General features: G+C 66.5%; 112 protein-coding genes and 4 tRNA genes (2 of these 116 cut by a window edge). 75 read left to right on the top strand and 41 right to left on the bottom strand.

The genetic code is table 11. The features are described 5' to 3' along the window. From JI752_RS10100 to JI752_RS10080, 5 genes are all read left to right on the top strand, one after another. A protein-coding gene (locus JI752_RS10100) for an oligopeptide transporter, OPT family (protein WP_216963165.1) crosses the window boundary here: on the top strand, window positions 1-479 show its final stretch. 1,462 nt of this gene lie to the left of the window's left edge; the window shows 479 of its 1,941 coding nt (coding positions 1,463-1,941); its start codon lies beyond the left edge, outside the window; it ends in the stop codon at window positions 477-479. Window positions 480-560: 81 nt separating this feature from the next. After that, on the top strand, window positions 561-2,624 hold the full coding sequence (locus tag JI752_RS10095) for a S9 family peptidase (RefSeq protein WP_216963161.1): 2,064 nt from the start codon (window positions 561-563) through the stop codon (window positions 2,622-2,624). Between the two features lie 98 nt (window positions 2,625-2,722). Then, window positions 2,723-3,322 (top strand): hypothetical protein, encoded by a 600-nt coding sequence (locus JI752_RS10090; RefSeq protein WP_216963158.1) that lies wholly within the window; start codon window positions 2,723-2,725, stop codon window positions 3,320-3,322. Between the two features lie 88 nt (window positions 3,323-3,410). Further along, window positions 3,411-4,652, top strand: a complete 1,242-nt coding sequence (locus JI752_RS10085; protein WP_216963155.1) for a DUF819 family protein — start codon at window positions 3,411-3,413, stop codon at window positions 4,650-4,652. 2 nt (window positions 4,653-4,654) lie between these two features. Continuing rightward, complete coding sequence (locus JI752_RS10080; RefSeq protein WP_216963153.1) at window positions 4,655-4,900, top strand: DUF3658 domain-containing protein; 246 nt, start codon at window positions 4,655-4,657, stop codon at window positions 4,898-4,900. Between the two features lie 198 nt (window positions 4,901-5,098). Here the strand turns inward: JI752_RS10080 and JI752_RS10075 are convergent, their stop codons facing one another. The 8 genes from JI752_RS10075 to JI752_RS10040 all read right to left on the bottom strand — a co-directional run bounded on the left by JI752_RS10075 (window position 5,099) and on the right by JI752_RS10040 (window position 12,529). Next, window positions 5,099-5,335: a YbdD/YjiX family protein gene (locus JI752_RS10075; protein ID WP_216963150.1), complete on the bottom strand. Its 237-nt coding sequence runs from the start codon at window positions 5,333-5,335 to the stop codon at window positions 5,099-5,101. Continuing rightward, window positions 5,307-7,367 carry a carbon starvation CstA family protein gene (locus JI752_RS10070; protein WP_216963147.1) on the bottom strand — a complete coding sequence of 687 codons (2,061 nt, stop codon included), beginning with the start codon at window positions 7,365-7,367 and terminating at the stop codon, window positions 5,307-5,309. The genes JI752_RS10075 and JI752_RS10070 overlap by 29 nt, the downstream gene beginning before the upstream one ends. A gap of 115 nt (window positions 7,368-7,482) precedes the next feature. Then, window positions 7,483-8,511 (bottom strand): magnesium/cobalt transporter CorA, encoded by a 1,029-nt coding sequence (gene corA, locus JI752_RS10065; RefSeq protein WP_216963143.1) that lies wholly within the window; start codon window positions 8,509-8,511, stop codon window positions 7,483-7,485. Window positions 8,512-8,550: 39 nt separating this feature from the next. Then, window positions 8,551-9,708, bottom strand: a complete 1,158-nt coding sequence (locus JI752_RS10060) for a DUF4105 domain-containing protein (RefSeq protein ID WP_254200640.1) — start codon at window positions 9,706-9,708, stop codon at window positions 8,551-8,553. Window positions 9,709-9,727: 19 nt separating this feature from the next. Next, entirely contained in the window at window positions 9,728-10,624 is an 897-nt protein-coding gene (locus JI752_RS10055; RefSeq protein ID WP_216963138.1) for a transporter associated domain-containing protein, read from the bottom strand. Between the two features lie 102 nt (window positions 10,625-10,726). Then, window positions 10,727-11,206: an rRNA maturation RNase YbeY gene (gene ybeY / locus JI752_RS10050; protein ID WP_216963124.1), complete on the bottom strand. Its 480-nt coding sequence runs from the start codon at window positions 11,204-11,206 to the stop codon at window positions 10,727-10,729. Between the two features lie 11 nt (window positions 11,207-11,217). After that, entirely contained in the window at window positions 11,218-12,201 is a 984-nt protein-coding gene (locus JI752_RS10045; protein WP_216963108.1) for a PhoH family protein, read from the bottom strand. A gap of 91 nt (window positions 12,202-12,292) precedes the next feature. After that, on the bottom strand, window positions 12,293-12,529 hold the full coding sequence (locus JI752_RS10040) for a hypothetical protein (protein ID WP_216963105.1): 237 nt from the start codon (window positions 12,527-12,529) through the stop codon (window positions 12,293-12,295). A 134-nt stretch (window positions 12,530-12,663) separates the two neighbouring features. Here JI752_RS10040 and JI752_RS10035 point away from each other — a divergent pair, with 134 nt between their 5' ends. The 5 genes from JI752_RS10035 to JI752_RS10015 all read left to right on the top strand — a co-directional run bounded on the left by JI752_RS10035 (window position 12,664) and on the right by JI752_RS10015 (window position 18,143). Then, window positions 12,664-13,344 (top strand): TetR/AcrR family transcriptional regulator, encoded by a 681-nt coding sequence (locus JI752_RS10035; RefSeq protein WP_216963102.1) that lies wholly within the window; start codon window positions 12,664-12,666, stop codon window positions 13,342-13,344. Between the two features lie 40 nt (window positions 13,345-13,384). Further along, window positions 13,385-14,311, top strand: a complete 927-nt coding sequence (locus JI752_RS10030) for an HlyD family efflux transporter periplasmic adaptor subunit (RefSeq protein WP_216964266.1) — start codon at window positions 13,385-13,387, stop codon at window positions 14,309-14,311. Between the two features lie 23 nt (window positions 14,312-14,334). Further along, a complete protein-coding gene (locus tag JI752_RS10025) occupies window positions 14,335-15,267 on the top strand; it encodes an ABC transporter ATP-binding protein (protein ID WP_216964263.1) in 933 nt (310 codons plus the stop codon). Further along, window positions 15,264-16,382, top strand: coding sequence for an ABC transporter permease (locus tag JI752_RS10020; RefSeq protein WP_216963100.1), 1,119 nt, complete (start codon window positions 15,264-15,266; stop codon window positions 16,380-16,382). Before JI752_RS10025 ends, JI752_RS10020 begins: the two co-directional genes overlap by 4 nt. 96 nt (window positions 16,383-16,478) lie before the next feature. Then, window positions 16,479-18,143 carry an amidohydrolase gene (locus JI752_RS10015; RefSeq protein WP_216963097.1) on the top strand — a complete coding sequence of 555 codons (1,665 nt, stop codon included), beginning with the start codon at window positions 16,479-16,481 and terminating at the stop codon, window positions 18,141-18,143. 25 nt (window positions 18,144-18,168) lie between these two features. Here JI752_RS10015 and JI752_RS10010 read toward each other — a convergent pair whose 3' ends face one another. Continuing rightward, complete coding sequence (locus tag JI752_RS10010) at window positions 18,169-18,723, bottom strand: DUF2058 domain-containing protein (protein WP_216963095.1); 555 nt, start codon at window positions 18,721-18,723, stop codon at window positions 18,169-18,171. A 76-nt stretch (window positions 18,724-18,799) separates the two neighbouring features. On the opposite strand from JI752_RS10010, the gene JI752_RS10005 reads away from it, so the two are divergent. Further along, a complete protein-coding gene (locus JI752_RS10005) occupies window positions 18,800-19,297 on the top strand; it encodes a M48 family metallopeptidase (protein WP_216963092.1) in 498 nt (165 codons plus the stop codon). A gap of 29 nt (window positions 19,298-19,326) precedes the next feature. On the opposite strand, the gene JI752_RS10000 is transcribed toward JI752_RS10005, so the two are convergent. Continuing rightward, on the bottom strand, window positions 19,327-20,562 hold the full coding sequence (locus JI752_RS10000) for a hypothetical protein (protein WP_216963089.1): 1,236 nt from the start codon (window positions 20,560-20,562) through the stop codon (window positions 19,327-19,329). 246 nt (window positions 20,563-20,808) lie between these two features. On the opposite strand from JI752_RS10000, the gene JI752_RS09995 reads away from it, so the two are divergent. Next, window positions 20,809-21,585 carry an energy transducer TonB gene (locus JI752_RS09995; RefSeq protein ID WP_216963085.1) on the top strand — a complete coding sequence of 259 codons (777 nt, stop codon included), beginning with the start codon at window positions 20,809-20,811 and terminating at the stop codon, window positions 21,583-21,585. 71 nt (window positions 21,586-21,656) lie between these two features. On the opposite strand, the gene JI752_RS09990 is transcribed toward JI752_RS09995, so the two are convergent. The 3 genes from JI752_RS09990 to miaB all read right to left on the bottom strand — a co-directional run bounded on the left by JI752_RS09990 (window position 21,657) and on the right by miaB (window position 24,138). Further along, window positions 21,657-22,085 (bottom strand): hypothetical protein, encoded by a 429-nt coding sequence (locus JI752_RS09990; RefSeq protein ID WP_216963082.1) that lies wholly within the window; start codon window positions 22,083-22,085, stop codon window positions 21,657-21,659. Further along, window positions 22,082-22,585 (bottom strand): hypothetical protein, encoded by a 504-nt coding sequence (locus JI752_RS09985; RefSeq protein WP_216963080.1) that lies wholly within the window; start codon window positions 22,583-22,585, stop codon window positions 22,082-22,084. Before JI752_RS09985 ends, JI752_RS09990 begins: the two co-directional genes overlap by 4 nt. A gap of 143 nt (window positions 22,586-22,728) precedes the next feature. Then, entirely contained in the window at window positions 22,729-24,138 is a 1,410-nt protein-coding gene (miaB, locus tag JI752_RS09980) for a tRNA (N6-isopentenyl adenosine(37)-C2)-methylthiotransferase MiaB (protein ID WP_216963077.1), read from the bottom strand. A 142-nt stretch (window positions 24,139-24,280) separates the two neighbouring features. Here miaB and JI752_RS09975 point away from each other — a divergent pair, with 142 nt between their 5' ends. The 7 genes from JI752_RS09975 (at window position 24,281) to JI752_RS09945 (ending at window position 30,400) form a co-directional block, all read left to right on the top strand. After that, window positions 24,281-25,087: a lytic transglycosylase domain-containing protein gene (locus JI752_RS09975; RefSeq protein WP_342315874.1), complete on the top strand. Its 807-nt coding sequence runs from the start codon at window positions 24,281-24,283 to the stop codon at window positions 25,085-25,087. Between the two features lie 124 nt (window positions 25,088-25,211). Beyond that, window positions 25,212-26,129: a lytic transglycosylase domain-containing protein gene (locus JI752_RS09970; protein ID WP_216963075.1), complete on the top strand. Its 918-nt coding sequence runs from the start codon at window positions 25,212-25,214 to the stop codon at window positions 26,127-26,129. A 184-nt stretch (window positions 26,130-26,313) separates the two neighbouring features. Continuing rightward, window positions 26,314-26,937: a ubiquinol-cytochrome c reductase iron-sulfur subunit gene (gene petA / locus JI752_RS09965; RefSeq protein WP_216963072.1), complete on the top strand. Its 624-nt coding sequence runs from the start codon at window positions 26,314-26,316 to the stop codon at window positions 26,935-26,937. A 3-nt stretch (window positions 26,938-26,940) separates the two neighbouring features. After that, window positions 26,941-28,200 carry a cytochrome bc complex cytochrome b subunit gene (locus JI752_RS09960; RefSeq protein WP_216963069.1) on the top strand — a complete coding sequence of 420 codons (1,260 nt, stop codon included), beginning with the start codon at window positions 26,941-26,943 and terminating at the stop codon, window positions 28,198-28,200. 37 nt (window positions 28,201-28,237) lie between these two features. After that, the gene (locus tag JI752_RS09955; RefSeq protein WP_216963066.1) at window positions 28,238-28,984 is read left to right on the top strand and encodes a cytochrome c1; all 747 of its coding nucleotides are present in this window, start codon (window positions 28,238-28,240) and stop codon (window positions 28,982-28,984) included. A gap of 147 nt (window positions 28,985-29,131) precedes the next feature. After that, window positions 29,132-29,767: a glutathione S-transferase N-terminal domain-containing protein gene (locus JI752_RS09950; protein WP_216963064.1), complete on the top strand. Its 636-nt coding sequence runs from the start codon at window positions 29,132-29,134 to the stop codon at window positions 29,765-29,767. 162 nt (window positions 29,768-29,929) lie between these two features. Further along, on the top strand, window positions 29,930-30,400 hold the full coding sequence (locus tag JI752_RS09945) for a ClpXP protease specificity-enhancing factor (RefSeq protein ID WP_216964259.1): 471 nt from the start codon (window positions 29,930-29,932) through the stop codon (window positions 30,398-30,400). 159 nt (window positions 30,401-30,559) lie between these two features. Here the strand turns inward: JI752_RS09945 and JI752_RS09940 are convergent, their stop codons facing one another. After that, window positions 30,560-30,883 carry a DUF3301 domain-containing protein gene (locus JI752_RS09940; RefSeq protein WP_216963061.1) on the bottom strand — a complete coding sequence of 108 codons (324 nt, stop codon included), beginning with the start codon at window positions 30,881-30,883 and terminating at the stop codon, window positions 30,560-30,562. Window positions 30,884-30,954: 71 nt separating this feature from the next. Between JI752_RS09940 and JI752_RS09935 the strand changes: the two genes are divergently transcribed. Next, window positions 30,955-31,746, top strand: coding sequence for an FHA domain-containing protein (locus JI752_RS09935; protein WP_216963058.1), 792 nt, complete (start codon window positions 30,955-30,957; stop codon window positions 31,744-31,746). A gap of 50 nt (window positions 31,747-31,796) precedes the next feature. On the opposite strand, the gene nadC is transcribed toward JI752_RS09935, so the two are convergent. Next, entirely contained in the window at window positions 31,797-32,666 is an 870-nt protein-coding gene (gene nadC, locus JI752_RS09930; protein ID WP_216963055.1) for a carboxylating nicotinate-nucleotide diphosphorylase, read from the bottom strand. Then, window positions 32,663-32,932, bottom strand: a complete 270-nt coding sequence (locus tag JI752_RS09925; RefSeq protein WP_216963052.1) for a Trm112 family protein — start codon at window positions 32,930-32,932, stop codon at window positions 32,663-32,665. The genes nadC and JI752_RS09925 overlap by 4 nt, the downstream gene beginning before the upstream one ends. A 62-nt stretch (window positions 32,933-32,994) precedes the next feature. Between JI752_RS09925 and purE the strand changes: the two genes are divergently transcribed. Both purE and JI752_RS09915 read left to right on the top strand, forming a co-directional pair. Continuing rightward, entirely contained in the window at window positions 32,995-33,498 is a 504-nt protein-coding gene (purE, locus tag JI752_RS09920) for a 5-(carboxyamino)imidazole ribonucleotide mutase (RefSeq protein ID WP_216963049.1), read from the top strand. Then, window positions 33,495-34,634, top strand: coding sequence for a 5-(carboxyamino)imidazole ribonucleotide synthase (locus JI752_RS09915; protein ID WP_216963046.1), 1,140 nt, complete (start codon window positions 33,495-33,497; stop codon window positions 34,632-34,634). Before purE ends, JI752_RS09915 begins: the two co-directional genes overlap by 4 nt. 73 nt (window positions 34,635-34,707) lie before the next feature. Here the strand turns inward: JI752_RS09915 and JI752_RS09910 are convergent, their stop codons facing one another. Then, complete coding sequence (locus JI752_RS09910; RefSeq protein WP_216963044.1) at window positions 34,708-35,286, bottom strand: Fe-Mn family superoxide dismutase; 579 nt, start codon at window positions 35,284-35,286, stop codon at window positions 34,708-34,710. Between the two features lie 157 nt (window positions 35,287-35,443). On the opposite strand from JI752_RS09910, the gene grxD reads away from it, so the two are divergent. The 5 genes from grxD (at window position 35,444) to ppnN (ending at window position 42,366) form a co-directional block, all read left to right on the top strand. Next, window positions 35,444-35,764, top strand: coding sequence for a Grx4 family monothiol glutaredoxin (grxD, locus tag JI752_RS09905; RefSeq protein ID WP_216963041.1), 321 nt, complete (start codon window positions 35,444-35,446; stop codon window positions 35,762-35,764). Further along, the gene (locus JI752_RS09900; RefSeq protein WP_216963038.1) at window positions 35,761-36,528 is read left to right on the top strand and encodes an SDR family NAD(P)-dependent oxidoreductase; all 768 of its coding nucleotides are present in this window, start codon (window positions 35,761-35,763) and stop codon (window positions 36,526-36,528) included. The genes grxD and JI752_RS09900 overlap by 4 nt, the downstream gene beginning before the upstream one ends. Window positions 36,529-36,538: 10 nt before the next feature. After that, window positions 36,539-37,135, top strand: coding sequence for a YhgN family NAAT transporter (locus JI752_RS09895; protein WP_216963035.1), 597 nt, complete (start codon window positions 36,539-36,541; stop codon window positions 37,133-37,135). A 296-nt stretch (window positions 37,136-37,431) separates the two neighbouring features. Beyond that, a complete protein-coding gene (locus tag JI752_RS09890) occupies window positions 37,432-40,851 on the top strand; it encodes a carboxypeptidase regulatory-like domain-containing protein (protein WP_254200533.1) in 3,420 nt (1,139 codons plus the stop codon). Between the two features lie 129 nt (window positions 40,852-40,980). Then, complete coding sequence (ppnN, locus tag JI752_RS09885; protein WP_216963021.1) at window positions 40,981-42,366, top strand: nucleotide 5'-monophosphate nucleosidase PpnN; 1,386 nt, start codon at window positions 40,981-40,983, stop codon at window positions 42,364-42,366. A gap of 45 nt (window positions 42,367-42,411) precedes the next feature. Here ppnN and JI752_RS09880 read toward each other — a convergent pair whose 3' ends face one another. After that, window positions 42,412-43,434: a histidine kinase gene (locus JI752_RS09880; protein WP_216963018.1), complete on the bottom strand. Its 1,023-nt coding sequence runs from the start codon at window positions 43,432-43,434 to the stop codon at window positions 42,412-42,414. Window positions 43,435-43,640: 206 nt separating this feature from the next. On the opposite strand from JI752_RS09880, the gene JI752_RS09875 reads away from it, so the two are divergent. The 6 genes from JI752_RS09875 to JI752_RS09850 are packed head-to-tail and all read left to right on the top strand — an operon-like array spanning window position 43,641 to window position 50,773. Continuing rightward, window positions 43,641-44,180, top strand: coding sequence for a GspH/FimT family pseudopilin (locus JI752_RS09875; protein WP_216964255.1), 540 nt, complete (start codon window positions 43,641-43,643; stop codon window positions 44,178-44,180). After that, window positions 44,171-44,695: a type IV pilus modification protein PilV gene (gene pilV, locus JI752_RS09870; protein ID WP_342315869.1), complete on the top strand. Its 525-nt coding sequence runs from the start codon at window positions 44,171-44,173 to the stop codon at window positions 44,693-44,695. The genes JI752_RS09875 and pilV overlap by 10 nt, the downstream gene beginning before the upstream one ends. Next, complete coding sequence (locus JI752_RS09865; RefSeq protein WP_216964251.1) at window positions 44,692-45,990, top strand: PilW family protein; 1,299 nt, start codon at window positions 44,692-44,694, stop codon at window positions 45,988-45,990. Before pilV ends, JI752_RS09865 begins: the two co-directional genes overlap by 4 nt. 11 nt (window positions 45,991-46,001) lie before the next feature. Next, window positions 46,002-46,502 (top strand): PilX N-terminal domain-containing pilus assembly protein, encoded by a 501-nt coding sequence (locus JI752_RS09860; protein ID WP_216963015.1) that lies wholly within the window; start codon window positions 46,002-46,004, stop codon window positions 46,500-46,502. A gap of 12 nt (window positions 46,503-46,514) precedes the next feature. Then, window positions 46,515-50,321 (top strand): PilC/PilY family type IV pilus protein, encoded by a 3,807-nt coding sequence (locus tag JI752_RS09855; protein WP_216963012.1) that lies wholly within the window; start codon window positions 46,515-46,517, stop codon window positions 50,319-50,321. Beyond that, window positions 50,318-50,773: a type IV pilin protein gene (locus JI752_RS09850; RefSeq protein ID WP_216963009.1), complete on the top strand. Its 456-nt coding sequence runs from the start codon at window positions 50,318-50,320 to the stop codon at window positions 50,771-50,773. Before JI752_RS09855 ends, JI752_RS09850 begins: the two co-directional genes overlap by 4 nt. A gap of 175 nt (window positions 50,774-50,948) precedes the next feature. On the opposite strand, the gene JI752_RS09845 is transcribed toward JI752_RS09850, so the two are convergent. Both JI752_RS09845 and JI752_RS09840 read right to left on the bottom strand, forming a co-directional pair. Continuing rightward, a tRNA-Asn gene (locus tag JI752_RS09845) sits at window positions 50,949-51,025 on the bottom strand. A gap of 49 nt (window positions 51,026-51,074) precedes the next feature. Continuing rightward, complete coding sequence (locus JI752_RS09840) at window positions 51,075-51,605, bottom strand: GspH/FimT family pseudopilin (protein ID WP_216963006.1); 531 nt, start codon at window positions 51,603-51,605, stop codon at window positions 51,075-51,077. A gap of 149 nt (window positions 51,606-51,754) precedes the next feature. On the opposite strand from JI752_RS09840, the gene uvrB reads away from it, so the two are divergent. From uvrB to JI752_RS09805, 7 genes are all read left to right on the top strand, one after another. Beyond that, entirely contained in the window at window positions 51,755-53,788 is a 2,034-nt protein-coding gene (uvrB, locus tag JI752_RS09835; RefSeq protein WP_216963003.1) for an excinuclease ABC subunit UvrB, read from the top strand. Between the two features lie 131 nt (window positions 53,789-53,919). Further along, window positions 53,920-53,994 (top strand) — tRNA-Val (locus JI752_RS09830). 177 nt (window positions 53,995-54,171) lie between these two features. Beyond that, a complete protein-coding gene (locus JI752_RS09825; RefSeq protein WP_216963000.1) occupies window positions 54,172-55,122 on the top strand; it encodes a hypothetical protein in 951 nt (316 codons plus the stop codon). Then, on the top strand, window positions 55,110-56,003 hold the full coding sequence (locus JI752_RS09820) for a ThiF family adenylyltransferase (protein ID WP_216962997.1): 894 nt from the start codon (window positions 55,110-55,112) through the stop codon (window positions 56,001-56,003). Before JI752_RS09825 ends, JI752_RS09820 begins: the two co-directional genes overlap by 13 nt. Further along, entirely contained in the window at window positions 56,000-57,220 is a 1,221-nt protein-coding gene (locus JI752_RS09815) for a hypothetical protein (protein ID WP_216962994.1), read from the top strand. Before JI752_RS09820 ends, JI752_RS09815 begins: the two co-directional genes overlap by 4 nt. Continuing rightward, complete coding sequence (locus JI752_RS09810; protein WP_216962991.1) at window positions 57,198-58,310, top strand: hypothetical protein; 1,113 nt, start codon at window positions 57,198-57,200, stop codon at window positions 58,308-58,310. Before JI752_RS09815 ends, JI752_RS09810 begins: the two co-directional genes overlap by 23 nt. Then, window positions 58,307-59,308 (top strand): hypothetical protein, encoded by a 1,002-nt coding sequence (locus tag JI752_RS09805; protein ID WP_216962988.1) that lies wholly within the window; start codon window positions 58,307-58,309, stop codon window positions 59,306-59,308. The genes JI752_RS09810 and JI752_RS09805 overlap by 4 nt, the downstream gene beginning before the upstream one ends. Here JI752_RS09805 and JI752_RS09800 read toward each other — a convergent pair. Further along, complete coding sequence (locus JI752_RS09800) at window positions 59,295-60,992, bottom strand: hypothetical protein (protein ID WP_216962985.1); 1,698 nt, start codon at window positions 60,990-60,992, stop codon at window positions 59,295-59,297. The two genes, JI752_RS09805 and JI752_RS09800, sit on opposite strands and share 14 nt — an antisense overlap. A 362-nt stretch (window positions 60,993-61,354) precedes the next feature. Here JI752_RS09800 and thrS point away from each other — a divergent pair, with 362 nt between their 5' ends. The 9 genes from thrS (at window position 61,355) to JI752_RS09755 (ending at window position 69,289) form a co-directional block, all read left to right on the top strand. Next, complete coding sequence (thrS, locus tag JI752_RS09795) at window positions 61,355-63,256, top strand: threonine--tRNA ligase (RefSeq protein WP_216962982.1); 1,902 nt, start codon at window positions 61,355-61,357, stop codon at window positions 63,254-63,256. Between the two features lie 66 nt (window positions 63,257-63,322). Further along, on the top strand, window positions 63,323-63,844 hold the full coding sequence (gene infC, locus JI752_RS09790) for a translation initiation factor IF-3 (RefSeq protein WP_216964249.1): 522 nt from the start codon (window positions 63,323-63,325) through the stop codon (window positions 63,842-63,844). A 371-nt stretch (window positions 63,845-64,215) separates the two neighbouring features. Then, window positions 64,216-64,413: a 50S ribosomal protein L35 gene (gene rpmI, locus JI752_RS09785; RefSeq protein ID WP_027083463.1), complete on the top strand. Its 198-nt coding sequence runs from the start codon at window positions 64,216-64,218 to the stop codon at window positions 64,411-64,413. A 13-nt stretch (window positions 64,414-64,426) separates the two neighbouring features. Next, window positions 64,427-64,786 carry a 50S ribosomal protein L20 gene (gene rplT / locus JI752_RS09780; RefSeq protein ID WP_216962979.1) on the top strand — a complete coding sequence of 120 codons (360 nt, stop codon included), beginning with the start codon at window positions 64,427-64,429 and terminating at the stop codon, window positions 64,784-64,786. A 175-nt stretch (window positions 64,787-64,961) separates the two neighbouring features. Then, a complete protein-coding gene (pheS, locus tag JI752_RS09775) occupies window positions 64,962-65,954 on the top strand; it encodes a phenylalanine--tRNA ligase subunit alpha (protein WP_216962977.1) in 993 nt (330 codons plus the stop codon). A 108-nt stretch (window positions 65,955-66,062) separates the two neighbouring features. Further along, entirely contained in the window at window positions 66,063-68,450 is a 2,388-nt protein-coding gene (pheT, locus tag JI752_RS09770) for a phenylalanine--tRNA ligase subunit beta (RefSeq protein WP_216962973.1), read from the top strand. A gap of 16 nt (window positions 68,451-68,466) precedes the next feature. Beyond that, window positions 68,467-68,769, top strand: a complete 303-nt coding sequence (gene ihfA, locus JI752_RS09765; protein ID WP_115842431.1) for an integration host factor subunit alpha — start codon at window positions 68,467-68,469, stop codon at window positions 68,767-68,769. After that, on the top strand, window positions 68,762-69,118 hold the full coding sequence (locus tag JI752_RS09760) for a MerR family transcriptional regulator (RefSeq protein WP_115842430.1): 357 nt from the start codon (window positions 68,762-68,764) through the stop codon (window positions 69,116-69,118). Before ihfA ends, JI752_RS09760 begins: the two co-directional genes overlap by 8 nt. A 94-nt stretch (window positions 69,119-69,212) precedes the next feature. After that, window positions 69,213-69,289 (top strand) — tRNA-Pro (locus JI752_RS09755). A gap of 111 nt (window positions 69,290-69,400) precedes the next feature. On the opposite strand, the gene JI752_RS09750 is transcribed toward JI752_RS09755, so the two are convergent. From JI752_RS09750 to JI752_RS09735, 4 genes are all read right to left on the bottom strand, one after another. Continuing rightward, window positions 69,401-69,721, bottom strand: a complete 321-nt coding sequence (locus tag JI752_RS09750; protein WP_216962970.1) for a hypothetical protein — start codon at window positions 69,719-69,721, stop codon at window positions 69,401-69,403. A 205-nt stretch (window positions 69,722-69,926) separates the two neighbouring features. Then, on the bottom strand, window positions 69,927-70,367 hold the full coding sequence (locus JI752_RS09745; protein WP_216964247.1) for a DUF1801 domain-containing protein: 441 nt from the start codon (window positions 70,365-70,367) through the stop codon (window positions 69,927-69,929). 44 nt (window positions 70,368-70,411) lie between these two features. After that, on the bottom strand, window positions 70,412-70,984 hold the full coding sequence (locus JI752_RS09740; RefSeq protein ID WP_216962967.1) for a DUF1801 domain-containing protein: 573 nt from the start codon (window positions 70,982-70,984) through the stop codon (window positions 70,412-70,414). An 87-nt stretch (window positions 70,985-71,071) separates the two neighbouring features. Then, the gene (locus JI752_RS09735) at window positions 71,072-71,257 is read right to left on the bottom strand and encodes a hypothetical protein (protein ID WP_216962964.1); all 186 of its coding nucleotides are present in this window, start codon (window positions 71,255-71,257) and stop codon (window positions 71,072-71,074) included. A gap of 198 nt (window positions 71,258-71,455) precedes the next feature. On the opposite strand from JI752_RS09735, the gene JI752_RS09730 reads away from it, so the two are divergent. Together JI752_RS09730 and JI752_RS09725 are read left to right on the top strand one after the other, a co-directional pair. Next, window positions 71,456-71,929 carry a cupin domain-containing protein gene (locus JI752_RS09730; RefSeq protein WP_216962961.1) on the top strand — a complete coding sequence of 158 codons (474 nt, stop codon included), beginning with the start codon at window positions 71,456-71,458 and terminating at the stop codon, window positions 71,927-71,929. Window positions 71,930-72,013: 84 nt separating this feature from the next. Next, entirely contained in the window at window positions 72,014-73,093 is a 1,080-nt protein-coding gene (locus tag JI752_RS09725) for a TraB/GumN family protein (RefSeq protein ID WP_216962958.1), read from the top strand. Between the two features lie 193 nt (window positions 73,094-73,286). Here JI752_RS09725 and dxs read toward each other — a convergent pair whose 3' ends face one another. The 6 genes from dxs to JI752_RS09695 all read right to left on the bottom strand — a co-directional run bounded on the left by dxs (window position 73,287) and on the right by JI752_RS09695 (window position 79,909). After that, a complete protein-coding gene (gene dxs / locus JI752_RS09720; protein WP_216962955.1) occupies window positions 73,287-75,194 on the bottom strand; it encodes a 1-deoxy-D-xylulose-5-phosphate synthase in 1,908 nt (635 codons plus the stop codon). A gap of 102 nt (window positions 75,195-75,296) precedes the next feature. Continuing rightward, window positions 75,297-76,394 carry a hypothetical protein gene (locus JI752_RS09715; RefSeq protein WP_216962952.1) on the bottom strand — a complete coding sequence of 366 codons (1,098 nt, stop codon included), beginning with the start codon at window positions 76,392-76,394 and terminating at the stop codon, window positions 75,297-75,299. Window positions 76,395-76,556: 162 nt separating this feature from the next. Then, a complete protein-coding gene (locus JI752_RS09710; protein ID WP_216962949.1) occupies window positions 76,557-77,219 on the bottom strand; it encodes an HNH endonuclease in 663 nt (220 codons plus the stop codon). A gap of 80 nt (window positions 77,220-77,299) precedes the next feature. After that, the gene (locus JI752_RS09705; protein WP_216962946.1) at window positions 77,300-79,084 is read right to left on the bottom strand and encodes an acyl-CoA dehydrogenase C-terminal domain-containing protein; all 1,785 of its coding nucleotides are present in this window, start codon (window positions 79,082-79,084) and stop codon (window positions 77,300-77,302) included. A 49-nt stretch (window positions 79,085-79,133) separates the two neighbouring features. Beyond that, on the bottom strand, window positions 79,134-79,610 hold the full coding sequence (locus tag JI752_RS09700; protein WP_216964239.1) for an LEA type 2 family protein: 477 nt from the start codon (window positions 79,608-79,610) through the stop codon (window positions 79,134-79,136). Between the two features lie 116 nt (window positions 79,611-79,726). Then, window positions 79,727-79,909, bottom strand: a complete 183-nt coding sequence (locus JI752_RS09695) for a hypothetical protein (protein ID WP_216962943.1) — start codon at window positions 79,907-79,909, stop codon at window positions 79,727-79,729. A 312-nt stretch (window positions 79,910-80,221) separates the two neighbouring features. Here JI752_RS09695 and JI752_RS09690 point away from each other — a divergent pair, with 312 nt between their 5' ends. Genes JI752_RS09690 through JI752_RS09675 form a run of 4 tightly spaced genes read left to right on the top strand, consistent with a single transcriptional unit; the run spans window position 80,222 to window position 85,061 of the window. Continuing rightward, window positions 80,222-81,718, top strand: a complete 1,497-nt coding sequence (locus tag JI752_RS09690; RefSeq protein WP_216962941.1) for an ATP-binding protein — start codon at window positions 80,222-80,224, stop codon at window positions 81,716-81,718. Further along, window positions 81,699-82,754 carry an OmpA family protein gene (locus JI752_RS19525; RefSeq protein WP_216962938.1) on the top strand — a complete coding sequence of 352 codons (1,056 nt, stop codon included), beginning with the start codon at window positions 81,699-81,701 and terminating at the stop codon, window positions 82,752-82,754. Before JI752_RS09690 ends, JI752_RS19525 begins: the two co-directional genes overlap by 20 nt. 27 nt (window positions 82,755-82,781) lie before the next feature. Beyond that, the gene (locus JI752_RS09680; RefSeq protein WP_254200531.1) at window positions 82,782-84,137 is read left to right on the top strand and encodes a DUF3300 domain-containing protein; all 1,356 of its coding nucleotides are present in this window, start codon (window positions 82,782-82,784) and stop codon (window positions 84,135-84,137) included. A 12-nt stretch (window positions 84,138-84,149) separates the two neighbouring features. Continuing rightward, window positions 84,150-85,061, top strand: a complete 912-nt coding sequence (locus JI752_RS09675; protein ID WP_216962934.1) for a DUF2950 domain-containing protein — start codon at window positions 84,150-84,152, stop codon at window positions 85,059-85,061. Between the two features lie 51 nt (window positions 85,062-85,112). Here the strand turns inward: JI752_RS09675 and JI752_RS09670 are convergent, their stop codons facing one another. Continuing rightward, the gene (locus JI752_RS09670; RefSeq protein WP_216962932.1) at window positions 85,113-86,447 is read right to left on the bottom strand and encodes an epoxide hydrolase family protein; all 1,335 of its coding nucleotides are present in this window, start codon (window positions 86,445-86,447) and stop codon (window positions 85,113-85,115) included. Window positions 86,448-87,092: 645 nt separating this feature from the next. Between JI752_RS09670 and JI752_RS09665 the strand changes: the two genes are divergently transcribed. Continuing rightward, window positions 87,093-87,542 carry a glycine zipper 2TM domain-containing protein gene (locus tag JI752_RS09665; RefSeq protein WP_216962929.1) on the top strand — a complete coding sequence of 150 codons (450 nt, stop codon included), beginning with the start codon at window positions 87,093-87,095 and terminating at the stop codon, window positions 87,540-87,542. 363 nt (window positions 87,543-87,905) lie between these two features. On the opposite strand, the gene JI752_RS09660 is transcribed toward JI752_RS09665, so the two are convergent. Next, on the bottom strand, window positions 87,906-88,355 hold the full coding sequence (locus tag JI752_RS09660) for a hypothetical protein (RefSeq protein WP_216962926.1): 450 nt from the start codon (window positions 88,353-88,355) through the stop codon (window positions 87,906-87,908). A gap of 768 nt (window positions 88,356-89,123) precedes the next feature. Between JI752_RS09660 and JI752_RS09655 the strand changes: the two genes are divergently transcribed. The 16 genes from JI752_RS09655 (at window position 89,124) to JI752_RS09580 (ending at window position 103,253) form a co-directional block, all read left to right on the top strand. Then, window positions 89,124-90,458 (top strand): tyrosine-type recombinase/integrase, encoded by a 1,335-nt coding sequence (locus JI752_RS09655; RefSeq protein ID WP_216962923.1) that lies wholly within the window; start codon window positions 89,124-89,126, stop codon window positions 90,456-90,458. Between the two features lie 52 nt (window positions 90,459-90,510). Continuing rightward, window positions 90,511-91,230, top strand: coding sequence for a hypothetical protein (locus tag JI752_RS09650; RefSeq protein WP_216962921.1), 720 nt, complete (start codon window positions 90,511-90,513; stop codon window positions 91,228-91,230). Between the two features lie 90 nt (window positions 91,231-91,320). Beyond that, window positions 91,321-91,524, top strand: a complete 204-nt coding sequence (locus JI752_RS09645) for an AlpA family transcriptional regulator (RefSeq protein WP_216962917.1) — start codon at window positions 91,321-91,323, stop codon at window positions 91,522-91,524. Window positions 91,525-91,696: 172 nt separating this feature from the next. Then, window positions 91,697-92,098, top strand: a complete 402-nt coding sequence (locus JI752_RS09640) for a CHC2 zinc finger domain-containing protein (RefSeq protein WP_216962915.1) — start codon at window positions 91,697-91,699, stop codon at window positions 92,096-92,098. After that, the gene (locus JI752_RS09635; protein ID WP_216962912.1) at window positions 92,095-93,867 is read left to right on the top strand and encodes an AAA family ATPase; all 1,773 of its coding nucleotides are present in this window, start codon (window positions 92,095-92,097) and stop codon (window positions 93,865-93,867) included. The genes JI752_RS09640 and JI752_RS09635 overlap by 4 nt, the downstream gene beginning before the upstream one ends. Next, window positions 93,864-94,364, top strand: a complete 501-nt coding sequence (locus JI752_RS09630; RefSeq protein WP_216962909.1) for a hypothetical protein — start codon at window positions 93,864-93,866, stop codon at window positions 94,362-94,364. The genes JI752_RS09635 and JI752_RS09630 overlap by 4 nt, the downstream gene beginning before the upstream one ends. Beyond that, window positions 94,361-94,951 (top strand): HGGxSTG domain-containing protein, encoded by a 591-nt coding sequence (locus tag JI752_RS09625; RefSeq protein WP_216962906.1) that lies wholly within the window; start codon window positions 94,361-94,363, stop codon window positions 94,949-94,951. Before JI752_RS09630 ends, JI752_RS09625 begins: the two co-directional genes overlap by 4 nt. An 82-nt stretch (window positions 94,952-95,033) precedes the next feature. Then, window positions 95,034-95,432, top strand: coding sequence for a hypothetical protein (locus tag JI752_RS09620; protein ID WP_216962904.1), 399 nt, complete (start codon window positions 95,034-95,036; stop codon window positions 95,430-95,432). 442 nt (window positions 95,433-95,874) lie between these two features. Then, window positions 95,875-98,076 (top strand): arylsulfatase, encoded by a 2,202-nt coding sequence (locus JI752_RS09615; protein ID WP_216962901.1) that lies wholly within the window; start codon window positions 95,875-95,877, stop codon window positions 98,074-98,076. A gap of 44 nt (window positions 98,077-98,120) precedes the next feature. Then, the gene (locus JI752_RS09610; protein ID WP_216962898.1) at window positions 98,121-98,873 is read left to right on the top strand and encodes a hypothetical protein; all 753 of its coding nucleotides are present in this window, start codon (window positions 98,121-98,123) and stop codon (window positions 98,871-98,873) included. Between the two features lie 15 nt (window positions 98,874-98,888). After that, window positions 98,889-99,239, top strand: coding sequence for a hypothetical protein (locus tag JI752_RS09605; protein ID WP_158982971.1), 351 nt, complete (start codon window positions 98,889-98,891; stop codon window positions 99,237-99,239). 138 nt (window positions 99,240-99,377) lie between these two features. Next, window positions 99,378-99,776 carry a hypothetical protein gene (locus tag JI752_RS09600; RefSeq protein ID WP_216962895.1) on the top strand — a complete coding sequence of 133 codons (399 nt, stop codon included), beginning with the start codon at window positions 99,378-99,380 and terminating at the stop codon, window positions 99,774-99,776. 160 nt (window positions 99,777-99,936) lie between these two features. Continuing rightward, a complete protein-coding gene (locus tag JI752_RS09595) occupies window positions 99,937-100,488 on the top strand; it encodes a hypothetical protein (RefSeq protein ID WP_216962892.1) in 552 nt (183 codons plus the stop codon). 198 nt (window positions 100,489-100,686) lie between these two features. Further along, on the top strand, window positions 100,687-101,049 hold the full coding sequence (locus tag JI752_RS09590) for a hypothetical protein (protein ID WP_216962889.1): 363 nt from the start codon (window positions 100,687-100,689) through the stop codon (window positions 101,047-101,049). A gap of 75 nt (window positions 101,050-101,124) precedes the next feature. Further along, entirely contained in the window at window positions 101,125-101,781 is a 657-nt protein-coding gene (locus JI752_RS09585; RefSeq protein ID WP_216962886.1) for a DUF5625 family protein, read from the top strand. Window positions 101,782-102,344: 563 nt separating this feature from the next. Then, complete coding sequence (locus tag JI752_RS09580) at window positions 102,345-103,253, top strand: hypothetical protein (RefSeq protein ID WP_216962884.1); 909 nt, start codon at window positions 102,345-102,347, stop codon at window positions 103,251-103,253. 564 nt (window positions 103,254-103,817) lie between these two features. Here the strand turns inward: JI752_RS09580 and JI752_RS09575 are convergent. Further along, a complete protein-coding gene (locus JI752_RS09575) occupies window positions 103,818-105,260 on the bottom strand; it encodes a hypothetical protein (protein WP_216962881.1) in 1,443 nt (480 codons plus the stop codon). Between the two features lie 458 nt (window positions 105,261-105,718). On the opposite strand from JI752_RS09575, the gene JI752_RS09570 reads away from it, so the two are divergent. Continuing rightward, window positions 105,719-106,252 carry a hypothetical protein gene (locus JI752_RS09570; protein ID WP_216962878.1) on the top strand — a complete coding sequence of 178 codons (534 nt, stop codon included), beginning with the start codon at window positions 105,719-105,721 and terminating at the stop codon, window positions 106,250-106,252. Between the two features lie 236 nt (window positions 106,253-106,488). On the opposite strand, the gene JI752_RS09565 is transcribed toward JI752_RS09570, so the two are convergent. The 3 genes from JI752_RS09565 to JI752_RS09555 all read right to left on the bottom strand — a co-directional run bounded on the left by JI752_RS09565 (window position 106,489) and on the right by JI752_RS09555 (window position 107,634). Continuing rightward, complete coding sequence (locus JI752_RS09565; protein ID WP_216962877.1) at window positions 106,489-106,725, bottom strand: hypothetical protein; 237 nt, start codon at window positions 106,723-106,725, stop codon at window positions 106,489-106,491. Window positions 106,726-106,805: 80 nt separating this feature from the next. After that, complete coding sequence (locus JI752_RS09560) at window positions 106,806-107,327, bottom strand: surface-adhesin E family protein (RefSeq protein WP_216962874.1); 522 nt, start codon at window positions 107,325-107,327, stop codon at window positions 106,806-106,808. 231 nt (window positions 107,328-107,558) lie between these two features. Continuing rightward, window positions 107,559-107,634: transfer RNA gene (locus JI752_RS09555), tRNA-Phe, on the bottom strand. 173 nt (window positions 107,635-107,807) lie between these two features. On the opposite strand from JI752_RS09555, the gene JI752_RS09550 reads away from it, so the two are divergent. Then, a complete protein-coding gene (locus tag JI752_RS09550) occupies window positions 107,808-108,251 on the top strand; it encodes a DUF6491 family protein (protein ID WP_216962872.1) in 444 nt (147 codons plus the stop codon). Here JI752_RS09550 and JI752_RS09545 read toward each other — a convergent pair. Genes JI752_RS09545 through ftsY form a run of 4 tightly spaced genes read right to left on the bottom strand, consistent with a single transcriptional unit; the run spans window position 108,248 to window position 112,374 of the window. Beyond that, on the bottom strand, window positions 108,248-108,526 hold the full coding sequence (locus JI752_RS09545; protein ID WP_216962869.1) for an oxidative damage protection protein: 279 nt from the start codon (window positions 108,524-108,526) through the stop codon (window positions 108,248-108,250). The genes JI752_RS09550 and JI752_RS09545 overlap by 4 nt on opposite strands. A 1-nt stretch (window position 108,527) precedes the next feature. Next, complete coding sequence (mutY, locus tag JI752_RS09540; protein ID WP_216962866.1) at window positions 108,528-109,601, bottom strand: A/G-specific adenine glycosylase; 1,074 nt, start codon at window positions 109,599-109,601, stop codon at window positions 108,528-108,530. Continuing rightward, window positions 109,598-110,875 carry a hypothetical protein gene (locus JI752_RS09535; protein ID WP_216962863.1) on the bottom strand — a complete coding sequence of 426 codons (1,278 nt, stop codon included), beginning with the start codon at window positions 110,873-110,875 and terminating at the stop codon, window positions 109,598-109,600. The genes mutY and JI752_RS09535 overlap by 4 nt, the downstream gene beginning before the upstream one ends. A gap of 17 nt (window positions 110,876-110,892) precedes the next feature. Further along, window positions 110,893-112,374 carry a signal recognition particle-docking protein FtsY gene (ftsY, locus tag JI752_RS09530; protein WP_342315847.1) on the bottom strand — a complete coding sequence of 494 codons (1,482 nt, stop codon included), beginning with the start codon at window positions 112,372-112,374 and terminating at the stop codon, window positions 110,893-110,895. Here ftsY and rsmD point away from each other — a divergent pair. Then, window positions 112,307-112,454, top strand: the 5' end (the start) of a protein-coding gene (gene rsmD / locus JI752_RS09525) for a 16S rRNA (guanine(966)-N(2))-methyltransferase RsmD (protein ID WP_342315846.1). The gene runs 350 nt beyond the window's last position; only the first 148 of its 498 coding nucleotides appear in the window; its start codon is at window positions 112,307-112,309; its stop codon lies beyond the right edge, outside the window. The two genes, ftsY and rsmD, sit on opposite strands and share 68 nt — an antisense overlap.

The raw sequence follows: 112,454 nt of genomic DNA, 5'->3' as shown, positions 1-112,454 counted from the left end.
TGGCCAAGGGGCTGTTCGGCGGCAAGCTGCCGTGGGACATGATTGCGATCGGTGCCGTCATCGGTGCGCTGGTCATCGCGCTGGACGAGTGGCTGAAGTCGCGCAAGTCGCACTTCCGCGTGCCGGTGCTGGCCGCGGCCATCGGCATCTACCTGCCGCTGGAACTGATGGTGCCGATCTTCCTCGGCGGCCTGCTGGCGTACATCGTCGAGCGCCGCCACGGCCTGACGATCGACAGCGACGAAGCCGAGCGCGATCGCGTGCACCGTCCGGGCACGCTGTTCGCCGCCGGCCTGATCACCGGTGAAGCGCTGACGGGCATCCTGATCGCGATTCCGATCGTGGTCTCCGAACGCGCCGACGTGCTGTCGCTGGGCATGCACCTGGGGCCGTGGGTCGGCCTGGCGGTGCTGGCCGTCGTCGGCTGGCTGCTGTTCCGCTCCGGTGCGGGCAAGCACAACGCGCCAAGCAACGTCTGATCCACCTTCGTAACCACGGCCCGGCCCCGCGCCGGGCCGTGTGCCGTCCGAACCTCGCAATTCGCTATCGAGAACACCACCATGACGCCACGCCACGCCATCCTCCCGCTCGCCCTGCTGCTGGCTTGCGGTTCCACCTCCGCGCTCGCGCGCGGCTTCGAGGTGCGCGACCTCGCCGCGCTGGAGCGCGTTTCCTCGCCGACGCTTTCGCCCGACGGCCGCCGCGTGGTGTTCGCCAAGCGCGTGGTGGACATGGCGGCGAACAAGTCGTCCACCGCGCTGTACATCGAAGACCTGATGGCGCGCGACGCCGCACCGCCGGTGCGCCTCACGCCGGAAGGCTGGAACGTCAACTCGCCCAGCTTCTCGCCCGACGGCAGGACGGTGTACTTCCTCAGCGCGAAGGGCGGTTCGATGCAGCTGTACGCGATTCCCGCCGCTGGCGGCACGCCGAAGCAGGTCACCGATCTTTCCACCGACGTGGGCGGCTACAAGCTCTCGCCCGACGGCAAGCGCGTGGCGGTGAACCTGGAGACCTTCCCCGACTGCAAGGCCGACCTGGCCTGCTCGAAGAAGAAGCTCGACGCGCGCGGCGCGCAGACGAACACCGGCGTGGTCTTCGACCGCATGTTCATCCGCCACTGGGATGCGTGGAACGACGGTCGCCTCAATCGCCTGTTCGTGACGACGCTGGGCGACAAGGCCGCGACGACGGCGACGCTCGTCAGCGGCGGAGTCAACGGCGATGTGCCGTCGCGTCCGTTCGGCGACAGCACCGAATACACGTGGTCGCCGGACGGCAACACGCTGGTGTTCAGCGCACGCATCGCCGATGCGAAGGAACCGACCTCAACCAACTTCGACCTGTACCAGGTCAACGCCGACGGCACGGGCGCGGCGAAGAATCTCACCGCGTCGAACCCGGCGTGGGACACGGGCGCGACCTTCAGCAGCGACGGCAAGACGCTGTTCTACCGCGCGATGAAGCGCCCGGGCTTCGAAGCCGACCGCTTCGGCCTGATGGAAATGGACCTGGCCAGCGGCAAGACGCGTGAGATCGCGCCGAAGTGGGACCGCTCCGCCGACAGCATCACGTTGAGCGCCGACGGCAAGACCATCCTCACGCCGGCCACCGACATGGGTGAGCATCCGCTGTTCGTGGTCGACATCGCCACGGGCGAGGCGAAGAAGCTGGTGGGCGAGGGCAGCATCTCGGCGATCGACCTTGCCGGCCCGACGCTCGCGCTGACGCGCAACACGCTCAAGACCGGCGACTTGCTGTACACCACCAGCAATGATGCGTCCGCGCCGCTGCGCGCGATCACGCAGACCACGGGCGAGCGCCTGCCGAACGTGTCGTTCGGCGACTTCGAACAGTTCGACTTCAAGGGTTGGAACGGCGACACCGTGCACGGCTTCATCGTCAAGCCGTGGAACTACCAGGAAGGCAAGAAGTATCCGGTTGCGTTCCTCATCCACGGCGGCCCGCAGGGCAGCTTCGGCAACGGCTGGAGCTACCGCTGGAACCCGCAGACGTACGCGGGCCAGGGCTATGCGGTGGTGATGATCGACTTCCACGGTTCCACCGGTTACGGCCAGGCGTTCACCGATGCGATCAGCCAGCACTGGGGCGACCGCCCGCTGGAAGACCTGCAGAAGGGCTGGGCCGCGGCGCAGCAGCAGTACGCCTTCCTCGACGGCGACAAGGCCTGTGCGCTGGGCGCCAGCTACGGCGGCTTCATGGTCAACTGGATCGCCGGCAACTGGAACCAGCCGTGGAAGTGCCTGGTGAGCCACGACGGGGTGTTCGACCAGCGCGGCATGGGCTTCGCCACCGAGGAGTTGTGGTTCACCGACTGGGAGCAGGGCGGCAGCGCGATCGACAAGCCGGACAACTACGAGAAGTTCAACCCGGTCAACCACGTCAAGAACTGGCGCGTGCCGATGCTCGTCGTGCACGGCCAGCAGGACTTCCGCATCCCGGTGGAGCAGGGCATCGGCGCGTTCACCGCGTTGCAGCGCCAGGGCGTGCCGTCGCAGTTCCTGTACTTCCCTGACGAGAACCATTGGGTGCTCAAGCCCGCCAACTCGATCCAGTGGCACGACACGGTCAATGCTTGGTTGAAGCAGTACATCGGCCAGTGATGTCATCGGAAGGCGGAGGAACCCTCCTCCGCCTTCTTTCCCAAGTTCTGGTTTGCCAGCTTTGCGGTAACTAGAAACCTTCGCGTGGACAGGCGCAGGTGCCGCTGGACAAGGAAGCGGCGAACGCTGATTCCATTGAAGCAGGTTACGACCCCTTCGCCATTGACCCCGTCCTGCAGCAAGCCTATGACGCCTTCACCGCCGCGATGGGCCCGCAACCGCGCCGTCTGCGCGAGTGGCTGATGCCCTACCTGTGCTGGCGGTATCAGGTGCGGGACACCTACACGAAACTTCCGTGGGTTGAGCGTGCCTCCCACGGTGACCGCGAAAACCTGAGTAACGCCAACAACGGATTCCTCGCCGACCTCGCGCTGCTCGAATCGCCGGTTCGCAGTTATGTAAGGGATGTCGTGGACCTCGGGCCCGGTATCGGCCCCGCCAACAACATTCGCAAACACGTGCAATTGGAATCCGAGGCAGGCGAGATCGCCGACTACATCCGCAAGGCGGCGCCCGTCGCACCGGCCTTGGCCAACTTCTTCGCCGACTACGTCCATGATTCCTACGGTGGCTTCACCTTATTCGCCGGAGTGCACGAGCCCGCCGGCTACCTGCGTTATCGCCGCCAGTACATGGGCAACGACACCGCGCTGACCTTGAACGACCGGCGCGGCGAAAGCGGGGTGCGTCACGCCTGAGAGTGGCGTGATATGTGCCGCAGGGCCCTCGCCACTGATCCGCGCCGGCTGATACCCTCCAGCATCGCCAAGCCCCGGATCCGCCCGAATGCACGACGCCCCGAGTACCGCGCTGATCACCAACGACATCGTGATACTGGGGCTGATCGCCGCCACGCTCGGAGCGGTGTTCTGGACCTCGTCGCTGCAGTCGTTCCGGAAGTTCTATTCGATCGTTCCGGCGTTGCTGCTGTGCTACCTGATCCCGGGGCTGTTCAACACCTTCGGCGTCATCGACGGCGAGCACAGCAAGCTCTACAACCCCGTCGCCAGCCGCGTGCTGCTGCCTGCGGCGCTGGTGTTGCTGACACTGTCGATCGACCTCAAGGCCGTGTTGCGCCTGGGACCGAAGCTGGTGGCGATGTACGCGGCGGCGTCGATCAGCGTGATGCTGGGCGGCGTCCTCGCCTTCCTGCTGTTCAAGGCGGTGCATCCGGAAACGGTCGCAGGCGATACGTGGGCGGGCATGACCGCGCTGGCCGGCAGCTGGATCGGCGGCGGCGCGAACATGCTGGCGATGAAGGAGATCTTCCAGGTCAACGCGACGACGTTCGGGCAGTTCGCGGTCGTCGACGTCGGTGTGGGTTACGTGTGGATGGCGGCGCTGATCTTCCTCGCCGGACGCTCCGCGGCCATCGACGCACGCAGCGGCGCCGACACGCGCGCCATCGATGAGCTCAAGGAAAAGCTCGCTGCGTTCAAGGCGCAGCACAGCCGCATTCCGACGCTGACCGATCTGATGGTGATCGTCGGCATCGCGTTCGGGACGGTGGGCCTGGCGCACGCGCTGGCGTCGCCGCTGTCGGCGTGGTTCGGCGCGAACGTGAGCTGGGCGCGCGCGGTGAGCCTGCACGAACCGTTCGTGTGGGTGGTGCTGATCTCCACCTTCGTCGGCCTGGGCCTGAGCTTCACCCGCGCACGCACGCTGGAAGGCGCGGGCGCATCCAACATCGGCACGCTGCTGCTGTACTTCCTGATCGCCAGCATCGGCATGCAGATGGACATCCTGGCGCTGTTCGACCGCCCGTGGCTGTACCTGCTGGGCCTGGTGTGGCTGATGATCCACATCGTGCTGCTGTGGCTGGTCGGCAAGCTGCTGCACGTGCCGTTCTTCTATTTCGCGATCGGCTCGCAGAGCAACATTGGCGGGCCCGCGTCGGCGCCGGTGGTCGCGTCGGCATTCCATCCCTCACTCGCGCCGGTGGGCGCATTGCTCGGCACGCTGGGTTATGCGACGGGCACGGGGCTGGCGTATGTGATGGGGTTGATCCTGCGGTCGCTGGCGAACTGAGCATGGTTGACGCCGTCGTCGAACAGGTGGACCGGTTCATTCTTGGATTCGCCAATGCACACTGGCAGAAGGTGGCCATGGTGATCGCCGTGGCGATGACTTCCCGCGACCTGGAATTTCCTGACGACGTGGACGATGCAGAGCTCGTGGCGAGCCGTGTCGTCGCGCTGATCGAAGGCGGGCTTCTGGAGTGCCGGGGCGATCCGGCGGAGTGGCGGCATTCCGAAGTCAGACTCGTAGCCGGTTGAGGCGCATCGACGGCGCCCCGTCGCGGACTGCAGCACGCGTAGCCCGGGTAAGCGCAGCGCACCCGGGGTCTCCGTTGCGGTGGCGTCCCGGGTGCGCTGCGCTTACCCGGGCTACGGGATCACGGAGCTTCGGGCGGCGAGCATTGCGGCAAAAGAAAAAGGCGCCTTGCGGCGCCTTTTCCGTGTCAGGTATCCGCCTCAACAACAGCGACTGCGCCCCTTCCCGTACCGCGCATCCATCCGCTCGCGGAAGAACTCGTCGCGCGTCATCGGTTCGCGGTCCGGGTGGTTGCGCCGCACGTGCGCGGCGTACACGTCGTAGTCGGGAATGCCGATGGCCAGGCGCGCGGTCTGGCAGCTCGCACGCCACCAGCGTGCGAGCAGGTCCAGGGCCACGCGGCCGACGTCAGCGGGCGATGGCGTCGAGCGCGACATAGTCGGTCTCCTTCGCAGTCGGCAGGTTGGTGCGACGCGCGGCGAACGCGGCGCGCAGGCCGAAGAACACGGTCGCCACCACGACCGCGACGAACAGCGCGCACAGCCCCGCGTCGAGGTAGTTGTTGAAGATCACGCGCGACATGTCGTCCATCGACTTCGCCGGTGCCAGCACCTCGCCGCGCGCGGCGGCGTCGGCGAACTTGCGGGCGTTGGCGATGAAGCCGATCTTCGGGTCCGGGTGGAACAGCTTCTGCCAGCCGGCGGTGAGCGTGCAGATCAGCAGCCACGCGGTCGGGATCAGCGGGATCCACAGGAACTTCTCGCGCTTCATCTTCACCATCACCACGCTGCAGAACACCAGTGCGATGCCCGCGAGCATCTGGTTGGCAATGCCGAACAGCGGCCACAAGGTGTTGATGCCGCCCAGCGGATCGACCACGCCCTGGTAGAGGAAGTAGCCCCACAGCGAGACGGCGATGAGCGTGCAGACGATGTTGCTCGCCCAGCTCTCGGTCTCCTTGAACGGCGTGTAGGCCAGGCCCACCAGCTCCTGGATCATGAAGCGCGCCACGCGCGTGCCGGCGTCGACGGTGGTCAGGATGAAGAGCGCTTCGAACAGGATCGCGTAGTGGTACCAGAACGCCATCATCCCTTCGCCCGGGATCAGCCCGTGCAGGATCTGCGCCATGCCCACCGCGAGCGTTGGCGCGCCGCCGGTGCGCGAGAGGATGGTCTGCTCGCCGATTTCCTTAGCGGTGGCCGTCAGCACATCAGGCGTCAGCACGAAGCCCCAGCTTGAGATCGCCGCAGCGGCCGATTCGGCCGTGGTGCCGATCAGCGCGGCGGGCGAGTTCATCGCGAAGTACACGCCCGGCTGCAGCACGCATGCGGCGATGAGCGCCATGATCGCGACGAAGGCCTCCATCAGCATGCCGCCGTAACCGACCATCGGGATGTCGGACTCGCTGGCGATCATCTTCGGCGTGGTGCCCGAGCTGATCAGCGAGTGGAACCCCGAGACGGCGCCGCACGCGATGGTGATGAACAGGAACGGGAAGAGCTTGCCCGAGAACACCGGGCCGGTTCCGTCGATGAATTTGGTCATCGCCGGCATCTGCAGTTCCGGCATCGCGAAGACGATCGCGATGGCGAGCACCAGCACCGTGCCGATCTTCAGGAACGTGGAGAGGTAATCGCGCGGCGCCAGCAGGAACCACACCGGCAGCACCGATGCGATGAAGCCGTAGGCGATCATCAGCCACGCCAGCGTCGTGCCCTTGAGGTGGAAGATCGGGCCCCACGTCGGGTGCGCCGCCACCAGGCCGCCGCTCCAGATCGCCAGCATCAGCAGCACGAAGCCGATGATCGACACTTCCAGGATGCGGCCCGGGCGGAAGTAGCGCAGGTACAGGCCCATCAGGATCGCGATCGGGATCGTCATCGCGACGGTGAACGTGCCCCACGGGCTTTCCGCCAGCGCCTTCACCACCACCAGCGCCAGCACCGCCAGCAGGATCACCATGATCATCAGGATGCCGACCATCGAGATCACGCCCGCGGCGGGGCCCATCTCGGCGCGGATCATCTCGCCCAGCGAGCGGCCGTCGCGGCGCGTGGAGAAGAACAGCACCAGCATGTCCTGCACCGCGCCGGCCAGGACCACGCCGAACAGGATCCACAACGTGCCGGGCAGGTAGCCCATCTGCGCGGCGAGCACCGGGCCGACCAGCGGGCCGGCGCCGGCGATGGCGGCGAAGTGGTGTCCGAAAACGATGCTCTTGGCGGTCGGAACGTAGTCCAGGCCGTCGTTGCGGCGCCAGGCGGGCGTCGCGCGGCTGCCGTCGATCATCAGCGCATTGCGCGCGATGTAGAGGCCGTAGAAGCGGAACGCGACGGTGAACGTCGCCACCGCCGCCACCACCAGCCATATCGCGTTGATGGTTTCGCCGCGATGCAGGGCGATGGTGCCGATGCAGAACGCCGCCAGTACCGCCAGGGCGGCCCAGCCGATCCAGGACAAACCTTTCATGACATCCCCTCCGGAAGGATCACCGAAGAGTCGCGCCGGCGCGGGCGCCGGGTCAATGCGCAATGCGGCAAGTCGCCTGCGACTTTGGTCTAAGCGAAGCAGGGAACTCCAGTGTTTACAGCCACTTGGCGCGCTTGAGCAGCACGTACAGCCCCGAGCACGCCACCACGACCAGTCCGATGAGGATCCAGTAGCTGTAGCGTCCCTCCAGCTCGGGCATGTGCGTGAAGTTCATGCCGTACCAGCTGGTGATGAGGGTCGGCGCGGCCAGCAGCGCGGCCCAGCCGGCGAGGCGTTTGACGACCTCGCCCTGGTGGATCGTCACCAGCGACAGGTTCACGCTCATCGCGGCGGTCAGCATTTCACGCAGGGTGTCGGTGGTCTCGTTCAAGCGCACGGCGTGGTCGAGGACGTCGCGGAAGTAGAGCTGGCTTTCCTCGTCGATGAGGTTCGTGCGCGCGCGCGAGAGCTGGCCGAGGATGTCCTGCAACGGCGACACCGCCATGCGCAGGCGGGTGAGCTCGCGCTTGAGGTCGTACAGGTGCTTCACCGTGTCGCTGCGGAATTCCTCGGCGAAGATGTCCTGCTCCAGTTCGTTGAGGTCCTGGCTGAACTCCTGGACGATCGGCTGGAAGTTGTCGACGACCAGGTCCAGCACCGTGTAGAGCGCCGCGCCGGGGCCGTGGGCGAGGTCGTCGGCATCCCGTTCGTAACGCGCGCGCGCCGGCGCATAGCTGGCCGATGCGCCGTGGCGCACCGTCACCAGGTAGCGCGGGCCGACGAAGATGTGCGTCTCGCCGAAGCGGATGTGGGTGTCCACGCTCTGCGCGGTATGCACGACGATGAAGAGCGAGTTGCCGTAGGTTTCGATCTTCGGTCGCTGGTGCGCGTTGCGTGCGTCCTCGACGGCGAGGTCGTGCAGGCAGAATTCCTCCTGCAGCTTGTCGAGGATCGCCTCGGCCGGTTCGTACAGGCCGACCCAGATGAAGTTGTCATCGTCCTTCGCCAGGACTTCGCTGATCTCGTCCAGGCTGATCTCGCGGCGTTTCCCGCCGCGTTCGTACACTGCGCAGTTGACCACGCAGGATGGCAGATTGGGGCGAAGGGCCTCGGCGGCGGGCAGGGATTTGGCAGGCGTGCTCATGCGCAAATCCTGCGCCCGCCGCGCCGGCGCGGCAAGCGCTCAGCGTCGCGCGCGGAACGCCTGCAGCAGGCCCAGGTGGATCGGCAGCAGCAGCGCGATCCAGTGCACGTTGCGTTGCGGGGTCACCGGCAGCCAGTACACGAACAGCGATGCGACCGCGCCCAGTGCGACGACGGCCAGCACGCCGCGGAACCAGCGTCCGGGATCGCGTCCGCGCAGCACGCGCCAGCCACCGGGCAGCAGCAGCCAGCACAGCGGGCTGAGCAGCAGCAGGTTGGCGTTGGCCCAGCCGTAGGTGTGCTGCGTGCCGAGCCAGAGGAACAGCATCAGCGCGCCAAGCAGGCCGGCCAGCGTCCAGAACGGCAGCGCGACCGCGGCGGCGACGCACGGACGCGCGCGTCCGAGCCATGCCAGTGCGATGCCGATCGCGATGCCGGCCAGCGCCCACGGCCACCAGCGCACCGGGGCGTCCTGCGGTTCGGGCGGCAGGCGATGCGGGAGCAGTTCCTGTTCCTCGAGCACCAGCGGCCGGCCTTGCGTGTTCTTCACTTCGCGCAGCGCGGCGGCCAGGCGCATCGGCACGTAGGACTCGCGCCATACCGGCATCGGCTGGTCGGACGACGGCCCCAGGCCGACGTCGAAACCCAGCCACATCCACCACGCCGGCGAGGCCAGGCGCACCGCTTCGCTGCGTGCGGTGGAGCCGTGCGAGCGGCCTTCGATCTGCCGGCGCAGTCCGCCGTCGAGCGCGCGGTCGAGCATGTCGCGCACGCGCGTGGAGCAGTTGTCGTCGAAGTATTCGTACTTGTAGAACGCGTTCTCGGGCTTGGCGTTCTCGGCCAGCGCATCGGCCAGCGCGCGCGCCTGCGCTTCGTCCAGGTCCAGCCATTGCACGCTGACGCCGCGGCCTTCCTCGCGGTACTGCATCAGGTCCTGCTCGAAGGGCAGGGCCATCAGGCGGTAGCGCATGTCGCCCTTGACGAAGCGGCTGACGAAGTCCGGCTCGCTGGGATCGAAGAAGCCGTAGTTGTAGGAGATCGCCTGGCCCGACTCGGGATCGACCACGACGATCGCGTTGTGGCCGAAGCGCTCGAAGAAGATCTCGCCCGGCTGCATCGTGACCACGCCGATGCGCGGCGTGGAGGCGAACGCGGGAACGGCGAGGAACGCCAGCAGCAGGACGATCAGCGCGAACAGGCGACGCGGCGCGCCGTGCTTACGCGTCACCCAGCACCCCGACATGGAAGGCGTGCACGCGGCGCGCGTCGGCGCCGGAGACGCGGAACACGAAGCGGCCCAGCGTGAGCTCCTCGCCGGCTTCGGGCAGGTGGCCGATCGCGGCCGTGACCAGGCCGCCGATGGTGTCGTACTCGTCGTCATCGAAGTCGGCACCGAAGCGCTCGTTGAAATCTGAAATCGGCGTGAGTGCATCGACCACGAACTGGCCGTCGGCCTGCGCGGCGATCAGCGCGTTCGGGTCTTCGGCGTCGTCGTGTTCGTCGTCGATCTCGCCGACGATCTGCTCCAGCACGTCTTCGATCGTCACCAGGCCGGCCACGCCGCCGTGTTCGTCGATGACGATGGCCATGTGATTGCGCGACTGGCGGAACTCGCGCAGCAGCACGTTCAGGCGCTTGGATTCGGGGATCAGCACTGCCGGGCGCAGCAGCTCGTGGATGTTGCCGGGGCCGTAGTCGGCGACCACGCCGCGCAGCAGGTCCTTGGCCAGCAGCACGCCCAGGATCTCGTCCTTGTCCTCGCCGTGCACCGGGAAGCGCGAGTGGCCGGACTCGACCACCTGCTTCATCAGGTCCAGGAACTTGGCGTCCGCCGGCAGCGAGACCATCTGCGAGCGCGGGATCATCACGTCGCCCACGGTCAGGTCGGACACCGCGATGGCGCCTTCCATCATCCGCAGCGTGTCGGCGGCGATCAGACCGTCGGCCTGCGCATCGCGCAGGAGTTCGACCAGGTCCTCACGGTTCGTGGGTTCGCCGGAAAGCGCCGAGCTTATGCGTTCGAGCCAGGAGCGCGGCTTGTCGTGCCCACGCCGGTCTGAGCGTCTTTCCTGGATCTCGGGCGTATGGAAGCTACTACTGTCGTCCTCGGACATTGCGATCTGTCAGGCGCCCCGGGGGGAAGGGACGTCGGTCCCAGTCTAGCGCGGATGAATGACGGGCGCTTGGCGGGCCCGGACAGGGCCGCGAGCGCCGACTCAGTCCCCGTAGGGATCCTCGATCCCCAGCGAGGCCAGGATCTCGCGCTCCAGCTGCTCCATGCACACCGCTTCCTTCTCGTCCTCGTGATCCCACCCCAGCAGGTGCAGTACGCCGTGAACGGTGAGGTGGGCGTAGTGGGCGGCGAGCGCCTTCTTCTGCTCCTTCGCCTCGCGTGCGACGACGGGCGCGCAGATCACCAGGTCGCCCAGCAGCGGCATCTTCACGCCCTCGGGCAGGCCTTCGGGCAGCTCGGCGGGGAAGCTGAGCACGTTGGTCGCGTAATCCTTGCCACGGTAATGGTGGTTGAGCGCGCGGCCTTCCTTGGTGCCGACGATGCGGATGGCGAGATCGGCCTCGCGGATGCGGCTCTCCAGCGCAGCGGCCACCCAGCGGCGGAAGCTCACGGCCGCCGGCACGCCCGTGCGCGGGACCGCATAGTTGATGACGACGTCGAGACGGATCGGGCCCTTTGTCATGGCATCCAGGCTCAGGCGGAGGGGCCGCTGGCCGCGTCCTGCGCGTCGCGGGCGTCATAGGCGTTGACGATGCGCGCCACCAGCGGATGGCGCACCACGTCGCGCGATTCGAAGAAGGTGAAGCTGATGCCGTTGACGTTGCGCAGCACGTCCAGCGCGTCCTTGAGGCCGGACTTCTGGTGCTTGGGGAGATCGATCTGGGTCAGGTCCCCGGTGACGACGGCGGTGCTGCCGTAGCCGATGCGGGTCAGGAACATCTTCATCTGCTCGATCGTGGTGTTCTGCGCTTCGTCGAGGATCACATACGCGTCGTTAAGCGTGCGTCCGCGCATGTACGCCAGCGGCGCGATCTCGATGACGTTCTTCTCCAGCAGCTTGACCACCTTCTCCACGCCCAGCATTTCGTACAGCGCGTCGTAGAGCGGGCGCAGGTAGGGGTCGACCTTCTGCGTGAGGTCGCCCGGAAGGAAGCCCAGCTTCTCGCCGGCTTCCACCGCCGGACGCACCAGGATCAAGCGCTGCACGCGCGCTTCGTTCAGCGCCTCCACGGCGCTGGCGACGGCCAGGAACGTCTTGCCGGTGCCCGCCGGGCCGATGCCGAAGTTGATGTCGTGCGTGGCGATGGCGTGCAGGTACTTGGCCTGGTTCGCACCGCGCCCGCGGATGGTGCCGCGCTTGACGCGGATCGCGACTTCCTGCGGCTCGACGTCGTCGTTGGCGACGGTGTCGGCGTCGATCTCGGTCAGGCGCAGGTGGATCGCAGGCTCGGTGAGCGTTTCTTCGGCCGCGTCGCGCCACAGGTCGCGCAGCAGCCTTTCCGCCTTGCCCACCGCGTCCTGCGGGCCGACGATGCGGAAGATGTTGCCGCGGTTGGCGATCTCCACGCCCAGGCGCAGTTCGATCATGCGCAGGTGGCCGTCGAAGGGACCGCTGAGGTTGGCCAGGCGCTCGGTTTCGGCCGGCTCCAGGACGAATTCGGACGTGGTTCGTGACATCGACGGACGGTCTTCCGTGTGCGGGGATGCGCGCCGTGCGCGCCGGGGGCACACAAGCTTGCGCCCGTGGGTGCCATTTCGCAAAGGGACGTCAGCGCGGGTCGCGCTTGCGCCATTGCGTGCCGAACACGCCCGCGATCCACAGCGCGCCGATCACCATGATCAGCAACGAGCCCCACAACCAGACGTGCATCACCGCGTCGGACCAGATGCGGGCGTCGCGCGCGTAGCGCATCCACCAGCGCACCAGACCCAGCGCCCCCAATCCGAGGAACCACAGGCCCAGGGCGCAACGGTGGAGGAGGGTGGGTGCGGCGGAGTGGACCATGGCGGAGGCGGCGATGGGGACCGGCTCCAACCATAGACCAGGCGGGCCGGGCCGGCATGCCATGACCGACACGTCATGACCGTTCGTCGGGCCGGGCTTGCGATCTAATTAATCACACAATTAAATATGCCCTCATGAACGCCGAGACCTCCCCCAAGGCCCGCAAGGGCCGTCCCGCCGGCGCCGGCCGGCGCTCTCCCGGGCGTCCGGGCGCCGATGGCCCCGACCTGCGCGAGCGCCTGCTCGATGCCGCCATTGCCTGCTTCGTCCGCGAAGGCATCGCCGCGACGTCCCTGCGCGGCATCGCCGTCGAGGCCGGCGTCACCCCGGCGCTGCTGCATTACTACTTCGGCGACAAGGCGCAGCTGCAGGAGGCGGTGATCTCCGAGCGCGTGCTGCCGGCCTTCCAGCAACTGCGCGAGCCGATCATGGCCGCGGGCGACGACGTCGCCGCGCTTGTGGCCGCTTTCGTGCTGGGCGTGGGGCGCGTGGTGGCGGCGCATCCGTGGCTGCCGTCGCTGTGGGTGCGCGAGGTGCTATGCGAAGGCGGCGCGCTGCGCGACGTGCTGTTCGACCGCATCGGCCCGCAGCTGCCACGGATGATGGCCGCACGCTTCGCCCAGGCGCAGGCGCGCGGCGAACTCAATGAAGACCTCGACCCGCGCCTGCTGATGGTGTCGCTGGTCGGACTGACGCTGTTCCCCGCCGCCGGTGCGCCGATCTGGCGCCGCCTGCTGCAGGCGGACGATCTGGATTTCGACGCGCTGCGCCGGCACACGCTGGCGTTGCTGGACCGTGGACTGGGTGTGAGTTGATCGCATGAACACGAACCGCAAGACGACGCACGCGCTGCTGATGCTCGCGATGACGCTCGCCCTCTCCGCGTGCCGCGACGACACGAAGCAGGCGCTGGGCACGCTGGAATGGGACCGGATCGCGCTGCCCGCGCCTGCGGCCGAAAAGATCGTCCGCATCGACGTGCGCGAAGGCGAGCGCGTCAAGGCCGGCACGCGCCTGCTGCAACTGGAAGTCACCCGCACGCAATCGCAGTTGCAGGCCTTGCAGGCGCAGGCGCAGCAGGCCGGTGAAGTGCTGCAGGAACTCGAACACGGTCCGCGCAGCGAGGACATCGCACAGGCACGTGCCAACCTCGCCGCGGCGCAGGCCGAAGCCGTCGATGCGCGCGCGTACTACGCGCGCCTGCAACCGCTTGGTCGCCAGGAACTCGTCGCCGCCTCCGACGTCGACCGCGCCCGCGCCGCCGCCGGCAACGCGCAGGCGCAGGTGCACGCCGCGCAGGCCGCGCTGGAAGAACTGGAACGCGGCACGCGCATCGAACAGATCCAGCAGGGCCGTTCCGCCGTCGCCGCCGCAACGGCGCAGGCCGCCACGCAGGCGGTGACCTTGAGCAAGCTCGACCTGATCGCGCCGCGCGAAGGCGTCGTCGACAGCCTGCCGTACCGTCTGGGCGACGAAGCCCCGGTCGGCGCGCCGCTGGCGGTGATGCTCGTGGGCGAGCGCCCTTACGCCCGCGTCTACGTGCCCGAACCGATCCGCGCCAACGTCAAGGTCGGGCAGGCCGCACGCGTGTTCCTCGATGGCCGCGACGGCCCGCTGCAAGGCCGCGTGCGCATGATCCGCAGCGAGCCCAGCTTCACGCCGTACTACGCGCTCATCGGCGAAGACGCGGCGCGCTTGAGCTACCTGGCCGAGGTGGAGATCACGCAGGCGCACGAAGAACTGCCCGCCGGCCTGCCGGTGCGCGTGGAGTTCGCGCAGTGAACGCCCCGTCCGGCGAGCTCGCCATTCAGGCGCGCGGCCTCACCAAGCGCTTCGGCCAACTCGTCGCGGTCAACCACGTGGACCTGAGCGTCCCGCGCGCGAACGTGTACGGCTTCCTCGGCCCCAACGGTTCGGGCAAGACCACCACCATCCGCATGCTCTGCGGCCTGCTGACGCCGACGGAAGGCGAGGTGGAAGTGCTCGGGTTGCGCATTCCCGAGCAGGCCGAGGAACTGCGCCGTCGCATCGGCTACATGACGCAGAAGTTCTCGCTGTTCGATGACCTCACGGTGCGCGAGAACCTGGAGTTCCTCGCCGCCGTGCAGGATGTTCCGCGAGCCGAGGCCGCCAGACGCATCGACGAACTGATCGAGCACTACCACTTCGCCGACCGGCAGAAGCAGCTGGCCGGCACCATGAGCGGTGGCCAGAAGCAGCGCCTGGCGCTTGCTGGCGCGGTGATCCAGAAACCCGAACTGCTCTTCCTCGACGAGCCGACGAGCGCGGTGGATCCCGAATCGCGCCGCGACTTCTGGGAGAAGCTCTTCGACCTGGCCGATGCCGGCACCACCATCCTGGTTTCCACGCATTACATGGACGAGGCCGAGCGCTGCCATCGCATCGCCATTCTCGATCGTGGCGTCCTCGTTGCGGATGGCACGCCGGACGAACTCACCCAGGCGCTTACCGGCCGCACGCTGGAAGTGCTGGCGCAGCAGCCGCGCCGGGCGCAGCAGCTGCTGGTGAACGTGCCGGGCGTGCTCAGCGTCGCGCAGATCGGCAACACGCTGCGCGTGCTCAACCAGAGCAATGGCGATGCGGCCGGGCGCGTGCGCAAGGCCCTGTCCGACGCAGGACTCGACGCCGAGGTCGCCCCGTCGCATCCGAACCTGGAGGACGTGTTCGTCTCTTCCACGCGCGGACGCGACGACGAAGCGAAAGAGAAGGCCGCATGAACCTGCGCCGCATGTTCGCCATCGTCATGAAGGAGTTGCGGCAGATGCGCCGCGACCGCATCACGCTGGCGATGATCGTCGGCATTCCGGTGATGCAGCTGGTCCTGTTCGGCTACGCGATCAACCTCAACCTGCGCGGGCTGGCCACGGGCATCGTCGACCAGTCCAACACCGCCGCATCGCGCGCGCTGGTGATGGACATGGTCGCCACCGGCGTCATCGACCCCACCGTCAGCGCGACCTCACCGCAGGAACTGATGGAGGACCTGCGTCGCGGCAAGATCAGCATGGGCGTGGTGATCCCGCACGATTTCGAGCGCCGTCGCTTCGAGGGCCGCGAAGCCGTGCAGGTCCTCGTCGACGGCAGCGACACCGTCGTGCAGAGCGCGGCGGTGCAGCTGGCGCAACTGCCGTTGCAGACGCAGCCGATCGTGAACACCTCGCGGGCCGTCGGCGGCACGGGGCAGGTGGGCGCGGGCCAGATCAGCGTCGTCGCCTTCTACAACCCGCAGCGCGTCTCGGCGATCAATATCGTGCCGGGCCTGATCGGCGTGATCCTGACGATGACGATGGTGCTGTTCACCGGCGTTGCCATCGTGCGCGAGCGCGAACGCGGCAACATGGAACTGCTGATCGCCACGCCCCTGACCAGCAGCGAGCTGATGATCGGCAAGGTGCTGCCTTACGCGGGCATCGGCCTGATCCAGACCACCGTAATCCTGGTGCTGGGCGTGTGGCTGTTCGACGTGCCCATCCGCGGCAGCCTGCTCGATATCTACCTGGCCGGCGTGCTGCTCATCCTGGCCAACCTCGCGCTGGGGCTGTTGATCTCGACGAAGGCGCAATCGCAGTTCCAGGCGATGCAAATGACGTTCTTCGTGTTCCTGCCGTCGATCCTGCTGTCGGGCTTCATGTTCCCCTTCGCCGGCATGCCGAAGGTCGTGCAGTGGCTGGCAGAGCTGCTGCCGCTGACGCATTTCCTGCGCCTGGTGCGCGGCATCATGCTGCGCGGGGCCGGACTGCAGGAACTGTGGCCGGACGTGCTCGCGCTGCTGGCCTTCATCGCGGTGATGATGACGCTGGCGATCGCGCGGTTCCACAAGCGGCTGGACTGAGCGCGACCTGTCGCTTTCTGGCGTGACTCGCGCCGCCACTTGCCTGCCGCCCCGCGTTTGCGCACAGTCCGGCTTTCGCTAGCAGGGGACGGGGAAATGCGCAATCCGGTTTGGGTGATGGCGGCGACGCTGCTCGCGATGTCGGGGCCGGCCGTCGCGGCGGAAGTGACGGTGCTCAGCGCCGCGCGCATCCACACGATGGAGACCGCGCAGCCGAAGGTGCAGGCGATGGCCTTCGACGAATCCGGCCGCATCCTCGCGCTCGGCAGCACCGACGCGCTGCTCAAGCGCTACCCGAAGGCCCAGCGCATCGATGCCGGGCAGGCGACCGTCATCCCCGGCCTCATCGATGCGCATGCGCACGTCTCGGGCCTGGGCATGACGATGCTCAGCGCGGACCTCGTCGATGCGGCCAGCAAGCAGGAAGTGCTGCAGCGGCTGCAGGCGTTCGAAAAGCAGCTGCCTGCGGGCGCATGGCTGATCGGTCGCGGCTGGGACCAGAACGACTGGCCGGAGAAGACCTTCCCGACGGCCGCCGACCTGGACGCCGCGTTCCCCGATCGCCCCGTATGGCTGGAGCGCATCGACGGCCACGCCGGCTGGGCCAACACGGCGGCGATGCGCGGCGTGAAGCGCGACCTGTCCGGAGATTGGCAACCCGACGGCGGCCGCATCGAACGCGATGCGCGCAAACAGCCGACGGGCATTTTCGTCGACGGCGCGATGGCGCTGGTCGACCAGTCGCGTCCGCCGATGGACGAAGCCACCGCCGAACGCGCGCTGTCGCTGGGCATGCAGTCGGCGGTCGAACACGGTCTCACCGGCGTGCACGACGCGGGCGTGAGCCTGGCCGAGCTCAAGCGCTACCAGCGCCTGGCCGACCGCGGCGCGATGCCGCTGCGCATCACCGCGATGGCCGACGGCAACAGCGATGCACTGGAATCGCTGTGCCGCGACGGCCTGTACACGCATCCCTCCGGCCGATTGCAGATGCGCACGGTGAAGCTGTACGCGGATGGTGCGCTCGGCAGTCGTGGCGCAGCGATGCTCAAGGAATACAGCGACGACCACGGCAACCTCGGCCTGATGGTGATGTCGCCGGAACAGATCGCCGTCGCCGTCGCCAAGGCGAAGCGCTGCAAGGTGCAGGTCGCCACGCATGCGATCGGCGATCGCGGCAACCACGTCGTGCTGGAGGCTTACGCGAAGGCGCTGCGCGGCGAGGCCGCGACCACCGACCACCGCTGGCGTATCGAGCATGCGCAAGTGCTGTCGCCGCAGGACCTGCCGCGCCTGGCGCAACTGCATGTGATCGCCTCGATGCAGCCCACGCACGCGACCAGCGACATGCCGTGGGCTCAGGACCGCGTCGGCCCGCAGCGCATCATCGGCGCGTACGCGTGGCGGCAGCTGCGCGACAGCGGCGCGCGCCTGGCGCTGGGATCGGATTTCCCGGTGGAGTCGGTCGATCCGCGCTTCGGCCTGTACGCCGCCGCCACGCGCGCCGATGCACAGGGGCTGCCCGCAGGCGGCTGGTTTCCGCAAGAGAAGCTGACGGCGTTCGAGGCGCTGCGCGGCTTCACGCTCGATGCGGCGTACGCGGGTTTCGCCGAAGCGCAGGTGGGAAGCCTGGCCATCGGCAAGCGCGCGGATTTCGTGGTGCTCAGCGAGGACCCGCTGGCGATTTCGCCCTCGGGCCTGCGCAACCTCACCGTGCAGGCGACGTACGTGGACGGCGAGGCGGTCTACAAGGCCAAGTGAGTGAAGCGCACCCGACGGTACGCCATCACCAGATCAGATCGTCCGGCACCTTGAACTGCGCGTAGTACGCATCGTCTTCGGAGGTCGTCGCAGAGGGTTCGGCGCCCGCATCCTGGCCGTGATCGAGCACGATCATGGTCGCGTCGCGTTCGCGCACCTTGTCGGCGGCGACACGCGGCAGCAGCTCGTAACGCTCGTCGATGCGGGCGATCACCAGCGCACCGGACGAGAGCTTCCTGCGCAGGTCGTCGTTGACGAGCACGGTGCGGATGGCGCCGCTCTCGGTGAAGCGGTACTCGCTTTCACCGGCGCGCGGCACTTTTCGATCCTCGATGATCTGCCGCGCCTGCGCGCGAAGTTCGGCGATGCGGGCCTGCTCCTTGCGCTCCGCGGCGAGTGCGCGGTCGCGGTCGGCCTTCTCGGCGCGGGCGCGCTCGGCTTCGAGCTGGATTTCGCTGGGCCCGGACGGCGCCTTGGCGTGCCGGGCCTTGTTCTGCTCACGCGCGACCTCGGCCACCTTGGACTTCTTGACGAGGCCCGCTTTGAGCAGTTGTTCCTGAAGGGGATTCGCCTTGGCCATGTCGCGGTTTCTTGCTGGGGATTTCAGGCCCATCATACCTCCCGACCCCGCCGCCCGCGCCCGCCCGCCACCGCCGATGGATCCCCTGAAATACCTCTCCGGCTACCCCGAATCCCTGCAGGCGCGGGTGCGCGAGCTGATCGTGCAGGATCGGCTGGGCGCGATGCTGGCGGACAAGTACGGCCAGTCCCATGCCGTGCGAACCGACGGCCAGCTCTACGATTACGTGCAGGCGCTCAAGGACCGGCATCTGCGCAAGTCCGTGCCGCTGGGCAAGGTGCTCTACGACAGCAAGCTGCAGGTGATGAAGCACGCGCTGGGCACGCACACGGCCATCTCGCGCGTGCACGGCGGCCGGCTCAAGGCCTCTCGCGAGATCCGCATCGCCAGCGTGTTCCGCGACGCGCCCGCCGAGTTCCTGGAGATGATCGCGGTGCATGAGCTGGCTCATCTGAAGGAAGCCGAGCACAACAAGGCGTTCTACCAACTGTGCACGCACATGACGCCCGACTACCACCAGCTGGAATTCGACCTGCGCCTGTATCTGACGCACCTGGAGATCGGACGGAAATGACCGATGCGCCGGCACGTGCCAGGCGCGACTCATCGGCCCCGAAGCGTGCCTTCCACGGCATCGCGAGGCGCCTGGCTTGTGCATGCTTCCAGCCGCGAAGCCACGAAGCGTTCGTATAGCGTGGTATGCAGATTGTGCAGCGCCAGTTCGATGCGGAACGGCGTGCGCGGATTGCGGTCGAGCAGGCGGGCGATGTGGAAGCCGACGGGTTTGACGCCCTGCCGGTGCACGTAGATGTCGAAGCCGCGGTAGAACGGATCGGCGAGTTCGGCGTCCAGGCGCGCCAGCGTTGCCTGTGATTGCGCCGGCAACGCGGCGCGCAAGACGGGGTCGCGTTCGTGCAGCAGGCGTTCGAAATAGCGCGACGGCTTGCGTCCCGGGAGCGTGCGCGCCAGCGACCAGATCGCGCGGTTGCGATCGTTGTAGTACTCGAAGCCTTCGTGTTCGCGCAACACGGCGGCGGCATCGGCGCTCACGTCGTAGACGACGAAGTTCTCGGCCTGGTTGTTCAGATCGTCCAGCGTGCTGCGGTCGAAGACGTGGAAGATGAAACCGGGCAGGCCCATGAAAGCCTGGCGTCCGGTGCGCGAGGCGGCTACCGCGCGGCCATCGCGCGTGAACGTGCCGGCGGACGATCCCAGCAGGATGCTGCGCGTGGAATGCAGGCGGTTGAAGGTGCCGATCACGATCTCGTCGGGGTCGAATTCGGTGTCGAACGCTTCGCCGCCGTACAGCTCCGCCTGCGTGGCGTACTGCGCGATCTGCCGGCCCACGCCGCACTCGCTGCGCACCTGGCCGGCGTAGAACGCTTCGATCGCGCGCATGTTGCTGCCGCGCGGCTGGTAGCCGCGTCCGAACAGCGCGATGGGCTTCCAGCCATCGCGCGCCGATCCCGTCGGCCCGAACCCGATCCATCCCATCTGCAACGCGGAAAACCGGTAGCCCGGGTTGCCTGCGAGTCGATCGACCGCGCGACGCGTCGCCGCGCCCAGCGCGAACGAATAGGCGCAAGCGGTGGCGGGATGCCGGAGCAATTCATCTTCCAGGCGCGCGCGGGAGGCGGCGTCCAGTCGCGCGGGAAAACGCACGACCAGATCGCCAGCGGCCTGCGCCTGTGCGAGGTCGGCGCGCTCGCACGGCGTGCCGGGCAGGATCTTTGCACTGTGTTCCTCGGATGGAACAAAGCGCCAACCCAGCTCGCGCAGCAGCCGCGTCTTGCAGTCCGGCGTTTGCGCGGTTGCGCTGATGCTGACGAGCAGCATCATGAGCGGCCACAACAGGCGTGGAGCAGGACGTTGCCGTGGGGATGGGTTCACCGCGCAGCACCTCCAAGGGATGCAGCCGCAGCGTACTGGCGGCCGGTCAAGTACAGGTGATGCCCGCCGGCGCCGCGAACCCTTCTGTGCGCAGCCCGACGCGCGTGCTCAACATCGTTCCGCTCGTCCGGCCGGCGTTGCGAAGGCGCCGCGGGTCGCCCTAAGCTCGGCGCGGGGACATGGAGGGGGTCGGAGATGAAGCGTTCGCTTGCCGTGCGGGCCGTGTCGCTCGCCTGTGTATTGCTGGCCACGTCGGTGCATGCGAAGGAGGAGACCGGGTATCAGCCGATCCTCGTCCAGTTGAAGGCCGCGCTCGATATCGATGTGCAGGGAAACGTCTCGGCGGTGAGCTTCATCGATGAAGCGAAGGTGCCCGACGCGCTGCGGCGCGAGGCGGAGCGGCTGGCGCAGTCGTGGCGTTTCCAGCCGCCGCGGAAGGACGGAAAGGCGGTCAGCGGCCGCACCTATGCGACGCTGCAGACCTGCCTGGTGCCCAGTGCGGCAGGCATCGACTACACCTTCTCGTACGCGGGCAACGGCCCGTCCGGTACCTATCGGCCGCCACGCAAGATGCACATGCCCGCGATGCCCATCGATACGCTCATGAGCGAAGGCGTGAGCCGGTACGGCGGCAAGATCACCTATCTCGTCAAGCCGGACGGTTCGGTCACGCTGGAAAAGGCGGTGCTCGACGATCCGGCGCTGCAGGCGCGCTACGGCCAGCTGTGGTCACGTGACCAGCGCGAGTACATGAAGGGCTTCCACTACAGGCCGGAACTGATCGACGGCGTTGCCACCGCCACGCGCGTGGAAGCCACCGTCGAGCAGCGCTGGGCGGAGGAGGGAGAGTTGGACAAACTCGACGCCGAGATGCGCGCAGACGACGCCCGGACCGATGCCTGCCGCAAGTTGCGCGGCGCGCAGGATCATCAGATCGCCAGCGACAGCGTGTTCAAACGCATCGACAGCTGATCGGCGCGCAGCAAACGCAACCACCCATCACGCCATGACGCCTGCCGGGTCGCCCGGCAGGCGTCGCAACTTCATTGCGTGCAGCCCGCCCCGCCGTAGCCGAGCGTGGGTTCCATGTCCAGGCCGACGCGCTTGTCGTCGGTCTTGAGGTAGACGAGCGCACTGCAACGCGAGCCTTCGGACTCGAAGTCCTGCAGGTACTCCGCGCCGGCGACGGGCACCAGGCTCACGCTGTGGGTGCACGTGTAGTTCATGTAGCCGTCGGAGGTGGCGAAGTTCATGCCGATGGTGACGCGCTCGCCGGCCGGGATGCTCGCGCGTCCGTTCTTGTCCTTCTGCAGGATCTGCGACGGCGTGTTGGCGCAGATCCACGCGGTGCCGGCGCGGGCCACTTCGAGCTTCGCCGTCGGCTTGCCGGGCGGCAGCTTGTAGATGCTCATGCAGCCGGTAAGGCCGGTGGCGACGAGGCAGGACAGGGTGAGGGGCAGCAGGCGATTCACGACTTCACTTCCTTGTCGGGGGCCGATCCACCGTTGCCGGGCTTGCTGTCGGCCTGGCGGGTCGCGGCAGGCTTCACTTCCGGTCCGAGGCGTGTGAGCAGGTCCTGCACCGACAGCGCGTCGCGCGCGTCGGCGGGCACCACGAGGATGTAGGCGTAGGTTGAAGGCTTGCCGCCGAGCGAGGCCACCGTGCGGTCGCTGCTGCGCGCATCGGCGATCGCCGCCGGCAGGTTGGCGTAGAGCACGAAGTGCGTGCCGCCTTCGCGCTGGGCGACTTCGGCGCAGCGGTAGAGCAGGTAAGTGCCGACCTTGTCGGGCGAGATGAAGCCGTTGCCGGCGAAGCCGACCTTGAGCAGCTGGCCAGGACCCTTGGTGTCCCAGTAGCCGCCGCTGTAGCCGAGGATGGGATTGGTGGCGCTGTGGTAGCCGGTCGCGCACGACGTCAGCGCGAGCGGGAGCACGAAGGACAGCGCGAGGGCTGCCAACGGACGGCGGTTCATCCAGCGGAGTTCCCCTTGGAGATCGTGGCCGGCACATTGCCCGCGGCGGGTCCACCCGCTACGTCGCGCGCCTCCCCAGACGCGCGATTGCCACGGCGGGAGTATCGCGGCAGCGCCGCGTCCGCCTCAAGCGTGCGGGACGATCAGGCCGCCGCGTTGTCGCCGGTCGTCGCCACGCGGCCGCGCAGCGAGTTGCTCATCGCTTCGGTGATGACGACATCCACGAACTGGCCGATCAGGCGCGCGTGGCCGGGGAAGTTCACCGAGCGCATGTTCTCGGTCTTGCCGGTGAGCTCGTTGGGGTTCTTCTTCGACGGGCCTTCCACCAGCACGGTCTGCGTGCTGCCGACCATTGCATCCGAGATCGATCGCGCATGCGCGTTGATGTGCGCCTGCAGGCGCGACAGGCGTGCGTGCTTTTCCTCACTGGAGACGTTGTCTTCCAGGTCGGCGGCCGGCGTTCCCGGGCGGCGCGAGTAGATGAAGGAGAACGACTGGTCGAAACCGACGTCCTCGATCAGCTTCATGGTCTTGTCGAAGTCGGCGTCGGTTTCGCCGGGGAAGCCGACGATGAAATCCGAGCTGATCGAAATGTCCGGACGCACCGCGCGCAGCTTGCGGATCTTCTGCTTGAACTCCAGCGCGGTGTAGCCGCGCTTCATCGCGGCCAGGATGCGATCGCTGCCCGCCTGCACCGGCAGGTGCAGGTAGTTGGCGAGCTTGGGCACGTCGCGATAGGCCTCCACCAGCGAGTCGGAGAACTCCAGCGGGTGGGAGGTGGTGAAGCGGATGCGGCCGACGCCTTCGATCTCGGCGATGGCGCGGATCAGCAGGCCGAGGTCGGCGATCTCGCCGTCTTCGCCATACGGTCCGCGATAGGCATTGACGTTCTGGCCGAGCAGGTTGATCTCCCGCACGCCTTGCGAGGCCAGGTCGGCCACTTCCACCAGCACGTCCTCGAACGGGCGGCTGATTTCCTCGCCGCGCGTGTACGGCACCACGCAGAACGAGCAGTACTTGCTGCAGCCTTCCATGATCGAGACGAAGGCGCTGGGGCCTTCGGCGCGCGGTTCGGGCAGGCGGTCGAACTTCTCGATCTCGGGGAAGGAGATGTCGACCTGCGGCAGGCCGGTGTCGCGGCGGGCCTGGATGAGTTCGGGCAGGCGGTGCAGGGTCTGCGGGCCGAAGACCAGATCGACGAACGGCGCGCGCTTCACGATCGCCTCGCCTTCCTGCGACGCCACGCAGCCACCGACGCCGATCACGACTGGCTTGCCACCCTGCTTCAACGACTTCCAGCGGCCGAGCTGGCTGAAGACCTTCTCCTGTGCCTTCTCGCGGATCGAGCAGGTGTTGATCAGGATGACGTCGGCCTCTTCGGCGTTGTCGGTCAGTTCCAGGCCGTCGCTGGCGGCGAGCACGTCGGCCATCTTGGCCGAGTCGTACTCGTTCATCTGGCAACCGTGGGTCTGGATGTAGAGCTTGCGCGGCGCGGTGGCGACGGCAGCGTCGGTGCCGCCTTCGGCGGCGAGGGTCGTGTCGGTCTGGCTCATCTGGCTCGGTCCGGGAGGGGCGGCGGTTATTCCGCGCCGGAGGGGGCGCATTCTACAGGCCGGGACGGGTCGCGGACCGCGTTTGCTTCCGTAAGGGCAGCACAGGAGGGCGCGCGGGCCGCGCCGGCAGGCCCCACCGTACGTGAACTCCCTGAGGGTTGGCTTTGCATCGCTGGGGTTGGCGGGGCTGCTGCTGGCGGTGGTGCCGGTCGTGTCCGCCCAATCCTCGTCCGCGGGGCTCGCGCAGCCCAGCCGCCCGGCCGCGCCGGGGCGTGCGCTGGGATTCTCGGCGGGCGGGCCAGGCGACGCTTCGCCGGGGCCCGTCGTCCAGGACAGTGAGGCAGCGGGCATCACCGCGCCGATGCGGGTCGCCCAGGGACAGGTGTACCGCTTCGAGGAAGACGGCGTAGTCCACTACGCCAGCCAGCGGCCGACGCCGCGAGCGGGGCTCGGCGCTGTCGCCCGGCTCACCTATACGTATATGGAAACCTGCTACGCGTGTGCGCTGCAGCCGGACGTGGACTTCGCCACGATCCGCCTCAACACCGAGTCGTACCGCAAGGAGATTGCCGCCGCGTCGCGCGATTTCGGCGTGGACGAGGCAGTGGTCCGGGCGATCATCCATGCCGAATCGGCCTACAACCCCAACGCGATCTCGCGCGTGGGCGCGCAGGGCCTGATGCAGTTGATGCCGGCCACGGCGCGGCGGTTCGGCGTGGCCAACGTGTTCGACATCGGCCAGAACATCCGCGGCGGCGTGCAGTACCTGGCGTGGCTGCTGCGCCGTTTCGACGGCAACCTGACGCTGGCCGCCGCCGGCTACAACGCGGGCGAGGGGGCGGTCGACCGCTACCGGGGCGTGCCGCCCTACGACGAGACGCAGCGCTACGTGCAGCGGGTCGCCGTGCTGGCCGAGCGCTATCGATCGGCGACGGCGATGGGACGGTGAGGTTCGGGCGCGGCGGGGCGGTGGGACTCCGTCGCACGGGGCGGTTGCGGGCAACGTCACGTTTCACGTAGCCAGCGCAATCAAGGACTTGTGAAGGGGCAGGAGACAGGACACACTCGCGGCCATGAGGGGGGGCTCACTGCTACTGGGGATCGTTTGCCTGTTGGCCGCCGGACCGACCGTGGCCGGCACGCTGTACCGTTGCGATTCCCCGGACGGCAGCCGCAGCTACGTGAGCAAGCGCACGCCGGGCGCCAAGTGCACCGCCGTCAGCCAGAGCAATGACAGGCCCGCCCGCAAGTCGACCCCGACTCCGACGCCCGCCGCCGCAATGGGCGGTGTAACGGCCGCTTCGTCCGTGACAGCCGCCGCTTCGGCGCCGGTCGCGCCGGTGCCGACGGTCATGACGTCCGCCCCGATCGCGCCGACTCCCATGCCCGCGCCGGCTTCCAAGGCCCCGCGCGTGGTGCAGGGTCAGGTGTACTCGTACATCAAGGACGGCGTGCGCCACTACACCAGCCGCAAGCCGCAGGGCGTGGCCAACGCCTCGGCGGTGCGGACCATCCGCTACAGCTACATCGAAACCTGCTACGCCTGCTCGAAGCGGTCGGGCGTGAACTTCGGCACGGTCCGGCTCAACACGGATGCGTACCGCGACGAAATCTCATCCGCCGCCCGCCAGCACGGCGTGGACGAAGCCATCGTGCGGGCGATCATCCATGCTGAGTCCGCCTACAACCCCAACGCGCTCTCGCGCGCTGGCGCGCAGGGGCTGATGCAGCTGATGCCGGCCACGGCGCGGCGCTTCGGTGTCAGCAACGCCTTCGATGCCAGCCAAAACATCCAGGGCGGCGTGCAGTACCTGGCCTGGTTGCTCAAGCGCTTCAACAACAACCTGACGCTGGCCGCCGCGGGCTACAACGCGGGCGAGGGCGCGGTGGACAAGTACAAGGGTGTGCCGCCCTACAGCGAAACCCAGCTGTACGTCCAGCGCGTCGGGCTGCTCGCCGACCGCTACCGGTCGATGGGCGTGATGCGCTGATTTATCCCTGCCGGGCGCCGCGGGGCGTCCAGCCGCACCGGGCTGCGGCCTCGTTGTGCGACGTGGAGCGGATTGTCGGGCCATTCACCGTTCCGTTACACTTCCCCGTCTTTTGTGCCGCGAGCCGTCGCCAGTGGCGTTTGGCTTTGCGGCTTTACTTCGTTCCAGCTTTGCGGAGTGCCGGATGGCCAACCAAGGGGTCAACGATCCTGTCAACCAGGGCCGCCGTCGGTTCCTGACCGCGACCACTGCTGTGGTCGGTGCGGTCGGTGCCGGTTTCGTGGCGGTGCCGTTCATCAAGTCGTGGAATCCGAGCACGCGAGCCAAGCTCGCCGGTGCCCCGGTGACCGCCGACATCAGCGCACTGGAGGAGGGCCAGCGCCTGATCATGGAGTGGCGCGGCCAGCCGATCTGGATCGTCAAGCGCTCCAAGGCGATCCTCGAAGCGCTGCCCACGCTGGACGCGCACCTGCGCGATCCCAAGTCCGAGAACAAGGACCAGCAGCCGGCGTACATCACCGGTGAGCTGCGTTCGATCAAGCCGGAGATCTCCGTGCTGGTCGGCCTGTGCACGCACCTGGGCTGCTCGCCGGAAATGAAGGCCGAGATCCGCCCCGAGCCGTTCGATCCGGAGTGGAAGGGCGGCTACTTCTGCCCCTGCCACAAGTCGCGTTTCGACATGGCCGGTCGCGTGTTCCAGGGCGTTCCGGCGCCGACCAACCTGGTCGTGCCGCCGCACCACTACGAGAACGACAACACCATCATCATCGGTGTCGATCCGACCTCCAGCAGCAAGGGAGCGGCGTAAGCCATGGCGAACATCTTCACCCGTACCGCTAATGGCGTCTGGGATTGGGTCAACGAGCGGGCCCCGGCGATGATGCCGGCGTACCGCAAGCACATGACCGAGTACTACGCGCCGAAGAACTTCAACCTCTGGTACTACTTCGGTTCGCTCGCGCTGCTGGTGCTGGTCAACCAGATCGTCACCGGCATCTTCCTGACGATGCACTTCAAGCCGTCCGCGGCCGAAGCGTTCTCGTCGGTCGAATACATCATGCGCGACGTGGAGTGGGGTTGGCTGATCCGCTACATGCACTCCACCGGCGCGTCGATGTTCTTCATCGTCGTCTACCTGCACATGTTCCGCGGCCTGATGTACGGCTCGTACCAGAAGCCGCGCGAGCTGGTGTGGATCCTGGGCATGCTGATCTACCTGGTCCTGATGGCCGAAGCCTTCATGGGCTATGTGCTGCCGTGGGGCCAGATGTCGTTCTGGGGCGCGAAGGTCATCATCTCGCTGTTCGGCGCGATTCCGGTCATCGGCAACGGCCTGACCGAATGGATCATGGGTGACTATCTGCCGGGCGACGCGACGCTGAACCGCTTCTTCGCGCTGCACGTGATCGCGCTGCCGCTGGTCCTGCTGCTGCTGGTCGTCCTGCACCTGGGCGCCCTGCACGAAGTGGGTTCCAACAACCCCGACGGCGTCGACATCAAGAAGGGCCCGAAGGGCAACCGCTGGGATCCGAACAAGCCGGCCGACGGCATTCCGTTCCACCCGTACTACACGGTGAAGGACCTGTTCGGCGTCGGTTTCTTCCTGATCCTGTGCGCGTTCGTCATCTTCTTCGCGCCGGCCTTCGGTGGCTGGTTCCTGGAGCATGACAACTTCACCGAGGCCAACCGCCTGGTGACGCCGGAGCACATCAAGCCGGTTTGGTACTACACCCCGTACTACGCGATGCTGCGCGTCATTCCGCACAAGCTCAGCGGCGTGATCGTGATGTTCGCGGCGATCGCGGTGCTGTTCTTCGTGCCGTGGCTGGACAAGTCGCCGGTCAAGTCGCACCGCTACCGTGGCTGGATCACCAAGGTGATGCTCGGCATCCTGGCCGTCTGCTTCCTGTGGCTGGGCAAGATCGGCGCCGGCCCGGGTACGGATCCGGTGGAGACGATCATCGGCCGCGTGCTGACCTTCCTGTACTTCGCCTTCTTCATCACCATGCCGCTTTGGACCAAGCTCGACAAAACCAAGCCGGTACCGCAACGGGTGACGATGCATGACTGACCTGATCGCTCACGTTAGCCACCGACCCGTACAGAAGATGCGTATCGTGAAGAAGCTCGCCACCTTCGCCGCCGGCCTGCTGGTCTCCTTCGGTGCCTTCGCGGCCGAAGGCGGCCACCTCATGCAGTCGGGCACCGACCTGGGCGACCGCGCGTCGCTGCAGCGCGGCGCCAAGCTGTACATGAACTACTGCTCCGGCTGCCACTCGCTGAAGTACCTGCGTTACTCGCGCATGGCCGAGGACCTGGGCCTGACCGAAGACGAGGTGATGAACAACCTCAACTTCACCGGTGCCAAGATCGGCGAGCAGATCCAGGTCAGCCTGACCCCGGAGCATGCCAACCAGTGGTTCGGCAAGATGCCGCCGGATCTCAGCCTGATCGCCCGCGTCCGTGGCAGCGACTGGATCTACACCTACCTCAACTCGTTCTACCTGGACGAGGCGCGTCCGCTGGGCTGGAACAACAAGCTGTTCCCGAACGCTTCCATGCCGAACCCGCTGTGGGAGCTGCAGGGCCTGCAGCACGCCGAGTTCGGCGAGGCCAACAAGGCCACCGGCGAGCGCCCGGTCCTGGCGCTGAAGGTGACCCAGCCGGGTCACCAGAACGCCGAGGAGTTCCAGCAGTCGGTGCGCGACATCACGGCTTTCCTCGAGTACGCCGGTGAACCGGCCGCCCTCAAGCGCCAGAGCCTGGGCGTCTGGGTGATCCTGTTCCTGGCGGTGTTCACCCTCCTGGCCTACCTGCTCAAGCACGAATACTGGCGAGACGTGGACAAGCACTGATCGCATGTTGTATCCCTTGGAGCCCGTACAGGAATGTACGGGCTCCTTGGTTTGCAGGCAGGTGCAGCTGATCGAGGCCGCGACGACCGTCCACACGGGGTGGATGGCGTCTAACCACCGGCGGATTCCGGTGGCCGGAGAGGTCGAATGGCGGCGAGTCCACGTATGCGCAATGCCCTGACGCTGTTTTCTTCCACCGATTGCGTGTTGTGCCACCGGGTGCGCCTGGTGTTGGCGGCCAAAGGCGTCACGTACGATCTGGTGCCGGTCGACCCGCAGAACCCGCCGGAAGACCTCGTCGACCTCAACCCGTACCATTCGGTGCCCACGCTGGTGGAGCGCGACCTGGTCCTGTACGCGGCCAGCGTCGTCAGTGAATACCTCGACGAGCGCTATCCGCACCCGCCGCTGATGCCGGTGGACCCGCTCTCGCGCGCCCGCCTGCGCTTGGCGATGCTGCGCTTGGAACACGACTGGGTGCCGCAGGTGCAGGCCATCCAGCTGGGCAACAAGGCCCAGGCCGAAGCCGGCCGCAAGCGTCTGAAGGAGCTGCTGACCGCCTCGGTCCCGCTGTTCAAGGCGAGCAAGTTCTTCCTCAATCCCGAAATGAGCCTGGCCGATTGCGCGATGGCGCCGATCATCTGGCGTCTGGACGCGCTGGGTGTGCCGCTGCCCAAGGATGGAAAGGCCATCGAGGACTACGGCAACCGCATCTTCCGCAACCCCGGGTTCACCCGCAGCCTCACCGAGCAGGAGCGCAAGCTGCGCGAAATGCCGGCCTGAGGGCCCCGCATCCGGATGCGACGAACGGGCCTTCGGGCCCGTTTCCGTTTTTCGGGATCGGGTGCGCGCGCCCTGTCCGGCTGCACGCGCTTCGCCCGTGTGTACCTGTCAGCGACCGCGCGGCGCTAAACTCCGGCCATGAGTCAGGAAAGCAATTCTTCGATGACCAGCCACCGCCCGTATCTGCTGCGGGCGTTGTACGAGTGGATCGCCGACAACGGCATGACACCGCACTTGCTGGTCGATGCGACGCGCCCCGGTGTGCAGGTCCCAACCCACGCGGTGAAGGACGGCAAGATCGTGCTCAACATCGCCGAACGCGCCGTGTCGCGCCTGGAGATGGGCAACGACGCCATCCGCTTCAGCGCCCGCTTCGGCGGCGTGAGCTATCCGGTGGCCGTCCCCGTGCAGGCGGTGCTGGCCATCTACGCGCGCGAGACGGGGCAGGGCATGGCGCTGCCGGAGGACATCCACGCGGCGGGCGAGGAGGGCGAGGTGGAAGTCGAGCTCGCCGACGAGAGTCCCGTGACCCCGCTCAGTGCCGTGCCGAGCGAACCCGCACCGGATGGCGACGACGAAGGCCCGCAGCCTCCGACGCCGCGACGCGGTGCGCATCTGCGCATCGTGAAGTGAGGCAATGACGCGGCGGGAAGCGCCCGCCGCCCTCATCCTTGCGTCATCCCGGCGAAGGCCGGGATCCACGCCCGTAGCGCCGCCAGACGATGGTTTCGTCGCTCCGACGAACGCCGTCATGCGCACCGCCGCGCGCACTGCGTTCGCGAACGCCTGACCTCAATGCAGCAGCGTCGGCCCCCGGGTCACCGGTCCGGTGAACGCCACCAGCCGGTCGCCGCGCAGCACCAGCTTGCCGATGTGGCGGTCCTGTCCGTCGATGGAATAGTCGAAGCGGAACGTGCGCTCGAAGCCCAGCCAGCCGCTTTCGTGGCGGCACAGGCGCAGGCCGATCGCGTGCACGCTCTGGTCCAGCCATTGCACCCCGGCGGCGCGGCAGGCGTCCCGGCCGACCGCTTCGGCCCGTTCGGCGGCGGCGCGACCGGAGCTCCAGAATGCGAACGCCATCGCAGCGACGATCATCAGAATCAGTAGAGTCGGCATCCGATCACTGTGGCGACGCGCAGCGTCGCTCGCAAGGGGTCGTAGGGAAAGCTGCAGGGGGCAGATCCCGCGTGAAACTCGTCTTCCCGGGTGGCGAACACCCGCAGGTATTGCTCGGCCATGGTGTGAACCGGGTCGGCTCCGATCCGCGTTCCACCATCGTCATCGACCGGCCCGGCGTGCTGCCACAGCACTGCCAGCTGCACGTCACCGCGCAGGGTGTGATGCTCGACGTGCCGCAGGGCACGGCGGTCAGCGTCAACGGCCGGCTGGTGCAGGGACTCATCACGCTGCGCCCCGGCGACAGCGTCGGTTTCGACCAGGTCGAGGCCAAGCTGGCGGCACTCGGCCCGCCGCCGGTCGTTGCCCGCCAGCCGGGCACCGGGCCCGAGCTCCCATCGGCCAACGACGACCCCGGCGTCACCGCCGTGCGTCCGGTGCTTCCGCGCTTCTTCCTGCGCGGGGTATCGCCGGAGGTCGGCAATCGCAGCGACGCGCTGGTCGGCGTGATCACCATCGGTCGCGGGCCGGAGTGCAACCTGCGGTTCGAAGCCCCCGGCCTGTCGCGCTCGCATGCGCGCCTGATGCCGACCGAAACCGGCGTGCAGGTCGAGGATCTGGGCTCCAGCAACGGCACCTACCTCAACGGCAAGCGCGTCCTGCGCGCCGAGGCCAAGGTGGGCGACGAGATCGCCTTCGACGTACTGAAGTTCCGCGTCGCGGGCACCGCGGTACAGCAGCCCGTGCAGGTGGTGGCCACCTCGATGCGTGCCTCCAGGCCGAAGCGGTCGGCGTGGCCCTGGCTCGCGGCGATCGTCGTGCTGGGCGCGGGCGCGGCGGCTGCGGTCACCCTGCTGCCGTGACGCGCCGATCCGCGCGCTGAAAGGCGCGCGGATCGCAAGGGCGCAGTAGGTCAGGCGGGCGGCGGCCCGAGCTTGAGCGATAGGTCGATCGCCCGGACATGCTTGGTCAGTCCGCCGATCGAGATGCAGTCCACGCCGTCCTCGGCGATGGCGCGCAGGGTCGCCATGTCCACACCGCCCGACACTTCCAGCGGAATGCGCTGCGCAGGCGGACGCTCGTGCGCGATGCGCACGGCCTCGCGCCGCATCGTGGCATCGAAGTCGTCGATGAGGATGCGATCGCAGCCTGCCTGCAGGGCTTCGCGCAATTGTTCGATGGACTCGACTTCCACGATCAGCGGCAGCGTCGGATGCATCGCGCGCGCGGCACGGATGGCGGCCGTGAGCGAACCCGCGGCGCGCACGTGGTTTTCCTTGAGCATCACCGCATCGAACAGGCCGATGCGGTGGTTCACGCCGCCGCCGACGCGCACGGCGTACTTCTGCGCCTGGCGAAGGCCGGGGATCGTCTTGCGCGTGTCGAGGATCTTCGCCGCGGTGCCACGCACCGCCTCGACGTAGGCGGCCGTCGTGGTCGCCGTGCCCGACAGCGTCTGCAGGAAATTGAGCGAGGCGCGTTCGGCGCTGACGAGGGCGCGTGCGCGGCCCTGCAGCGTCGCCAGCACGGTGCCGGCCTTCACGTGGTCGCCTTCGGCCACGCGCCAATCGATGCGCACCTGCGGGTCGAGCGTGAAGTGGCAGGCGTCGAACCACGGGCGCCCGCACACCACGGCGTCTTCCTTGCACAGCAGGTAGGCGCTGTCGGCGATGTCCGGCAGCAGTGCCGCGGTGACGTCGCCGCTGCCCAGGTCCTCGGCCAGTGCGCGCGCCACGTCCTGCGCGACGACCTCGGCCGGCGGCGGGGCGAGGTCGGACCTCATGCGCCGGGGAAGTCCGGGACCTGCGCGGTAACGAAGGCCTCTTCGGCCAGCAGGACCGGGATGCCGTCGTCGACGCGGTAGACCGTCTTGCGATCGCGCGTGACCAGGGCCTCGCGTAGGGTTTCGGTCTGGGTGCTGCCGTCGGCGCGCTGCAGCCCGCCGGCCTGGATGGCGGCGTTCAACGCCTGCAAACCTCGGCTGTCCAGCAGTTGCAGCGGCTGGCGCGTGGTGGGGCAGACGAGCAGGTCGAGCAGCTTGCGGTCCATGGAATGCGGTGCCGGGGGGAATGCGGGACGGTAGAATACGTCTTTGTCCCAAGGCTCGACCAATGTCCGACACCGCCGCCGCCCCGCTCGTGGGCATCGTGATGGGCTCGCGCTCCGACTGGGAGACGATGCAGCATGCCGCCGCGAAGCTGGAGGCGCTGGGCGTCCCGCACGAAGTGCGCGTCGTGTCGGCGCATCGCACGCCGGACGTGCTGTTCGACTACGCCGCCACGGCGAAGTCGCGCGGCCTGCGCGCGATCATCGCCGGCGCCGGCGGTGCGGCCCACCTGCCGGGCATGCTGGCGTCCAAGACCGCCGTTCCGGTGCTGGGCGTGCCGGTGCAGAGCAAGGCGCTCAACGGCATGGATTCGCTGCTGTCGATCGTGCAGATGCCCGCCGGCATCCCGGTCGCCACATTCGCCATCGGCAACGCCGGCGCGGCCAATGCGGCTCTGTTCGCCGCGGCCATGCTGGCGAACGAACAGCCCGCCATCGGCCAGGCCCTGGAGGCCTTCCGCACCCGCCAGACCGACGACGTGCTGGCCAACGACGACCCGCGCCGATGACCACGGTCGGCATCCTCGGTGGCGGGCAGCTGGCCCGCATGCTCGCGCTTTCCGGCGCGCCGCTCGGCTTGCGCTTCCTGGTGATGGACAACGTCGCCGATGCCTGCGCCGGGCAGTTTGCGCCGATGGTGGTGGGCGACTACCGGGACGAGGCCGCGTTGGCCGAGTTCGCCTCGCGCGTGGACGTGGCGACGTTCGACTTCGAGAACGTGCCCGCCGAATCGGCGCAATGGTTGAGCGAGCGGGTGTCGGTGTTCCCGAACCCCGGTGCGCTGGCGACCGCGCAGGATCGCCTGGCGGAAAAGACCTTGTTCCAGCAGCTCGGCATTCCCGTGCCGCCGTTTGCGGCCATCGACACGCGTGAGCAGCTCGATGCGGCACTCCTGGAGATCGGCACGCCTTGCATCCTCAAGACGCGCCGGCTCGGCTACGACGGCAAGGGCCAGTTCCGCATCAAGACGCCCGCCGATGCCGACGCGGCGTGGGACGCGCTGGGCGCGCAGGCGGGCAAGGTCGGGCTGATCCTGGAAGGCTTCGTGCATTTCCAGCGCGAGCTGTCGGTGGTCGCCGTGCGCGGCCGCGACGGCGAATTCCGCGCCTGGCCGCTCACCGAGAACTGGCACGTCGACGGCGTGCTGTCGGCGAGCCTGGCGCCTGCCACCGTGGACAGCGCATTGAGCGAGATCGCCTACGACTACGCGCGCCGCCTGGGCGAAGCGATGGACTATGTCGGCGTGTTCGCGCTGGAGCTGTTCTGCCGCGACGATGAGCTGCTTGCCAACGAACTCGCCCCGCGCGTGCACAACTCCGGCCACTGGACCATCGAAGGCAGCGAGACCAGCCAGTTCCAGAACCACCTGCGCGCCGTGCTCGGCCTGCCGCTGGGCGATACGCGCATGCTCGGACTGGCGTGCATGCTCAACTGGATCGGGCAGATGCCCGACGCGTTGCCGATGCTGCGCGAACCCGGCGGCCACTGGCACGACTACGGCAAGCAGCCGCGCGAAGGCCGCAAGGTCGGGCACGCGACGCTGCGCGCCGACAATGCGCACGTGCTGGCGCTCTCGCTGGAGCGCGTCGGCGAAGCGCTGGGCCGGCAGGCGCAGGTCGCGCCGGTGATCGAAGCGTTGCGCTGATCGCCGACGTCGCGGCGGAAACGAAAACGGCCGGGTTTCGCCGGCCGTTTTTTTGTTGCGCGCGGATCGACCCTTACTTCAGGTTCGACGCCACGAAGTCCCAGTTGACCAGGTTCCAGAACGCTTCCAGGTACTTCGGACGGGCGTTGCGGTAATCGATGTAGTAGGCGTGTTCCCACACGTCGCAGGTCAGCAGCGCGGTGTCCTCGCCGGTCAGCGGCGTGGCGGCGTTGGAGGTGCTCACCAGGCCCAGCGAGCCGTCCGGGCGCTGCAGCAGCCAGCCCCAGCCCGAACCGAAGGTGCCCACGGAGACCTTCGTGAACTCTTCCTTGAACTTGGCGAAATCGCCGAACGCCTTGTTGATCAGATCGGCCAGCGCGCCAGTCGGCTCACCGCCGCCCTTGGGCGAGAGGCAGTTCCAGTAGAAGGTGTGGTTCCACACCTGCGCGGCGTTGTTGAACATGCCGCCCTGCGACTTGCGGATGATCTCTTCCAGCGACAGGCTCGCGAACTCCGTGCCCTCGATCATCTTGTTGAGGTTGTCCACGTAGGTCTTGTGATGCTTGCCGTAGTGGTAGTCCAGCGTCTCGCCGGAGATGTGCGGTTCCAGCGCGGTGCGGTCGTAGGGCAGGGGGGGCAGTTCGATGGCCATTGCGGGCTCCTGGGGGCTGGCTAGGGGAATGCCGGGCGGCGTCCTGGACTTGAGCGCGTCCGCGGCTCGGGAAGGCTTACAATTGGACATTCTATCCCCACGTTCCGTTGCCGTGCCGTCAATCGCAGGGCAACGCACCATTGCAGGAGTTGCATCCATGTCCGTGATGGAGCGGATCCAGGCCGAAGTCGAAAGCCACCCGATCGTCCTTTTCATGAAGGGCACCGCGCAGTTCCCGATGTGCGGCTTCTCCAGCCGCGCCGTGCAGGCGCTCAAGGCCGCCGGTGCGAACGAACTGCACACGGTCAACGTGCTGGAGGACCCGGAGATTCGCGCGAACCTGCCGCGTTACTCCAACTGGCCGACGTTCCCGCAGCTCTTCATCCATGGCGAGCTGATCGGCGGGTGCGACATCACGCTGGAACTGTTCGAGTCCGGCGAGCTGGCACGCATGATCAGCGAGACGCAGCGCCAGTGATCGGGTCCGAAGCACCGGGCGCCCGTTCGCTCGAAGGCCGTGTCGTTCTGGTGACCGGCGCGCACGGTGGACTCGGCAGCGCCGCTGCGCAGGCATGCGCGCGTGCCGGTGCGACGGTCGTGCTGCTCGGCCGCAAGGTGCCGAAGTTGAACCGCGTGTACGACGCGCTGGCGCAGATCGGGCCGGAGCCGCTGCTGTATCCGCTCGACCTGGAAGGCGCGTCCGCCGACGACTACGCCGAACTGGCGCAGCGCATCGAAAGCGAACTCGGCCGTCTGGACGGCGTGCTGCATTGCGCCGCCGACTTCGCCGGGCTCACGCCGCTGGCGCAGACCGATCCGGCGGTGTTCGCGCGCGCGTTGCACGTCAACCTCACCGCACCGTGGTGGCTGACGCAGGCCTGCCTGCCGCTGCTGGCGAAGGCGGAGGATGCTGCCGTGGTGTTCGTGGTGGACGATGCCTCGCGCATCGGCCAGGCGTACTGGGGCGGTTACGGTCTCGCCAAGCAGGGGCTCGAAGGCCTGGTGCGCATGCTCCATGCCGAACTCGCCAATTCGCCCGTGCGCGTGTCGGGCCTGCAGCCCGGCCCGATGCGTACGCCGCTGCGCGCCAAGGCGTACGTGGAAGAGAACGATCGCGTCGCGATGGAGCCGATCGCCTATGCCGCCGCGTGCGTGACGCTGCTGTCGCCGGACGGCGCCGCGCACCGTGGCAAGGTCTGGGCACCGTCGCCCGCCGCCGTCTCCCTGACCCAGTTGCAGTGACGCCACGCCGATGACCATCGCTTCTGCCGCGCTGCTGCTGTTCCTGATCCTCGACCCGCTGGGCAACGTTCCGGTATTCCTGAGCCTGCTGCGCGGTCTGCCGCCCAAGCGGCAGCGCATCGTGCTGGCGCGCGAGCTGCTGATCGCGCTGGCGGTGCTGATGCTGTTCCTGTGGGGCGGCAAGTACGCGCTGGAGCTGATGCATCTGCGCCAGGAGTCGGTCTCCATCGCCGGCGGCATCGTGCTGTTCCTCATCGGCATCCGCATGATCTTTCCGCCACCGGAAGGTCTGATGGGTGAGCTCCCGGACGGCGAGCCTTTCATCGTCCCGATGGCGATCCCGCTGGTGGCCGGCCCGTCCGGCATGGCGGCGGTGATGCTGATGGGCAGCAACGAGCCCGCTCGCCTGACCGACTGGAGCATCGCCCTGCTCGTCGCCTGGGGCGCGACGGCCGCGATCCTGTTCTCGGCCACGCTGCTCTACAAACTGCTCGGCCGCCGCGCGCTGACCGCCATCGAACGCCTGATGGGCATGCTGCTGGTGGCAATCTCGGTGCAGATGTTCCTCGACGGCCTGGGCACCTACCTCAAGATCTCCCCGCCCTGACGCCGCCCCTCGCCGGCCCCGGCCCGAACCCGACCCGCGCCTGCCGCCGGTCGGGTTTTTTGTGACGCCCATGGGGCCGAATTGCCCGTAGGCCGCGTGAAGAACGGGTTGACGGTTTATGGCGGTTGTTGACGGCCGTCACGTCTCTGTCACAGACCCTACCTAGCCTGTTAAACTGCTGTTAACGGCGGGGCTCCGGCCCCGGCGCCCCAGGGGGCGAAACCAAGAACTTCTCGCGCGGGTACGACCGGGGTCGTGCCTCGCTTTCCTCTTGTGAACAATACCGAGGCCATCGTATGACCCAGACCAACCGCGTCCGCATGTCCAAGCTCACGCTTGGCCTGCTCGCCGCACTCGCATCCGCACCGGTGTTCGCGCAGGCCACGTCCGCCGGCGTCGGCGGCATGGTGACCCGCACCGACGGCCAGCCCGTCGCCGGCGCCGAAGTCACCATCACTCACGTCGAATCCGGAACCGTGAGCCGCGCGACCACCGACGCGAGCGGCCGCTACTCCGCGCGCGGCCTGCGCGTCGGCGGCCCGTACACGGTCAACATCACCAAGCCGGGTGAGGGCACCAAGACCGAGGACAACGTCTTCCTCGATCTGAACAAGGTCAACACGATCAACGCCGCGCTTACCGGCGACCTCACCACGCTCGACGCCGTTACCGCGGTTGCGGTCGGCGGCTCCGACGTCTTCAGCGCGACCAAGATGGGCGCGGGCACGAGCGTCAGCCGCCAGACCATCGAGTCGCTGCCATCGGTCAACGGCAACATCCAGGACTACATGCGCCTGGATCCGCGCCTGGCGGTCACCGACCGCGCGTCGGGCTCCATCTCCGCCGGCGGCCAGAACCCGCGCTTCAACAAGATCACCATCGACGGCGTCTCGGCCAGCGACACCTTCGGCCTGGAAGGCAACAACATGCCGACCCAGCGCCAGCCGGTGTCGATGGACGCGATCGAGGCCATCGACGTCAACGTGTCCAACTACGACGTGTCGTTCTCGGGCGCTGCAGGCGCCAACGTCAACGCCGTCACCAAGTCGGGCACCAACGAATTCCACGGCACCATCTACGGTTACTACCGTGATGGCGACTGGTTCGGCGACTACCCGGCCCGCGTTGCGGGCAGCACGCTGGACATCACCGGCCTGCCGTTCGACGAGTTCAAGGACGAGACGACCTACGGCATGACCTTCGGTGGTCCGCTGATCAAGGACAAGCTGTTCTTCTTCGCCAACTACGAGAAGTTCAAGCAGACCGACATCGGCCCGGCCGGCAAGGACCAGGGCACCAACCCGCTGGCCGTGGGCGCGGACTTCACCGCCGCCGACGTCGGCACCGTGCAGGACATCGCGCGCAGCGTGTGGGGCTTCGACCCGGGCAGCACCAGCGGCACCGGCGACACGGAGCTGGAGGAGTACGCGCTCAAGATCGACTGGAACATCAACGACGCCCACCGTGCCAGCCTGCGTTACAGCAAGCTCGAGCAGAACCGCGTGCGTCCGGAAGCCTCCACCGCCAGCGTGCTGGCGCTGAGCTCCAACTGGTACAACCACGTCAAGACCGTGGAAAGCTACGTCGGCCAGCTCTTCAGCGACTGGACCGACACCTTCTCCACCGAGTTCAAGGCCTCCTACCGCGACTACTCGGCGATCCGCGTCAGCCCGACCACCGCGCCGAGCATCAGCGTCTTCTTCGACGACGGCAACCCGGCCACGGCCATCAACACCGGTGACGCCATCCGCCTGGGCACCGAGCGCAGCTCGCCGGGCAACACGCTGCTGACCGAAACCTGGAACTACTTCGCGGCCGGCACCTGGTCGCTGGGCGACCACGACCTCAAGGTCGGCGCCGAGTACAGCGAAAACGAGATCTACAACTTCTTCCTGCAGGACTCGTGGGGCAACTACAGCTTCTACGTGCCGAAGGTGAACGGTGTCTCCGACTTCGGCAACCTGCGTCGCGGCCAGTACTTCGACTACGACCTGCAGACCAACCCGGCCGATCCGGACGCGATCGCCGCGCGCTACAAGGACAAGCGCCTGGCCTTCTTCGTGCAGGACACGTGGTATGTCTCGCCGAACCTGACGCTGAGTGCCGGCGTGCGCGCCGACCGTCCGGAAGCGACGCCGGCTCCGCCGTTCAACCCGTGCTTCGCCTCGCCGCGCGTGGCCAACGGCACCGGCCCGACCAGCTGCCCGAACGGCGGCTTCGGTCTGGACAACACCAGCACGTACAGCGACGACTACATCATCCAGCCGCGCTTCGGCTTCAACTACACCTTCGACTGGGAGCGTCCGGCGCAGCTGCGCGGTGGCGTGGGCCTGTTCCAGGGTGATGCGCCGCAGGTGTGGGTCGGCAACTCGTACAGCAGCACGGGCATGAACTACGTCGCCTACGGCACCCCGGGCACGTGGTCGGCCACGAACACGCAGGTCATCAACTGCATGGGCACCGGCGCCAACGGCTGGAACCCCACCACCGGTTGCAACAACGGCGTGAACTTCAGCGGTGACGGCCTGAACCAGCCGATCCCGGCGACGGGCACCGGCATCCGCAACGTCAACCTCATCTCGGAAGACTTCGATCTGCCGTCGGTGTGGAAGGCGAACCTGGCCATGGACGTCGAGACGCCGTGGGACGGCATCGTCGCGTCGGCCGAGCTGCTGATGACCGACGTCAAGAACGGCCTGTTCTACCGCTCGCTCAACGTCGGCCCCGGCTTCACCGGCCCCGATGGCCGCACGCTGTACTTCAACCCGAACTCGCCGCTCAAGAACGCCACGCCGCGCTTCGGCAACAACAGCTACTTCGGTGACGTCTACCAGCTGGAGAACACCGGCAAGGGCAAGGGCCAGCAGTTCACCGTCGGCCTGAGCAAGCCCTTCAGCGACGACACCGACTGGTCGTGGAGCCTGTACTACACCTACACCAACGCCGAGGAAGTGTCGGCGCTGACCAGCTCGACCGCGGGTTCGGGCTACGGCTCGCAGCTGGGCTTCAACATCAACGAGCCGACCAGCTCGACCGCCCGTTACGAGATCCGCGACCGCATCGCCGGCACGTTGAACTGGGACCACAAGTTCTTCGGTGACTACAACACCCACGTCGGCCTGTTCTACGAAGGCCGCAGCGGTCGTCCGTACAGCTACATCTTCAACGGCGACGCGAACGGCGACGCTCGCACCTTCAACGACCTGTTCTACGTGCCGGCGGGCCCGGGCGATGTGCTGTTCGGTTCGTTCAACGCGCAGAACCGCTTCGTGGCGAACCCGGCGATGGAGCAGGCGTTCTGGACCTGGCTGGGCACGCAGACGGACCTGAACGCCTACAAGGGTCAGGTGGCTCCGGAGAACGCCTTCCGCGCCAGCTGGGTCAACACCTTCGACGTGCGCATCAGCCAGGAGCTGCCGGGCTTCTTCAAGGGCCACAAGTCGCAGATCTGGTTCGACATCCAGAACATCGGCAACCTGTTGAACAAGGATTGGGGCCACGTCATCGACTACGGCTTCAACGCCAACGTCGCAGCCGCCACCCTGGTCGGCATCGACCCGGCGACCGGCAAGTACGTGTACAGCTACCGCGGCAACGGCCCGAATGGCCAGGAGTTCGGCCAGACGACCGCGAAGGGTATCCCGACCAACGCGGACGGCCAGACCAACGGCATCTCGCAGTGGTCGATGTCGGTGGGCGTGCGCTACGAGTTCTGATCCAGCGGACTTGATGCGTTGTCGAAAACGGCCGGGACCTCCCGGCCGTTTTCTTTTTGTGGGGCAGGGGGCTAGAGTCGCAGGGCCAAAGAACGACAAGCACGTAACGAGAAGAACACAGAGAAGGCAATGAGCACCGCAACCCCCATCGAAACCACCCTTCCCACCGTGAACGCGCGCATCTACCCGAAGGGCGGACTGGATGTCCTTTCACGCGACGAGGTCGCCCGTCTGCGCGATGTTTCCACCGGCATGCACGACCTGCTGCGCCGCTGTGCGCTGGCGGTGCTGACCAGCGGCAGCGCGTCCGACGACCCGCGTGCCGCGCGCGAGCTGTACCCCGAATTCGACATCGAAGTGCACCAGCAGGATCGCGGCATGCGCATCGACCTGCACCATGCGCCCGCAATGGCCTTCGTCGACGGCGAGATCATCCGCGGCGTCGCCGAACTGCTCTTCGCCGTCGTGCGCGACCTGGCCTACACCGTGATCGAGCTGGGCCCCGACGCCAAGCGCGACCTCGACAGCACCGACGGCATCACCGACGGCGTGTTCGGCCTGCTGCGCAATGCGCGAATCCTGCACCCGACCGATCCGAACCTGGTCGTGTGCTGGGGCGGACATTCCATTTCGCGCGACGAATACGTCTACACCAAGCAGGTCGGGTACGAACTGGGCCTGCGCGGCCTGGACATCTGCACCGGCTGCGGCCCGGGCGCGATGAAGGGGCCGATGAAGGGCGCGACGATCGCGCACGCCAAGCAGCGTCGATTCAAGACGCGCTACATCGGCATCACCGAGCCGGGCATCATCGCGGCCGAATCGCCGAACCCGATCGTCAACCACCTGGTGATCATGCCGGACATCGAGAAACGTCTCGAAGCGTTCGTGCGCCTGGGCCACGGCATCATCGTGTTCCCGGGCGGCGTCGGCACGGCGGAAGAGATCCTCTACCTGCTCGGCATCCTGCTGCGCGAAGAGAACGCGCACCTGCCGTTCCCGCTGATCCTCACCGGCCCGACCGGCGCGGCGCCGTATTTCGAGCAGATCGACAAGTTCATCCGCCTCACGCTGGGCGAGGCGGCGACGCAGCGCTACGAGATCGTCATCGGCGATCCGGACAAGGTGGCCAAGCACATGGCCACCGGCATCCGCAAAGTTCGCGAGCACCGCATCGCGCAGAAGGACTCGTTCTTCTTCAACTGGTCGATCGACATCCCGCTGACGTTCCAGCGTCCCTTCGTGCCCACGCACGAGGCGATGGCGGCGCTCGACCTGCACCACGGCCGCAGGCCGCACGAACTGGCGGCGGACCTGCGCCGCGCGTTCTCCGGCATCGTCGCCGGCAACGTGAAGGAAGACGGCATGCGTCGCATCGAGCAGTTCGGACCGTTCGAAATCCACGGCGATCCGGACATGATGCAGTCGCTCGACGCACTGCTTCGCGCCTTCGTCGAACAGCGCCGCATGAAGATCGCGGGCGAGTACAAGCCCTGCTATCGCGTGGTGGCGTAAGGCCGAACCCCAGCCCTCTCCCGAGCGCGGGAGAGGGCGTTTGTTTCAAGGGTTTGCCGGCAGACGCACGGTTGCGATGAACCGCTTGCCTTCCAGTTGCGTGAGCACGCTGCCACGCCCGCCGGTCAGTGCTTCGATCCGCACCTGCGAGGCATTGAGGCCGACGTGGTGGCCGGGGCGGTTCTCGCCGCCGCTGGGCAGTGGATTCACGATCCGCACGACCACCGTCTCGGGCATCGTCGACACGGAAATCTCCAGCTCGCCGCCGTCCGGCCGGCGTTCGATGCCGTGGCGAATGGCGTTTTCGACCAGCGGCTGGATCGACAGTGCGGGCACCATCACCGCGGGCATCTCGCGAGGCAGTTTCCACACGATGCGCAGGCGCTCGCCGAAGCGCAGCGATTCGATCTCCAGGTAACGGCGGGCGAGGGCGAGTTCCTCTTCCAGCGTAATGTCGCGCGGCCCGGCGAGCGCGGCGCGGAACAGGTCGGCCAGGTCCAGCAGCAGACGCTCGACTTCCTCCGGTCGTCGATGGACCAGGGCCGCGCCCGTGTTCAGCGTGTTGAACAGGAAGTGCGGGCGGATCCTGGCCTGCAGCGCTTCCAACTCCAGTTGCTTCGCGCGCAGCGCGAGCTGCCGCGCGCGCCACTGGCTCTGGAACACCGCGATGCCGATCACGCCCACCGTCATGACCATCCCGATCAGGCGCCACTGGGCCCAATGCCACTCGCTCAGGTCCATGCCCCAGCCTTCACGGAAGAAGAAGCCGATCGCGGCGGTGATCACCCAGGTGCTGATCAACAGGATCGCCAGCACCACGTAGGCGATGCGCTGCGGCGGCAGTGACCGGATCGGTTTGCGCACCAGGTACAGCGTCGCGATGCTCCACAGCAGCACCCACTGGATCGCCACCGACATCAGGACGAAATAGCGCAGGCGCTGCTCGTCCAGTCCCGGGGCCAGTGCCAGCAGCAGCGCCAGCGCCTCGCCGGACAACATGGTCCAGACGATGGCGGACGGCTGCCACAAAGCATCCAGCGGGCTGTGTGCGGGTTGCGAATTGGGCATTGGAGCACTGCAGTCGCGCGGGCGCCGGGCCACCATATTGCCTGCCGGCCCGTGGCGGGGGCCATAGCGCCGGCAGGCCGGGGGAGACGGGCATCACAACCGCTTCGACGCCCATCGGCCGATACGACCGCTCGTCCCGGGTGCGCTTGTGCCCGGGCGGCAGGCGGGGAACGATGGCCCTCGGGGTGTAAGGGGAATTCCAGTCCATGACCAGATCCACGAGCCGAGGGTTCACCCTCGTCGAGCTCATGATCACGATCGCCGTGCTCGCCGTCGGGTCGATGCTTGCGTATCCGTCGTTTTCGAACGTGATCAAGTCCAACCGCGTCGCCACGTCGACCAACAGCCTGATCGCGGCCTTCAACCTGGCGCGCAGCGAAGCCATCCGCAGCAATCGCGGCGCGGGCGTGTGTCCGTCCAAGGCCGGCACTGCGTGCGAGGGCAGCGACTGGAGCACCGGCTTCATCGCCTTCACCGACCAGGACGGCAGCGGCGGCTGGTCCGCCGGCGACAGCGTGCTGCGCTTCTTCGAGGGCAACGAGGCGCTGACCTTCACCGCGGCGCCGGGCGCCAACGAGCCGGCGGGCAACGTCGACGTGGTCGTGTTCGGCCGCTCCGGTCGCGCCGCCCATGCGGTCGATTTCACCGTGAAGGCCACCAAGTGCAAGACGGGTGAGCAGTACCAGCGCCAGCTCAAGGTCACCAAGCCCGGCCAAACCCGACTGGAGAAGCAAGCGTGCGCGTGATCCGACGTCCTCCTTCGGCCCCCCGCGGACAAGCGGGTTTCTCCCTCATCGAAGTGCTCATCGCGTTGCTCGTGCTCGCGCTGGGCCTGCTCGGCCTGGCGTTCCTGCAGGTGTTGAACGTGCGTTACACCAGCAGCGCCGAGCACCGCACGATGGCCACGAACCTGGCGACGGAGGTCATCGACATGATGCGCTCCAATCCGCGCCATCTGGTCGTCTACAACCGTCTGGACGAGGCCTCCTTCGCCGGCGTGACCCCGCCGGCCGGCGGCTGCAGCAAGCTCGGGGAAGGCGAAGCGACCGCACAGAAGAACATCGAACGCTGGCGCTGCGACGTGGTTTCGCAGCTGCCGGGCGGCGTCGGCAGGGTCCAGGTCGCGGGCAACGACGCCATCGGCTACACCGCCACAGTCGATCTGACCTGGGTGGACGACGTGGGTCGTGAGGACAACGCCGCCGAAAACGCAAAGGGCACCGGCCAGAAGGTGACGTTCCAGGTGGTGACGCTGCTATGAAGAACCTGTATCCGTCGAGCCGACGCAACGCCGCCGGTCTTTCGCTGATCGAACTGATGATCGCCATGGTCATCGGCCTGATCCTGCTGCTGGGCCTGGTGCAGGTGATGAGCGCCTCGCGCGCCGCCTACCAGCTCTCCACCGGTGTTGCGCGCACGCAGGAAAACGCGCGCTTCGCCGTGGACTTCCTGCAGCGCGACCTGCGCATGGCCGGCCACATGGGCTGCGTCAACGACCAGTCGCACATGGCGCCGGAAAGCCCGGGCTCCACCGACGCCAGCCGCCAGGGCATGAACCTGTGGTTCCTGGACAAGACGCAGCGCGACAACCGCGCCTTCACCGCGCTCAACGACACCAAGTTCCAGCTGCGTTTCGACCTGGGTGTGCAGGGCTTCGAAGCACAGGCCACCGGTCCCGCGGACACCGTGACGCTTGCCGAAGGCACGCCGGTCGCCGGCAATGCCAACCAGTGGGTGCCGGCGCTGCCCAAGCCCATCGCGGACCTGAAGCCGGTTCCGGGCAGTGACATCGTGGTTGTGCGCTTCCTCTCGCGCGACGGCGTGCCCGCCACGCTGACCGCGACCTCGACGACGGCCTACAAGATCACCCCGGACAGCTACGGCTCGACGGTGGCCACCGCCGATTCCACGGGGCTGTTCGCACTGGCGGACTGCCAGCAGGTGAGCATCTTCGCCACCGACGCGGTCGACGCGACCACCGGCGTCATGGACGTCAAGGTGGCCGGCCTCAACGCCAGCGGCCTGATCGGCGACGAGTGGAGCTTCGACGGCGCCACGAACAAGCCGGTGCTCTACCGCGCGGAGACGGTCGTCTACTACGTCGGTGTCGGTGCCGGCACCAATGTCGACGGAACCCAGCCGCCGGCGCTGTATCGTGCGCGCGCGCTCGTGGACGGCGCCAACGTGAAGTTCGTGACGGAAGAACTCGTCGAAGGCGTCGACTCCATGCAGCTGCTCTACGGCATGGACGAGAACCTGCCCGCCAACCTGCCGCGCGGCAACATCGAGCGCGTGCGCACCGCCGGCACGGTGAACGCCGCGCCGAACAACAACCCCACCAATGCGCAGTCCGATGAGTGGCGCCGCGTCGGCGCACTGCAGGTCGGCCTGCTGATGCGCAGCTCCGACCGCTCCGCCTCCGACCAGGCCACCGTCACGCCCGTGGTGCTGGGCGTGAAGATGCAGCGTGGCGCCGGCGACACCCGCCGCGATGGCCACTACCGCTCCGTCTACGAGACGACGGTGGTGCTGCGCAACCGACTGTTTGGCAACTGAGGCTGCCACCCATGCATCGTTCTTCCTACAACTTCCCCAATCGCCAGCGCGGCGCCGTGCTGTATGTCGCGCTGATCTTCCTGGTGCTGCTCTCGCTGCTGGGCGTCGTCGGCATGCAGGTGGCGGCGCTGCAGGAACGCATGGCGTCCAACTATCGCGCCGTCAACATCGCCTTCCAGCGCGCCGAAGGCCTGGCGCGCCAGGTCGAAGTGCAGGTCAATGCGGACAGCCGCTTCTCGCCCCGCGCCGGCGAGCGCGACGAGGAGCGTCGTTGCGACGATCCCAATCCCGTCCGCGGCAGCTCCTGGGCGGACCTGCGCGCCAATGACGACGATCCGGACACCGCGCTCGTCGCCACGCGCCTGAACGAATGCACGCCCGGTTTCTCCATCGCGCAGGGCACCGCGCCGGTGAACGAGAAGCCGATGATCTGGCAGGTCTCCGCATTTTCGACCGATCAGAAGGCCGCTCCGAGTTCGGACGCCGCGATCGAAACCGTCTTCATGCCTTAAGGGCTGCACCCTATGAACCTCGAACGATTGCTCATCGTTTCCGTAGCCGCCGCCGGCGCAGCAGGCCTGCTGGTCCTGAGTCACGTGGACGCCAACGCCACGCGCCAGGGCGACGGCACGCTGGCGCAGGAGCCGATGCACCTGGGCGCCACGGTGTCCCCGAACTTCATCATGGCCATCGACGATTCCGGTTCGATGACCTTCCAGACCATGTTCCCCGGCAAGGACGGCGAGGGCTGCTGGAGCACCAGTGCCAAGAGCTTCTTCGACGGAACCGCGCTGCGTAAGTCCGGCACCTGCGATTACCTGTACGTGCTGCCGGGGCCTCGCATCAACAACTACTACGGCATTCCGCCGTTCGATATCTACGGCTTCGCGCGCTCGCCGGCCTATAACCCGACGTACTTCAATCCGGACGTGACCTACGATCGCTGGGTCAAGTATGTGGGCGACACGCTGACGGACTACGACAATGCCAGTACCAGCGAAACGCTGGTCGACCCGCGCAAGACGGACAAGGTGAAGCTGTTCGAGGCTCGCTACGAGAAGACCGTCGGCGAGAGCTTCTTCATCCAGAACGACATGAAGCTGCCGGCGGGCACGAACTACACCACCTTCAAGTGCGACCAGTGGAACAACGGTAACTGCACGCGCTGGAATGGCGGCGTGGACAAGAGCTACACCGTCGGCGCCACGGACCTGACCTGGAACAGCGGCGCGCAGCCGATCGCCATCGAATACACGCCGGCCGTCGTCTTCCTCAAGGAAAACCGCACGATCACGGGGTACACGGCGGCCGTCGAGGTCAAGGACGCGTGCGGCACGAATTGCTCGCTGTACAAGTACGTTCCCGTCGACGCGGCAGCCAAGCAGAACTTCGCCAACTGGTTCAGCTTCTACGGCAACCGCAATCGCGCGATGGTGGCGGGCCTGACGCGCTCGCTGAAGGACACCGAGAAGCTGCGCGTCGGCTATTTCACGATCAACGCGACGCTGAAAGACTTGACGATGCGTGACATGGACACGCTCGCGGACAAGAAGGCGTTGTACACCGAGGTGGTCAAGCTCGCCGCCGACGGCAGCACGCCCAACCGCAGGGCGGTCGCGCACATCGGCAACCAGTTCGAGACCAATACGTCGATCATCCAGAATGCCTGCCAGAAGAACGCCGGCATGCTGTTCACCGACGGCTACAGCAACCAGGGCGGCCCGACCTACACCCAGGTGCCCGACGGCAAGGGCGGCTTCAAGGACACCACGACCGCGTACGGCAACGCCGACAGCGCCATGGGCACGCCGTTCAACGATGGCCACAGCAGCACGATGGCCGACATCGCTGCCTACTTCTACAACACGCGTCTGCGCTCGGGCACGTATGCTGCGGGCAAGGTGCCGACCGCCAACCCGACGCTGTGCGAAGGCACGGGCGACAAGCGCGGGCTGGACTGCAACACCAACCTGCACATGAACTTCTACGGCATCACGCTCGGCGCGAAGGGCAAGCTGTTCGGTGTGACGTACGGCGTGAAGGCCGACGGCACCAACAACGGCGCCCTGGCCACGAAGGAAGCGCTGGCGCTGACGTCCTCGCCGGCATGGGAGCAGCGCACCGACGACAACGAAAACACCGTCGACGAGATCTGGCACGCGACGATGAACGCGCGCGGCCAGTACATCAACGCGCAGACGCCGGCCGACATCACCACCGCGATGCGCAACGTGCTCGCCTCGGTGGGCGTGGGCGGCGGCGTGTCGGGCAGCCTGGCGATCACCGGTTCGCGACTGGGCGACAACTCGCTCTCGGTCACGCCGCGCTTCAACCGCAACGGCGTGGACTGGTATGGCGACGTGGTCGCCTCCAAGCCGGCCAAGCAGACCGACACCGACGGCAAGGTCACCTTCACCTACACCACCACCTGGACGGCCAGCCAGAAGGTGCCGGCCGCGGCGGACCGCAAGCTGTTCTATGCCACCACCGACGGCGACAGCACGCCGGCCGTGGCGGACTTCTACACCTCGGGTCCGGGCACGCTGGCGGCCCTGTGCGCCAACTACGCGGCCAATACCTGCGGCCCGCTCTCCGGCGCCGACATCAACGCACTGGGCGTGAGCGCCAGCGAGGCGGTGCATTACCTCGCCGGTGACCGCTCGCTGGAAGGCACCAAGCTGCGCACGCGCACCACGGTGCTGGGCGACATCATCAACTCCACGCCCATCGTGGCGGCGCCGACGGACGATTACGGCTACACGCTGATCCGCAAGGCCGACGGCGGCTTCGAGTACGACCCCTACGGCTACACCAAGTACCTGGACACCAAGAAGACCCGCAAGCGCACGGTCTTCGTCGGCGCCAACGACGGCATGCTGCACGCCTTCCACGGCGACACCGGCGTCGAGCAGTTCGGTTACATCCCGGCGACCTCGGTCGGCTACATGGGCAACCTGCTGTTCCCGGCGAGCCCGAACTTCGAACACCGCTACTACGTGGACGGTCCGGTCGTCGTCTCCGACGCGCGCCTGGGCACGAACTGGAACACGGTCCTGGTCGGCACCGCCGGCGCCGGCGGCCGCAGCGTGTTCGGATTGAACGTGACGTCGCCGTCGAGCTTCTCGGCCAGCGACGTGTTGTGGGAAGTCAACGACAAGATGACCACCGAGGCCGGCAACCGCATCGGCTACGTGCTGGGCAAGCCGGTCATCGTTCCGGTGCGCGGCACCGACGGCAGGCCGGTGTGGAAGGCGATCTTCGGCGGCGGCTACGGCAATCGCCTGAACGCGGACGGCGCTGCCAACGACGGCACGCGCGGTACGGTGACGCTGTTCATCGTCGACATGGCCAGCGGCGATGTCGAATACATCGACGCCAAGGAAGACAACTACAACCTCGCCAACGGCCTGGGCAACATCGTCGCCATCGACCGCTATCAGTACAACAGCACGGCCAATGGCTACACGCAGGGTTCCGACGGCATGGTCGACACCGTGTACGGCGGCGACCTGCAGGGCAACGTGTGGCGCTTCGACCTCAACGAGACCGGCACCAAGCGCGTCGGCCTGGGCGGCAAGCCGCTGTTCCGTGCGACCAATGGCACCACGCGCCAGCCGATCACCGGTGGCTTCGAGGCGGCCGTGGGACCGCGTGGCGGCGTGATGGTGCTGTTCGGCACCGGCAGCTTCTCGTTCAACAACGACAAGCTCAACACCGACCTGCAGACCATGTACGGCGTGCTGGACATGCCGAGCGAGTCGATCACCCTTCCGCTGACCCGCGCCAACCTGCAGGCGCAGACGATGAACGACAAGTTCGTCATCACGTCGACGCAGGTGAACTACTTCACCCAGCGCGGCTGGTACCTCGACCTGGGCGTGACCAAGGGCGACGGCACCTTCACCAAGGAAGGTGAGCGCATGGTCGGCTATCCGAAGATCGAGGGCGGCATCCTGTACTTCACCTCGTACGCACCGAGCGGCGGCGATGCATGTACCGGTGGCGGCTCCAACTACCTGTACGGCCTCTCCACGCTCAGCGGCGGCGGCGCGCTCGGCATCGTCAAGGTGGGCTCGCCGACGGCGACGGGCCTGGGCGAGGGCACCGGTCGCCTGTCGCTCGCGACCGACGGCTCGGCTCCGGTCAAGGATGTCAGCGTGTTCACCACCGGCAAGCAGGGTGGCCTCGACGGCAACCCGGACGACGCCGCCATCGCCAAGTACGACGCACAGGGCGACCAATACTGCATGGCGATCGTCTCGGTTGCCGGTTCGCAGCCGCTGTATCGTGTGCGACCCTGCGGTCGTCAATCCTGGAGACAGATCCGATGAGCATCGTGGCGTCCCGCCGGGCCGGTAAGAAATCGGCACGCGGTTTCACCCTGATCGAGCTGATGATCGTGGTTGCGGTGGTCGCCATCCTGGCGGGCATCGCATACCCCGCCTACAACGACGCGGTGCGCAAGAGCCGCCGTGGTCAGGCGAAGGCGGACATGATCGAGCTGATGCAGATGGCCGAGCGCTATCGCACGGTCAACAACACGTACAAGGACTTCGGCAAGCCCGGCGGAGACGGCACGTTGGACGGCGCGTGGGGCAAGTCCCCGCGCAACGGCACGCAGTACTACGCGATCAAGGCGACGACGCACAACGCCAACACCCTGGTCCTGGAGGCGGTTCCGACCGCCGGCGGCGGCCAGGACAAGGACAAGTGCAAGACCCTGAAGATCGATGCGACGGGCAAGAAGGAATCGACAGGAACCGATCCGATCACCTGCTGGTGAATCGACCGGCGGATGATCGACCGAGGGCCGCGCGCAAGCGCGGCCTTCGTCTTTGAGGGCTGCGAAAGATTCGTCCGGCCAAGCACGGACGCGCGGAGCAGGCGTGCGGCGCATGCGCCCGGCCGCGGATGGGCAAAGAAAAAGGGCCGCGATTTCTCGCAGCCCTTTTCGAATTTGGCGCCCGAAGTTGGACTCGAACCAACGACCCCCTGATTAACAGTCAAGTGCTCTAACCGGCTGAGCTATTCGGGCGGGGACCGGCATTGTAAAGCCTCGTGAGGGAAGGTCAAGACATGGCCGCTCAGAAGATGCATCCCGGCGCCAGCGCGCGGGGCCGCTGCGTGCGGATGCGGCCCGGGCGGCTGACCACGACCCGGCCCACCTCGCGTTGTGCGCGGCGCTCGCACAGCAGGATGGTGAGGTTGTTGGTCGCCGTCGCGCCGCTGGGGATGTAGCGCACGCGCAGGCGTCCGGGCGTGCTGCGCAGTGTGAATGCGTCCCGATCGATGGTGAACCGCTGGAGGACGTCCGCCTGCGACTGGGGTTGGTCGCGGGCCAGCCGGTCGCGGTACACGATCCAGCCGTCCTCCCACACCGGATCCTTCCGGCATTGCCGCCCGTCCGCGCTGGGGCACACCGTCATCGGCACGCGCCGCGAGACGGCGGCCATGCGCGCGCTGGCCAATGCGGTGCCGAGCAGGTGCAGCGCGGTGGTTCCCTTGGTGCGCAGGATGAGCGCGCTGAACCCCGGCCATGCCAGCGTCGCGCCGATCGCCAGCACCGCGAGTGCGACGATCAGTTCAGGAAGGGTCAGGCCTTTCGAATGGTGCATGAGCGTGGCAAGCCGGAGAGAGGGCTCCAGCGTGGCCATTGCACGCGGACGTCGGCATCGCGCCATGCCTATCGGCAGGGTAGGGAAATGCCGTTCCAGCCCCCATCCATTAGCCGGTCTACACTGAAGGATTCTCCGGAGCCGTGCCGATGAACGACAGCCTCCACCCCGCTGGATTCCAGCTCGTCGCACCGTACCAGCCCGCCGGGGACCAGCCACAGGCGATTACGCGCCTGGTGGAAGGTTTCGAGAGCGGGCTGGCGTCGCAGACCGTGCTGGGCGTGACCGGTTCGGGCAAGACGTTCACCGTTGCCAACGTCGTCCAGCAGGTGCAGAAGCCCACCATCGTGATGGCGCCCAACAAGACGCTCGCCGCGCAGTTGTACGGCGAGTTCAAGGCGTTCTTCCCGCACAACGCGGTGGAGTACTTCGTCAGCTACTACGACTATTACCAGCCCGAAGCCTACGTGCCGTCGTCGGACACGTACATCGAGAAGGACAGCTCGGTGAACGAGCACATCGAGCAGATGCGCCTGTCGGCGACCAAGGCGCTGCTGGAGCGCCGCGACGCGCTGATCGTGTGCACGGTGTCCGCCATCTACGGACTGGGCGATCCGAACGAATACTTCCGCATGGTGCTGCACATGGTGCGCGGCGAGCGCATCGACCAGCGCGAGTTGATCCGCCGCCTCACCGAGATGCAGTACACCCGCAACGACACCGAGCTGCGCCGCGCCACCTACCGCGTGCGCGGCGAGGTGGTGGACGTGCACCCCGCCGAAAGCGACGCCGAGGCGCTGCGCATCGAGCTGTTCGACGGCGAGATCGAGCGCCTGACGCTGTTCGACCCGCTGACCGGCGAGACGCTGCGCCCGGTGCCGCGCTACACGATCTACCCCGGTTCGCACTACGTCACCACGCGCCGCACGGTGCTCGACGCGATCGAGACGATCAAGGAAGAGCTGCGCGAGCGCCTGGAGCAGCTGTACGCGCAGAACAAGCTGGTCGAGGCCCAGCGCCTGGCGCAGCGCACGCAGTTCGACCTGGAGATGCTGGCCGAGGTCGGCTACTGCAACGGCATCGAAAACTACTCCCGCCACCTCACCGGCCACATGCCCGGCGAACCGCCGCCGTGCCTGTTCGACTACCTGCCGCCCGACGCGCTGCTGGTGGTGGACGAATCGCACGTCACCGTTCCGCAGATCGGCGCGATGTACAAGGGCGACCGCTCGCGCAAGGAAACGCTGGTGGAGTTCGGCTTCCGCATGCCGTCGGCCCTGGACAACCGGCCGCTGCGCTTCGAGGAGTGGGAAGGCCGCTCGCCGCGCGCGATCTACGTGTCCGCCACGCCGGGCCCCTACGAGCTGCGCAAGTCGGTGGACCAGATCGTCGAACTGGTCGTCCGCCCGACCGGCCTGATCGACCCGGAGGTCGAGATCCGTCCGGTCGGCACGCAGGTGGACGACGTGCTGGGCGAGATCCACGAGCGCGTGGCGATGGGCGACCGCGTGCTGATCACCACCCTGACCAAGCGCATGGCCGAGAACCTCACCGAGTACCTCGGCGAGCACGGCGTGCGCGTGCGCTATCTGCACTCGGACGTGGACACCGTGGAGCGCGTGGAGATCATCCGCGACCTGCGCCTGGGCAAGTTCGACGTGCTGGTGGGCATCAACCTGCTGCGCGAGGGCCTGGACATGCCGGAGGTGTCGCTGGTGGCGATCCTCGATGCCGACAAGGAAGGTTTCCTGCGCTCGTCCGGCTCGCTGATCCAGACCATCGGCCGCGCCGCCCGCAACGTGCGCGGCAAGGCGATCCTGTACGCCGACCGCATCACCAAGTCGATGCAGCACGCGATCGACGAAACCGACCGCCGCCGCCAGCGCCAGGTCGAATACAACCTGGAGCACGGGATCACGCCGCGCTCGGTCGCCAAGCCCGTCGTGGACATCATGGAAGGCGCGCGCGCGGAACCGGGCGAGGTCGGCAAGGGCCGCGGCAAGGCGCGCAAGGTCGCCGAAAGCATGGCCGACTACGCCAAGCTGACGCCGGCGCAGTTCGCGGCGCGGATCAAGGCGCTCGAACAGCAGATGTACGAGCACGCCAAGAACCTGGAATTCGAGGAGGCCGCGGCGGTGCGCGACCAACTGCGGCAGATCAAGGACGCCGGCTTCGCCGCCTGAACCGGCGCGCCGGCGGACGGATGCACGCGGACCTGTTGCCGCCGTCGCGTCGACGGGCTACACTGCGCGCCCCTCGTCGAGCACTGCGCGCCCCTCGTCGAGCGGTTTGCGGCGAAGGATTCCCGGATTCCGGGCGGTTAGCTCAGCGGTAGAGCACTACCTTGACATGGTAGGGGTCACAGGTTCGAACCCTGTACCGCCCACCACTTATGTGGTCGAACGGCGCGATCTCCGGATCGCGCCGTTTGTTTTTCCGGAGGGCGCATTGGCGCCGGGACCCGAGGGGCCGGGGCGACAGTCCCAGGCCGGCGTGATACAGATACACGCTGGGCCGCAAGGACGGGACGGCCCGCAAGTGCCGGGGAGTGTCCGGAGGGGCAGACGTGCTGAGCGTGTGGCTTAAATCGATCGCGCAGCGGTATCTGGACGTGCGCCTGCGCGCCGGCCGCGACTTCGACACCCGCATTCTCGAGCGCCCCGGTTGCTGGATGCCGGCGGCCGAGCTCGACACCCTGTCCGCGGAGCTGCGCGAGGTGGCATCCCGCACCCTCCCGGCGGGCAGCCTGACCTACGGCGTCTTCTCCGGCGACCGCACACGACTGGCGCACAGCATCGTCACCGTCGTCTACCGTCGATCCGATCGCCGGCCCGTGGCGTTCAACGCGATGGCCGCGATGGCGCTGGAGGTCGATGGCCGTCCGGAGGAAGTGCTGCACCTGGGCCTGGTGATGGTCGATCCCGACGTACGCAGCCAGGGGCTGTCGTGGGTGCTGTACGGCCTGTCGTGCTTCCTGTTGCTGGTGCGCAAGCAGATGCGGCCGCTGTGGGTCTCCAACGTGACGCAGGTGCCGGCCATCGTCGGCATGGTCGCGGAGACTTTTTCCGACGTGTTCCCGGGGCCGCATCCCGGTGCGCGCCGGCGTTTCGTGCAGCTGCTCGCGGCGCGGCAGATCATGGCCGGCCATCGGCACGTGTTCGGCGTGGGCGCGGACGCCGTATTCGACGAGCAGCGCTTCGTCATCACCAACGCCTACACCGGCGGCTCGGACGCGCTGAAGAAGACCTTCGACGAGGCCCAGAAGCACCGCAAGCCGGCCTACAACGACTTCTGCGCGCGCGAGCTCGACTACGCGCGCGGCGACGATGTCCTGCAGCTCGGTCGCATGGACCTGGAGGCCGCCGTGCGTTACCTGCGGCACAGCGTGCCGCGCGCCGCGTGGGCGCAGGTGCTGCTGTCGGCCGGCGTGCTGGTCGTCCAGCGGCTGGCGTTGCCGGTGCTGCACTGGTTCGACAGCGATCGCGAATGGGGAAGGCTGCGTCCATGGAATCGCTAGAGGCATTCGACTACGCGACGTTCAGCGATCGCAACCTGGGTTTCGTCAGTGCACAGGAACAGCAGCGCCTGCGCGAGTCGACCGTGTTCGTCTGCGGTGTCGGCGGCATGGGCGGCGCATGCGTGCTCGCGCTGGCCCGGGCGGGCGTCGGGCGGCTCGTGCTGGCCGACATCGACCATTTCGAGATGTCCAATCTCAACCGGCAGGTGTTCGCGTTCACCGACACGGTGGGCGAACACAAGGCCGAAGCGACGGCGGAACGGTGCCGTCGCATCAATCCGCAACTCGACCTCACGGTCCTGCACGGGGACTGGCCGGACCATGTCGAGGCGGCGGTGCGCCGTAGCGGTGCGGTGGTGAACGGCACCGACGACCTGGCGGCGTCGCTGCTGCTGTACCGCACATCGCGCCGGCTGGAGCGCAGCGTCGTGGATGCCTACGCATCGCCGCTGCCGTCGGTGTACGTCACACGGCCGCACGAGCCCATGCCGGAAGAGCGCCTGGGCTATCCCACGCGGGACACCGCCTGGGACCGGGTCGACGAGGCGCAGCGCCGCGCCGCGTTCCTGTGCGAGGCGGAGCATGTGCTGCTGCACTCGTCGTCGCGCAACTACATCGACATGGGCCTGGCGGCCGACGTCGCGGCCGGGCGACGAAGCCGCATGTCGTTCGCGCCCATGGTCATCACCACCGGCATGCTGATGGCGTACGAGACGATCGCGCTGCTGCTGGGACGCACGACCGCCTGCGATTGCCGCGGCTGGTTCTTCAATCCGTACACCGCGCGCGTCGAGCACCCGCGCAATGCGCTGGCGGCCGCCGTGCTGCGGCCGCTGGTGCGTCATGGGATCCGCAAGCTGCTCGACGGAGCGGCGGCATGAGCGCCTACCTGATCGCCGACAGTTTCGTCTCTGTTGCCGGGGCGCTCGGGTTGCTGGTGCTCATCAGTGCCTTGCGTCGCCGGCATCCCGGCGACGGGCTGGTCATGCGGCTGTCGTTCGGGCTGGGCGTGCTGGCCGTCATTCTGGTCAGTCGCGTGCTGGTGTGGTGGGGCGCGCCATCGCCGTTCAACGCGCTCACGCTGACGACCGCCGGACTGGTGCCGCTGGCGGTACTGCTGTTCTGTGAAGGGCTGTTGCGCCGGCATTCGCCGACGACTCTGAAGGCGCTTGCCGTGGTCGGGGCGGTCGTGTTCGCGGTGCTGGCGTGGGTGCCGACGCCGTGGGCGTATCCGTGGCGGACGATTGCGCTGCTGGCCTTCCAGTTGCTGGGATTCCTGGCGATGGCGTGGTTGCTGCTCGGTCGCGACCGCGCATCATTGTCCGCGCTGGAGAACCGCAGCATCGACCGCATCGCGCTGTCGCTGTTGTTGATCGTGCCGCTGCTCGCCACCGATTTCCGCTTCCCCGGATTTCCGATTCCGGTCCGCCTGGCCGGCATCGCGATCCTCGCGTTCTGCTGGTTGGCGCTGGGCCTGGGTCGCGGTCAGCGAGCGCATCGCGACAGCATCCGTGCATTCCTTGCGTTCATCGGTTGCGGACTGGCGGCTGGCGGCGCGGTGGCATGGTTGGCCGGCTTCGATCCGACGCAGACGGTGCAGGCGCTGGCCGTGTGCAGCGCGGCCACGCTGCTGGCCGCGATCGCCAACGACGGCTTCGAGCTGCGCGCGGAAGAGCGGCGTCGCGGCATGTTGCGTCTGCTCGCGGAAGGCGACCTGTCCGGGACGGATGCCTTCCTCGGCGGGCTGCAGCGTCACGCGCAGGTCGACGGCCTGCTGATCCTGCGCGCCGGCGAATTGCGGGACTTCGACCACGCGCTGCTCCAGGGGGTGTTCGCGCGGCGGCCGCTGCTGCGCGCGGGGCAGCTGGACGCAGCGGGCCTGGACGAAAACGCGCGCGAACAGGTCGACAGCCTGATGCAGCGCTACGGCGCCAGCCATCTGATGCACATCGCGCGCGAGCCGCTGACGCTGGCCGCGCTGAACATGCCGGTGCTTGCCGCTGCACCGGGTGCGGAGGTCGAACTGGCCGCCGTGCAGCGCATGGTGCAACTCGTTTCGGAACGCGGGAGGGAATGTGCTGCAGCTCAGGGAGCGTGATTTCGAGGCCTTCTTCGAAGCGCCGTTTTCGGCCTACGGGCCGGACAGCCTGTACGTCTCGCCGATGAAGAGCGACCTGCGGCGCTTCCTTGCCGCGGGCATCAACCCGCTGTTCCCGGACGATGCGACGTTCACCTGGTTCACCGCGCATCGGGACGGTCGCGTGCTCGGTCGCATCACGGCGCACGTTCACGCCGCGTCGAACGCGCTGCATGGCTTCGACCGGGCCTATTTCGGCTATTTCGACTGCGCCGACGACGCTGATGCGGCGCGCGCGCTGCTGGGCGCGGCCGAAGACTGGGCAAGGAACCGTGGATTCGCCGAGATCGCCGGCAACTTCAACCTCACCGCCATGCAACAGATCGGCGTGCAGACCGGCGGTTTTGAGCATCCGCCTTACACCGACCTCATCCACAATCCGCCGCACATCCCGCGCCTGCTGGAAGAGAACGGCTACACCGCCTTCTTCCCCATGAGCACCTTCGAGAACCGCGTCGGCTCGATCGCGCTGGAGTCGCTCACGGGGCCGGCGCAGCGCGCGATCCTCGACTCGCCGGAGTTCTCCTTCGCGCCGGTGACCTGGAGCACGATCGACCAGCGCATGGAGGACGCGCGTGTGATCCTCAACGACGCGTTCGCGAAGAATCCGATGTTCGTGCCCGTGTCGGCGGAGGAGTTCCATTTCCAGGCGAAGGAAATGAAGTGGATCATGGATCCGCGCATCTCCGCCGTGCTCCATCATCGCGGCGAACCGGCCGCCTGCATCATCTGCATTCCGGACCTCAATCCGTTCCTGCGTGCCACGCGCTCGCGGCTCGGCCTGGCCACGCCCTGGCACTTCCTTCGCCACCGCATGCGTCGCGACCGCGCGGTGCTGATCTTCTCGGGTGTCATCAGCCGTCTGCAGGGGCAGGGCGTCAACGCCGTGGTGCTGCATCGGATCCTCGGCGCCATGCAGCGTGCCGGCTACGCGACGCTGGGCGGCACCTGGATCTCGGACACCAACCACGCCAGCCTCGCGCAGAAGCGGAAGATGGGTGCCACGGCGTTGCATCGGCTGCACCTGTTCCGCAAGGCGTTGCGGGCATGAACGTGCTGGATATGGACGCCCGGCGGCGCGTGGTCGAGATGGCGAGGCTGGCGCCGTCTGCGCACAACACGCAGCCGGCGCGCTGGCGCTTCGAGGGCGACGGCTCGATCCTGCTGATGGGCGACGTCGCACGCCGTTTGCCCTGTGCCGATCCCACCGATCGGGACTTCGCCCTGTCCTGCGGCGCCGCACTGGAAGGCACGGTGCTCGCGCTGGGTGCGCTGGGCATCGGCGTCGCTGCGGTGGAGGAGGCACCGGGACCGGATGCCTCGCCGGCGTTGCGTCCGATGGCGCGCCTGATCGCCCATGGGGCCACGACGGCGGATCCGCTCGCCCGATGGATCGATGACCGACACACCTGGCGGGGCGGATTCGCCGATCCGGGCCACGAGGCGACGCAGGCGCTGGGACGCTGGGCATCGACCGTCGACGACACGCATCTCGTCACCGTTCCGCACGATCGTGCATGGCTCGCGGACCTTGCCGATCGCGCGACGGTGGGCTTCCTGCGCGACCGCGAATGGCGCAAGGAGCTGTGCCGCTGGATGCGGCTGTCGCGCCGGCATCCGCAGTACGAACGCGACGGCATGAATCGCGAGGCGTTGCACATGGGCGTGCTGGAAGCCGCGGGCGCGCATGCGGTGCTGGGCGGTGCGTTCCCGTGGCTGGATCGCCTGGGATTGGCGACGGCGCTGGTGGGCGAGCGCGCGCGCAGTGTCACGGCCAGCGCGATCGTGCTGCTGCATCGTCCGGCGGAGGAATCGCCACTCCAGTCCGGGCGCGTGCTCTACCGGCGTTGGCTCGAACTCACGTCGCTGGGGTTCGCCGCGTGGCCGATGTCGGCGGCAATCGACGACCCGTCCGCTGCAGAGGAAATCGCCTCGCGTCTGTCCCTTCCCGCGCAGCGCCGCCTGCTGGCGGCGCTGCGCGTCGGCAAGTCCGCCGGCACCGCGCCCGCCCGCGTGCGGCTTCCGGTGGACGTGCTTACAGCAGCTTGAGGTACTCGATGAGCGCGCGCTTGTCCGCGTCGCTCATGCCGTCGAACTCGCGCTCGTGCCCGGCGTTGGCCAGGCCCGGGCGACGCGTGTCGAACACCACCGGTTCCGAGAACGGCGTGTATCCCGACGGATAGCGGCAGTGCCGCTGCGCATCGCAGTGCAGCGCGATGCCGATCGCGGTGAAGTCGAGGGCGTGCCCGCCCACCGGAAACTCGACGGCCCGCTCGGCCGGCGTCATGAGCTGCCACAGCGTCGGAATGCTGCCGTTATGCAGGTACGGCGCGCTCGACCAGAGTCCGGCCAGCGGAGGTGCGCTGTAGCGCTGCGCCACGCGCACATCGAGGTGGCGGCCGTAGCTGGACCGGTTGATCGCCCCCGCGACCTGCGGCGTGAACTGCGCCGCGCGCACGCGATCGGTACCGACGTCGCCTTCCCAGTTCGGGAACGCCACCAGTCGCGGCCGCTGCAGCGAGTCGTCGTAGCGGCCGTGGCAGCGCTCGCAGTTCGCGGCGTACAGCGTGTGCCCGTTCGCCGCGACGGTGCGATCCACGCGGGCAGGGAAGGGCTGCGGGCGATAGTCGCGCAACCAGTGCATGATCCCGGCGACGTCGCCGATGTGCGAGGCCGCCGCTTCCGGAGTGACCCCCATGCTGGGCACGGTGAAGTACGCCACGATGCCGGCGAGGTCCTGCAGGTGTTCGTCATCCAGGTCGTCGCGCGTCAGCGGTCGTGCGTCCGATTCGCCGGGAACGCCATAGGCGCCGGTGTTGAGCAGGCGGCTGCGCATCACGCGGTCGCCGAGTTCGGGAATGGAATTGAGCGCACTGAGGGGCACGTGCTCTCCCGTTGGGATCAGCCCCAGGCGGCGGCGCAGTGAATCGAAGCCGTTGGTCGCGCCCGGCGTGCCCGAGACGAAGGGCAGCAGGTCGTCGGCGCCAGCGGCCCCGAGTTCCGCGGTGCGACGTCGCAGCTCCGGCAGGACGACGAAGCGCAGCGTGAGTCGCTCTCGCGGATCCAGGTCCGGATACAGGCGATCGATGGCGGCCCATACGCGGGCGTCGTCGCCACCCTGATCGCGCATGGCGCGGTACAGGCCCCGGGTGTAGGCGCCCAGGTTCAGCGATGTGTTGGGCGTACCGAGCCATGCGCGATCCGGGTCGGGACGGCCCCGGGCGTCGTACATCACGCCGGCGTGGCAGGCCGCGCAACCCAGGTTGCCGATGGTCAGCGCCATAGGCGGCAGCAGGCGCTCCGCATGGCCGAGGTTCTGCCCGAGTGGCTGCGCCGGCTGCGCGGGCGGCAAGGTGTTCGATGGCCAGTTGCCGATCCGCTCCGGGTAGAGGAAGCCCCAACGCCGCAGGGCCGCTTCGACATGCCGCGGACTCACCGTTGCCGGATCGCCGCCGGTCTCCTGCAACGCCAGAAGCGCGCTGGTCAGCGTCCACGGTGCCGCGGAGACCCGCAGCGTGTCCGTGTCGAGGGACGAAAAGTCGCCGAAGGCGAAGTAGGCGAGGCCGGGGCCGGCGCGTTCGAGATCCGCCGCCGGGATCGCCGCATGGCGCTGCGACGTCGCCGATGCGCGGCCATGCACCATGCCGGCCACGTCGCCGTCGAGGGCGACCATCAGGCCCACCGTCGCCGCGAGTACGAGGACCAGTCCGCCAAACCACCTGCGCTTGCGCATCGATCACCTGTCCCTTTCGTTCGCAGCGGCGGCGTGCCTTGCCGGAGCGCCGGAGCAGGTCGATTGTAGGGGGGCGAGCGCGTCGCGGCCGCGCAGGCGTTGACTTGGCCATGCGCAGCCCCAACACTTCCTACCGTGCTCCGGCAAACGGCCGGAGGCAGGATTGAGGTGGCCCGCGGCAATTTCGCCGGCCGAGCGTGCGACATGAGCACTACCATCGCCCACCGCTGAACGCCGACGACGCCCCCTCCTGACGGCGCCGCGGCGCCGTTTTCCGTTTCTGGACGGTACTTCCTGGACGCCGTGCGCCGGCGACCGCCCCTTCGCCCCTCTGCCAGCCGCGCTCCGCGCGCCCGCCTCCCATGATCGCAATCACGCTTCCCGACGGCAGCCGCCGCGAATTCGAACAACCCGTTTCCGTCGGCGAGATCGCCGCCTCCATCGGTGCCGGCCTGGCCAAGGCCGCGCTCGCCGGCAAGGTCGACGGCAAGCTCGTCGACACGAGCTTCCGCATCGACCGCGACGCCTCGCTCGAAATCGTCACCGACAAGCATCCCGACGCGCTCGACGTGCTGCGTCACTCCACGGCGCACCTGCTGGCGCAGGCCGTGCAGCGCCTGTATCCGGGCGCGCAGGTCACCATCGGTCCGGTGATCGACAACGGCTTCTACTACGACTTCGCCTACGAGCGCCCGTTCACGCCCGAGGATCTGCCCGCCATCGAGGCGGAGATGCAGAAGATCGTGAAGGAATCGCTGCCGGTGTCGCGCAGCGTGAAGTCGCGCGACGACGCCGTGGCGTTCTTCCGTGGCATGGGTGAGAAGTACAAGGCCGAGATCATCGAGTCGATTCCGGCCAACGAGGATCTTTCCCTCTACAACCAGGGCGAGTTCACCGACCTGTGCCGCGGCCCGCACGTGCCGTCGACCGACAAGCTGCGCGCGTTCAAGCTGATGAAGGTGGCCGGCGCGTATTGGCGCGGCGACCACAACAACGAGATGCTCAGCCGCATCTACGGCACGGCGTGGCTCAACGACAAGGACCTCAAGGCCTACCTCACGCAGCTGGAGGAAGCCGAGAAGCGCGACCACCGCAAGATCGCCAAGGCGCAGGACCTGTTCCACCTGCAGGAAGAGGGCCCGGGCCTGATCTTCTGGCATCCCAAGGGCTGGTCGATCTGGCAGGTCGTGGAGCAGTACATGCGCCGCGTCTATCGCGAGACGGGCTATGGCGAAGTGCGCTGCCCGCAGATCCTCGACGTGTCGCTGTGGCAGAAGTCGGGCCACTGGGACAACTACAAGGACAACATGTTCTTCACCGAGTCCGAGAAGCGGACGTACGCGCTGAAGCCCATGAACTGCCCCGGTCACGTGCAGGTGTTCAACCAGGGCCTGCACAGCTACCGCGACCTGCCGATCCGTTACGGCGAATTCGGCGCCTGCCATCGCAACGAGCCCTCCGGCGCGCTGCACGGCATCCTGCGCGTGCGCGGCTTCACCCAGGACGACGGCCACATCTTCTGCACCGAAGACCAGATCGAGTCCGAGGTCCGCGCCTTCCACGAGCAGGCGCTGAAGGTCTACGGCGATTTCGGCTTCACCGACATCCAGATCAAGATCGCCCTGCGCCCGGATTCGCGTCTGGGCGACGACGCCACCTGGGACAAGGCCGAGAACGCCCTGCGCTCGGCCCTGAGCGCCGCCGGCGTGCAGTGGCAGGAGCTGCCGGGCGAGGGCGCCTTCTACGGCCCGAAGATCGAATACCACCTGCAGGACGCCATCGGCCGCACCTGGCAGCTGGGCACGATGCAGGTGGACTTCATGATGCCCGGCCGCCTCGGCGCCGAGTACGTGGACGAGAGCAGCCAGCGCCGCCACCCGGTGATGCTGCACCGGGCCATCGTCGGCTCGATGGAGCGCTTCATCGGCATCCTGATCGAGCACCACGCCGGCCAGTTCCCGGCCTGGCTGGCCCCGATCCAGGCCGTGGCCATGAACATCACCGACGCCCAGGCCGACTATGTGGATGAAGTCCGGAAATCCCTTGCAAATCAAGGCTTCCGGGTCCATTCCGATTTGCGCAACGAGAAGATCGGCTATAAGATCCGCGAGCACACCCTGCAGCGCGTGCCCTACCTGCTGGTGGTCGGCGACCGCGAGAAGGAAAACGGCCAAGTCGCCGTCCGCACGCGGGGAGGGGAGGATCTGGGGACGATGACCGTCGCCGAATTCGCCTCGCGTTTGCGCAGTGAGGGCGTACAGTAACGCCCGCAGCCAGACCAGACCCCGGCCGCCCCGGCGGCCGGCACGTTCCATACCGGAGATTGCAACATCAGTACCCCCGAGAAGCCCAATCGGAAGAACCAGGAAATCCGCGTCCCCCGCGTGCGCGTGATCGGCAGCGACGGCGAAATGATCGGCGTGCTTACGCGCGACGAAGCCCTGCGCATGGCCGAGGACGAGGATCTGGATCTCGTCGAGATCCAGCCCAATGCCGATCCGCCGGTCTGCAAGATCATGGACTTCGGCAAGTTCCGCTTCGAGCAGCAGAAGAAGGCCAACGAGGCCAAGAAGAAGACGAAGCAGGTCGAGATCAAGGAACTCAAGTTCCGTCCTGTGACCGACGAGGGCGACTACCAGATCAAGCTGCGCAACATGCGCCGCTTCCTGGAAGAGGGCGACAAGGTCAAGGTCAACATCCGCTTCCGTGGCCGTGAAATGAGCCACCAGGAGCTGGGTCGCGAGATGGCCGCGCGCATCGAGGCCGACCTCGGCGAGGACATCGTGATCGAGTCCCGCCCGCGCCTGGAAGGCCGGCAGATGGTCATGATGATCGCGCCGAAGAAGAAGTAACCCGACGCGCGCCGCATGGCGAGCGCGCCTTCGCCCTCTCCCGCGTGCGGGAGGGGGTGAGTCGGAAAGGGCGCCGCGAGGCGCCTTTTGCTTTCCGGAGCTCTGGCCTTGGCCGTGGACCCGGGGCGGGCGGCGAGGCCCTCCGGAGGCCGCAGAGGCGCCAAACCCGCTGATTTTCAACGAAAAGATTGCAACCCGGCCGCCAGGCACGCATAATGTGCGGCCCGGTTCGCCGGGTTTGTTGTTTGCTGCATCACGGACCTGTCGTGATTCCTTGAGGATCAACGACTTACAAGCCGGCAGGGCAGGACGGAAAGAGTGGCTACGCCACCGCCCAGGCCAGTGACCAAACCATCCGAAAGGACATCGCAATGCCCAAGATCAAGACCAATCGGGCGGCAGCCAAGCGCTTCCGGAAGACCGCTTCCGGCAAGTACAAGTGCGGCCATGCCAACAAGAGCCACATCCTCACCAAGAAGGCGACCAAGCGGAAGCGCAACCTGCGGCAGACGAACCATGTTCGTGCCGAGGACGCGGGCCGTCTGGACCGCATGCTTCCGTATCTCTGAGGAGGATTGAACAATGGCACGAGTTAAGCGTGGTGTTACGGCGCGCCGCCGTCACAAGAAAATCCTGAAGCAGGCCAAGGGCTACTATCACGCCCGTCGCAAGGTCTTCCGCGTCGCCAAGCAGGCGGTGACGAAGGCCCTGCAGTACGCCTACATCGGTCGTAAGCAGAAGAAGCGTCATTTCCGTTCGCTGTGGATCACGCGTATCAACGCGGCGGCCCGCATCAACGGCATGAGCTACAGCCGTTTCATCAACGGCCTGATGAAGGCCGGCATCACCCTCGACCGTAAGGTGCTGGCGGACATCGCCGTGCACGACGCGCAGGGTTTTGCGGCGCTGGCAGAGAAGGCGAAGAGCGCGCTCGCGGCGTAAGTTGCTCGCTCCACCACGCCGGCCGAAGGTCGGCGACGGTTGGATGCACAACGCAATACACGCATGGGGAAGGGCGCAAGTCCTTCCCCATGTTTCGTTTTGGAGTTTGGTTTCCTGCGGTCGTGCGCTTCCGTGAAGAGGACGACGGCCGTGCGGAGCGGAGGTTCGGGGGCGTATGAGTATCGAATCACTGACGCAGCAGGCACTGGCGGACATCGCCGCCGCGGACACGCCGGACGCGATCGAAGCCCTGCGCGTGTCGCTGCTGGGCAAGAACGGCAGCGTGACCGCGCAGCTCAAGCAGCTCGGCGCCCTGCCGCCGGAACAGCGCAAGACCGCCGGCGAAGCGATCAACAAGGCGCGCGACGAGCTGACCGCCGCGCTGGGCGAGCGCCGCGCCGTGCTGGACGAATCCGTCCTCAACGCACGCCTGGCCTCGGAAAGCATCGACGTCACGCTGCCGGGCATCGACGCCGGGCGCGGTGGCCTGCACCCCGTCAGCCGCACGATGGAACGCATCGCCGACATTTTCGGCCGCCTCGGTTTCGAGCTCAGTACGGGGCCTGAAATCGAGGACGACTGGCACAACTTCGAAGCGCTGAACTTCCCGCCGCACCACCCGGCGCGCGCGATGCACGACACGTTCTACTTCGGCGACGGTCGCCTGCTGCGCACGCACACCTCCGGCGTGCAGGTGCGCTACATGCAGGACCACCCGCCGCCGCTGCGCATGATCGCGCTGGGCAAGGTGTACCGCAGCGACAGCGATCAGACGCACACGCCGATGTTCCACCAGTGCGAAGGCCTGCTCGTCGATGAGCACGCCAGCTTCGCCGACCTCAAGGGCACGCTGGCCGAGTTCGTGCGCGCGTTCTTCGAGCGCGATTTCGAAATGCGTTTCCGTCCGAGCTACTTCCCCTTCACCGAGCCCTCGGCCGAAGTGGACATCGCCTGGCAGCAGCCCGACGGCTCCACGCGCTGGCTGGAAGTGCTCGGCTGCGGCATGGTGCATCCGAACGTGCTGCGCAACGTCGGCATCGATCCGGAGAAGTACACCGGCTATGCCTTCGGCCTGGGCGTCGAGCGCTTCGCGATGCTGCGGTACGGCGTTGACGACCTGCGCAGCTTTTTCGATAACGACGTGCGGTTCCTCCGGCAATTTGCCTGAGGAGCGGGATTCGGCATTCGAGATTCGGGATTCGATAAGAGCCCGCTCCGATTCCCGCCCCGTGCTGTTGCGAATCCCCACTTCCGAATCCCGAATCCCGGCATTCAAATGAAATTCTCCGAAAACTGGCTGCGCCACCACGTTCCGACCACCGCTACGCGTGACGAACTCGCCGCGACGCTGACCGCGATCGGCCTGGAGGTGGAAGAGGTCACGCCGCTGGGCGAGTCGCTCGACGGCGTCGTCGTGGCGCGCATCGTCAACGCGAGCAAACACCCCGAAGCCGACCGCCTGCAGGTGTGCGAAGTCGACACCGGCAACGGCACGGTGCAGATCGTCTGCGGCGCGCCCAACGCGCGCGCGGGACTGATCGCGCCGCTGGCGACCGTGGGCGCGAACCTGCCCGGCGGCATCGCCATCAAGGCGGCCAAGCTGCGCGGCGTGGAGTCGTTCGGCATGCTTTGCTCGGCCAAGGAACTGGGCGTGGATCCGGATGCGTCGGGTCTGCTCGAACTGCCGGCCGATGCGCCGGTCGGAACGCCGCTGGCGCAGTACCTGTCGCTGCCGGATGCGAGCATCGAGATCAAGCTGACACCCAATCGCGCCGACTGCTTCAGCGTGCGCGGCATCGCCTACGACGTGGCTGCTTCGCTGTCCGGCGAAGTGCGGCCGCTCGACGCCGCACCGGTGCCCGCGCAGAGCGACGCGACCATCGCGATCCGGCTCGACGCCGGTCCGCGCGTGCCGCGTTTTGCCGGCCGCGTGATCGATGGCGTCAACGCGAACGTGCCCACGCCCGTGTGGATGGCCGAGCGCCTGCGCCGCAGCGGCGTGCGTCCGATCAGTTTCCTTGTCGACGTCACGCAGTACGTGATGCTCGAACTCGGCCAGCCGATGCACGCCTTCGACAAAGACACGCTGGAAGGCGAGGTCGTCGTGCGCGCTGCGCGCTCGGGCGAAGAACTCAAGTTGCTCGACGGCCGCACGGTGGCGCTGGACGAGGAGTTCCTCGTCGTCTCCGACAGCAAGGGCGGGCAGGGCGCACGCGCGGTCGCGCTGGGCGGCATCATGGGCGGCTTCGACACGCGCGTGACCGATGCCACGCGCAACGTGTTCCTGGAAGCCGCGCACTGGATCCCGGCGGCCATCATCGGCCGCAGCCGCAAGCTAGGCCTGCACACCGACGCGGGTCATCGCTTCGAGCGCGGCGTCGATCCGGAGTTGCCGCGCATTGCCGTTGAGTACGCGACGAAGTTGATCGTCGACATCGCCGGCGGCGTGCCGGGCCCGACGCTGGACGTCACGCTCGCGCAGCACCTGCACGCGCCGCAGCCGATCGTGCTGCGCCGCGCGCGCCTGGCGCGCGTGTTGGGACTGACGGTTGCCGACAGCGAAGTCGAGCGTATCTTGCGCGCGCTCGGCCTGGCGGTGGAAAACATGGCCGACGGCTGGCGCGTGGTGCCGCCGAGCCGCCGCTTCGATCTGGAGATCGAAGAGGACCTGATCGAGGAAATCGCCCGCATCCACGGCTACGACGCGATCCCGACGACGTTGCCGGCCGGCGCCGCGCGCCTGGTCGCGCCCAGCGAAACGCGCGTGGAGGAGGCGACGGTGCGTCGCCAGTTCGCCTCCCGTGATTATCTGGAAGCGGTGAACTACGCCTTCGTCGACGGCGACCTGCTGGCCAAGTGGGGCCTGACCGACGGCAGCGTGCCGCTGGCCAATCCGCTGAGCGGCGAACTGGGCGTGATGCGCACCGGCTTGCTGCCGGGGCTGGTCGCCGCGCTGGCGCGCAACGCCGCGCGCCAGCAGCCGCGCGTGCGCCTGTTCGAGCTGGGCAACGTGTTCCGCGCCAATGCCGGCGACGCACCGATCGAGACGCCGCGAATCGCAGGTGTCGCCTGCGGCGAGGCCGGTGCCGAGCAGTGGGGCGTAGCGGGTCGCGCGGTCGGTTTCCACGACCTCAAGGGCGACCTGGACAGTCTGGCTGCACTCTCCGGCGCGAAGCTCGAATACCGCGCCTCGCAGCCCGCCTGGGCGCACCCGGGCCGTTCGGCCGATGTGTACCGTGACGGCGAGCGCCTGGGCTGGATCGGCCAGCTGCATCCCCGCCTGCAACGCGGGTTGGAGCTGGATGTCGACGTGGTCGCCTTCGAGCTGGACCTGGCTCCCCTGTTCAGCCGCGCAGTGCCGCGTGCGACCCCGCTTTCGAAGTATCCGTCCGTCCGTCGGGACCTCGCGTTCGTCGTCCCGGAAAACGTGGAATGGGCCTCCATCGAGCGGGCGCTGCGTGCCGCCGCGGGCCCGTCCCTGCGCGATCTGGTGCTGTTTGACCGCTACCAGGGCAAGGGGGTTGAACCGGGTTTCAAAAGTCTTGCTATGGGCTTGATTCTGCAGGATGAATCACGCACCCTGACTGACCGTGACGTCGACACCGTAGTGGCTTCGGTGGCCGGCGCGCTGCAGCGGGAGTACGGGGCAACGATCCGCGGCTGAGGTTGAGGACGCAACGATGGCATTGACCAAGGCCGAGATGGCCGAACGCCTGTTCGACGAAGTCGGACTGAACAAGCGAGAGGCGAAGGAGTTCGTTGACGCGTTCTTCGACGCGCTGCGCGAGGCGTTGGAGCACGGCCGTCAGGTGAAGCTGTCCGGTTTCGGCAACTTCGACCTGCGCCGCAAGAACCAGCGCCCGGGCCGCAACCCGAAGACCGGCGAGGAGATCCCGATCTCCGCCCGCACCGTGGTGACCTTCCGCCCCGGCCAGAAACTGAAGGAACGCGTCGAAGCCTATTCCGGAGCCGAGCATGCTTGATCCCGGCAGCAATCGAGAACTCCCGCCGATCCCGGCCAAGCGCTACTTCACCATCGGTGAGGTCAGCGAGCTGTGCGACGTCAAGCCGCACGTGCTGCGCTATTGGGAGACGGAGTTCCCGATGCTCAACCCGGTCAAACGCCGCGGCAACCGCCGCTACTACCAGCGCCACGAGGTGCTTATGGTGCGCCAGATCCGCGGCCTGCTGTACGAGCAGGGCTACACCATCGGCGGCGCGCGCCTGCGCCTGGAAGGCGAGACAGCGAAGGACGAGTCCGCGCTGAGTTCGCAGATCATCCGCCAGGTGCGGATGGAGCTGGAAGAAGTCCTGCAGCTGCTGCGGCGCTGAACCCGCCGCCGCGAGGAAAACGCCGCGGTGGCCGTGGCCGCTGTTCAACCGTTATACTTGCCGCCCGCTCGCAAGGGCGGCACAAGCAACACGTCGGGGCGTAGCGCAGCCTGGTAGCGCATCTGCCTGGGGGGCAGAGGGTCGTCGGTTCAAATCCGGCCGTCCCGACCAATCGTTGCAGTCAAACTTCTCTCCGCGGTCTGCGGAGCAGTCTGGAAATTCCTTCCGCATCACCGGCTGTAGGGTCGTTGCGCGCCTGCCTTCAGGCGTCCCGCACCGTGCTTACTCATAAGTCTGCGTGGCGATCCACGCCGGTTGGCCGTTGCCGCTGGCCCGGACGTAGCCGTCGTAGTACGCAAGCAGGGCCGACTTCAACGATGGGGCGGGCTGCAGGTGCAAGGTGTAGTGGGTGGGGGCCGGGCTCTTCGGACACTGTGTGCGGATGTCCTTCGGTACCTCATGGGTGGGAATCTCGATGGCGGTCGGCGCGCACGTCGGTGACATGACACTGCCGACGAATGTGATGTGGCCGCCGGAGGCGTGCGCGCTCGCCATCATCGCCGTGCATGCCACGGCGAGAATCGCAATGTAGGTCCGCTTCATGTCCTGTCCCTGCGCGTGTGTGCGCCTTGGATTGGATCGCCGCCCTGTGTCGGGCGGCGAGGACAGGCCTGGCCGGAGAAGTCCGGGGAAAGCAGGTCCGTCAGGGCACAGGATCGCGGGACAGCTCCTGTCAGAACATCAGAGCAATCTGAATTTTTCTTATTGCGAATCGGCGGGGCGGCCCAGCCGGCGGTTCGGTCGGCACCTACTTCGCAGCTTTCGCGGTGCTCTTCGCTTTCGCCTTGCCGGAAGCATTCAACGCCACAGCTGCCTTGATCAGCGCCTTCAGCGCCGCCTCGTCGATCTCATCATCCTCGTGGATGTCGATGGCGCGTCGCGTGTTGCCGTCCAGGCTGGAGTTGAACAGGCCTGCGGGATCGTCGAGCGATGCGCCCTTGGCGAAGGTCATCTTCACGTAGTTCTTGTACGTCTCGCCGGTGCAGATGATGCCGGCGTGCGACCACACGGGAACGCCGCGCCACTTCCATTCCTCGACCACTTCGGGATCCGCCTGGCGGATGAGCTTGCGCACGCGTGCGAGCGTCTTGCCGCGCCAGTCGTCCAACTCGTTGATCCTGGCGTCGATGAGCTGCGATGCATCGCCTTCGCCGTGCGCGTCCTTCGCGGTGCCGTTGGTCTTCTTCATGGTCGTGGCCTTCGTCATGGAGGTGTTGTGATCCTTCGTCCGTGTCACATCCGTTCGCCGGGAAGCTTGCTGGCCTGCTTTACCCACGCGACGAATTGCGTCTCGTCGATCGCGTCGTCTTCGTGGATGTCGAGGTAGCGCACGCGCGGCATCTTCGACTTGCCGGGCGGAACCGGGCGCAGCGCAGCGCCGTTGAAGAACGACACTTTGATGTAGCGCGTGAAGCAGTGGACGCCGAGGAACCAGGTGCCCTCGGTGACGCCGTAGAGCGGCGAGTTCCACTTCACTGCCTTGTGCAGGCCGGGAACGGCTTCTTCGATGAGGGCGTCGAGGCGACGCCAGGCTGCGCTCTTCCACCCCGGCATCGCCGCGATGTACGCCTGCACGGGAGCATCACCGAACCCCTTGGGGATCTGCGGATTGCCGCCGGAGAGCAGGGGGACGGCGTCTGCGGACGTCGTGGCATCACGCTTCGTCGAACGCGCCGTTTTTTTGGTAGGACTTTTCGCAACCTTGCGAGCAGAGGGAGTGGCGGCCTTGCGCGGCAATGTGACTTTCGCTGCGGTCTTCTTCGTCGCGGCTTTCACCGGCTTCCTGGGCGTCGTTTTGCCGGGCATGCGGGCTCGTCCTCTCGAGCGCGGGCGGCATCATGCCGGCGCGCCATCCTGGTCCTTGGGGCGGTGCGCGGGCGAGGATAGCACCGCTCAGGAAATCACCGGCGCCTCTCTCGCGGCGACGACGCTTTCCCGAGTTGGTTCGCCGGCCATCGATCCAATCACAAAGGGTGCACTGCAGGCGTAGCCATTCAGGATGCCGTCGCGGTTGACGACATCGAAGCCAACGGTGACATGGTCCTGGATCAGCACGTTTCGTTCGGCCGACTTCTCCATCTTCCACCCCTCATGCACATGAGCTGCGGAATCTGTGGCAAGTGGGGTTAGGAACCGGTGAAGTCACCCAAATGGATGCGGCCGGCGCGTCTGGAGCTCAGACAGGGTGGCGCGTCGCGGGTGAGGCTGAACGATCCGGCGATACCGCAGATTCGTGCATCGCATGAACCTCCCCGCGCACGGCGTTACGATCCGCCGATGGATCCGACCGCCGACCGTCTCATCGCGCAACTGCACCTGGCGCCGCACCCCGAAGGCGGCCACTACCGGCGTGTCTACGAATCGGCCGTGACGGTGGAGCACGCGGGTCACCGCCGCCCCGCGCTCACCGCGATCCAGTTCCTGCTGTCGCAAGGCGAGGTCAGTCGCTGGCACCGTGTCGATGCCGACGAGACCTGGCACTGGCAGGACGGCGGTGCCCTGGAACTGCAGGAGTTCGACGTGGAAAGCGGTCGACTCGATACGATGCGCCTGGACAGCGCGGCGCGCGGTGGGCCGGCGATGCATGTGGTGCGGGCGGGGCGCTGGCAATCCGCGCGTCCGTTGTCCGCGTACACGTTGGTTGCGTGCACCGTGGCGCCGGGGTTCGTGTGGGACGGGTTCGCATTGCTTGAGCCGGGCGGCAATGTCGAAGCTGCGTTGCGACGTGCCGGCGCGCGGGGCCTGGACTGAACGGGAACGAGCGCCGCGCGACGCGGTCCTATTCATCCCGTGCGACGCGGCATGCGTCGCGCCATGTTTCTACAGGGAGTGCAGATGCGTCACCGGGTCGCGATGCTGCTGTCGGGAATGTTCATTACCTTCGCCGGAACGACCGCTGCGCAAGGCGCGCCGGCATTTCCAGCCGAACCGCCGATACGGGATCTCGCGCCGCTCGTGGTCAGCGGCATCCAGCCCGGGCCGGGTCTGTGGAAGGTGCGACGCGGCGAGAACACGCTATGGATCCTCGGCACGGTTTCGCCGTTGCCACGTCGCATGGAATGGGAATCGCGCGATGTCGAGAAGGTGATCGCGCAGTCGCAGGAGGTGATCGAAGGCCCGGGCGTGCGTATTGATGCGGACCTCGGGTTCTTCGGCAAGTTGGCGCTGGCGCCGAAGGCGTTCGGTGCGCGCAAGAATCCCGATGGGCAGACCTTACAGCAGGTGGTGCCGCCGGAAATGTACGCGCGATGGCTCGTCCTCAAGGACAAGTACATCGGCGATGACCGTTCGGTGGAGTTCTATCGCCCGATCCTGGCGGCGATGGAGCTGTACAACGAAGCGATAGAGGACATCGGTCTGCGGCAGGGTGGCGTGGTGTGGCCCGTCGTGAAAAAACTGGCGAAGCGCCATGACGTGCCGCGCACCGAAACCATGGTGACGGTGATGATCCAGGACCCGAAGGCGGCGCTGAACGAGTTCCGCAGCTCGAAGCTGGAGGACCTGGACTGTTTCGCCAAGACGCTGCAGCGGTTGGAGTCCGACCTGGGCACGATGCGCGAGCGCGCCAATGCATGGGCGGTGGGCGATCTGGAAGCGCTGAGGGCGCTGCCCTACACCGATCAGAACGAAGCCTGCCTGCGTGCGGCCGCGCAGTCCGGCGTGCTGCGCAAGCGCACGAGCGACATCGAAGGGCAGGTGGCAGCGCGCTGGATCGGCGTGGCGGAAGCGGCGCTGGCGAAGAACCGGGTGACGTTCGCGGTGTTGCCGATGCGGGAGTTGCTCAAGCCCGATGGCTATGTCGCGAAGTTGCGGGCGAAGGGGTATGCGGTGGAGGAGCCGTCGGCTGCGGCGCCGGTAGAGGCGTCAGACGTGAAGGCAGAGAAGGCGCCAGAACGAACACCGGCGGGCCGGTAGCCGCGCCACGTCCGTGCCGTCATGCCCATATGCCGTCATCCCCGCGAAGGCGGGGTTCCAAGGCGCAGAGGTGTCACGCGCGACGTAGGGTGAGGCGACGGACAGTTGGATTCCCGCCTTCGCGGGAATGACAGCATGGCGGGGCTGACGAACTTCGCGAGGTAACGGCGCTCCCGCGTCGTCCGCACACAACTTACCCCGCGGCGCTCACCGCGATGCTCGCGCGCCCCAGATCCGGCCAGCGCTTGAGTACCGCGTCGCGAATGCCCGCCACATCCAGCCCCGATTCGGACAGCAGCTGCTCGCGGCTGGCGTGGTGCTGGAACTCGTCGGGCAGGCCCAGATGCAGGATCGGCAGCACGATGTTTTCAGAGGCGAGCAGTTCCGCCACGCCCGATCCCGCGCCACCGGCGACCACGTTGTCCTCGATCGTGACGAAGCCCTCATGGCTGCGCGCGAGTTCGAGGAGGAGCGCGCGATCCAGCGGCTTCACGAAACGCATGTTGACGACGGTGAGGCCCAGCTCCGCACCGACGGCTTCCGCCGCCGGCGTGACCGCGCCGAAGGCGAGCAACGCGATCTTCGAGCCACTGCGACGCACTTCGGCCTTGCCGATGGGCAACGTGTCGAGCGTGGACTGCACCGCAACGCCCGGGCCCGTGCCACGCGGATAACGCACGGCGGCGGGGCCAACATGGTGGTAGCCGGTGCTCAGCATCTGCCGGCATTCGTTCTCGTCGGCCGGCGCCATCACGACCATGTTCGGCACGCAGCGCAGGTAGCTCAGGTCGAGGTTGCCCGCGTGCGTAGCGCCGTCGGGGCCGACCACGCCGCCGCGGTCGATGGCGAACAGCACGTCGAGGTGTTGGATCGCCACGTCGTGCACGAGCTGGTCGTAGCCGCGCTGCAGGAACGTCGAATAGATCGCGACGACGGGCTTTGCGCCTTCGCACGCCATGCCCGCCGCCAGCGTCACGGCGTGTTGCTCGGCGATGGCGACGTCGAAGTAGCGCTGCGGGTATTCCTTGCTGAAGCGCACCAGGCCGGAGCCTTCGCGCATCGCCGGGGTGATGCCCAGCAGCTTCGGTTCGACGGCCGCCATGTCGCACAGCCACTCGCCGAAGACGTCGGTGTAGGTGGGCTTCTTCGCGCCGGGCTTGCTCACCAGGCCCTTCTCGGGATCGAACGGCCCGACGGCGTGGTAGCCGATCTGGTCGCCCTCGGCGAGCTCGTAGCCCTTGCCCTTGGTGGTGATGATGTGGAGCAGCTGCGGGCCCTTGAGGGTCTTGAGCGTCTTCAGCGCCGACAGCAACGCGGGCAGGTCGTGGCCGTCGATCGGGCCGGTGTAATGGAAGCCCATTTCCTCGAACAGCGTGGACGGCACGAACATGCCCTTCCAGTGCTCTTCCCAGCGCTTGACGAACTTCGCCGCCGGCTTGTTCTTGTCGCCCAGCAGGCGCTTGCCGCCTTCGCGGATCGCGTTGAGCGTGCGGCTGCCGGTGAGGCGCCCGAGCATCTGAGTCAGGCCGCCGACGTTCTCGGAAATCGACATCTGGTTGTCGTTGAGGATCACCAGCAGGTTCGGCTCGGGATCCATGCCGCCGCCGTGGTTCAGCGCCTCGAACGCCATGCCGGCGGTCATCGCGCCGTCGCCGATCACGGCCACGACCTTGCGGTCGTCGCCCATCTGCTGCAGCGCGATCGCCATGCCCAGCGCGGCGGAGATCGACGTGGACGAATGGCCTACGCCGAAGGTGTCGTATTCGCTTTCCTCGCGCTTGGGGAACGGCGCGACGCCGTCCTTCTGCTTGACCGTGTGGATGATGTCGCGACGGCCGGTGAGGATCTTGTGCGGGTAGGTCTGGTGGCCCACGTCCCACACCAGGCGGTCCACCGGCGTTTCGAACAGCCAGTGCAGGGCGACGGTGAGTTCGATCACGCCCAGACCCGCGCCGAAGTGGCCGCCGACGAGGGCGACCTGCTCGATCAGGTAGGCGCGCAGCTCCTCGGCGATCGCGGACAGTTCCTCTTCGGGGAACTGGCGCAGGTCGGCGGGAACCTGGATACGGGACAGGCGCGGATAACGTTGCGGGTCGATCATCACGCCATTGTCCCGCCGTCGTCGGGGGCGGGCAAGGATCGCGCCCCGCGTGTCGTCGACACCCTGTTCAGATGGCGGCGCAATGAGCGCCGCTGTGTCGGCTCAGCGGCCGCGCAATCGTCCGAACAGGCCGCTTCCGGCCTTGCCCGGGTCAACGGGCTCGGGTTCGCGCTCGGGTTCGGCGAAACCGGTGGCAAGGTTGGCATTGATGAAATCGGCCACTTCGGCCGGCGTCACGCCGCTGGCTTCGGCGATTTCCGACACCAGCGCCGGGCCCTTCATCATCACCGTGGCGATGCGGAAGTGCTTGGGGTACTCGCGTTCGGTCTGCGGCCACTTGACCATCAGGTAGCGGCGGCTGGCGTCGTGTTCGCCGGCCAGCGTGCCCTTGCCGGCGAGGAGGCTGCCGAACCACACCAGGCGCGAGAGCGGCATCGGCGCGCCCAGTCGCGCGCTTTCGCTGGCGAAGGTCGCTGCGTCCACGGGTACGAACTCGATGGATTCCAGGCGTCCTTCGAACAGGCGTGCCAACGGCTTCAGCGCGGCAGGGCCGTGATAGACGCGCTGGTCGAGATCGAGCAGCAGGCCTTCGTCGGCACCGCGCACGCGCACGCGGCCCTTGAGGCGATCGTTGGCGATCCAGTCGAGCAGGGTGCCTTCGGCGATCGACGGCGCGACTTCACGCGCGGGCTCGACGGCCACCGGGGCCGCCTCGACCGGTGCCGGCGGCGCAACGGGTTGCTGCGCTGCAACCGGTGCTGGCGCGGGCGTCGGGACGGGCGCGGGTGTGGGTGTGGGCGTCGGCGCAGGCACCGGAGGTGCAGGTGCAGCCGCGACAGGCGCCGGTGCCGCCGGCTTGGGTTCGGCCGCCACCGGGGCTTCGATCGTGATGCCGGCTTGCGAGGCGATGTCGCGCAGCAGGTTGCCGACACTGTTGGCATCGAACGGCTGGCCCAGCCGGTAATCGGCCTGCGTGCGCTGCGCAGCGGTCAGCGCGACCACGTTCTTGCCCGCTGCATGCAGGCGCAGCCAGCTCATCGGGCCGTACATGCTGTCCATGTCGACGATGACGTAGTCGGCATCGGCGTCGGGGACCAGCTGCCAGGCGCGGCCAAGACGGTCGTTCGCGGACTGGAAGGCCGCCTGCAGAGCGGACTCCGTCGTCGGGTCCATGCCGGTCAGGCCGAGGGTCAGGCGCATCGAGAATCCGTCGTATTTTTGCAATGGATGGCGAGTGTTGCGGACGCCCTCTCGGTCGTCAACGCGCGCAGAGCGTCGCATCTGAGCGTTTTAGGTCAGGCAGTAGGCGCGCGAGAAGCGGGATTCGGCAAAACCGCGATACGCGTCACGTCCCTGCCGCATTCACGCTTGCACGCGCGCGTTCTTCGGCAACTGGCTGCGCAGGAACGCCATCTGGTCGGCGAGGATGTTGCGGTTGGACAGGATCAGGTGCTCGACCCAGCTCGGCCGGTAAGGCACGGCCAGCAGCGGCATGCCGGCCTGCTGCGGCGTGCGGTTGCCCTTGCGCGAGTTGCAGTGGAAGCAGGCCGCGACCACGTTCTCCCAGATGTCGCGACCGCCCTTGGATACGGGCATGACGTGGTCGCGCGTGAGATGCGGCCGGCTGAAGTCGTGGCCGCAGTACAGGCACAGGTAACCGTCGCGTGCGAACAACGCGGCATTGGTCAGGGCAGGGGTGGGGTCGAGCGCGTGCGTCCGTGCATGGCTGCGCGCAGCCACGATGGGATGCAGTTCGATCACGCTCTGCTCGCCGGTGTGCCGGCTGATGCCGCCGTGCACCTGCAAACACGGATCGCCCAGTGTCCAGGCGACTGCACCGCGCACGTAGAGGCAGGTCGCGTCCTGCCAGCTCATCCAGTCGAGTACGCGCCCGTGCGCGTCCAGTGATAGCAGTCGAACCGAATTGAGACGGTCGATCGCGCCGCGCGGGGCGAAGGAGGGGTGGGCCGGATCCAGATCGGTTCCGGTTCGGACCAGGCGTAGCTTCGCTCTATCGGTCTCCATCGGGACACCAGCTTATACGCCATTGTTTACGTTTTGTGTACTTCAGGCCCGCGGACCATGCGATCCGCGGGCTGTGCGGGTCATGCCGCTTCGATGGGAAGCTCGGGCAGACCGGCCACGCCACTCTCCATGGCCGCTGCATGCGCGAGCGTGCGCGGCAGGATGCGGGCGAAGTAGAAGCGCGCCGTCGCGCGCTTGTCGGCCTTGAACGCCTGCGGATGCGACGAGGCTTCCGCCGCGACCACCGCGCGCGCCCACCAGTAGGCGAGGACGACGTAGCCGGAATACATCAGGTAGTCGTAGGACGCAGCGCCGATCTCGTCCGGGTTCTCGCACGCGCGGCCCGTCGCCGTCTGCGTGAGTTGCTGCCACTGCGCCGTCTTTTCGCGCAGCGGGCCGATGAACTCCGCCAGTGCGCCATCGTTCGCATGCTCTTCGCAGAAGGCCGTCACCTGCGCCAGGAAACCCTTCAGGCCCACGCCCTGCATCTGCAGGATCTTGCGGCCGAGCAGGTCGAGGGCCTGGATGCCGGTCGTGCCCTCATAAAGCGTGGTGATGCGGGCATCGCGCGCGAGCTGTTCCATGCCGTGCTCGGCGATGTAGCCGTGGCCGCCGAAGCACTGCAACGCGTGATAGGTGCACTCCACGCCCCATTCGGTCAGGCACGCCTTGACGATCGGCGTGAGGAAGCCGGCGATGGCGTCAGCCTGCTTGCGTTCGCCCGCGTCGGCGGCGTGTTCGGCAATGTCGCCCTGCAGCGCCGCGTCGTAGCCCATCAGGCGGCCGCCTTCGATCAGCGCTTTGCAGGTCAACAGCATGCGGCGCACGTCGGGGTGCACGATGATCGGATCGGCCGGCTTGTCGGGCCGCTTGGCGCCCGACAGCGCGCGCATCTGCAGGCGCTCGCGCGAATAGCGAAGCGCATTCTGCAACGCACGCTCGGACAGTCCCAGTCCCTGCAGGCCGACGCCCAGGCGCGCGGAGTTCATCATGGTGAACATCGCCATCAGGCCCTTGTGCGGCTCGCCCACCAGCCAGCCCTGCGCGCCGTCGAAGTTCATCACGCAGGTCGCCGAGCCGTGGATGCCCATCTTGTGTTCCAGGCTGCCGCAGCGCACCTCGTTGCGCGCGCCGGTGGCGCCGTCACGGCCGACGCGTTCGCGCGGCACCAGGAACAGCGAGATGCCTCGGCTGCCGGCCGGTGCGTCGGGCAGTCGCGCCAGCACCAGGTGCACGATGTTGTCGGTGAAGTCGTGCTCGCCGGCGGTGATGAAGATCTTGGTGCCCGTGACCGAATAGCTGCCGTCGCCGTTGGGCTCGGCGCGCGTCTTGAGCAGGCCCAGGTCGCTGCCGCAGTGCGGCTCGGTCAGGCACATCGTGCCGGTCCAGCGGCCGTCGACGAGCGGCTTGAGGAACACCTCCTGCTGCCAGGCCTCGCCGTGATGCAGCAGCGCTTCGACGGCGCCGTGCGAAAGCAGTGGGAAGTTGCCCCACGCCAGGTTCGCGGCGTCGATCATTTCCTTCAGCGGCACGCCGACGAGCTGCGGCAAGCCCTGTCCGCCGAACTCGGCCGGCGAGGTCAGCCCCGCCCAGCCACCCTCGACGAACTGCGCATAGGCCTGCTTGAAACCCGCCGGCGTGGTCACGCGCCCCGTCGCCTGGTCGAGCGTGCAGCCCTCGCGATCACCCACCGGATTGAGCGGCGCGAGCACGGTCTCGGTGAAGCGCCCGGCCTCGTCGAGCACGGCATCGAGCACGTCGCGCGTGGCATCGGTGAAACCCAGGCGCTGGAACTGCCCTTCGGCGCCCAGGACGTCGAAGAGGGCGAAACGGATGTCGTCGAGAGGTGCCTTGTAGCTGCTCATGGAAAGTCCGGGCAGACGCGCGTTGCGCGGTCGTGAATGAAGAGGTGGGTCAGCGCAGCACGCCGGGCAGGCCGGGCGCGGGGCTGAGCATGTTGTTGTTGCGGTCGATGTCGAAGCTGCGCAGCTTGCCCTCGTCGGGCGTGGCGTCGATGCGGCCGTTGAGGGAGTAGGCGAGGCTGCGACCCGACGCCAGCGCATCGGCGGCGGCGAGCTTGCCGGCGGCGTCGGGCATGACGGTCACGGTGATGACATCGGCCGATTCCGGGCCGATGGTCAGGTTGGGCTGCGCGCGCAGCCGGCCGGCTTCGTCATCGGCGATCTTGACCGCCAGGTCGACGGTTTCGAACCGCATCGGGATGCTGCTGAAGTTCTCGATGCGCAGTTCAGCCGACCAGCTGCCATCGGCGCGGACGGTAAGTTGCTGGATGCGGGCGGAAGGCTCCGACACCCGTCGCACCGGCCCGCTGGAACACCCCGCCATCAGCAGCGCGACCAGCGCCAGGGCCGTCCAACGTGTCCAGTGCATCGCCTTCATGCCGCCGCTCCGTCTGATGGGACGGCGAGCATACTACGGCGCACGGTGCGCCCAGCAGCTAACTCCGGTGGCCGCTAGGGGATGTAGGGAAATGCCGCGCGGGCGGGTCAGGTTGCCGCGGCTGGCGCCACGACCTGTGCGATCAGCGCCAGCGCTGCCACGGCGCTCCAGACGAACAGATGCCGCAACGCGGCGCGGCGCGCACGCTTGCGGCGGAAGTCGACTGGACGGCTGCCGGCCGGCGATGCGTAGGGGGTTCGCGGGGAGGCGTCGGCGTGAGTCGTTGCCACCGTTGGAACCCTCCCGGAAATGCCCGTGAACGCCTGACCCAGAAGAAAAAGCGCCCCGGCCCAGCTGGCTCACCTGCTCACGGTGACGGCCTTATCCATTGCTGAGCAGCATCCTTGCTTGCGCATGGCCGGGCTGCCGGGGCGGTGCTCAGGATCTGCCTTTTCGGGATGGGTCTTCCATCGGGTAATCGCGCTTGCTGGGGTAGGAAATTTCCTACGTTGGCTCTTCGGAGCGCGCGCTGTCGTTGGCCGACGTGCAGATGAGGCCCCGTTGTCTGCCTAGGGTTCGGCGCATACGGGGGCAGGCCGGTCATGTCATGGGTGCAGGTCGTCTGGCCCATGCTGGCATCGGCCAGCCTGACGTTGGGTCTGATCCATGCACTGATCTGGGCGCGCCAGCGTTCGATGCCGCAGCACCTGGCATTCGCGGTGGCCGCCATCTCGCTGGCCATCCTCTGCCTGCTGGAGCTGCAGGCCATCCACGCGCGGACTCCGTCGGAACTGGCGGGCCTGCTGCGATGGATGCACGTGCCGATCGCGGCGTTGGTCGTGTCGCTGGTGACCTTCGTCCACCTGTCGTTCGGGCCGAAGTACCTTGCCTTGGCGATCGCGGCGGTTGCGCTGCGCATGGCCGCGCTGGCGTTGAACTTCACGACCGGCGCGAACCTGAACTTCGCGTCGATCGCCGCGGTGGGGCGGGTCGAATGGGCGGGTGGCGTGGTCGTCTCATACCCGATCGGATCGCCCAACCCCTGGGTACTGGTCGCGCAGGCCGGCAATCTCCTGCTGGCCCTCTATGTATTCCTGGTCCTTACCTCGGCGCTGCGTTCCGGCAGCGCCGCGGAGCGACGCCACGCCATCATCATCTGCGGTGGCTGGCTGCTCTTCATCGGTCTGATGATGACGGCGGCGATCCTGATGACGCTCAACGCCATCAAGACGCCCTTCATCGGCAGCGCCAGCTTCCTGTTCGTGATCGTCGCGATGAGCTATCAGCTCACGACGAACCTGTTCGAGTCGAACCGTCTGGCCGTCGAGTTGCGCAACAGCGAACTGGTCCGCCTGAAGAGCATCGCCGAACTCGCGCAGCGTCGCGAGGAGGTCGCTCATCTGTCCCGCGTGACGATGCTGGGCGAATTGTCCGGCTCGCTCGCGCACGAACTCAACCAGCCGCTGGCCGCCATCCTCAGCAATGCGCAGGCCGCGCAACGCATGCTGCAACGCAATCCCGAGGGCCTGACCGAAGTCCGCGAAGTGCTCGGCGACATCGTGGCCGATGACCGCCGTGCCGGAGAAATCATCCGACGCCTGCGCTCGCTGCTGCGCAAGGAACCGGAGAGCCGGGCGGACATCGATGTGAACGATGTGCTTCGCGAGAGCCTGCGCCTGATGGACCACGACCTGCGAAGTCGCGGCATCACCGTGATCACGGACCTGGCCGTGGCGCTGCCGCCGGTGACCGCGGATCGCGTGCAGATCGAGCAGGTGGTGCTGAACCTGATCTTCAACGCGTGCGACGCCCTGCTCGCCGCCGAATCAAGGCGCATGACGATCCGTTCGCAAGTCACCGACGGATGGGTGAGGGTAACGGTGTCGGATGAAGGCCCGGGAATACCGGAGGCGGATCTGGAACGCATCTTCGAGCCGTTCCAGACCACCAAACTGAACGGCCTCGGCCTGGGCCTGGCCATCTGCCGCACGATTGCCGCCTCGCATCTGGGCCGGCTATGGGCGCAGAACAATGCGCCGGCACGCGGCGTGGGGTTTCATTTCGACCTTCCGGTGAGCAGTGCCAGGCGACGGCCGTGATCTCGATCGCGCGTGTCGCCGTCCATCGTCACGGCGCTCGTATGGCGATCAACGGTCTGTGTACGGCACGGATCTTGGCGAAGTGAAGCGTTCCGCGGCGCGAAACCGGGATTGGGCCAAGGGCCAATGGCGGGCGGAAATCCGCGGGCCTAGATTCGACCCGCCAATCCGGACGGATCCCCGTGCGATGCATGCACGCATGGCCGCGCACACGCAGGTCCGCACGCCACGGTCCGCGATCCAGTGGCCCATCCATATCGAGATCATCGCCATGAACGCATCGCCGAAGCATTTCGCGCTTGTCAGCGTATTGGTCTTGTCGAGTCTGTCGACGGCGTTCGCGGCCGATGGTGACAAGAGCAAGATCAAGGGCCTCATTACCGCTGTGCAGGGCAGCACGATCACCGTCAAGGACCAGAACAACGTCGAGCAGACGATCACCGTCGCGCCGGACACGCGCTACAAGCGGACCAAGGGCCTGACCGGTGTCATTCACGAGAAGGCCGAGCAGAGCGCGCTGATCCCCGGGCTTCCGATCACCGCCGACGTCGTGGCCGCAGGCAGCGGATTCAACGCGACCGAGATTTCGTTCAAGTCCGAAGACATGCGCACCGCGCAGCAGGTCCAGGCCGGCCTTGCGCCGACGACGGCGCGCATGGACGATTTCGGAACCTATGAGGCACTGGACACGGTGGAAGTGCTGTTCGACTCCGGCAGCGCGTCCATTTCCTCCAAGGGCAAGTCCGACCTCGATGCCCTCGCCGCGAAGGCGAAGGACACGAAGAACTACCAGGTCGTCTTGCAGGGCTTCACCGATTCCACCGGCAATGCCGCGGCGAATCAGCGACTGAGCTCGCGGCGCGCCGATGCGGTGTCCAACTATCTCCAGCAGAACGCAGGGTTGGCGCCCGGACGCGTGCGCGCCGGCGATGGCATGGGCGTGGCGAGCGACGCCGGTGCCGGTAGCAATGCCAGCGCGAGAAAGGTGGTCGTGAAGCTGGTCGTCGACAAGGGCGTGCAGGCCGGCGCCAAGTAATCCGGCCGGCACGACGGGAGAAGCCGCATGCGTATCCGCGCATCCGCGCTGCTGGCGATGGCGCTGCTGACCGGCAGCGCCATCGCGACGGGCCAGGCCAACGCGCAGGGCACGTCGCCGCCGGCGTCCGCAAGCGACGCGGGCGCCCAGGCGTTCAGCCGTGAAGAACTCGACCAGATGATGGCGCCGGTGGCGCTGTATCCGGACTCGCTGCTCGCGCAGGTGTTGATGGCGTCGACCTATCCGGGCGATGTCGCCGATGCGGTGGCATGGTCGAAGGCGCACAAGGATGCCAAGGGCGAGGAGGCGGTGAAGCAGGTTGCGAACCAGCCCTGGGATCCGAGCGTGCAATCGCTCGTCGCGTTCCCGCAGCTGCTTGCCGTGCTGGGGCAGGATCCGTCGTGGGTGCAGCGAATGGGCGACGCGTTCCTTGCGCAACCCGATGCGGTGATGGAATCCGTGCAGCGACTGCGCAGGCAGGCCGAAGCGGCAGGCAACCTCAAGTCGACCGAGCAGCAGAAGGTCACAACGCAGCCCGCGCCATCGGGAACGACGGGCGCGGCGCAGCAGACCATCGTCATCGAACCGGCGAACCCGGAGGTCGTCTACGTCCCCAGCTACAACCCCAGCGTGGTCTACGGGAGCTGGGCGTATCCGTCGTATCCGCCGTACTACTACCCGCCGCCGGCGTACTACTACCCCGGCGCGGCGCTCTTCAGCTTCGGCGTGGGCGTGGCCATCGGCGGCGCGCTGTGGGGCGACCTCGACTGGGGCCACAGCGATATCGACATCGACGTGGACCGCTACAACAACATCAACTCCAATCGCCAGATCAATCGCAACGAGAACACATGGCGCCATGACGCCGCCAATCGCGATGGCGTGCCGTATCGCGATCGCGCCAGTCGCGAGCAGTTCGGCCGCCAGCTCGACGGCGCAGGCCAGCGCGATGGCTACCGTGGTCGCGACCAGGCGCGTACCGCGGATCGCGATCGCGCGCGGCAATCGCTGGAGCAGCGCGGCTTCGAGGCGCCCGCGGCGAGCAATCGCGAAGCACGCGAACGCGCGGGACAGGCTTCGCGCGAGTTCGAGCGCCAGCCAGGATCGCGACAGCAGGCCGGAACGCGCGACACGCGCGCAGGATCGCCGTCGGTGTCCAACAACCAGGCCAGGCAGGGCGCCCGTGAACGCAACGCCGGCGCACATCAGGGCAACAACGCCTTCGCGGGCGCGCGCGATCCGGGCCAGTCGCGCGCCACGTCCAATCGCGGGCACGGCAGCTATTCCGCATCGCAGCGTCCTTCGAGTTCGCGCGGCGGCGGCAGTCGTCCCGTTTCGCGTCCCGCACGACCGCCATCGCGCGGCGGCGGTCGCCGTCGCTGAAGGAGAGGCTCGATGATCCGTCCGATCCGTCTCCCGCTGCTGGTGTGCCTGGCGGCGCTTGCATGGCCGGCGCAGGCCCAGCAGTCGTTCCCGACGCCGGATGCCGCCGCGCAGGCGCTGGTTGCCGCGCTTGGTGCGAGCAAGGCCGACGAGGCGAAGCTGTCCGCCGTGCTCGGCCCGGATTGGAAAACCTATATCCCGGTCGGCAGCGTGGATCGTGAGGACGTCGACGCCTTCCTCAAGCGTTATCGCCAGCGCCATTCCTTCCAGTCGCCATCGCCGACGCGGGCGATCCTCGTCGTGGGCCCGGAAGCGTGGACGCTGCCGGTTCCCTTGGAGAAGGGCACGAGCGGCTGGGCATTCAACCTGAAGGCCGGTGAGCCGGAAATCCGCGCGCGACGCATCGGCCGCAATGAGCTGGACACGGTGCAGGCGATGCTCGCCTATCACGATGCACAGATGGACTACGCCTCGGTGGATCGCAACGGTGATGGCGTGCTCGAGTACGCGCGCAAGTTCGTCAGCACCGACGGAAAGCACGACGGGCTGTACTGGGACGACAAGAACGACGAAGAGAGTCCGCTGGGCCCGCTGTTCGGCGACGACACGCCGCAGGGCGAGTGGCATGGTTACCACTTCCGCATCCTCGAGGCGCAGGGGCCGTCGGCGCCACGCGGGGCCTACAGCTATCTCCTCGGCGACCACATGAGCCGCGGCTTCGCGCTGGTCGCATGGCCCGCGCGCTACGGCGACAGCGGCGTCATGAGCTTCATCATCAGCCACGACGGGCAGGTGTTCGAGCAGGACCTCGGCCCGGAAGGCGGCGGCATCGCGAAGGCGATGACGAAATTCGATCCGGACAGCGGCTGGAAGGAAATCGACAGCGCGACCATTGCTTCGGCCGCGTCGCCGAGCACGCCCTAACCACTGCGTGAGCCATGCAGCCGGGACACGCCCGGCTGCATCCGGTGCGACTCATCCACGCAGCGTCTTGAACCCTTCGCGCACGTCCTTGGAAAGCAGCGCGGGCTGTTCCCACGCCGCATAGTGCCCGCCCTTCGCGGGGCGGTTGTAGTACACGAGCTTGGGATACGCCTTCTCGGACCAGCTCTTCGGAGCGGTATAGAGTTCGTCGGGAAATGCGCTGACCGCGACCGGGATCGTGACGCCCTTGACTGCGAAGTAGGGCGTCTTGTTCTCCCAGTAAAGCTGCGCCGCGGAGATCGGCGTATTGGTCAGCCAGAACAGGGTGATGTTGTCGAGCACGTCATCCGGCGTCAGTCCTTCGGGAGTTCCGTTCACCGAGCGCGCGATCATGTCGTAGCTCTTGGGATCGTGATCGAGCATGAAAGCCGCCAGCCCCACCGGCGAATCCGAAAGCCCCGTCAATGTCTGGGGCCTGTCGCCCATCATGATCGCGTAGCCGATGTGCTTGTAGGTGAAGAGGAGTTGCTCGCAGCAGTGGCGTTCTTCTTCCGACAGGCCTTCCGGAATGGCTTGGCCATGGAACATCGCCTGGTCAATCTCGGGTGGAACCACGCCGGCCATGTTGGTGTGGATGCCGACGAGGCCGGGCGGCTTCTTGAGCGCCATCAGGTCCACGACGATCGCGCCCCAGTCGCCGCCCTGCGCTCCCCACTTCGTATAGCCGAGACGCTTCATGAGTTCGTTGTATGCGTCGGCGATGCGCGGGGGATTCCAGCCGGTCGCCGTGGGCTTTCCGGAGAAGCCGTAGCCCGGCATCGAAGGAATGATCAGATGGAATGCATCGGCCTCGGTGCCGCCGTGCGCGGTGGGATCGGTGAGCGGGCCGATCAGCTTCATCTGCTCGACGAAGGATCCCGGCCATCCGTGCGCCACCAGCAACGGAAGCGCGTTCTCATGCTTGGACTTGGCATGCATGAAATGGATGTCCAGCCCGTCGATGTTGGTGATGAAGTTGGGAACGGAGTTGATCCGGGCTTCCGTCTTGCGCCAGTCGTAGTTCTTCGCCCAATGGTCGGCGAGCTTCTTCATCACGGCCAACTGGACGCCCTGAGTGGAGTCGTTCACCGTTTCGCGCTCGGGCCAACGGGTGGCCTCGATGCGACGTTTCAGGTCCGCCAGGTCGGCCTGCGTAGCTTTGAATTCGAACGGCCGGATCTCGGCGGACGCGCTGGCCGCTGCCGGCTTCTTCTCTGCGACTTCGTTCATGGCTTTGTTCCCGTCTGAGCAACTGAGCAGTCCGAGCGGTGCGGCAGCGATCGTCGCGGCCGCAGCTCCGCAGAGCCTGCGTCTGGTCAAAAGGTCAGGGTGAGTCACCTTCCGCATACGATCTCCTCCGGCGTGCAGTTACCTGTCACGTGGATGCACTCCACATGGTGGGGAAGAGCTGAAAGCGCTCGTTTCAACAGGGTTTTCCGAGGGCAATGCGCCAGGCCTTCGAGAGCGTTCGCCGACGAAGCAACCGTCGATCCATCGGGGCGCGCGCACTCCGTGCGCGACACGCGCGTGAGAGATTCACTTCGGGATGTTCCAGTCCTGTGCAGCCATTGCGGCTGCCGGAACACCATCTCAGCGTGCCTGCCAGCATCGATTGATACGCCGCGGATGAATCAATCGCAACTGCCATTCGTCGCAAGCGAGTTGGCGCGCAACTTGCTTTGGAAGCTGGCGTGAAAGGGACAGCGTTTGCCGCTTCGCTTACGCGACCGCGCGTTGTTGGAAAGGAGTCTTTCGTTGTTGCGTCGTCAACGCGTTCCGTTCCTTCCAGTGCATGGCGGTCCATGTCGAAAGGCGAGTGAAGCTCGGCGATCAAGCAGCTGCGCGCTGCGCATGCCGCAGTGTCATCGAGCATTGCGGCTACCGAACGGCCGCGTGTCGCGGCTCTTGGTCGTTTCACCATCGCTTCACGACGGGGAGCGTAACTCGCTCGTGAACCTAGGCGCCTCAACTCCAACCGCGAAGGGGATCAGGATGAAAGCGAAGTTCGGTACTTTCGGGCTGTGCGTGGTGTTGTCTCTTCTGATGGTTCCCGACTTGATGGCGCAGACCGTCGGCAGCAGCGAGGTCGGGACAGCCCGCTCAGTGGAGTGGGGCAAGGTCCGGCGCGTGCTGGCAGTGACCATCCAGAACGACTCGCGCGGTGTAGGAACCGCCACCGGTGCCGCCCTGGGCGGCATCGCCGGGAGCACGATCGGCGGCGGACGCCGGGCGAACACGGCCGGTGCGGTGGCCGGTGCAGTCGCAGGTGGCGCGGTCGGAAACCGCGCGAGCCGCGGAGGCAGATCCGGCATCGAAGTGACCGTCGAACTGGAGTCCGGCCGCACCATCGCGGTCACGCAGGAAGGAAGCGTCAATGAGTTCCGCGTGGGTGACCGCGTCCAGGTCGCATCCGACGGCAGGACGACACGCGTCAGTCGCTGAGAGAACGTCGGCCGACCGCGCCGAGGTTTCAAGAAGCAAAAGCCCAGTAAGGCCGTCGGGCCTTACTGGGCTACGATTGTTCATGGTGACCCGCTGCGCCGCCCGTCCTGGAGGCCATGGACGCGTCCGCCCATGCGCTGAAGAGGATCCTAGCGCACAGCCAAGAAGCTGACGCTGCTGCTGGTTACATTACGGATGACGTTGAGCAGCTCACGGCTCCGATTGAGCGCTTGAGCGGTTCGCGGTGCAGGTGAGAAGTTGGTGACTCTGAGACGTCGATCAGGCGCGTGATGCGGTGCATCTATTCCTTGTTCAAATTGCCGAGAGCGGTCGCCGCGGCATGGGCCGCGGCGACGCAAACCGTCAAACAATCTTGGTCTTGATCTTCGAAACACCGATATAAGGCTCGCCGGGCCCCTGGTACACCGTGTCATCGCCTGGGAATAGGGTGTACGTGTTGTACGCCTCACCCATGATGGTCGCCCAGTACACCTTCACCTCGATCGATTTGGACGGATGCGAGTTCCGCAATCTGATTGAAGGGCCTTCAAGAACCATGGAATGGATGTAACCGCACCCGTTGCCGCTGCACGGGATGCCAAGCAGGGCCTTGCTCTTGTCCTGTTCCACGGAAGTCTCGTGGCCAGTCTGATGGGCGTGATGCTTCGCACTGTTCTCCGCTACGACGTACTGGTTTGTAGCGCCTCGGATGCGTCGGTTCTCTGTTTTGCAGAAGGCGTAATAGAAGGTGTTCGGTTCGTCGGCGATTGGACAAACGATGCCGTCGAGTTCTTCCTCTTGCTGCTGCTCCATTCAATCCCCCTGTGGATTTGACGCGGGCCATGCGGCAGAACTTCGCCGCCTTGGAAGCGTAAGAGTGCCGAGGCACCGCCACAAGCTGCGATTTGGGGAGGTGCCGAGCGGGCTAACGACTAGCCACCAAGCCGCGGTTACGACAGGAGCGGTTTCCGACGAGGCCGACTTGATGCCGCGCTTTCGGCCACGCGGGACGCGGTGCCGGAAACGCCCGGCGGCGACTGTATTGAGGACGTCGGCATCAGGCGCCAAGAACGTGAAACTTGCTCGCAAGCGCGGCAGCAAATCCGATTCGAGAAGTGAGGTGGCCCTCATGAGGTCCTCGGTGCCTCCATCGAGCCAGTCGTGCGTGTAATGCACGAGCCGGTGTCGCAACTCCATCAGCGTCTTTGCCGATTGCCAGGCGCTGCCATCTAAGGCGATCAGTTCTGCACCGCTGGCTTCCAAGTGCTCGTTTAGCCTCAGCAGCGCACCAGGTTGACCACGTAACTTCCGCGGCCTCCCCGGGTTCCGGCAACTGCGCACAACAAAAAGCCCAGTAAGGCCGGTGGCCTTACTGGGCTTTTGAATTTGAATGGTGGCCGGGGAGGGAATCGAACCCCCGACACGGGGATTTTCAATCCCTTCGTTAGGCATCCCGAGCTGTCCCGCCAGATCCCTGTGGTATCAGTAACGTGCTGAAAACGCTTGGTATAGTGGTCTTGTGGCGTCCCTTGTTGTCCCGCACAATCCTGTAACGAGTAGGGACCGAGTAGGGACTGGGCCATGGGTATCACCGTGAGGGGGTTGGCGGCACTGAGGCCGGGCGAGTGGCTTTCGGAGCCAGGCAACCGGAATGAAGGGGCGCTGAGAGCCAAGGGCGGCCCCCATGGCGCAAGGTTCTATTTTCGCTACCGCGACTCTGTTGGCCGCTATGACGATCTGCCGTTGGGTAGCCACGACGCCAACGGTAAATCCGGCATGACGCTGGACAAGGCAAAGCGGGAGGCCCGGAAGCTGAGCGACCGATACCTGCGTGGCGACCGTGATCTGCGTGTGGTCCTGGACACTGAGCGTCGCCAAGCCGAGCTAGAGCGCGCGGCGGCGATCAAGGCCCAAGAAGTGGCTGAGGCGCGACAAGCGGCAACGCTGGGCGCGCTACTTGGTGCATACGTCAGACAATTGGAGCGGGATGGCAAGGCCAGTGCGCCGGCTGTGGCGGCGGCGATCAAGCGGCACGTAGAGCAACCATGGCCCAAGCTGTGGGCAACTCCGGCCGACGACGTAGGCATGGATGACCTGCTGGCAGTTGTTGCGAAGGTAACCGACGACGGGAAGTTGACTGAGGCTCGGAAGTTACGTGCCTATCTATTGGCGGCCTATCAGGCGGCGATTCGTGCCCGGCAAGATGCCCGTGGGCTGGCGGCTCTGCGCGAACTGCGCGTTACTACCAACCCGGCCCGCGATCTGGCTGCGATTGATGGTGGCTCCAATGCGCGCGACCGCGCCCTGTCCGTCGCCGAGCTTCGGGCCTACTGGAAACGAATCGAAGCTATGCCGGGCCCGAAGGGGGCGTTGCTTCGCTTCCATTTGCTTACCGGCGCGCAGCGCGTGGAGCAGTTGGCCCGGCTGAAGACTGATGACCACGATGCCGACACCCAAAGGGTGCGTCTGCGCGATGCAAAGGGCCGGCGCAAAGTGGCCCGAGTGCATGACGTGCCATTGATCCCTGAGGCGGCTGACGCATTGCAGGCGATGGCCCCTGAGCGGCTGGGGCCGTACCTGTTCACCGTGACGGCGGGCGAGTCCGGCGCGGTGTATGCGACCGTGCAGCATCGGATTCGGGAAGTTGCGAGCGCGATGGCCGAGGCTGGCGAACTGGAAAAGGGTCTGTTCACGCCGGGCGACCTGCGCCGCACTGTCGAGACGCGCCTAGCGGCGGAGGGTGTAGGCATTGATGCTCGGGCGCAACTACAGTCCCATGGGCTGGGAGGAGTCCAAGCGAGGCACTATGACCGCCATGACTACCTGGCAGAAAAGCTTGAAGCGTTGAAAACGCTGCATCGGCTGATTACTGGCCTATCCGCCAAGGTGTCGCCTATCAAGCGCAAGGCGAAGTGACCGTTCACGAGGGTGCAAGATGGCAAGGCCAGACTTTACGCCAGACCAGCTCATGGAACTGAACCGGCTCGGTGTCAGCGACGAGCAAGTGACGGAACTTCGCACAACGCTGGTTTTCATTCGCGCCATCACAAGCCCCCGGGCGGCCCGGAATGATGTTGCCGTGCTCCTGAAAGACGTGGAGCGGCTGTCGTCAGACTTAGTTCGGAAGCTGGATGCGTTGGCCGGATTGCCAGATGCGGCGCATGGCACGGCCTTCGCCAAAATTGAGGAGCGGTACTGGCAGGAGCGACCGGAGGACGATGGTCACAACGTGGCAGCCGCGATTGGCCCACGACTGAGCGCGCTGGTGAAAGTTGCGCGTGAAGCGCAAGCAGACCTGCCGGACCACCCGACCCGCAACAAAGCTGGCGACCCTCGCCCAATTCGCTCAATACAAGACGCATTGCTCCGGGGATGGATTGCCGCGCGTGGTTCGCGAATTCGGGTATCCGGATACTACGAAACGGAGGAAGCGATGGTCGCCGCCGCTCAGCAGAATCCACCGCTTCCGCGCTATCCAAAAGAGTTTCTACCTAGCGTGTCCGAAGGAAGCTCGTTCCACGAGATCGTAGGCATTTGCTACTTGGCCGCTGGGTACAAGGGGTTTCCAAAACGAGCGCTGCAGGCATACAACAAACACTACAACGACAGGCGCCGGGAACTCTTACGAGGGCTGGAAGCGGCCATTGCCGTCGAGAAGGAAGGGGCTCCCCAGAACCATCGTCGTTAGTTGATGTTCTGGGGTAGAGGGACATAGGGGGCTCAGCCAAGTATTCCCCGCAAGCCCGGGACGTCCCCGGGCAGAGCGAGAAATGCAGCTATGCCCTCACTAGTCTTGGAGCGACTGCCGAGCGTTAAGGCACGCACGGGTCTGTCCCGATCCGAAATCTACCGTCGCATCGCCAGCGGTCACTTCCCGCAGCCCGTGAAACTGGGTAGCAGGGCCAGCGCTTGGGTCGCGAGCGAGGTAGACGCTTACATCGCTTCTCGCGTCGCCGCGCGCGACTCAAAGGCGGCGGCATGAACGGGCCGACGAAGAATACGACCTCGCTGGGCCTCGCGCTGGGGCTTGTTGACGCTGCATGCGAGCAACTAAGCGCCTACGCAAGCGCAACAGATGAGCCGCAACCCGGCACCGTAGAGGCGGCCGACCTGCTGGACGCTGCCCGTCTCCTGCTAAGTGGGGAGGGCCGGCTATGAGTTGCCGCACAAAAGGAAAATCCGACGCTGGCGGGCGTCGGACTTCGGGTGCCATCGCAGGCTATCGGGCGCTGTACGGCAAGGGCAAGGCTACCGGCAATGGCTGGCAATCGCCAACCCTGCCGAGGAACTGGCGCGACCGCCTCCCAGATCCTGACGACTACTACCGGGAGCAGGTCCCCAAACTGAGCAAGCCCAACGCAGCCGGCTGGGCGCAGGGCGCGTGCCCCTTTCACGAGGACCGCAATGCTTCGCTATCTGCGCACGTGAGCAATCCGCGTGGCTGCTGGCGATGCTTTGCCGGATGCGGGGGTGGTGACTTGGTGAGCTTCCACATGCGGTTGACCGACAAATCCTTCAAAGAAGCCATTGTCGACCTAGCAGCGGGGCGGGCATGAGCGCGGTCATGGTCGAGACACCGCAGGAAGCCGCGCGCCGACTCGCCGCGCCTGCCATCCGCGACGGATTCCAGCCTGCGGCGCTCCACTGCTACCGCGACACCGATGGAGAGCCGCTCTTTTGGCGGATTCGGGCCAAGCATTCCGACGGCCGAAAATGGATTCGCCCGATGCGCTATGACGGCGCGGGCTATGTCATCGGGGAGCCGGACGCGCCGCCCGAAGGAAAGCCGCTATATCGATTGAAGGAGCTGTTGGGTGCCGACGCGGCGGCGACGGTCTGGATCGTCGAGGGTGAAGCCTGCGCTGATGCCCTGGCGGAGCGGGGGCTGATCGCCACGACCAGCGGAAGCTCTGACAGCGCAGGCGCGGCGAACTGGTCGCCGCTGCGCGGCCGCAGCACGCGGCTGTGGCCTGACCACGATGAGGCTGGGAGGAAGTATGCGAACGCTGTAGCAGAGTGCCTGCGCGCGCTTGGCTGTAGCGTGGAGGTCGTGGACGTGGCCGCGCTGCATCTGCCCGATAAGGGGGACTGCGTGGATTGGCTGCGTGACCGTCCTGCCGCGACGGCTGCGGACGTGGTGGCATTGCCTCTCTCTAAAGTAGGCGGAAGTAGTGAAGGGGATGCCGTTGCCCCTCGGGTGATCCTGAGGCGCGGCAGCGACGTCCAACCAGTCGCCGTCGATTGGCTGTGGCCCGGATGGCTGGCGGCCGGCAAGCTGCATTTGATCGGCGGCGCGCCAGGCACGGGAAAGACCACGATTGCCACCGCTTTGGCGGCCACCGTAACCGTGGGCGGACGCTGGCCGGATGGGTCACGCGCGGAAGCGGGAAGCGTGGTGATCTGGTCCGGAGAGGATGACCATGCGGACACGTTGAATCCCAGGCTGCGGGCCGCTGGCGCGAACATGTCGCGGGTGCATGTGGTTGAGGGTGTGACCGAAGCCGGAAAACGCTACCCCTTCGACCCTGCGCAGGATCTAGACTCCCTGCGCGAGGCGCTGCAAACCATTCCCGACGTGCGCCTGATCGTGGTGGACCCCGTGGTGTCGGCAGTGGCAGGCGACTCGCACAAGAACGCCGAGGTGCGGCGCGGGCTTCAACCGCTGGTAGACCTAGCCGCGGAGCTTCGCTGTGCGCTTCTGGGCGTCACGCATTTCAGCAAGGGCACGGCTGGCCGTGACCCCGTGGAGCGCATCACAGGGTCGCTGGCGTTTGCTGCTTTGGCGCGCGTGGTGATGGTCACAGCCAAACAAGAGGCGGACGGAGACCGGCCAGAGCGGCGCGTGATCCTGCGGGCGAAATCGAACATCGGTCCGGATGGCGGTGGTTTCTTTTACGACTTGCAACAAGGTGAACTAGACGGCTTCCCCGGCATCTCGGTCTCGCAGGTGCTGTGGGCCGAATACGTCACTGGCAGCGCGCGGGAACTGTTGGCGGAGGCTGAGGCGGTTGACAGCGAGCGCAGCGCCACCGATGAAGCAACGGATTGGCTGCGGCACACATTGGAATCCGGAGCTATGCCGGCTGGCGAGGTACTAAAGCTCGCAAAATTGTCCGGCATATCCGACAAGGCGCTGCGGACAGCGCGGGAGCGAATCGGGATCAAGCCGAAACGTTCGGGCTTCGGCCCTGGCAGTAGCGTCGCCTGGGCAATGCCGCCCGTAGATGCCCATGCGCCCCATACATGCCCACAAAAAGAGAGGGCATCTATGAAGGTCGAGGAAATCCATGGCGCCGACGAAGGCATGGAGATCATCGACCTATGACCGCTGCCACCTTCCTCAGGGAGCTTCGCGGTCGTGGAGTCCGGCTCGCCCTCCACGGCGACGGGCTGAGAGTCGAGGCCAAATTCGGCACCTTGCGCGTCGACCTCCGCGAACGGCTGACCGTCGCGAAGCCGGAACTGATCGTGCTGCTGCTTGCCGAGCTACGTGCCCGCATGCTTTCCCTAGCGGCCGATGATCCGCTGCTGGCGGAACGGGTGAATGGCTTGGACGATACCGACGTGGCTGCCTGCGACGGCCTGGACGATGACACGCTGCGGGCCTACCTTTGGGCGCTGCAACGATCCGCGCAAATGGACGCGGGGGGCGTGCCGATCGGCTATACGCAAGTCGTGAACTGCGATGGCTGCGGCCCCGTCTGGCTTTGGCCAGAGTCGCCTGTGCGGGTGATCGCCTGCCCTTGGTGTTTCCGCCGCAAGGCTGGTCGACTGATCCCGCGTCCCCCACTCCTCAGATACGGAAAGGGGGAGGCACGGTGACTGACGGCTACCTGAGCGGCGACAAGGCGGATTTGGCGCGACTGCAACGGCAGCGGCGGGCCCGAATGACCCGCATTGACTACATGCCTAGCCCGCTGGTGCTGACCGTCATCTCAGCCAAGCGGGCAAGGGAGCGGCCGGGATCGGTAGCGGCGACCAACAGTGCGGTTATTGACGCCATTGTGGCGGAATGGGCGATGCTGACCGGAATAAACAAACCGCAAAAAACCAAACAAAGCGAGCTTCCGGAATTACCGGACGCATCGCGCCCGCGCGCGCGCGCGAAAGAGTCCGGTAGTGCGGATGCTCCCCACCCGGAATTGGCCAACAATTACGCGCGCGCGTATGACTTCGGTCCAGAGTTGCCGCGGTGTGGAGGCGCGAGGCTTGCCGACAGCAAGGCCGGTGCCTTGAGTCGGCGCGCCGTCTGCGGTGCGCGGCGCCGTCGGGATGGCCAACCCTGCCAGGCAAAGAGCGAGCCAGGCAAATGTCGCTGCAAATGGCATGGCGGGTGCTCCACTGGTCCAATTACTGTGGAAGGTAGAGAACGGGCCTTAGCCAACCTGAGGCAGAATCGACGGGATTGAAGGGCTGCTCTCGACCCAATGCGGACATTGGCTGCTTGGGGTCAGTAAACCTCAGCCAGCAAGACAAGGGAGTATGCCTTGCGTGATCGACATTACGTTTAAAACCGAGCAGTTCAACCTGTCGGTAGTTGGCGCGGATTTCATTAATGATTGTTGCTTCGGTGAAGACCTGTCCAACTGGCTCGCCACTGCATTGCCTTCGGTGGGGGTTGAGGCCGACCTCATCTGCATGGAAGATTTCGGTTGGGCCAACTTGGCTACCTATCAAGCCGCGTCCTACCTCATGTGTGTCGCCGGCAACTCGGACGAAGATCCTGCTCGTCCAAATTACGGGGAGTGGCACGTCATGCTCGAACGATCGCGCACCTTCTGGCAGAAGTTGCTAGGGAAAAATCGGATCGAAGAATCCGACCCGATCGTGGACGCTATCGCGCACGTGCTTCGCGGCGCCGGCTTCGAGGATGTCGAAATTCAGGCCTGACCGGTAGTTTGCGTATGTCTGCTCCTGGCCGATAGCGGGCATCTGGCCACTTGGACAGCTCAAGTGCGTTTTTCAGCAGCCGTCGGTGGGACTGACGAGCCTTTTCACTGACTGTTCACGCCGAGTTGATAAGGCTGACCGCCGCTTGAACGCGGTCGTAAGCGCCGGTACCGAGCGTTCCGCGGTCCCGGTTCAAAAGCTTGGCGGCAGCGTCCATGAGACCTGCGCAGAGCCCCCGCTCTGCGTGCCGACGGAGGTTCGAATGCCCGCCAGTCGCAGCCGATTTAAGGTCCGCCATCTCGCTCTCGCCCTGGGCTCGCTGCTTTTCGCAGCGCCAGCATTCGCCCAGGAGTCGCTGCCTTTCCCGCGAAAGCCGTCCGGGAGCAAGGCGGGGCCGACAATCGCACAATCCAGCTACAGCCCACTCCCGGCGAAACCGCATTTGCCGGCCAACGCGCCGAACATCGTGGTGATCATGCTCGACGACGTCGGGCCGGCGTTGCCCGGCACCTTCGGCGGCGTCATCAATACTCCGACGCTGAGCCGGCTGGCCAAGCAGGGCGTGAGCTACAACCGTTTCCACAACGCAGCGATGTGCTCGCCCACGCGCGCATCGTTGTTGACCGGGCGCAATCACCATCGCGTTGGCAACGGGCAGATCGCCGAACTGGCCAACGACTGGGACGGCTACACGGGCCGAATTCCGCGCACGTCGGCCACCGCCGCGAAAGTGTTGGGCTACTACGGCTACTCCACGGCGGCCTTCGGCAAATGGCACAACACGCCGGCGAACGAAACCACTGCCGTCGGACCATACACCGACTGGCCCGCGGGCGAGGGCATCGGCTTCGACTACTTCTACGGGTTCCTCGCCGGCGAATCGTCGCAGTGGGAGCCGGCAATCGTGGAGAACACGGTGCGCATCGATCCCTCGCACGGCAAGGAGGGTTACCACTTCACCGTCGACATGACCGACAAGGCCGTGGCTTGGATGAAGCAGGTGCACGCGCTCACGCCGGACCGTCCATTCTTCATGTACTGGGCGCCCGGCGCCGCGCACGGGCCGCATCACATCTTCAACGACTGGGCCGACCGGTATAAGGGCAAGTTCGACGGTGGCTGGGACCAGATGCGGGAAGACGTGTTCGCGCGACAGAAGAAGCTGGGATGGATCCCGAAGAACACCGAATTGACGCCGCGACCCGACACACTCGTCGCGTGGTCCGACATTCCCGATGACGAGAAGCCGTTCCAGCGCCGCCTGATGGAAGTGTTCGCCGGCTACACCGAGCACGCCGACGCGCAGGCCGGGCGCATCATCGATGCACTCGACCAGATGGGCATCCGCGACAACACGCTCGTCTTCTATGTGTGGGGCGACAACGGATCCAGCGCGGAGGGCCAGAACGGCACCATCAGCGAGCTGCTGGCGCAGAACGGCATCGCTACGGAAATCAAGGATCACATCCGCACGATGAACGAGCTCGGCGGAATGGACGTGCTGGGATCGCCGAAGGCCGACAACATGTATCACGCCGGTTGGGCATGGGCGGGTTCGACGCCGCACCGTTCGACCAAACTTGTCGCCGCGCATTTCGGTGGCACGCGGACTCCGCTGGTCGTTTCCTGGCCGGGAACGATCAAGCCTGACAAGACCCCGCGCTCGCAATTCCACCACGTCAACGACATCGTGCCGACGATCTACGACGTGCTCGACATCACGCCGCCGAAGCTTGTCGACGGAGTCACGCAGGACCCGCTTGACGGCGTGAGCATGGCCTACACCTTCGATTCGGCGAAGGCACCCGGTCGAAAGAAGGGCCAGTACTTCGAGATCATGGGCAGTCGCGCATACTACGAGGACGAGTGGATCGCCTCCGTGTTCGGTCCGCGTACGCCGTGGAAGGCGGGCGTGGATCCGGCGATCTTCAAATGGTCGCCCGACCAGGATGCGTGGGAGCTGCACGATCTGCGCACGGATTACTCGCAGGCAAAGGACGTCGCATCGCAGCATCCCGACAAGGTGGCCTCGCTCAAGGCGTCGTTCGACACGCAGGCACAAGCGAATAAGGTCTGGCCCGTCGGTGGCGGCCTTTGGTCGGTCGTGTTCCATCCCGAAGACGCGCCGTCGAACCCAGCCACCGAGTTCAGCTATACGCAGGAAGTGGTCGCCGTACCCGAGTTCACCGCACCAAAGGTGGGCGCACGCAGCAACCTGGTCACCATCGAAACAGAACTGAAGCCGGATTCGCAAGGCGTGCTTTACGCACTGGGCGCGTTCTCGGGAGGGGTCGCGCTGTGGGTCGACCAGGGCAAGCTGAACTACGAGTACAACCTGTTCGAAGTCGAACGCACCAACCTGGCTTCGTCGGCGCCGCTTCCGTCCGGCAAGGTCAGGATCGAGGTCGAAACACGCAAGGCGGATGACAAGCACGCTGGCCCGCTCGACGTCGAAGTTCGAGTCAACGGCAAGGCCGTCGCGCAAGGCCGCGTGCCACGCTCGGCGCCGCTGACGTTCACAGCCAACGATGCGTTCGACGTGGGCCGCGACAGCTATTCGCCGGTATCGCTGGCGTACTTCGACCGGAAACCCTTCGCCTATAACGGCGCGATCGACCGGCTCGACGTGAAGTACCTCAAGTAGCATCGTCCGATGTACCTGAGAATCGCCACGAAGAGGAGATGGCCATGATCGCGATGAAGCGTTATACGCGGGTCATGCCGGTTGCAGTCGCGCTGCTCATCCCGTGCGGCACCGCGGCTGCCCAGGATCGCTGGGACTGGATCGTGGCCCCCTACGTATGGGCGGTCGATATCAGCACGGACCTCGAGACGCCGCCTCCGGCCTCGGCGGTGATCACGCGGCGACTGAGCTTCGGCGATGTCGTGGACAAGCTCGACGGCGCGTTCCAAATGCATGCCGAGGGGCAGGGCGAGCACTTCGGCCTGTTCGCCGACTTCACCTACCTGGGCCTGTCTCAGGACGCCACGCGCCGGTTCTTCCAGGCCGAGTCCGACCTGGACACGCGCCTATTTGAAGCGGCTGCCGTGTGGAGCCCGGGCGGGCAACGCTTCACGGGAGGCGAGGTCTTCGCCGGGCTTCGTTACCTCGATCTGGACATCGCCAGCACAATCACCCCGACGGGGCCCCTCGGCGTTCCGCAGTTTCGCGTGGAACTGGACGAGTCGTTCAACGACTTCATGTTCGGCGCGCGCTACACATGGGCCTTTGGCGGGCGCTGGGGCTTGACGCTGCGCGCTGACGGATCCTGGGGCGACACGGATGGCACGTGGAACACGAGCATCGTCGCGAACTACAAGATGAAATCTGGCGCGTGGTACTTCGGCTACCGCTACCTCGACGTAGACGCGCAGGCGCGAAGCGTCTCCACGGATCTGGTGATCAAGGGGCCGGCAATCGGATATGGATTCGCGTTCTGACGCGGAGCATTGGATGTGACGTTATGGAACGCTGACTGGTTGCGCCGCATGCGGGATGTGCTTTTCGAGCGCGACGTCTCACGCACGATCTTCGAGCACACGCGCAATTTGGTCGTCGCCACGTTGGTCCTGGCCGCGGGGCTGGAAGCGATAGAGCACGACCCTCGCGACATCGGGCCGCTGGCCTTCCGATCGACCGGCTATGTCGTTGCTGTTTTGGGCACGGGGTTGGTGCTACTGAACCTCGCCGATGGCATACACCGCCTCTCGAAGTCAGGTCTGCCGCGTTTGTGGCAGACGCTGCTTATCGCCGCCTATGTAGTGCTCTTCTGGCGGGTGACGCATCTCATCCTGCTTTTCAGGTAAGCACCGGGACTGGCGGCGCGTGGGGGGGCCGCTTATGGCCGATAGCGGACGCTCGGCCGGACGAGCGCGCCGCGGCGATGCTAATGTCCGCTTCCGACCCAAAACGGACAGTTGGTCCGGCCAGATACGGGAGGCTGGATGGATACGAAGGACCTGCTCGACTCACTCACGGATGCCGAGCTGAGGTTCATCGCCGAGGGAGACTACGGCGTGGACGCGGACTTGCATCTGGACGAGCTGGTTAAACTCCTTCGCGAGCAGGACGGCGTTCTTTCCGAGGGGCAGTATTGGTACCCGTATGAAGTCGTGGAGCTGGGTGCACACTCCCTCAAGCCGGGTCACGCGCGCGAGTTCGCGGCATGCACCCTTCTTGTGATCGATGCCGTGGCCACGGGGTACGACACTTCCACGCGCTTGGACTGGAAATTCGATGAGCGGGCAAGCGATTACGATCGGCTACCGACACCGTTGCGTGACCTCGTTCTGGATGCCTACCTTGGCGTAGGGCTGGGCAACACTGACCTACCCTCGGCGTGACGGCATTGATGTCCGCTCCTGGCCGATAGCGGACATGGAAGTGGGCCGGGCGGCCGAGCCGATGCTAGTGTCCGCTTTCGACCCATAATGGACACTTGGCGGATGGCCAACCGCCGTCGATGCCGCTTCGGGGCTCGGATTAATTCAGGCGTTAGGACCCATGGAAGAGATTGTCGAACGTTTGGATCAAGAGTCAGAAGACGCCATTGCGCTCTTGCCTGGCTGCAAGATGCAGTCGCTCCTGAGTGAGAGCGCGGATATTCAGGCAGGGCAGTCTCTGATCCAGGTGTTGTCAGTCTCTATCCAGTTAGAGAAGGAGCGCTTTCTTGTCATAGAGAGCGATTGGCGCGATACGCCGAAGGAGTGGCTGGACTATCACTGCCTCTCGGTCAGGCTGGCTGGAGCGCCACGAGGCATCAGGTACAACCCAAACCCTCCAAAGAACGCTGCTCCGTATACGTTTGACCATCTGAGTGTCCATCTTGGGGCAGCGGTGTCGGTCGCAACGGTTGACGTACTGGAAGCTTGTGTGGCTGGGGAGTTGGAGTCAGTAACCTACGATGCGGGGCTGCTAGTGACTCGCACGGACGGTCTCAAGATCGGCATTATCCGCGCAGATTCCATTATTGGAGCTTTGCTAATAGCTCATACGCCGCGAGACATCGATGAGCTTCTGGCAGGGCTAACGGTCAGAGTGCGATATGGAGGCTAAGCAGTTCATTCACGCCGAAGCCGCTTGGGCTCGGCGTAGTCCAGGCATTACCGGACGTCCGCTTCCGGCCGCTAGCGGACGTCGGAGGACTGGCGGAAGCAGTGGTGCCAATGTCCGCTTCCGACCCAAAGCGGACATGCGGTGCTCGCGGTGATCGCTGCATCGTGCCAGCCTTCAGCTTTGTTCGGGTGATGCCGCATGGAACATCTAGCTGCACTTGCTATCGCGATCGGAAGCTGGCTGACGCTATCTGGTGGATCGTGGCGACCGAGTGCTCAAGACGTCGCCGAGGCCAGAGCGCAGCTTGAGCCATATGTCGCGCGCCAAGCCAGACTGGAAGGAGAGGCTCTTCCTCCTTGGAATACTTACAGGTTCCAGTATCGAGGGCAGGAGTTGAATGGCAAGAAGGTCATTTTCGTCAATGCGTTCTGCAGCGCCCCGCCCGATCTCGTCGTTACCGAGGTTGTGGAGGCATACGACGGGGGCCCTTGCTACTTCCGCGCTTATTGGGATCCCGCCGAAAAGATATACCTGAGCGTCTTGTTCAATGGACACGCGTGATGGCTGTAGAGCCGATGTCCGCTTGTGGCCGATAGCGGACATCGCGACGACGAATATTCTAAGGACCCAACCAGCTTGGATACTCATCCCATAACGTTCGCTCGCCGCCCCGGCTCGCTGACCCTGGTCGTCCTACTACTCCTCGTCTTCAGCCAGATCGCCCTGTGGCCGACGCTCGAATGGCTACAGCGCCCGCTCGTCGATCTGCCACTTTCCATCAGTCCGGCGGGTTCAATCGAGACAGAAGTGCGGATCCATGTGCAACAGCGTTACGCGCTCTCACTGGATTTGCCGAATAAGGACACGCATGGCCGGAAGATCAACCCTGAGGCGCTTGGCGGCCGTCAATACCCGCGTGTCGATGGGGCTTTCATACCGCTGGAATGGGCGCTCGCGGATAGCCGTACGGGGCGCGTTGTCGCTGGAGGCAATGTCGATTCCCGCAATGCGTCGAGGTGGGGAGGCGGCGTGGTGACGCGCTTCATCTCCTTCGTAGACGTGCCTCCCGGCAGTTACCGCCTCTCCGTCCGCGTGCTGCGCGACGTGGTCGAGCTTGAGGGCATCACGGCCCGGCTGAGGTTTAGCCTGCCCGGCGGAAAAATTTCCGCGGGATGGGTCTCCACCCTTCTTTTCTGGGGGCCGATAGCGAGCTTGCTGCTGGTGTGGCCCGCCATCGTGGTGTTGTCCATCGTGTTTGTCTGGAAGCGCGGGCGGCGCAGGCGCCTCGGGTGACCAGTAAAGCCGGGGTGACCGCGCAAACCATGCAACCCCGGGATGTGCCGCCGACACGTGACCCTGGTTGGTCTGGCAGTTGGTCATGGCGTGTCCGCTTCTGGCCGATAGCGGACGTCCGGCTGGGACGGCCGGCAGCCGGGCTGCTAATGTCCGCTTTCGACCCGAAGCGGACATCTCCGCAATCAGAATGGAGCGACTCTTGGTACGAACTGTGGCCCTTCTGATCGCGTTGATGACGCCATACCTCGTCAAGGCGGCGACGAGTTGCGATGTTCGGTCCGACGCACGTCAGAGGGAGGTCATTGCTGATGCGCTGAAGAGGTCTTCGGACCTTTGCGCCGTCGGAACGGACTGTGATACGAGCGCCCATCTTGGGGAGGACGGATGGACAGTCTGGGTGACCCCGGTAAAGGGTCGGTTTGCATATGTGATCGGAGCAGGTCAGTACGTTCTGTACAACTGCTCCGGCGAGTTCGAGCGGGTCATTCCTGGTCTTTGATGTGGCACGAGAATGTCCGCTTCTGGCCGATAGCGGACATTGGGCGGCTGATCGGATGCTAATGTCCGCTTTCGACCCGAAGCGGACATTGGGACCGATCGACAAGGAGTTGAACTCGATGGCGCAACTGGCTCGAAGTTGGTTTCTGCACATTGCCGCGGCCCTGCTCCTTATCAGTTCCGTACGCCCATGCCTCGCTCTTGGAGGCACTGTGACCGATCCGCCGGCACAGACGGGCGCTATGGGGCCATCGGCACGTCTCACCGGGCTCTACCGGTTTGGCGGGGACGGCGAGCTCTGTTTCCTGCCTTCAGCGCGTTCGGTCGCGCAATTGCCGGAATGGAAGGGCGGCAGCCGCCTGTGTTTCGTGAACCACGATGCGTTCGACGTTTTGCACGTCCGCGATGTCGCACTGGGGGAGGGGGAGCCGCGCATCTGCGGCTTCGAAGGTCACGCGTCGGTCGTCGTCGAGAACCTGCGGTGGGCGGATAAGGAGGGCGAGTGGCGGTATGAGGGAACGCTGGTCGAGGCCACCGACCTTGGGGCGCCGTCCTGGATCCGGTGCGGCGATGTGCAGGACCGCTGTTACACGCTGAGGGATGCCGAGGCGATGGAGGCCCTCGTGCCGATCGAGCGGCCTTCCGTAGTTGAGGATTATCGCTGGACGCCCGTACCCGGCATCGACCTGGACGCGGACGGCCTTGCCGATCGCATGGCCCTTGGGAGCAGCTTTTCAACCAGTCATTCGCCCGGCGACCCGCAGGAGCTTTCGTACACGGTCAGCTCGACAGGAAAGACATTCGCCGTCGACTTCCCGGTGATTGGGTTGAAGCGGCAGGACGGGTCGTACTACGTCCGGGGCGTTACTTATCCGGCTTCGGACGCCGGCCCCTATGCCACCAAGCGCGTGGACGTACTCAGTATCACGCGCAACGGGCTTTTGCCCGTCTGTTCGTATGAGCTTCCTTAGACCGCTTACTGGTAGCTCCGGGTTGTTCGCCTGGTTTGGAGGTCCGTCATTCGCAACGCTGACCTGCGCGGAGCTGAGTTCGATGATTCGAAGCCGTTCTCGCTGGATTGAGGTTGCTGCGAGTCAGGGCGCTGATGTCCGCTCGTGGCCGATAGCGGACGGTCGGTCAGTCGGGCTCGCAGGACGATGCTATGTGCTAGCTACAAAGAAGGTCCCTGTCATCGGACAGGGGCCTTCGCTTATCGACGAAACAGATAGAGCCGAACTCGCGGTTCGTGGGCGCTCACGGCTTCCTGTTGCACCCCGCCGACTCGGTCGGATGCTGGGCGAGGTAGGCCTTCTTCGCGGCCTCGCAAGCGCCACTGCTAGGATGCTCGCTGACGTCCCTGCAGTTGTGGTGCGCGGAGTCCGTGCAGGCGGTGAGTCGGTACACCACGGGCGCTGGCGGCGCGGCTGCAGGTGCCGGGGCCGGCGCTGTCGTCGCGCAGGCAGTGGCGGCCAACGAGAAGGCGAGCGCTGCGGGAATCAGGCGAATCGTACGCATGGTGTTCTCCGGTTAGACAATCAGAACTTGCAACACTTCAGGCCCTTGCCGATCTGGCCGACCTTGACGCCTTCGATCTTGATGCCGCCGGTGCTGACGGTGATGTCAGGCGTCGCGGCGTCGATCCATTCCTTGGCATCCTTGCCGGCCTGCTTCAGCGCGGCGTTCCCTTGCGCGATCGCTCGGTTGAGCTCATCCCTCACCTTGCGCACCGCCTCCGCCATCTGATGCGGGTCCATGCTCAGGCGTGCGACCTGCCACGCCTGGAAGGCTATGCTTTCCGCTCCGAGCGCCTTGCGCAGTTCTTCCTCGATACGGTCGTAGGCCTTAGTCAGGGAGTTGTTCTTGCCGAAGCAGCCATCGTCGCCGCCGATGCCGTCGTTGAGGCACTTGTCCAGTTCGCGATAAAGCAACTGGCCGCCCGCGCAGGCCACAAACGGGGCGGGCTGACCGCGGGTTGCCATCGCACACTGGATGGCGATCGCCGACTCGGCATTGGGATTGAAGAAGGTCTGGCCGAATGCGCAGTAGCCCAGCGTCCAGTAGTCGGGCTGCTGGCCCTGCTGCATCTGCTGGCGCGCGCAGTTGATCAGGCGCGCGGTCTGCGGGTCGGCCTGCTTCGTGGCCATGCACACCGGATATTCGTTCCAGTTCGTACCGTTGGCCTGATAGCATTCCGCCACGTCCTGGACCGACTTCCGCTGGCCCGCGGGCAGTTCGTTCCCGAGCAGGCACAGCCCGGCGGCCGTGCCATCGCTGGCCGAACGGACGCACTCGACGGCCGCGCGTTCCTTGCGGCCCATCGCCTTCTCGGCGCCGCACAGGAACAGCTCGTCGCGATCGCCGGCGGCACGTGCATAGCACTCCTTCGCCTGGTCCAGCGACATCAGCGCGGGCACGCCCGGGAATACGCCCGGCTGGAAAATGCCCATCGGAATGCGTGCGCCGTTGGCCGAGGGAACCGTCGGCATCGTTGCCAGCACGTCCTGGCCGAGATCGAACGGCACCGTCTGCTGGATCGGCAGATAGACCGGCGGCGGGAACTGCGACGCCCATGTCGCCTGATACCTGCACGAACCGACCACTTGCCAACCAGTCTGGGTGGTCGCCACCAAGTTGCCGTCGCGGGCGAGCCAGAACGCGACGCCTGCCGAGGCGGACTTGATCTGCGCCAGATGGATGCCGGAGGCATCCGGGATGGAGGCGAAGACTTCCTTGGGGCCGAAGAAGCCCGGCCGGACGAACTGCGTCACCTTGTCATATGAACCATCGGGAAAGTGGCGGACCGACTCGACGATGTCGAGCCGGCCGCGGTTGTCCATGCAGTCGCCCACTGCATAGGACTGGGCCGCAGCCTGGCTCGTGAAGCATGCGAACAGGCCGATGGCGGCCAATCCTCTGAGCAATCCTTTCATTCGTTCCCCCTTCGTCCAGTGTTTCTGCGGCATCAGGCCGCGTTCCATTGGCGCGAATTGCAGGCCTGGCGCGTCGCGTCCTGCGCGTGGGCCGGCGGGCGTCCCGTATCGCGCACGCACAGCCCGGCCAACGCCATGAACAGGCGCGTCCCGATCGTTTTGCGTGGTGTCCCCTATGACTCCGACGCCGAGGATAGGGGGCCGGAAAGCAGCTCACAAGCGAGGCTCGGGGCGGGGGCGGTGTCAGTATGCTTTGATGGGAAGTGAAGCGTTCGCCGAGCTAGGCCGTAAGAGGTCAGCTTCTGCATCGACCCGAAACGGCTATCGAAGTGAACTTGCTTCGGGCGCGCTCGGGGCGAATCAAAGGGGAAACATGAAAAGCCCGGCTGCACCCGGTAGCGCGAGAACGTCCGCTCCTGGCCGATAGCGGACGTTCGGACAGGACGGCCGGCGGCCGGGCTGCTAATGTCCGCTTTCGACCCAAAGCGGACATTCCAAGGACCCCGATGCATCGCCTCGCACACCTGGTTGATGGTCAGTGGGTCGCTCACTCGTACCCGCCAGTCTTCATTGCTGCAGATCGCATCGTGGCCGGAGTACCACACGGCGATCCGAGGATGTTTGCGCAGTTGATCGAGTGCATGGAAGCGCCGTACTACCTGCTCTATGTACTACACACACCGCGTGGCGAGGCTGAGGCCGGACGTTACCAGAGTCCCGCTTTGTCGCTTTGCGATATCAACGAGTTCCTAACCAGATTCGTCCCTTTTCTCTCGGCAGATGCGCGTTTCGACCTTTGGGCCCACTCCCCGGGTAGCGAGGGCACCTTGGTCTGGGATCGCCACAACCAGTTGTTCGGGTACGGGCCCGTCGATAGGTTTTCCTCCAAACTGACGTCTTTGGGCTTCTTCGATGGCACTCCCGAAGTACCAGTACCCCATCAACATCACTATCGTGCGGAGTTCGATTCGCTCGCCAAGGAAGTCATGACCGCGTTTGAGTGGTCCTACTCCCCACTTCGGCCAGAAGACGAGCAGTGAAGCTGGGGCCGCGAATGACCGCTTCTGGCCGATAGCGGACATTCAGCCGATCGAAGCGGGCTTGGCGATGCTGATGTCCGCTCCCGACCCATAGCGGTCATTAGTCAGTCAATTCGACCTTTCATTCAAGCCGACACCGCTCCGCGGTGCGGCTTAGCTCTGGCGTTGGCGAACGACCGCTTGTGGCCGTTATCGGATGGTGGGCAGGGCCTCTGCCTGCCTGCTCGCCACCCCGTCTAGGTATTACCTCGCGGTGCGAACAGCAGGTCGGCGACAGTGTGCAGCCCTTTCAGGAACTCCTCGCGAACGGCCGGACTATGGTCACTCTGACGATAACGCTCATCGTGCGCGGCCACTCCCCGAAGTGCGGTCGCGCAAATTGAATCGCGCGAAGGGGATGCTTCGATTAGAGCCAACAGCGCCCATTGCATGGCCGTCAACTGACCTTCCTGGAAAGCATCTTTCGCGTCCACGGGAACTCCTTGGAAGCTGGCCACGGGCGGCCAGTACAATGCGATTGCGATATCGGGTTCGACCAAAAGCGCAAGGAGGACTAGCCGTTGGCCTTGACCTCGCAGATGACTTTCCAAACTTGCTCGCCCCGAGAGTCGGGAACCACTGGCTCGAAAGTACCCATTGTTCCCTGGCGGTGGATCACATTTCCGACCTTGCCATAGGCGATTGCGTTGAGAACTCGCTGAGTCCGGTCGCCGCAATCAGTCTCAGCAAGCCAAAGCAACTTCACGGCCCCTTTAATCGGGGCATCAAGGGCGGGGGTGGAATAGTCCTCCCGAATCCAAGCCTTTGCGATCGTTCCTCGACGTACATACGACTCTTTGTCGTAGGCCAGCGTCACTGAAGGGTTGTGGCCGACGTAACTCCATTTCGGGTCGTCGATGTATGAATATTTGATCGTGCGTGCGGTCGTCGGGTCCACGCCTTCAGGAAGCTTCGTCGTGTAGTGGCGAACCTCATCCTTGATGTAGCTGTAGACCGTGCCTTGCTTGATTTGAAGTTCCTGAGCTGCGGCCAAAGACCCGGCCGAGAACCCACAAATCAGAAGCACCTTGAGCATTTGTCTAATCATGTGTCCCCCCCGACACTGGACCTCGCAATACTAGTCTAGGGGCAGGCGGTGTCCGCATCGAACGACGCAGTTGCATGAGCGAAGTGCCAGTTCGTTCGATGAGTGGCCTACGCACCAGACCGGGGGTTTGAAATTCAGCCGACCAGGGACTGTGTAGGGACTGGACTTAGCGCGCGTCAAACAAAAAGGGCCTGCATTTCTGCAAGCCCTTGAAATAAATGGTGGCCGGGGAGGGAATCGAACCCCCGACACGGGGATTTTCAATCCCCTGCTCTACCAACTGAGCTACCCGGCCATTCCGCAACGGTCAGGCCGTGCGAGGAGCGGAATGATACGGATGGGCGGCGGACATGGCAAGCCGGATCTGCGCTGAACGGGTCGGTCCGCGCGGCTGGCGCCCGCGACGGGCGGGTGCATCATGGCGGCGACGGTCCCAGCCGCAGCCGCGGTGGCTGCACGGAGTCATCGATGAAAGCCCTTGTTTTCTCGGTTCTTTCGATCTTCGCCTTCAGCGCCTGCGCGAGCGACCCGCGCACTACCGATGCCGAACGCCTGGCGCTCTATCGCGCCAATGCCGGAGCGCCGGTCGGCAACTTCCAGTACTTCGGCCGCCTCGACGGCTGGACGCCGCTGGGCAACACCGCACTGGCGATCTGGACGCGACCCAGCACCGTTTACCTGCTGGAACTGGGCGGTACCTGCCAGGACCTGGACTTCGCCAACGCCATCACCGTGACCAATCAGATGGGCCGCGTGTACGCACGCTTCGACAAGGTGATCGTGCTGGGGCGGGGCACCAACCAGATGCCGTGCTGGATCCAGGAAATCCGCCCCATCGACGTCAAGGCGCTCAGGGCCGCCGAGCAGGAAAAGCGCGAGGCCCAGACCGCCGAGCGCGAGAAGGCGACCTAGGTTTCGTTTTCCGGCGGCACGTAGCCCGCGGGCTTGGCTGCGTCGCCGCCGAAGAGGAACTTCACCATCTCGGTTTCGAGGAAGGCGCGGTGCTGCGGGTTCATCGGCGAGAGACGGTTCTCGTTGATCAGCATCGTCTGGTGCGCCAGCCACGCGGTCCACGCCGCCTTGCCGATGTGCGCGAAGACGCGCTTGCCCAGTTCGCCCGGCCAGGGCACGAAGTCGAGTCCTTCGGTCTCGCGCTTCTCGTATTCGCAATAGACGGTGCGGGGCATTTCAGGCGTCCTGGTTCGTGAGCAGCTTGCGGATCGGCGCGGGAATGCCGAGCGAGGATAGTTCCTCGCGGGCGACCCAGCGCAGCGCGTCATTGTCGCCGATCCGGTCGCCCGGTTCGGCGCGCATGCGCACGGCATGCAGCTGCAGTTTGTAATGGCTGAAGGCGTGGTCGATCGGTGGCAATGCGTGTGCGCTGTCGTAGTCGCCGCGCAGGTGCTCGTCGAACCAGCCGCGCGCGGCCGTCGCGTCGTCGGCCTGCGGCAGCGTCCACAGCGATGCCCAGATGCCGGTCGGTGGACGGCGTTGCATCAGGATGCGGCCCTGCGCGTCTTCGGCCCACAGCACGTGCGCGTATTTCTGCGGCGGTGTCTTGCCCGGCTTGGGCGTGGGCAATTCCGCCGTGCGACCTTCGCGGCGCGCGATGCAGTCGTCCTGCAGCGGGCATAGCACGCAGGCGGGGTCGGCGCGCGTGCACAGCGTCGCGCCCAGGTCCATCTGCGCCTGCGTGTAGTCGGCCAGGCGCGTATCGGGAAGCTGCGGACTGGCGACGTGCGTATCGACCAGCGCCCACAGCTTCTTCTCGATGGCCGGAAGACCGGGGTAGCCGTCGATGCCGTGATAACGGCTCATCACGCGTTTAACGTTACCGTCGAGGATCGCGTGCCGATCGTTCCACGCCTGCGATGCGATGGCCGCCGCCGTGCTGCGACCGACGCCCGGCAATGCGGTCAGCGCGTCCAGGTCGCGCGGAAGATCGCCACCGTGAAGTTCGATGCACTGCTTGGCGGCCGCGTGCAGGTTGCTTGCGCGGGCGTAGTAGCCCAGACCCGACCACAGCGCGAGCACGTCGTCCAACGGCGCCTGTGCAAGATCGCGCAAGGTCGGCAATGCGGCGACGAAGCGTTCGAAATACGGCGCGGCCGTCTTCACCTGCGTCTGTTGCAGCATGATTTCCGACAGCCACACGCGGTACGGCGTGCGCGGATGCTGCCAGGGCAGGTCGTGACGGCCACTCACGTCGAACCACGCGAGCAGGCGTGCAGGGAAGTCGCGTGTCGTGCCGGGTTTCGTCATGGGGTCGCGTCTTGGGCGAAATCGATTTCCACGCCTTCCAACGTGGCACCGGCGATTTCGATCTTCGGGCTGGTCAGGCGTCCGTCCAGTGGCGGCAGCGGCGTGCCGCGGTCGATGAAGTCGAGCCAGCGCAAGAACGACGGCAACTTGAACCGACCATCGAAGCGCGTCGCATCGCGTTGCAGGCGCAGCGCCGTGGTGTCGGAAAAATCGGCGCGGCCGCGGTATTCGAGCACGAAGGGCAGGGGCGAGGTCGATGCGATCAACGGCGCCGGAAGCGCCGGCCACGCACGCGGCCATGACGACATCGTGCCGTCGAGCCGCAGCGCGAGCGTGTCGCCGAACGACAGCGCGCCGGCCGCCTGAAGGCTGGGAATCACGCCCGTGCCGTACACGACCGCGCCCAATGGCACCACGCGCAGTTCGCCGCCGTGAAAACGCACCGGACCGGCGAGACCGTAGGTAAAGCCCAGATCGGTGTCGTCGTTGCGATAGCTGGCGTCGGCGCCCAGGCGCATGCCATCCAGTCCGATGCCGTCGTCGCCGTTGTGCAGGCGTCCGGACAGCCGCGTGCGCATGGGCATCGTCCACGTCTGCGACTGCACGGTGACCTGCCCGACCACGCCCAGCCCGGCGCGCGCAGCCGGACGCGTCAGCGCCGCATGCACGTCGAACGGGACGCGCACCTCGCCCGTCGCGAGACGACCGCGCAAGCGTGCACGCGCGGCGCGATCGGGGTGCAGCGAAGCCAGGTCGGCGTCGATGGCCTCCACGCGCCAGCCGTCGCCGATCACCCGACCGCGCACGATCTGCAGGCCGTCGGTCAAAGTCGGAATGCGTACTTCCTTCGTCGGCGGCCGCGTCGCCTGCCAGCGTTGCAGCGCGGCCAGGTCGAGTTCGGGTGCGTCCAGTTCGATGCGGCGCACCGTCAGGTCGGCGCCGCGCGCGCGGATCGTCGACCAGGGCAGTTCCAGTTGGATGCGTTCGGCGCGCAGCACCGGCGTCTTCGCACCGGGCTGGCGCGCGACGACATCGCGGATCGCCAGCATCGGCGTGCCACGCAGGCGGTATTCGCTGGCGCCGCTGGCGGTGATCTCCAGGCCGAGCGCGTTGCCCACCTGCGCCAGGATCAACCCGGCGACACGGCTGGGCCGCGAGACCCAGTGCAATGCGAACGCGAGCAGCGCCAGTGCGACCACCAGGGCGACCAGCGCGATGCGGCGCCGGCGCCGTGGGGGCGCGTGTGGTGAAGCTTGCGGTTCCGGCGCGGCCATGCGGTGCCGGCGCCGCGTCAGGCGCCGAGGGATTCGGGAAGCAGCGCGTCGACGAAGGCCTCGGCGTCGAACACGCGCAGGTCCTCCGGTCGCTCGCCGATGCCGGCGTAGCGGATCGGAATGCCGAACTCGCGCGCCAGTGCGAACACGACGCCGCCCTTCGCGGTGCCGTCGAGCTTGGTCACCACCAGCCCGGTCACGCCGACCGCCGCATGGAACTGGCGCAGCTGCGAGAGCGCGTTCTGGCCGGTGGTGCCGTCGATCACCATCAGCACTTCATGCGGCGCGGTGGCGTCCAGTTTCTGCAGCACGCGCTTGATCTTGCCCAGCTCCGCCATCAGGCCCTGCTGCGTATGAAGGCGGCCGGCGGTGTCGGCGATCAGGACCTGCGTGCCGCGTGCCTTGGCGGCCTGCAATGCGTCGAAGGCGACGGACGCCGCATCCGCGTTCTGTCCCTGCGCTACCACCGGCACGCCGTTGCGATCGCCCCAGGCCTGCAATTGCGCGACGGCCGCGGCGCGGAACGTGTCGCCGGCGGCGAGCATCAGCGGGCGGTTCTCGTCCTTGAAGCGTTTGGCGAGCTTGCCGATGGTCGTGGTCTTGCCGACGCCGTTGACGCCCACGGTCAGCAGCACGAAAGGTTTCGCTTCGGTGTCGATCTGCAGCGGCTGCGCGACGGGCTTGAGCATCGCCAGCAGATCGGCGCGCAGGGCGGCCAGCAGGGCATTGGCGTCGGCGAACTCGCGCGCCTTCATGCGCTTGCGCAGCGATTCGATCAGCTGCGTGGTCGCGCTCACGCCGACGTCGGCGGTGATGAGCGCGGTTTCGATCTCGTCGAGCAGGTCGTCGTCCAGGCGCGGATGGCGCGAGAACAGGCCGTTGAAACTGCGTGCGAACGTGGATCCGCGCAGGCGCTCGCGCCAGCCGGGCTTGCCGGGAGCGGCGGGGGCGACCGTCGGCGACGGCGCGAGGGGCGCGGCGGCGAGGTCGGGCGCGGCGACGGGCTCGACCTCCAGCGCGGCGGCGATCACCTCGGCTGGAACGGGTTCGACGGCGAGGGGCGTGCTTTCGACGACGGCCTCCTCGACAGCGACGGCCTCGACCGCAGCGGCTTCGACGGGGGCGGATTCCACCGGCGCCGGCACATCGGCATCGGCTTCGCGCGACGGAAATGCCGCGGCCAGTTCCTCGATGCTGTAGTGCTCCTGCGCGCTCCCGGGCTTTGCCGCGTCGGCCGGGGTCTGGGGCTTTTTACGACGGAAAAAGTCGAACATCGAGGCGGCGTGGGGGAATGCGCGAGAATGCGCACATGCTAACACCGGCCCTCGCGCAGCCCCGATGAACAAAGCGTCCCGACGTCCGCCCGCCGCGCCCTCCGGCGCGGGCAAGGTCCGCATCATCGGCGGCCGCTGGCGCAACACGCGCCTGAGCGTGCCCGACGCGGCCGGCCTGCGACCGACCTCCGACCGCGTGCGCGAAACCTTGTTCAACTGGCTCATGCCGATGCTCCCCGGCGCGCGCGTGCTGGACCTGTTCGCCGGCAGCGGCGCGCTGGGGCTGGAAGCCCTGTCCCGCGGCG

Source organism: Lysobacter sp. MMG2 (assembly GCF_016735495.2).
Taxonomy (GTDB): Bacteria; Pseudomonadota; Gammaproteobacteria; order Xanthomonadales; family Xanthomonadaceae; genus Lysobacter_J.
This window is presented reverse-complemented; position numbering and strand designations above follow the sequence as displayed.

Coding starts and splice junctions, on each gene's coding strand:
- JI752_RS10095 (WP_216963161.1), top strand. CDS start 561: ATGACGCCACGCCACGCCATCCTCCCGCTCGCCCTGCTGCTGGCTTGC.
- JI752_RS10085 (WP_216963155.1), top strand. CDS start 3,411: ATGCACGACGCCCCGAGTACCGCGCTGATCACCAACGACATCGTGATA.
- JI752_RS10080 (WP_216963153.1), top strand. CDS start 4,655: ATGGTTGACGCCGTCGTCGAACAGGTGGACCGGTTCATTCTTGGATTC.
- JI752_RS10075 (WP_216963150.1), bottom strand. CDS start 5,335: ATGTCGCGCTCGACGCCATCGCCCGCTGACGTCGGCCGCGTGGCCCTG.
- JI752_RS10070 (WP_216963147.1), bottom strand. CDS start 7,367: ATGAAAGGTTTGTCCTGGATCGGCTGGGCCGCCCTGGCGGTACTGGCG.
- corA (WP_216963143.1), bottom strand. CDS start 8,511: ATGAGCACGCCTGCCAAATCCCTGCCCGCCGCCGAGGCCCTTCGCCCC.
- JI752_RS10055 (WP_216963138.1), bottom strand. CDS start 10,624: ATGTCCGAGGACGACAGTAGTAGCTTCCATACGCCCGAGATCCAGGAA.
- ybeY (WP_216963124.1), bottom strand. CDS start 11,206: ATGACAAAGGGCCCGATCCGTCTCGACGTCGTCATCAACTATGCGGTC.
- JI752_RS10045 (WP_216963108.1), bottom strand. CDS start 12,201: ATGTCACGAACCACGTCCGAATTCGTCCTGGAGCCGGCCGAAACCGAG.
- JI752_RS10040 (WP_216963105.1), bottom strand. CDS start 12,529: ATGGTCCACTCCGCCGCACCCACCCTCCTCCACCGTTGCGCCCTGGGC.
- JI752_RS10035 (WP_216963102.1), top strand. CDS start 12,664: ATGAACGCCGAGACCTCCCCCAAGGCCCGCAAGGGCCGTCCCGCCGGC.
- JI752_RS10030 (WP_216964266.1), top strand. CDS start 13,385: ATGCTCGCGATGACGCTCGCCCTCTCCGCGTGCCGCGACGACACGAAG.
- JI752_RS10020 (WP_216963100.1), top strand. CDS start 15,264: ATGAACCTGCGCCGCATGTTCGCCATCGTCATGAAGGAGTTGCGGCAG.
- JI752_RS10015 (WP_216963097.1), top strand. CDS start 16,479: ATGCGCAATCCGGTTTGGGTGATGGCGGCGACGCTGCTCGCGATGTCG.
- JI752_RS10010 (WP_216963095.1), bottom strand. CDS start 18,723: ATGGCCAAGGCGAATCCCCTTCAGGAACAACTGCTCAAAGCGGGCCTC.
- JI752_RS10005 (WP_216963092.1), top strand. CDS start 18,800: ATGGATCCCCTGAAATACCTCTCCGGCTACCCCGAATCCCTGCAGGCG.
- JI752_RS10000 (WP_216963089.1), bottom strand. CDS start 20,562: ATGATGCTGCTCGTCAGCATCAGCGCAACCGCGCAAACGCCGGACTGC.
- JI752_RS09995 (WP_216963085.1), top strand. CDS start 20,809: ATGAAGCGTTCGCTTGCCGTGCGGGCCGTGTCGCTCGCCTGTGTATTG.
- JI752_RS09985 (WP_216963080.1), bottom strand. CDS start 22,585: ATGAACCGCCGTCCGTTGGCAGCCCTCGCGCTGTCCTTCGTGCTCCCG.
- miaB (WP_216963077.1), bottom strand. CDS start 24,138: ATGAGCCAGACCGACACGACCCTCGCCGCCGAAGGCGGCACCGACGCT.
- JI752_RS09970 (WP_216963075.1), top strand. CDS start 25,212: ATGAGGGGGGGCTCACTGCTACTGGGGATCGTTTGCCTGTTGGCCGCC.
- petA (WP_216963072.1), top strand. CDS start 26,314: ATGGCCAACCAAGGGGTCAACGATCCTGTCAACCAGGGCCGCCGTCGG.
- JI752_RS09960 (WP_216963069.1), top strand. CDS start 26,941: ATGGCGAACATCTTCACCCGTACCGCTAATGGCGTCTGGGATTGGGTC.
- JI752_RS09955 (WP_216963066.1), top strand. CDS start 28,238: ATGCGTATCGTGAAGAAGCTCGCCACCTTCGCCGCCGGCCTGCTGGTC.
- JI752_RS09950 (WP_216963064.1), top strand. CDS start 29,132: ATGGCGGCGAGTCCACGTATGCGCAATGCCCTGACGCTGTTTTCTTCC.
- JI752_RS09945 (WP_216964259.1), top strand. CDS start 29,930: ATGACCAGCCACCGCCCGTATCTGCTGCGGGCGTTGTACGAGTGGATC.
- JI752_RS09940 (WP_216963061.1), bottom strand. CDS start 30,883: ATGCCGACTCTACTGATTCTGATGATCGTCGCTGCGATGGCGTTCGCA.
- nadC (WP_216963055.1), bottom strand. CDS start 32,666: ATGAGGTCCGACCTCGCCCCGCCGCCGGCCGAGGTCGTCGCGCAGGAC.
- JI752_RS09925 (WP_216963052.1), bottom strand. CDS start 32,932: ATGGACCGCAAGCTGCTCGACCTGCTCGTCTGCCCCACCACGCGCCAG.
- purE (WP_216963049.1), top strand. CDS start 32,995: ATGTCCGACACCGCCGCCGCCCCGCTCGTGGGCATCGTGATGGGCTCG.
- JI752_RS09915 (WP_216963046.1), top strand. CDS start 33,495: ATGACCACGGTCGGCATCCTCGGTGGCGGGCAGCTGGCCCGCATGCTC.
- JI752_RS09910 (WP_216963044.1), bottom strand. CDS start 35,286: ATGGCCATCGAACTGCCCCCCCTGCCCTACGACCGCACCGCGCTGGAA.
- grxD (WP_216963041.1), top strand. CDS start 35,444: ATGTCCGTGATGGAGCGGATCCAGGCCGAAGTCGAAAGCCACCCGATC.
- JI752_RS09895 (WP_216963035.1), top strand. CDS start 36,539: ATGACCATCGCTTCTGCCGCGCTGCTGCTGTTCCTGATCCTCGACCCG.
- JI752_RS09890 (WP_254200533.1), top strand. CDS start 37,432: ATGACCCAGACCAACCGCGTCCGCATGTCCAAGCTCACGCTTGGCCTG.
- ppnN (WP_216963021.1), top strand. CDS start 40,981: ATGAGCACCGCAACCCCCATCGAAACCACCCTTCCCACCGTGAACGCG.
- JI752_RS09880 (WP_216963018.1), bottom strand. CDS start 43,434: ATGCCCAATTCGCAACCCGCACACAGCCCGCTGGATGCTTTGTGGCAG.
- JI752_RS09875 (WP_216964255.1), top strand. CDS start 43,641: ATGACCAGATCCACGAGCCGAGGGTTCACCCTCGTCGAGCTCATGATC.
- JI752_RS09865 (WP_216964251.1), top strand. CDS start 44,692: ATGAAGAACCTGTATCCGTCGAGCCGACGCAACGCCGCCGGTCTTTCG.
- JI752_RS09860 (WP_216963015.1), top strand. CDS start 46,002: ATGCATCGTTCTTCCTACAACTTCCCCAATCGCCAGCGCGGCGCCGTG.
- JI752_RS09855 (WP_216963012.1), top strand. CDS start 46,515: ATGAACCTCGAACGATTGCTCATCGTTTCCGTAGCCGCCGCCGGCGCA.
- JI752_RS09850 (WP_216963009.1), top strand. CDS start 50,318: ATGAGCATCGTGGCGTCCCGCCGGGCCGGTAAGAAATCGGCACGCGGT.
- JI752_RS09840 (WP_216963006.1), bottom strand. CDS start 51,605: ATGCACCATTCGAAAGGCCTGACCCTTCCTGAACTGATCGTCGCACTC.
- uvrB (WP_216963003.1), top strand. CDS start 51,755: ATGAACGACAGCCTCCACCCCGCTGGATTCCAGCTCGTCGCACCGTAC.
- JI752_RS09820 (WP_216962997.1), top strand. CDS start 55,110: ATGGAATCGCTAGAGGCATTCGACTACGCGACGTTCAGCGATCGCAAC.
- JI752_RS09815 (WP_216962994.1), top strand. CDS start 56,000: ATGAGCGCCTACCTGATCGCCGACAGTTTCGTCTCTGTTGCCGGGGCG.
- JI752_RS09805 (WP_216962988.1), top strand. CDS start 58,307: ATGAACGTGCTGGATATGGACGCCCGGCGGCGCGTGGTCGAGATGGCG.
- JI752_RS09800 (WP_216962985.1), bottom strand. CDS start 60,992: ATGCGCAAGCGCAGGTGGTTTGGCGGACTGGTCCTCGTACTCGCGGCG.
- thrS (WP_216962982.1), top strand. CDS start 61,355: ATGATCGCAATCACGCTTCCCGACGGCAGCCGCCGCGAATTCGAACAA.
- rpmI (WP_027083463.1), top strand. CDS start 64,216: ATGCCCAAGATCAAGACCAATCGGGCGGCAGCCAAGCGCTTCCGGAAG.
- rplT (WP_216962979.1), top strand. CDS start 64,427: ATGGCACGAGTTAAGCGTGGTGTTACGGCGCGCCGCCGTCACAAGAAA.
- pheS (WP_216962977.1), top strand. CDS start 64,962: ATGAGTATCGAATCACTGACGCAGCAGGCACTGGCGGACATCGCCGCC.
- pheT (WP_216962973.1), top strand. CDS start 66,063: ATGAAATTCTCCGAAAACTGGCTGCGCCACCACGTTCCGACCACCGCT.
- ihfA (WP_115842431.1), top strand. CDS start 68,467: ATGGCATTGACCAAGGCCGAGATGGCCGAACGCCTGTTCGACGAAGTC.
- JI752_RS09760 (WP_115842430.1), top strand. CDS start 68,762: ATGCTTGATCCCGGCAGCAATCGAGAACTCCCGCCGATCCCGGCCAAG.
- JI752_RS09750 (WP_216962970.1), bottom strand. CDS start 69,721: ATGAAGCGGACCTACATTGCGATTCTCGCCGTGGCATGCACGGCGATG.
- JI752_RS09745 (WP_216964247.1), bottom strand. CDS start 70,367: ATGAAGAAGACCAACGGCACCGCGAAGGACGCGCACGGCGAAGGCGAT.
- JI752_RS09740 (WP_216962967.1), bottom strand. CDS start 70,984: ATGCCCGGCAAAACGACGCCCAGGAAGCCGGTGAAAGCCGCGACGAAG.
- JI752_RS09735 (WP_216962964.1), bottom strand. CDS start 71,257: ATGGAGAAGTCGGCCGAACGAAACGTGCTGATCCAGGACCATGTCACC.
- JI752_RS09730 (WP_216962961.1), top strand. CDS start 71,456: ATGGATCCGACCGCCGACCGTCTCATCGCGCAACTGCACCTGGCGCCG.
- JI752_RS09725 (WP_216962958.1), top strand. CDS start 72,014: ATGCGTCACCGGGTCGCGATGCTGCTGTCGGGAATGTTCATTACCTTC.
- dxs (WP_216962955.1), bottom strand. CDS start 75,194: ATGATCGACCCGCAACGTTATCCGCGCCTGTCCCGTATCCAGGTTCCC.
- JI752_RS09715 (WP_216962952.1), bottom strand. CDS start 76,394: ATGCGCCTGACCCTCGGCCTGACCGGCATGGACCCGACGACGGAGTCC.
- JI752_RS09710 (WP_216962949.1), bottom strand. CDS start 77,219: ATGGAGACCGATAGAGCGAAGCTACGCCTGGTCCGAACCGGAACCGAT.
- JI752_RS09705 (WP_216962946.1), bottom strand. CDS start 79,084: ATGAGCAGCTACAAGGCACCTCTCGACGACATCCGTTTCGCCCTCTTC.
- JI752_RS09700 (WP_216964239.1), bottom strand. CDS start 79,610: ATGCACTGGACACGTTGGACGGCCCTGGCGCTGGTCGCGCTGCTGATG.
- JI752_RS09690 (WP_216962941.1), top strand. CDS start 80,222: ATGTCATGGGTGCAGGTCGTCTGGCCCATGCTGGCATCGGCCAGCCTG.
- JI752_RS09680 (WP_254200531.1), top strand. CDS start 82,782: ATGCGTATCCGCGCATCCGCGCTGCTGGCGATGGCGCTGCTGACCGGC.
- JI752_RS09675 (WP_216962934.1), top strand. CDS start 84,150: ATGATCCGTCCGATCCGTCTCCCGCTGCTGGTGTGCCTGGCGGCGCTT.
- JI752_RS09670 (WP_216962932.1), bottom strand. CDS start 86,447: ATGCGGAAGGTGACTCACCCTGACCTTTTGACCAGACGCAGGCTCTGC.
- JI752_RS09665 (WP_216962929.1), top strand. CDS start 87,093: ATGAAAGCGAAGTTCGGTACTTTCGGGCTGTGCGTGGTGTTGTCTCTT.
- JI752_RS09660 (WP_216962926.1), bottom strand. CDS start 88,355: ATGGAGCAGCAGCAAGAGGAAGAACTCGACGGCATCGTTTGTCCAATC.
- JI752_RS09655 (WP_216962923.1), top strand. CDS start 89,124: ATGGGTATCACCGTGAGGGGGTTGGCGGCACTGAGGCCGGGCGAGTGG.
- JI752_RS09650 (WP_216962921.1), top strand. CDS start 90,511: ATGGAACTGAACCGGCTCGGTGTCAGCGACGAGCAAGTGACGGAACTT.
- JI752_RS09645 (WP_216962917.1), top strand. CDS start 91,321: ATGCCCTCACTAGTCTTGGAGCGACTGCCGAGCGTTAAGGCACGCACG.
- JI752_RS09640 (WP_216962915.1), top strand. CDS start 91,697: ATGAGTTGCCGCACAAAAGGAAAATCCGACGCTGGCGGGCGTCGGACT.
- JI752_RS09635 (WP_216962912.1), top strand. CDS start 92,095: ATGAGCGCGGTCATGGTCGAGACACCGCAGGAAGCCGCGCGCCGACTC.
- JI752_RS09630 (WP_216962909.1), top strand. CDS start 93,864: ATGACCGCTGCCACCTTCCTCAGGGAGCTTCGCGGTCGTGGAGTCCGG.
- JI752_RS09610 (WP_216962898.1), top strand. CDS start 98,121: ATGATCGCGATGAAGCGTTATACGCGGGTCATGCCGGTTGCAGTCGCG.
- JI752_RS09600 (WP_216962895.1), top strand. CDS start 99,378: ATGGATACGAAGGACCTGCTCGACTCACTCACGGATGCCGAGCTGAGG.
- JI752_RS09595 (WP_216962892.1), top strand. CDS start 99,937: ATGGAAGAGATTGTCGAACGTTTGGATCAAGAGTCAGAAGACGCCATT.
- JI752_RS09590 (WP_216962889.1), top strand. CDS start 100,687: ATGGAACATCTAGCTGCACTTGCTATCGCGATCGGAAGCTGGCTGACG.
- JI752_RS09580 (WP_216962884.1), top strand. CDS start 102,345: ATGTCCGCTTTCGACCCGAAGCGGACATTGGGACCGATCGACAAGGAG.
- JI752_RS09575 (WP_216962881.1), bottom strand. CDS start 105,260: ATGGAACGCGGCCTGATGCCGCAGAAACACTGGACGAAGGGGGAACGA.
- JI752_RS09570 (WP_216962878.1), top strand. CDS start 105,719: ATGCATCGCCTCGCACACCTGGTTGATGGTCAGTGGGTCGCTCACTCG.
- JI752_RS09560 (WP_216962874.1), bottom strand. CDS start 107,327: ATGCTCAAGGTGCTTCTGATTTGTGGGTTCTCGGCCGGGTCTTTGGCC.
- JI752_RS09550 (WP_216962872.1), top strand. CDS start 107,808: ATGAAAGCCCTTGTTTTCTCGGTTCTTTCGATCTTCGCCTTCAGCGCC.
- JI752_RS09545 (WP_216962869.1), bottom strand. CDS start 108,526: ATGCCCCGCACCGTCTATTGCGAATACGAGAAGCGCGAGACCGAAGGA.
- mutY (WP_216962866.1), bottom strand. CDS start 109,601: ATGACGAAACCCGGCACGACACGCGACTTCCCTGCACGCCTGCTCGCG.
- JI752_RS09535 (WP_216962863.1), bottom strand. CDS start 110,875: ATGGCCGCGCCGGAACCGCAAGCTTCACCACACGCGCCCCCACGGCGC.
- ftsY (WP_342315847.1), bottom strand. CDS start 112,374: ATGAGCCAGTTGAACAAGGTTTCGCGCACGCGGTCGGAGGTCGGTCGC.